Genomic DNA, 110,663 nt, shown 5'->3' with positions numbered 1-110,663 from the left:
GCGCGGCGCCAGCGGCGAAACCTACTGGCAATGGCGCGGCCGCGGCATTCCGAGCTGGGTCGACCTGGACGAGGCGCCGGCCCGGCCGTTGCCGGTTGCGCTCAGCTACCGCAGCGCCCAGGCGCCGAGCGGGCAACTGCCGGTGCAGATCAGCCGTCGTCTGCTGCGCCTGGTGCCCGGTGAGGGGGCGTTCGAGTTCAAGGTCGAGGAGGTTGGCGACAAGCCGCTTTCCAGCGACGAACTGTATCTCGACGAAGTGACCCTGAACGTTCCGGAAGACACCGCTCTACGCTACGGCATGCTGGAACTGCCGCTGCCGCCCGGCGCGGATGTCGAGCGCACCACCTGGGGCATCAAGATCAGCGGCCTGGCCGGCGACGAAGCGACCACCCTGGAGCGCGCGCGCAACGAACCGGGCGAGTTGTTCTACGGGGTGCCGGTGGACAGCCTGAGTGGCGAGCAGCGTTTCCGTCACCTGGTGCGTTTCTCCCAGAAAGGCAGCTTCAACCTGCCACCGGCCCGCTACCTGCGTCTCTACGCGCCGGAACAGCAGGCCCTGGAAGCCAAGCCGGCGCTGGCCAAGGTCAAGGTCGAGTGATTGCGTTGCGCGCCTGGCTGGTCCTGCTGTGCGCCGTGCCGTTGCTGCTTCGCGCAGCGGAGGCGCCGGTCCAGCTGGCCTGGCGCACGACCCAGGGCTACGAACTGGTGAGCCTGGATCGCCAGCGGGTACTCGAGCGCCGGCCGTTGCCGGCCGATTTGCAGGCTCCGCTGGGCAGCCTGTGGAAACTGTTCGTCTTCGCCTGGCTGAGCGACACCGGCCAGGCCGAGCCGCCCTATACCTGCCAGGGGCGCAGCCGCGAGGAGGTCTACTGCTGCGAGAATGGCCAGACGATCGGTCGTGACCGCGCCCTGGTGCGCTCCTGCGGGCTGTATTTCGAGCCGCAGCGCCTCGCCTTGCGGCCGGAGGCCTGGCGCGGCTACTGGCAGGCGCGCCAGGCACCGGCCTGGTTGCTCGATCTGGAACGGCTGCAACCGCAGACGCGGGTGCCGGTTAAGGAGCTTCTGGAGCAGTTGCAGCAACTGCCGGCCCAGGGCGAGGCGCGGCGGGTACTGCTCGACGTGGCGTTGCAGGCCGGCGACGGCCATGCCGTGGCCAGCCTTGGCGGCCGCCTGCGGGTGAAGACCTGGAGCTGGCTCGACGACCATGACCCGCAGGCGCGCCAGGGCGGTTTCGCTGGCTGGCTGGTCGATGGAACGCCGCTCTGGCTCGGCGGCCCGGGAACCAGCAAGATGATTCTGGACCGCTACGCCGAGGTGCTCGGGCGCTTCCTGCCGAGTCCGTGGCCGGCCGATCCGGGCCGTTGCGTGGAAGTGAACCTGTTCAGCCGCTATCCGCTGCGCTCGGTCAGCGATCCCTCCGGCCACCCGGCCGCCGAAGGCCTGCTGCATGGTCCGCAGCAAGTGCTCTTCGCCAACGGCAATCGACTGGACATCGCCAGCGCCGGCGACCTCTTCCTGCAACGGGTGGATGGCGTGCCGCGCCTGGTCGCGCGGGTTTCGCGCGAAGAGTACGTGGCGCGGGTGCTGGAGCGCGAAGCCTCGGCGCAGCCGAAGGAAGCCGCTCGCGCGCTGGCGGTGACCATTCGCACCTATCTATTGCAAAACGCCGCGCCGCGCGGCGAATGCCTGGCCATCGATGACAGCAGCCAGCGCCAGCGCGTGGCGCCGCGCCCGGCCAGCGCGCCGACGCGGCGGATCGCTGCCTGGAGCGCCGACCTGGTGCTGGCCGGGGCGACCGTCAACTATCACTCCGACCAGCCTGGTCCGGCGCGCCTGTCCTGGAAGCACGCGGTGGAGCAAGCCGGGCAGGGACTGGGCTACGACAGCATCCTCGCCCAGGCTTTCCCGCGCAGCAGCCTGAGCCGCTGGGACAACCCGGTGGCCGCCTGCCAGCCGTTGCCGGCTGCCGAAGACTGGCTGCGCAAGCAGCGCCGGCAGTGGCGCGAGCGTCTCGACCGAGAGCCCGGCTACGAGGAGATTCCGAGTTTTTCCGTGTGCCGCCTGGCTTCCGGGCGGCCCTATGTCGATCGCGAGCGCGAACGCATCTTCGTCCGCGGCCTGTATTCCCTACAGGAACGCCTGGACCTCACCCACGAATACCTGCACCTGGCCTTCCGCGCCCATCCCAGCGGCCAGGACGAAAACTATATCGAAAGCCTGGCCCGGCGCCTGCTACTGGAATGACTCCATGAACCGAATGTCCCTTGCCGCCCTGCTCAGTTGCCTTCCCCTCGTCGCCTGGGCGGACAACCCCGTGAAACTGGATACGCCGGTCTCCGGCTGGCGTGCCGGCGACGGTTCCGCCGCCAATTACCGGCAGGTGGTGAACTACCCGGCGTCCTCGGTCAACGTCGCCGCCGACCAGGCGACCACCGCGCGCATTCGCGGCGCGATCGAGAGCCAGCCCAAGGACCGCCCGGCGACGCTGGTGGTGAACGGTGTGAGCATGCCACTGAAGGTGGACGCCGATGGCAGCTTCGACCGCCCGTTCGCCTTCCCGTCCGGCAGCAACAGCGTCGAGGTGCGCAACGCCGCCGGGCAGTCGCGACGGGTCCAGTTCTATCACGGTGGCGGCGGCGGGGAAGTGCCGGCCAAGCTGCGCGTGCTGCTGTCCTGGGACAGTGACAACACCGACCTCGACCTGCACCTGGTGACCCCGGACGGCGACCATGTCTGGTATGGCAATCGTTCGCTGGCCAACGGCGCGACCCTGGATGTCGACGTCACCACCGGCTACGGCCCGGAAATCATCGCCACGCCGACGCCGCAGAAGGGGCCCTACCTGGTCTACGTCAACTACTTCGGCGGTGGCTACGGCAGCAGCGAGGATGGCGCCGAACAGGCCGCCCAGGACCTGACCACGGCGCGCATCACCCTGGTCACCGAAGAGGGCACGCCGAACGAGAAACAGGAAACCTTCCTGGTGCCGATGCGCAAGCCTGGCGAGCTGACGCTGGTGAAGCGCTTCAGTTATCCGTAGGCGGCTGCGCTCGGTCCCATAGTGCGGATAACGCCCCTGGCGTTATTCGCCGTCGCTCAGGCATCGGTGTTATCAACCCGTGGCCTGACGGCGGCGCTCATGCCGCTGCGAATGGCTCCTGGGCTCAGGCGGGCTGTTCGCCCTGCCAGGTATCGATCGCTTCCTGCGCCGCACGGAACGCATCGATCGCCGCCGGCACCCCGGCATAGACCGCGCAGTGCAGCAGTGCCTCGCGGATTTCCTCCACCGTGCAGCCGTTGTTCAGCGCACCGCGCACGTGCCCCTTGAGTTCCTGCGGGCACTTCAGGGCGGTCAGGGCGGCCAGGGTGATCAGGCTGCGGGTCTTGCGCGGCAGCGCCTCGCGGGCCCAGACCGAGCCCCAGGCATGCTCGTTGACGAAGTCCTGCAATGGCTGGGTGAAGGCGGTGGCGTTGCCCATGGCGCGCTCGACGAAGGCGTCGCCCATGACTTCACGTCGGATCTCCAGGCCGGTCTTGCCTTGTTCGCTCATCGGAAGGTTCCTGTCGTGGGTAGAAGGTGGCTCAATCCAGCGACTCTATCCGAACCGGCGCCACGCCGCTGCGGATCATACCCAGGCCTTCGGCGGCCTTGCGCGATACATCGATGATCCGCCCGCGGCGGAACGGCCCGCGATCGTTGATCCGCACCACCACGCTGCGGCGGTTGTCGAGGTTGGTTACCCGCACGCGGGTACCGAACGGCAACGTGCGGTGGGCAGCGGTCATTGCGTTGGGGTTGTAGCGCTCGCCGCTAGCGGTACGCAGGCCTGCGTGGCGGCTGCCATAGTAGGAGGCTTCGCCGGTATCCGCGGAACCGCTGCCGGCGAGGCTGGAGCAGCCGGCGAGGAACAGGGGCAGGGCGGCGAGGGCGAGGCGCGCGGCGGCGGATGGGGTGGGCATGGACAACAGGCTCCTGGCGGACAAGAAGACGCCGGGCGAACCCGGCGTCTGGCTTTGACTCACGCTTCGAGCTTTTTCTTCAGCAACTCGTTCACCTGCTGCGGGTTGGCCTTGCCTTTCGAGGCCTTCATCGCCTGGCCGACGAAGAAGCCGAACATCTTGCCGCGCTTGGCCTCGTCGGCGGCGCGGTACTGCTCGACCTGCTCGGCGTTGGCCGCCAGCACCTCGTCGAGCATCTTCTCGATGGCGCCACTGTCGGTGACCTGCTTCAGGCCCTTGGCCTCGATGATCTGGTCGGCGGAACCCTCGCCGTTGGCCATGGCTTCGAAGACCATCTTGGCGAGCTTGCCGGAGATGGTGTTGTCCTTGATGCGCAGGATCATGCCGCCCAGTTGCTCGGCGGACACCGGGGACTGCTCGATCTCCAGGCCGTCCTTGTTGAGCAGGCTGCCCAGCTCGACCATCACCCAGTTGGCCGCCAGCTTGGCGTCGCCGCAGATGCCCTGGACCTTCTCGAAGTAGTCGGCCATCTCGCGGCTGGCGGACAGCACGCTGGCATCGTAGGCGGACAGGCCGTACTGGCTCTCGAAGCGTTCGCGCTTCTGCACCGGCAGTTCCGGCAGTTGCTCGCGCAGCTTCGCCAGGTACTCGGGCTCGATGACCACCGGCAGCAGGTCGGGACAGGGGAAGTAACGGTAGTCGTTGGCTTCTTCCTTGCCGCGCATGGAGCGGGTCTCGTCCTTGTTCGGGTCGTACAGGCGGGTTTCCTGGACTACCTTGCCGCCGTCCTCGATCAGCTCGATCTGGCGCTGGATCTCGTGGTTGATCGCCTTCTCGATGAAGCGGAAGGAGTTGACGTTCTTGATCTCGGCGCGGGTGCCGAATTCGGCCTGGCCCTTCGGTCGTACCGAGACGTTGCAGTCGCAGCGCAGCGAGCCCTCGGCCATGTTGCCGTCGCAGATGCCCAGGTAGCGCACCAGGGCGTGGATCGCCTTGACGTAGGCCACGGCTTCCTTGGCGCTGCGGATGTCCGGCTCGGAAACGATCTCCAGCAACGGCGTGCCGGCGCGGTTCAGGTCGATGCCGCTCATGCCCTGGAAGTCTTCGTGCAGGCTCTTGCCGGCGTCCTCCTCCAGGTGCGCGCGGGTGATGCCGATGCGCTTGGTGGTGCCGTCTTCCAGGGTGATGTCGAGATGGCCCTTGCCGACGATGGGATGGTCCATCTGGCTGGTCTGGTAGCCCTTCGGCAGGTCGGGGTAGAAGTAGTTCTTGCGGGCGAACACGTTCTGCCGGTCGATCCGTGCGTCGATCGCCAGGCCGAACAGGCAGGCCATGCGTACGGCCTCCTCGTTGAGCACCGGCAGGGTGCCCGGCATGGCCAGGTCGACCAGGCTGGCTTGGGTATTCGGCGCGGCGCCGAAGGCGGTCGAGCTGCCGGAGAAGATCTTCGATTGGGTGGCGAGCTGTGCGTGGATTTCCAGCCCGATCACGGTTTCCCATTGCATGTGGTGTTCCTCAATCCTTCTGTGCCTGCGCAGTCCCGCTGCCGACCCTGCGGGTCGCCCTCTCCGCGCCGGGAGAGGGGAGGGGACTGCGTGGCGTTGCCATGGCTTAGAAGCCGGCCGGGGTGCGGGTGTGCCAGTCGCTGACCTGCTGGTACTGGTGCGCGACGTTGAGCAGGCGGCCTTCCTGGAAGTAGGGCGCGAGCAACTGGACACCCACCGGCAGGCCGTCGACGAAGCCGGCGGGCATGGACAGCCCCGGCAGGCCGGCGAGGTTGGCGGTGATGGTGTAGATGTCTTCCAGGTACTGGGAAACCGGGTCGTCGTTCTTCTCGCCGATCTTCCAGGCCGGGTTCGGCGTGGTCGGGCCGAGGATCACGTCCACTTCGGCAAAGGCGCTGACGAAGTCGTTCTTGATCAGCCGGCGAATCTTCTGAGCCTGCAGGTAATAGGCATCGTAGTAGCCGGCCGACAGTGCGTAGGTGCCGACCATGATGCGGTTCTTCACTTCGCTGCCGAAGCCTTCCGCGCGCGAGCGCTTGTACAGGTCTTCCAGGTTCTGCGGGGCGTCGCAACGATAGCCATAGCGCACGCCGTCGAAGCGCGACAGGTTGGAGGACGCCTCGGCCGGCGCGATCACGTAGTAGGCCGGGATGGCGTGCTGCATGTTCGGCAGGGAAATGTCCTTCACCGTGGCGCCGAGCGTCTTCAGCTCCTCGACCACGGCCAGCACCGCGTCGGCGATGCGGCTGTCGAGGCCGGCGCCGAAGTATTCCCGCGGCAGGCCGATGCGCAGGCCGCTAAGCGGCTTCTGCAGGGCGGCCAGGTAGTCGTCCACCGGCTGTTCGACGCTGGTCGAGTCCTTCGGGTCGAATCCGGCCATCACCCCCAGCATCAGCGCGCAGTCCTCGGCGGTGCGCGCCAGCGGGCCGCCCTGGTCGAGGCTGGAGGCGTAGGCGATCATGCCCCAGCGGGAAACCCGGCCGTAGGTTGGCTTGATCCCGGTGAGGTTGGTCAGCGCCGCCGGTTGGCGGATCGAGCCGCCAGTATCGGTGCCGGTGGCGGCCGGCAGCAGGCGCGCGGCGACTGCCGCGGCGGAACCGCCGGAGGAGCCGCCCGGCACGCGGTCGAGGCTCCAGGGGTTCTTCACCGCGCCGTAGTGGCTGGACTGGTTCGACGAGCCCATGGCGAATTCATCCATGTTCAGCTTGCCGAGGGTAACGGCGCCGGCGGCGGTGAGCTTCTCGACCACGGTGGCGTCGTAGGGCGAGACGAAGTTGTCGAGCATCTTCGAACCGCAGCTGGTGCGTACGCCCTGGGTGCAGAACAGGTCCTTGTGGGCGATCGGCGCGCCGAGCAGGGCGCCGTTCTCGCCGTTGGCGCGCCGTTCGTCGGCTGCCTTGGCCTGGGCGATGGCCAGGTCGTCGGTGATGCTGATGAAACTGTTGAGCTGGGGATCCAGCTGCCGGATGCGACCGAGCAGGGTGCGGGTCAGCTCTTCGGCGGAAAATTGCTTGTCGGCGAGGGCGCGGGCGATCTCGGCGAGGGTCAATTGATGCAGCATGTGTCCGCGTCCTTATGACTCGATGACTTTCGGAACCAGGTACAGACCTTCTTCCACGGCGGGGGCGATGGTCTGGTAGGCGTCGCGGTGATCGGTCTCGGTGACCGCGTCCGGGCGCAGGCGCTGGGTGGCTTCCAGCGGATGGGCGAGCGGTTCGACGCCGCTGGTGTCGACCGCCTGCATCTGGTCGATCAGGCCGAGGATGTTGTTCAGGGTCTCGGTGGTGCGCGGAAGATCGGCCTCGCTCAGGCCCAGGCGGGCGAGATGGGCGATTTTTTCCACGTCGGAGCGTTCAAGCGCCATCGGGAGTCTCCAGCAAAAGCGGCCTTGGAAGGGCGGCGGGGCGCCATGCGTTATATAAGGCAGGGAACGGATGCCGCGGTCGGCGGTCTAATTCCGCCTGGACGGGCCTTGTGGGGCCGGGAAAAGCCTGCAATTTAGCATATTGCCCGCCTTGCCCAAAATCCCCGTCGTTGTTAGAGTTTGCCGCACTTTTTTACCCGCGTATTTTTCACCCACGCTTCGCCTAGGGTTTCTTTCCCATGTTCAAAAAATTGCGTGGCATGTTTTCCAGCGATCTGTCGATCGACCTGGGTACTGCCAATACCCTTATTTATGTGCGCGAGCGCGGCATCGTCCTGAACGAACCGTCCGTGGTCGCCATTCGCAGCCATGGCAGCCAGAAGAGCGTCGTCGCCGTGGGCACCGAGGCCAAGCGCATGCTCGGCCGTACCCCGGGCAACATCGCCGCCATCCGTCCGATGAAAGACGGCGTGATCGCGGATTTCAGCGTCTGCGAGAAGATGCTGCAGTACTTCATCAACAAGGTCCACGAGAACAGCTTCCTGCAGCCCAGCCCACGCGTGCTGATCTGCGTGCCGTGCAAGTCCACCCAGGTTGAGCGCCGGGCCATCCGCGAATCCGCCCTGGGCGCCGGCGCCCGCGAGGTGTTCCTGATCGAAGAGCCGATGGCTGCCGCCATCGGCGCCGGCCTGCCGGTCGAGGAGGCCCGCGGCTCGATGGTCGTAGACATCGGCGGCGGCACTACCGAGATCGCCCTGATTTCCCTCAACGGTGTTGTCTACGCCGAATCCGTCCGCGTCGGCGGCGACCGCTTCGACGAAGCCATCGTCACCTACGTGCGCCGCAACTACGGCAGCCTGATCGGCGAATCCACCGCCGAGCGCATCAAGCAGGAGATCGGCACCGCCTTCCCGGGCGGCGACGTTCGCGAAGTCGACGTCCGCGGCCGCAACCTGGCCGAAGGCGTACCGCGCAGCTTCACCCTGAACTCCAACGAGGTCCTCGAGGCCCTGCAGGAGTCCCTGGCGACCATCGTCCAGGCGGTCAAGAGCGCCCTCGAGCAATCGCCGCCGGAGCTGGCCTCGGATATCGCCGAGCGCGGCCTGGTGTTGACCGGCGGTGGCGCGCTGCTGCGCGACCTGGACAAGCTGCTGGCACAGGAAACCGGCCTGCCGGTGATCGTCGCCGAGGAGCCGCTGACCTGCGTGGCTCGCGGCGGTGGCCGTGCGCTGGAGATGATGGACCGCCACTCCATGGACCTGCTCTCCACCGAGTAAGGTGGCGAGCATCGTCGCCTAGGAGCGGATCATCAAACCGCTATTCTCCAAAGGCCCGTCGCTGGGCGTTCGCCTGTTGGTGCTGGCCGTGCTGTCGGTCAGCCTGATGGTGGTGGACGCCCGGTTCGACTATCTGGAGCCCGTCCGTAGCAAGCTGGGGATGGTGCTCACGCCTTTCTACGGCCTGGCGGAAATGCCGGTGCGCGCCTGGGAAGGCGTGCGCGACCAGTTCAGCAGCCGTAGCGAGCTGATCGCCGAGAACGAACGCCTCAAGGCCGAGTCCCTGCTGATGCAGCGCCGGGTGCAGAAACTCGCCGCGCTCACCGAGCAGAACGTGCGCCTGCGCGAGCTGCTCAATTCCGCCGCGCTGGTCGACGACAAGGTACTGGTCAGCGAGCTGATCGGCGTCGATCCGAACCCCTTCACCCAACGCATCATGATCGACAAGGGCGAGAACGACGGCGTCTTCGTCGGCCAGCCGGTGCTCGATGCCAGCGGCCTGATGGGCCAGGTGGTCGAGGTGATGCCCTATACCGCGCGGGTCCTGCTGCTCACCGACACCACCCACAGTATCCCGGTGCAGGTCAATCGCAACGGCCTGCGCGCCATCGCCGTCGGCACCGGCAATCCCGAGCGCCTGGAATTGCGCTACGTCGCCGACACCGCCGACATCAAGGAAGGCGACCTACTGGTCAGCTCCGGCCTGGGGCAACGCTTCCCCGCCGGCTATCCGGTGGCCACGGTCAAGGAAGTGATCCACGATTCCGGCCAGCCGTTCGCCGTGGTGCGCGCGGTGCCGACCGCGAAGATGAACCGTAGCCGCTACGTGCTGCTGGTGTTCAGCGACAGCCGCACCCCGGAACAGCGCGCCAACGACGCCGCCGAGGCCCAGGAAGAGGCGGACAAGAAAGCCGCCGCCGGCGCCCAGGCGCCCCAGCCTGCCGCGCAACCGGCCGCCGCGCCGTCGCCGGCCACCCCGGCAGCCCAGGGCGCTGCGCAGCAGCCCGCCGCCGCGCCCGCGGCAGCTCCCACGCAGCCTGCCGCTCCGGCGGCCAACGGGGGGCGCCGCTGATGGCTCGCGCGACCCAGGGTTCGAACAATGTCTGGGTGATCTGGCTGAGCCTGCTGGTCGGGCTGGTGCTGGCCGTAGCGCCGATGCCTACCTTCACCGAGATCGGCCGCCCGCTGTGGCTGGCGATGCTGCTGACCTACTGGGTGTTGCTGCTGCCCGAGCGCGTCGGGATGGTCACCGCCTGGCTGCTCGGCCTGGCCCAGGATGTGCTCTACGGCAACCTGCTCGGGCAGAACGCGCTGATCCTCGGCCTGATCACCTTCCTCGTGCTGTCCCTGCACCAGCGCCTGCGCATGTTCCCGGCCTGGCAGCAGTGCCTGGTGCTGGTGGTGGTCTACGGCCTGGCGCAGCTGCTCCAGCTCTGGCTCAACGCCCTGACCGGCAATCGCCCGCCGACCCTGACCTTCCTGCTTCCGGCCCTGGTCAGCGCGCTGCTCTGGCCCTGGGTGTACGCCCTGCTGCAGTTCGTCCGTCTGCGTCTCAACGTGAGGTAGGTCCGCTTCGCAGCTATGCTGCGGCGGATACGTCATTCTTCGAAACGGGTGATCGGCGCATCGCCCGACGCGTTTCCCGGGAGCCTCCATGCCGTCGCTGTATCTCGCCTCCGCCTCGCCCCGTCGCCGTGAACTGCTGACCCAGATCGGCGTTCCGCTGTCCGTGCTCGCCACCGCTATCGACGAGTCCCCCTTGCCGAACGAAGCGCCCGCCGCCTACGTCGAGCGCCTGGCGCGCGGCAAGGCGGCCGCCGGGCTGGCTATGCTGGAAGGGCGCGGCGAGGACGGTTATGTCCTGGGCGCGGATACCTCGGTGGTGATCGACGGGCGAATTCTCGGCAAGCCCGTGGACCAGGCCGAGGGGCTGGCCATGCTGGCTGCGCTGTCCGGGCGCGAACACCAGGTTCTCACCGCCGTGGCCCTGGCCGCCGCTGGCGGCGTCGAGGCGCGGGTAGTGGAGTGCCGGGTGCGCTTCCGCCAGGTCGCCCCGGAAGAAGCGCTGCGCTACTGGCAGAGCGGCGAGCCGGCGGACAAGGCGGGCGGATATGCGATCCAGGGCCTCGGAGCGATATTCGTCAGCCGCATCGAAGGCAGTTACAGTGCGGTGGTCGGGCTGCCTTTGTGTGAAACTGCGGAACTGTTGAGGGAATTCGGCATCCCTTGCTGGCAGCCCGTGGGTGGCAACCCGCCGTAACGCCTAACGCGCCGAAATAAGGACAGTGGACGCATGAGCGAAGAGATCCTGATCAATATCACGCCGATGGAGTCGCGCGTGGCGGTGGTGGAAAACGGCGTCCTGCAGGAAGTGCATGTCGAACGCACCCAGCGGCGCGGCATCGTCGGCAATATCTACAAGGGGCGGGTGGTACGGGTACTGCCGGGGATGCAGGCGGCGTTCGTCGACATCGGCCTGGAACGTGCGGCGTTCATCCATGCCGCCGAGATATCCAATCGCGAAGGCAGTGCCGTGGAAAGCATCAGTGCCCTGGTCCATGAGGGGCAGGCGCTGGTGGTGCAGGTGACCAAGGATCCGATCGGCACCAAGGGCGCACGGCTGACCACCCACCTGTCGATTCCTTCGCGCTATCTGGTGTACATGCCGCGCACCAGCCATGTCGGGATATCCCTGCGGATCGAGGACGAAGTCGAGCGCGAGCGCCTGAAGAAGGTGGTGGCCGACTGCGTGGCGGCGGAAGGCATCGAGGGGCAGGGCGGCTTCATTCTGCGCACCGCTGCGGAAGGTGCGGGCGAGGACGAGATTCTCGCCGACATCCGCTACCTTCGCCGGCTATGGGACCAGATCGCCGCGCAGATCCAGACCGTCGGCGCGCCTTCGGTGATTTACGAAGACCTGTCCCTGGCGATCCGTACCCTGCGCGACCTGGTGAACCCGCGTATCGAGAAGATCCGCATCGACTCGCGAGAGAACTTCCAGAAGATCACTTCCTTCGTCGAAGAATTGATGCCGGAGATTTCCGATCGCCTCGAACACTACCCGGGCGAGCGACCGATCTTCGATCTCTACGGCGTCGAGGACGAAATCCAGAAAGCCCTGGAGCGCAAGGTACTGCTGAAGTCCGGCGGCTACCTGATCGTCGATCCGACCGAGGCGATGACCACCATCGACGTGAACACCGGCGCCTTCGTCGGCCATCGCAACCTCGAGGAAACCATCTTCAAGACCAACCTCGAGGCGGCCACCGCGATCGCCCGCCAGCTGCGCCTGCGCAACCTGGGCGGGATCATCATCATCGACTTCATCGACATGGAGGACGAGGAGCATCGCCGGCAGGTCCTGCGCACCCTGGAGAAGCAACTGGAGCGCGACCACGCGAAGACCAACATCATCGGCATCACCGAGTTGGGCCTGGTGCAGATGACCCGCAAGCGCACCCGCGAAAGCCTGGTGCAGATCCTCTGCGAGCCGTGCCCCTGCTGCCAGGGACGCGGCATGCTGAAGACTGCGGAAACCACCTGCTACGAGATTTTCCGCGAGATTCTCCGCGAGGCGCGTGCCTACCAGGCCGACTCCTACCTGGTGCTGGCCAACCAGAAGGTGGTGGACCGGCTGCTCGACGAGGAGTCGGGTAACGTCGCCGATCTCGAGGCGTTCATCGGCCGCACCATCAAGTTCCAGGTCGAGGCGATGTACTCGCAGGAGCAATATGACGTGGTCCTGCTCTGAGGCGTATGGCTGAAATGGCGGATGTGGGAAGCCTCGGAACGCGACTGCTACGGATCGTCCTGGGTCTGTGCGCCCTGGTACTGGTGCTGCTGGCGCTGTACGTCAGCCTTGGCCGGCAACTGGTGCCGCTGGTGGCCGAATACCGCCAGCAGCTGGAGGACGAAGCTGGCAAGCAACTCGGCATACCGGTGCGGATTGCCGAGCTGACGGGCTCCTGGCGCGGCTTCGAGCCTCTGGTGGTGGCGCGCGACATCCAGGTCGGCGACGGCGAACAGAGTCTGCGCCTGGCGCGGGTGCGGCTGGCGCCAGACCTGCTCGGCAGCCTGCTGGCGCGCCAGGTGCGGATCGGCAGCCTGGAGCTGGAGGGACTCAAGCTGACCCTGCGCGAAGGCGAGGATGGCCAGTGGAGCCTGGATGGCCTGCCGCACAGTGACAAGCCCAGCGATCCCCGGAAACTCCTGCAATTCCTGCTGCAGACCCAACGCATCTCGCTGCTGGACAGTCAACTGGAGGTGGCGCCGCGGGGAAGCGCAGCGTTGTCGCTCAGCGCGGTCGGCGCGACCCTGCGCAGTTCATCGGTTGGTGGGCAGAGTCTCGATGCCCGCCTACAACTGCCGGATGGCCAACCCCTGGCGCTGCACGCCGAAGGGCGGATCGACAGTGAGGACTGGCCGCGCAGCAGCGCCAGGTTCTATCTCAGCCTGCCGCAGAGCGACTGGGCGCAATGGTTGCCGGCCGGTCTGACCCAGGAATGGACGATCGTCCGGGCCAAGGCCGGCGGCGACTTCTGGTTCGACTGGCGCGACGGCAAGGCGCAACGGCTGGTGGCACGGCTGCTGGCGCCGCAGTTGAAGGCGTCGTATGCCGCGCGCAAGCCGGTGGAAATCAACGACCTGGGCATGAACCTGTTCTTCGATCGCGAAGCGCAGGGCTGGAAGGTTCGGGTCGGCGACCTGGCGGCGAATTTCGGCGAGCAGCGCTGGGGCGAGGTGGAGTTGCTGTTGCGTCGCGACCAGCAGAACAACGAGCCACACTGGAAGCTGCAGGCCGACCGCGTCGACCTGACGCCCCTGGTGCCGGCGATAGAAGCGCTGGCGCCGCTGCCGGACGCGGCGGCGGAGTGGGTGGCGGGCCTGAAGCCGAAGGGCATCCTGCACAACCTGAACGCCGATTTCTGGCCGCAGCGAGAGGTGCCCGAGCGGGTCAGCTACGCAACCAACCTGGAAAAGGTCGGTATCTCGGCGTTCCATGAGGTTCCGGCAGTGGAAAATGTCAGCGGCACCTTGACCGGCACCCTGGCTGGAGGCCAGCTCGACGCATCGGCGCAGGATTTCATGCTGCACCTGGCCAAGGTGTTTCCCGAGCCGTGGCGCTACCGCGAGGCCCGCACGCGGATGTTCTGGAGCCTGGACGACCGCGCCTTCACCCTCGGCAGCCACCTGATGCGGGTCGAGGGCGAGGAGGGCCGCCTGGCCGGCGACATGCTGATCCGCCTGATGCGCGATCCCGGCGCTGAAGACTACATGGACCTGCAGGTCGGCCTCAGCGACGGCGACGCGCGCTTCACCGCCAAGTACCTGCCGACCCAGTTGCCGGGAATGAACAAAAGCCTGGCGAACTGGTTGAAGACGGCGATCCGCAGTGGCCATGTCGAGCAGGGCTACTTCCAGTGGCAGGGCTCGCTGAACCGCGGCGCGGCGGCCGAAGCCCACGTCATGAACCTCTACTTCAAGGTCCGCGACGGCGAGCTGGCCTACCAGCCCGGCTGGCCCGCCTTGAGCAAAACGGTCGGCGAGGTGTTCGTCGAGGATTCCGGAGTCCGCGTGCTGGCCTCCAGCGGGAATCTGCTGAATTCCCGGGTCAGCGACGTCAAGGTCGACATTCCCCTCGGCCGTCCGGGACAGACGCCGCACCTGTATGTGGATGGGGCCGTCGACAGTAACCTGAAGGACGGCATCAAGCTGCTCCAGGAAGCGCCGATCCCGACCCGCAAGATCTTCGCCGGCTGGGAGGGCGATGGGCCCTTGCAGGGCCACCTGACGCTGGATATTCCGCTGGACCACGACGAGGCCGGCAAGACCGGGGTGGTCGTGGATTTCTCCACCGTGGGCGCGACCCTGAAGATGCCCAGTCCGAAGCTGGATATGAGCGAAGTGAAGGGCGACTTCCGTTTCGACCTGGCCAAGGGCCTGAGCGCCCCGGCGGTGCAGGCCCGGGTGCTGGGCAGCGAGGTACGCGGGCGGATCGTCGCCGAGGGGCGCGGCGATGCGCGCACGCGCTTGCTGCTCAACGGCCAGGTGGCGGTCAAGTCGCTGAGCGACTGGCTCGGCGCTGGCCAGCGTCCGTTGCCGGTCTCGGGACGCCTGCCGTTCCAGCTCAACCTGCTGCTGGATGGCAAGGACAGCCAGTTGCAGATCAATTCGGATCTCAAGGGCGCCGTCGTCGACCTGCCGGCGCCGTTCGGCAAGACGGCCGCCCAGGCGCGGCCGACCCAATGGCGGATGACCCTGGATGGCGCCGAACGGCGTTACTGGGCGCGTTACGACGGCCTCGCCAGCTTGGCCTATGCGGCCCCGGCGGACAAGCCGCTGAACGGACGCGGCGCCCTGCGCCTGGGCGGTGACCCGGCGTTGCTGCCCTCGGCACAGGGGCTGCGGGTGCGCGGGCGTCTGGCGGAACTGGACTGGGACGCCTGGCAGGCCACCCTGAAGCGCTACGGCAACGGCGACCAGGCCGCCAGTAGCGCTGCGGGCCTGCTGCGCGGCGCCGACCTGCGCATCGACAGCTTCAAGGGCTTCGGCCAGGAGCTGAAGAACCTGACCGTCGACCTGGCCCGCCAGGAGCGGGCCTGGCAACTGGTGCTGGTCAGCGACCTCGCATCGGGGCGCCTGGTCCTGCCGGATGCCAGGGGCGCGCCGATCGTGGTCGATCTGGACCGCCTGAACCTACCGAAGTCGACCCTTCCCGACGAGAACAAGGTGGAGGACTCGGACCCGCTGGCCGCCGTCGATCCGCGCAGCCTGCCGGCGGTAGACGTGAAGATCGGCCAGGTCGCCCTCGGCGGCCAGCCGCTGGGCGCCTGGAGCCTGAAGGTACGGCCGGGCAGCAACGGCGTGGCGTTCAACGACCTGGACCTCGACCTGCGTGGCCTGCACGTCAACGGCAGCCTGCGTTGGGACGGCAGTCCGGGCAATACCCGCAGCACCTATCAGGGCCGGATCGAGGGCAAGAACCTGGCGGATGTGCTCAAGGCCTGGAATTTCGCGCCGAGTGCCACCAGCGAACGTTTCCGCATGGATATCAACGGCCAGTGGCCGGGATCGCCGGCCTACATGGCCCTGAAGCGCTTCAGCGGCAGCATGGATGCATCGCTGCGCAAGGGGCAGTTCGTCGAGGTCGAAGGCAGCGCCCAGGCGCTGCGAGTGTTTGGCCTGCTCAATTTCAACGCGATCAACCGCCGGCTGCGCCTGGATTTCTCGGACATCCTCGGCAAGGGACTGAGCTATGACCGGGTGAAGGGGGTTCTCTCCGCCACCGACGGCGTCTACGTCACCCGCGAGCCGCTGAAGCTGGAAGGACCGTCGAGCAACCTGGAGTTGAACGGTACCCTGGACCTGGCTCACGATCGGATCGACGCCAAGCTGCTGGTGACCTTGCCATTGACCAACAACCTGACCCTGGCGGCACTGATAGTCGGCGGTCCGGCGGTCGGCGGCGCGGTCTTCGTCGTCGACAAGTTGCTCGGCGACCGGGTCTCGCGCTTCGCCAGCGTGCAATACAGCGTCAAGGGCCCCTGGCAGGATCCGAAGATCAGCTTCGACAAGCCATTCGAGAAGCCCCGCTGAGCGGCGCCCGGTGCCGCGACGCGGCGCTTTCGTCCGCAAGGAGGAAACCATGTCCATTGCCGTGATCCAGATGGTCAGCCAGGACGACGTGACGGCCAACCTGGCCGCCGCCCGTCGCCTGCTGGAACAGGCCGCCGAGGGCGGGGCGCGGCTCGCCGTGCTACCGGAAAACTTCGCCGCCATGGGCCGGCGCGACCTGGCCGAACTGGGGCGCGCCGAGGCGCGGGGGAACGGGCCTATCCTGCCGTGGTTGAATTCCGCCGCTCGCGACCTCAGGTTGTGGATAGTCGCCGGAACGTTGCCGCTGCCGCCGGATGGGCAACCCGAGGCGAAGGCGAATGCCTGTTCGCTGCTGATCGACGAGCACGGAGAGCGGGTCGCCCGCTACGACAAGCTGCACCTGTTCGATGTGGATGTAGCCGATGCGCGGGGCCGCTATCGTGAATCCGACGACTATGCTTTCGGTCAGAAGATCGTGGTGGCGGATACGCCGGTCGGCCGCCTCGGCCTGACGGTCTGCTACGACCTGCGTTTTCCGGAGCTCTATACCGCCCTGCGCGAGGCCGGCGCGGAACTGATCACGGCGCCGTCGGCGTTCACCGCGGTGACCGGCGCGGCGCACTGGCAGGTACTGGTCCGCGCCCGTGCCATCGAGACCCAGTGCTACCTGCTGGCGGCCGGACAGGGTGGCGTTCACCCACGGGGCCGGGAGACGTTCGGCCATTCGGCCATCGTCGATCCCTGGGGCCGGGTCCTGGCCGAGCGGCCGCAGGGCGAAGCGGTGCTGCTGGCGGTGCGCGACGCCGCAGAACAGGCGGATATCCGCCGGCGCATGCCGGTGGTGGCGCACAGACGATTTTTCCCGCCGGCCGAACCGCGGCCGGCGCGTACGGAGTGAATATGAGCGAGTTGTTGTCATCCGTCAGCCAGCAATTGCTGGCCCCCGGTGGTCTGGAACTGGACAGCCTGCCCGGCATTCTTCATGAACTGAACGGCCCGGGCATCGATGCCGCCGACCTGTATTTCCAGAGCCAGGTCTCCGAGTCGTGGATGCTCGAGGACGGCATCGTCAAGGAAGGCAGCTTCAATCTCGACCAGGGTGTCGGGGTACGCGCGCAGTCGGGCGAGAAGACCGGCTTCGCCTATAGCAATGCGATCACCGCCGAGGCGTTGAAACAGGCTGCGGTGGCGGCCCGTTCGATTTCCCGTGCGGGACAGAACGGCAGCGTGCAGGCGTTCAAGGCCGTGGCGCCGGCTCGCCTGTACGCCGGCGAGAACCCGCTGGACGTGCTCAGCCGCGCCGAGAAGGTCGAGTTGCTGAAGCAGATCGACGCCGCTACCCGTGCGCTCGATCCCCGCATCCAGCAGGTCACGGTGAGCATGGCCGGCGTCTGGGAGCAGATCCTGGTAGCGGCCAGCGACGGTTCGCTGGCCGCCGACATTCGTCCGCTGGTGCGTTTCAACGTCAGCGTGATCGTCGAACAGAACGGCCGACGCGAACGCGGCGGCCACGGCGGCGGCGGTCGCACCGACTATCGCTATTTCCTCCAGGAGGATCGTGCCATGGGCTACGCCCGCGAGGCCCTGCGCCAGGCGCTGGTGAACCTCGAGGCGATTCCCGCGCCGGCCGGCACCCTGCCGGTGGTGATGGGCGCGGGTTGGTCCGGGGTCCTGCTCCACGAAGCGGTCGGCCACGGCCTGGAGGGCGACTTCAACCGCAAGGGCAGCTCCGCCTACAGCGGCCGGGTCGGCGAAAAGGTCGCCTCGAGCCTGTGCACCATCGTCGACGACGGCACCCTGGCCGGGCGTCGCGGCTCGCTGAGCGTGGATGACGAAGGCACGCCGAGCAACTGCAACGTGCTGATCGAGAACGGCGTGCTCAAGGGCTACATGCAGGACAAGCTCAACGCCCGCCTGATGGGCGTGGCGCGCACCGGTAACGGCCGCCGCGAGTCCTACGCGCACCTGCCGATGCCACGCATGACCAACACCTACATGCTGGCCGGCGAGAGCGATCCGCAGGAAATCATCGCCTCGGTGGAGAAGGGTATCTACTGCGCCAACCTCGGCGGTGGCCAGGTCGATATCACCAGCGGCAAGTTCGTGTTCTCCACCAGCGAGGCCTACCTGATCGAGAACGGCAGGATCACCACCCCGGTGAAAGGCGCCACCCTGATCGGCAACGGTCCGGAAGCGATGAGCCGGGTGTCCATGGTCGGCAACGACCTGGCCCTGGACAGTGGCGTGGGAACCTGCGGGAAGGACGGTCAGTCGGTGCCGGTCGGCGTCGGCCAGCCGACCCTGAAGATCGATGCGATCACCGTCGGCGGCACCGGCGCCTGAGGCATGGCCCGGGCGCCGGCGCGGCGAAACCTAGCGCAGGCCGCGCTTGGTTTCGTCCAGTTCGCGGATGTACTTGAACACTTTGCGTGCGGCGGCCGGCGGTTTGTTGTGCGCGGCCTCGTGCTGGGCGTGGCGGACCAGGCCGCGCAGGTGCTGGCGATCGCACTCGGGGAACTCCCCGACGAAGGCGTCGAGCGCTGCGTCGCCGCCGGCGATCAACTGGTCGCGCCAACGTTCGAGGGCATGGAAACGTTCGTTGTACTGGCGGGTGGAGGAGTCCACCTGGTCGATGAGGGCGACGATGGCGTCCACGTCCTGGTCGCGCATCAGTTTGCCGATGTACTGGATATGCCGTTTGCGGGCGATGTGCGCCTTGTGCTTCGGCGCCTCGAGCAGCGCCTTGCGTAGCGGGTCGGTGAGCGGCAGGCGCTCCAGCAACTGCGGTTGCAGGGTGGTCAGGCGCTCGCCGAGGTCCTGCAGGGCATGCAGCTCGCGTTTGATCTGCGACTTGCTCTTCTCTTCGAATTGCGAGTCGTCGTCGTGAAATTCAGCCATGGTGGTGGTCCAGTGGAAAACGCCGCCATGATAACGAGTCAGGGGCCGCTTGTCCGGCCCGGCCGCGTGGGCGGCCACGTCAACAGGAGAGTCAACAGATGAGTCTACATGCCGCGGCAGTCGGTCCCTCCGTGCTTCCGGACCTTCGCGAGCAGGTCGAGCAGATCATCGCCGAGGCCCGCCGCCAGGGCGCCAGTGCCTGCGAAGTGGCGGTGTCGCTGGAGCAGGGCCTGTCCACCAGCGTGCGCCAGGGCGAGGTGGAAACCGTCGAGTTCAACCGTGACCAAGGTTTCGGCATCACCCTCTATGCAGGCCAGCGCAAGGGCTCGGCGAGCACCTCGGCGACCGGCGAGGCGGCCATCCGCGAGACGGTGGCGGCGGCGCTGGCGATCGCCCGCCATACCTCCGAGGACGAATGCGCCGGTCTCGCCGATGCCGCGTTGATGGCCCGCGAGTTGCCCGAGCTGGACCTCTATCATCCATGGAGCCTGAATCCCGAGCAGGCCGTGGAACGTGCCCTGGCTTGCGAGGCAGCGGCGTTCGCCGCCGACAAGCGGGTGACCAAGGCCGACGGCACCACCCTGAATACCCACCAGGGCTGCCGGGTATACGGTAACAGCCACGGTTTCATCGGTGGTTACGCCAGCACCCGGCACAGCCTCAGTTGCGTGATGATCGCCGAGGGCGAAGGACAGATGCAGCGTGACTATTGGTATGACGTCAACCGCCGTGGCGAGGCCTTGGCCAGCGCCGAGTCGATCGGCCGGCGCGCCGCCGAGCGCGCCGCCAGCCGACTGGGCGCGCGGCCGGTGCAGACCGCCGAAGTGCCGGTGCTGTTCGCTCCGGAAATCGCTGTTGGCCTGTTCGGCCATTTCCTCGGGGCGATCTCAGGCGGCAGCCTGTATCGCAAGTCATCCTTCCTCGAAGGCGCGCTGGGCCAGCGCCTGTTTCCCGAGTGGCTGAGCATCGACGAGCGGCCGCACCTGGTCGGCGCGCTCGGCAGCGCCAGCTTCGATAGCGACGGCCTGGCGACCTATGCCAAGCCATTCGTCGAGAACGGCGAGCTGGTGTCCTATGTCCTGGGCACCTATTCCGGGCGCAAGCTCGGCCTGCCGAGCACGGCCAACGCCGGCGGCGTGCATAACCTGTTCGTCAGCCATGGCGACGAGGACCAGGCCGCTCTCATACGCAGGATGGGGCGTGGCCTGCTGGTCACCGAGTTGATGGGGCAGGGCGTCAACCTGGTGACCGGCGATTATTCCCGCGGCGCCGCCGGCTACTGGGTCGAGAACGGCGAGATCCAGTTCCCGGTCCAGGAAGTCACCATCGCCGCCAACCTGCGCGACCTGTTCCGCCGTATCGTCGCGGTCGGCAAGGACATCGAACGGCGCGGCAACCTGCATACCGGTTCTGTACTGGTCGAGTCGATGATGGTGGCCGGGCGCTGAGGCCGGGTTTCCCTCTATAAAACGCCAGCGCTCGTCGCTGGCGTTTTCGTTTCCGCCTGTTCAATTGTCCGCCTCTATGGGGACCATGCTTGTCTTTTGCCAAGAAGAAAACAATAATCAATCTCATTATCGTCTGGTGAGGTTGCCATGTCCTTCGAGGCGCACGACCCGCAAGCATTGGATCACTGGTACTGGCTGGGCACGCAGATCCGCTGCGCGCTCGATCCCGACGAACCGCGCCTGCTCGACCAGTACCTCGGCGAGGCGCGCTATCTCGCCGGTTGGGAAGGTGTGGCCGCCTGGCCGCTGTTCGAGAAAGCCTACAACCTCCTGCTCGATACCGGTCGCGATCCGATATTGCCCTGGCACTGGCGCAGCCTCTGCCTCGACTACGCCTACCGGCCCCTCTGCGAACTTCAGCGACTGACCACCAACGGCAGCCAGCGACGCCGGCTGCGCCAGCTCTCCGTACGAATGGCCAGGCAGGACCTGGCGCCGTCGATGAGCTTCGATCACCCGCAACAAGGAAACCAAGATGACTGACACCCGCATCGAACGCGACAGCATGGGCGAACTGGCGGTCCCGGCGACCGCCCTCTATGGCGCCCAGACCCAGCGCGCGGTGAACAACTTCCCGGTCAGCGGCCAACGCATGCCCCAGGCCTTCGTCCGCGCCCTGCTGCTGGCCAAGGCCGCGGCGGCGCGGGCGAACGTCTCCCTGCAGCAACTGGATGCACCGATGGGCGAGGCGATCGCCGAGACCTGCCTGCAACTGCTGCAGGAGGACTTCATGCAGCATTTCCCGGTGGATGTGTTCCAGACCGGCTCCGGCACCAGTTCCAACATGAACGCCAACGAAGTGGTGGCGACCCTGGCCAGTCGTCGCCTGGGCGGCAAGGTCAATCCGAACGACCATGTGAACTGCGGGCAGAGCAGCAACGACATCATTCCCTCGACCATCCACATCAGTGCCGCCCTCGAGATCAGCGAACGCCTGCTGCCGGCGCTGCGCCACCTGGAGCAGACTATCCAGAGCAAGGCCGGCGAAGTGCATGCCTATGTGAAGACCGGCCGCACCCACCTGATGGATGCGATGCCGGTACGCATGAGCCAGGTGCTCGGTGGCTGGGCGCAGCAGGTGCGACAGGCCGGCGTGCACATCGAGAGCGTACTTCCTGCCTTGCAGCAGTTGGCACAGGGCGGCACCGCGGTGGGCACCGGGATCAACGCCCATCCTCGGTTCGCCGAACGTTTCAGCCAGGAGCTGAACGACCTGACCGGGCTGGCGTTCCGCCCCGGCGACGACTTCTTCGCCCTGATCGGTTCGCAGGACACCGCGGTCGCTGCGTCCGGCCAGTTGAAGACCCTGGCCGTGACCCTGATGAAGCTGGCCAACGACCTGCGCTGGATGAACTCCGGGCCGCTTGCCGGGCTCGGCGAGATCGAGCTGGAAGCGCTGCAACCAGGCTCCTCGATCATGCCCGGCAAGGTCAACCCGGTGATCCCGGAGGCCACCGCGATGGTCGCCGCCCAGGTGATCGGCAATGACGCCGCCATTGCCGTCGCTGGCCAATCGGGCAACTTCGAACTGAACGTGATGCTGCCGCTGGTGGCGGACAACCTGTTGCACAGCATCCAGTTGCTGGCCAACGTCAGCCGGCTGCTGGCGGACAAGGCCATCGCCAGCTTCAAGGTCAACCAGGGCAAGCTCAGCGAGGCGTTGGCGCGCAACCCGATCCTGGTCACTGCGCTGAACCCGATCATCGGCTACCAGAAGGCTGCGGAAATCGCCAAGCAGGCCTATCGCGAGGGACGGCCGATCATCGATGTGGCGCTGGAAAACACCGATCTGGACCGTGCGCGCCTGGAGGTGTTGCTGGATCCGGAAAAACTCACGGCTGGCGGCCTCTGAGGCCGCCCCACCACTGGAGGTACCGCCATGCGTCATTGGCAACGAACGATCGAACAGGGCAACCGCTGTTTCGTCACCGGCGCATTGATCGATGCGCGTGAGCACTACCTCCATGCCCTGGCCCTGGCCCAGGTGCTGCTGGAACGCTGGGGCGACGCCGACGAGGCGGTGATGGCGTTCGTGATTTCCCATCACAACCTGGCCGACTTGCACCTGCAACTGGAGCAACCGGAGGAGACCGCAGAATACCTGTGCGCCTGCCACGAGCGCCTGTTGCGGGTCAGCGCCGACCAGAAGCTGCCGCTGGCCCTGCGCCAGGCGGCCCAGCATCACAGCCGGCGCACCTATGTCGAACTGCTGTCGTTCATCGGCGAACACGGTGCCTATCCGCGCACCGAGCGCCTGCTCAAGGGACCGCCGAACGCGGAGGTCCGACCCGAGTTCCTCGCTCCGCCCCCCTCACTTCGCTATCACTGACGGAGAGTTTCCATGCCCCACGCCTTGCCGCCCTTGCCTTACGCCTACGATGCCCTGGAACCGCACATCGATGCGCTGACCATGGAGATCCACCACAGCAAGCACCACCAGACCTATGTGAACAACCTGAACGCCGCGCTGGAAGGCACGCCCTATGCCGAGCAGCCGGTGGAAAGTCTGCTGCGGCAACTGGCTGGTTTGCCGGAGAAGCTGCGCACCCCGGTTGTCAACAATGGCGGTGGGCATGCCAACCACTCGCTGTTCTGGACCGTGATGTCGCCCCAGGGCGGTGGCCGTCCCGATGGCGACCTGGGGCGGGCCATCGATGAGCAGCTCGGGGGCTTCGAGGCGTTCAAGGATGCGTTCACCAAGGCTGCGCTGACCCGCTTCGGCAGCGGCTGGGCCTGGCTCAGCGTGACTCCCCAGGGCAGCTTGCTGGTGGAGAGCAGCGGCAACCAGGACAGCCCGCTGATGAACGGCAATACGCCGATCCTCGGCCTGGACGTATGGGAGCACGCCTATTACCTGAAGTACCAGAACCGCCGCCCGGAATACATCGGCGCTTTCTACAACGTGATCGACTGGCGGGAGGTCGCGCGTCGCTATGCGCAAGCCCTGGCCTAGTGTTACCCGTGATGCGAGATGGCTGGCCGGCAGCCTGGCGGTGCGGCGATGAAGGCGTTGCTCCATGGCATCGCCGAAGGTAACGGGCGGACGCTGCGCAACCTGCTGGGCCTGCTGATCTTCATCGGCGGCGGCTACCTGCTCGGCCGCCACGCGCTGTTGCTGGCCGAACTCAACCTGCCGGCGCCCATCGTGCTGGCATTGAAAGGCGGCCTGCTCTGTGCCTTCGGTACCGCTCTCGGGGCGATGCCGGTGCTGGTGGTGAAGACCATGCCGGCGCGCCTGTCGGATGCGCTGCTGGGCTTCGGTGCCGGCGTGATGCTCTCGGCGACGGCCTTCTCGCTGATCATGCCGGCGCTATCCGCGGCCGGCGACCTCGGCTACTCGAAGTTCGGCGCGGGGTTCCTGGTCAGCTTCGGCCTGGCGGTCGGCGTGATGGGGCTGTTCATCCTCGGCCGGCTGATGCCGGACGTCCATCCCGGTTGCGAGGGCGCGCCACTGTCCGGTGGCATTCCCCCGCGCATCCTGCTGTTCGTCACGGCCATCGTCCTGCACAACATCCCCGAAGGCATGGCGGTTGGCGTGTCGGCCGGTGCCGGCCTGGACGAGGCGAACGGCCTCGCCCTGGGCATCGCTCTGCAGGATGTGCCGGAAGGTCTGGTGGTGGCGCTGGTGCTGGCCGGAGTCGGTATGTCGCGTTTCAAGGCGATGCTGGTCGGTGCCGCGTCGGGCCTGGTCGAGCCGCTGTTCGCGGTGCTCTGCGCCTGGCTGGTCGGCCTCTCCGCGCTGCTCCTGCCCTGGGGGCTGGCCGCCGCGGGGGGAGCGATGCTCTTCGTGGTCACCCACGAGATCATTCCCGAGTCCCACCGCCAGGGACATGCCGCCGAGGCTACGCTGGGCCTGGTGTTCGGTTTCTGCCTGATGATGGTGCTGGATACCGCGCTGGGCTAGGGGATTCATCCGACCCGAGCTGAATTGACGCCGGCCGCAATCGCCGGAAAGGAAAAGCCGCCAGTTGGCGGCTTTTTCGTTGTCGCTGGGAAGAGCCTACTCGCCCTCGTCGAACCTGTTGTTGATCAGTTCGACCAGCGCGTTCAACGCCTCGTCTTCCTGTTCGCCTTCGGTATGCAGGTGCAGGTTGGTGCCCTTGCCGGCAGCCAGCATCATCACGGCCATGATGCTCTTGCCGTCGACGCAGCTTTCAGGATTGCGGCCGACCCGGACCTGGCAAGGGTAGCGCCCCGCGACGCCGACGAACTTGGCCGCCGCGCGGGCGTGCAGACCGAGCTTGTTGATGATGGTGATCTCGAGGGCGGGCATCTTGGGGAGTCTGTCCTTCTTGTTATGGGCTAGCTGCTGAGATCGCGGTGGCGAATCTGCACGTTCTTCAGGGAATCCCTGAGTGCAGCGCCAATCCGCTCGGCGAGGTAGACCGAACGATGGTGCCCGCCGGTACAGCCTATCGCAACTGTTACATATGAGCGGTTACTGGCGGCGAAGCGCGGCAGCCATTTGTTCAGGTAGCCGACGATGTCCTGGTACATTTCCTCGACGTCCGGCTGGGCGGCCAGATACTCGCGGACTTCCGGCTCCAGCCCCGAATGATCGCGCAACTCGGGCTTCCAGTAGGGGTTCGGCAGGCAGCGCACATCGAACACCAGGTCGGCGTCGACTGGCATGCCGCGCTTGAAGCCAAAGGATTCGACGAGGAACGCGGTGCCGGGCTCCGGCTTGTTCAACAGGCGCAGTTTGATGGTGTCGCGCAGCTGATAGAGGTTGAGGCTGGTGGTGTCCAGCTTCAGGTCGGCGAGGTCGGCGATCGGTCCGAGCAATTGGCTCTCGTCGCCAATCGCCTCCGCCAGCGAACGGGTGTCGGTGGTCAGCGGGTGGCGCCGGCGGGTTTCCGAGAATCGTTTGAGCAGCGTCTCGTCGTCGGCGTCGAGATACAGCACATCGCAGTTGATGTGGTTGTCCCGCACTTCCTGCAACAGTTCGGGGAAGCGCTGCAACTGGCTGGGCAGGTTGCGGGCGTCGATCGACACCGCCACCTGTGGCTGCAGTAGCTCCGTGTGCAACAGGGCGCGCTGCGCCAGGTCGGGAAGCAGGCTGGCGGGAAGGTTGTCGATGCAATAGAAGCCGTTGTCTTCGAGGACGTTCAGGGCGGTGCTCTTGCCCGAGCCCGAGCGGCCACTGACGATGATCAGGCGCATGTCATTGCCCGTTCTGTACGTCTACCACGATCTGATAAAGCGCTTCGGCGGTGGGAGCGCTGCGCAGGCGGTCGCGTACGTCGGCACGGTCGAGCATGGCGGCGATCTGCCGGAGCAGTTCGAGATGTTCTTCGGTCGCGGCCTCCGGTACTAGCAGGACGAAGAGCAGGTCGACCGGCGCGCCGTCCAGCGCGTCGAAGTCCACGGGAGCATCCAGGTGCAGCACGGCGCTGATGGGGCTCTGGCAGCCAGACAGGCGGCAGTGCGGAATGGCGATGCCATTGCCGAAGCCGGTGGAACCGAGTTTTTCCCGGGCCACCAGGTTTTCGAAGATGGTCTGGGCGTCGAACTCCGGCAGCTCCCTGGCTACCAGGTTGGCGATTTGTTCGAGTACGCGTTTCTTGCTGCCGCCCGGCACGTTCACGAGGGAACGGCCGGGGGTCAGGATTTGCTCAAGTCGGATCATAGGGGAGGGGAGATCAGCGGGCGCCTACGCCTTGCTGCCGTTCGAGATACTTCTCTTTGTGTTTGATCAGTTGACGGTCGAGTTTGTCGATCAGCAGGTCGATGGCCGCGTACATGTCCTCATGTTCCGCATTGGCTACGATCTCGCCACCGGCGATGCGCAGGGTGGCTTCGATCTTCTGCTTCAGTTTCTCGACCTCCATGATCACCTGAACATTGGTGATCTTGTCGAAATGGCGCTCCAGACGGCTCAGTTTCTCGCCGACATAGTCGCGCAGGGCGTCGGTCACATCCAGTTGATGGCCACTGATGTTGACTTGCATACCGCGTTCTCCTTGTTGCCCGTGTGTAAGTGGCAGGTTAGCAACCTGCCTCCGGAACACCTTGGCGTGGATCAACGTCACACCAGTCGCTTGCGCTCGCTCGAAGGGGCTATGCCCAGGGATTCGCGGTATTTGGCGACGGTGCGGCGAGCCACTTGAATGCCCTGTGCCTCCAGTAAACCAGCGATCTTGCTGTCGCTCAATGGCTTTTTCGCATTTTCCGCGGCCACCAGTTTCTTGATGATCGCGCGGATCGCGGTGGACGAGCATTCCCCGCCTTCGGCGGTACTGACGTGACTTGAAAAGAAATATTTCAGCTCGAAAATGCCGCGCGGCGTATGCATGTATTTCTGCGTGGTGACCCGCGAAATGGTCGATTCGTGCATGCCCACCGCTTCGGCGATGTCATGCAGGACCAGCGGCTTCATGGCTTCTTCGCCGTAGTCGAGGAAACCGCGCTGGTGCTCGACGATCTGGGTGGCGACCTTCATCAGCGTTTCGTTGCGGCTCTGCAGGCTCTTGATGAACCAGCGGGCTTCCTGCAACTGGTTGCGCATGAAGGTATTGTCGGCGCTGCTGTCGGCGCGGCGGACCATGCCGGCGTAGGTGGCGTTGACGCGCAGGCGCGGCATCGCCTCCTGGTTCAGCTCGACCAGCCAGCGCTCGTTGTCCTTGCGCACGATGACGTCGGGGACGATGTATTCGGCTTCGCTCGATTCGATCTGCGAACCGGGCCGGGGATGCAGGCACTGGATCAGCTCGATGACCTGGCGCAGTTCGTCTTCCTTGAGCTTCATGCGCCGCATCAATTGGCTGTAGTCGCGGCCGCCGAGCAGGTCGAGGTAGTCGGATACCAGGCGCAGCGCTTCGTTCAGCCAGGGCGTGGTGGACGGCAACTGGCGCAGTTGCAGCAGCAGGCACTCGCGCAGGTTGCGGGCGCCGATGCCGGCGGGTTCCAGTTGCTGGATGCGGCGCAGCACGACTTCCACTTCGTCGAGCTCGACGTCCAGTTCCGGATCGATGGCGGCGAGGATTTCCTCGAGGGACTCTTCGAGGTAGCCATCGTTGTTGATGCTATCGATGATGGTCACCGCGATCATCCGATCGGTGTCCGACATCGGTGCCAGGTTGACCTGCCAGAGCAGGTGGCTGTGCAGGCTCTCGCCGCTGCTGGTGCGCGCGGTGAAGTCCCATTCGTCATCGTCGTTGCTGGGCAGGCTGCTGGCGCTGGTCTGGTAGATGTCTTCCCAGGCGGTATCCACCGGCAACTCGCTGGGTATGCGTTCGCTCCACTGGTCGTCGTCGAGGCTTTCGACGCTGGGCGTGGCGCTTTCCTGGAGAGGGCTCTCCTGGGGCGCGCTGGCCGCCTGTTCGGCGCCATCGGCGAGAGGGTCGCTGTTGTCGAAATCGTCGCCGTCTTCCTGGCGTTCGAGCATGGGATTGGATTCCAGCGCTTCCTGGATTTCCTGCTGGAGGTCCAGGGTGGATAGCTGGAGGAGGCGTATGGCCTGTTGCAGCTGCGGCGTCATCGTCAGCTGCTGGCCCATCTTGAGGACTAGCGATGGTTTCATGGCTGAGGGCTTAGTACCTTATTCGCTGGTACCGGATGGCACCATCCACTACTACGGGTGCCGAGGTGGCGGCACCGCCAGGAAGCAAATTATATGCCTGAATTTTCGTACTTTGCCTAGGGTTGCTCTGAATAAATCATCCGCTCCAGGCGGCACTCGTGGTTGCGAAACCGCGGGCGAGCGGAACCGCTCCGGCGAGGCCGGAGGGCGCGCTAGGAGATTTCTTCAGAGGCGGAACTCGTGCCCCAGGTAGACTTCCTTGACCAGGTCGTTGGCGAGGATGCTCTCGGCATCCCCTTCCGCGATCAACTGCCCATCATTGACGATATACGCCGTTTCACAGATGTCCAGGGTCTCGCGGACGTTGTGGTCGGTGATGAGGATGCCGATACCCTTCGCCTTGAGGTGATGGATGATCTGCTTGATGTCGCCGACCGAGATCGGGTCCACGCCGGCGAAGGGCTCGTCGAGGAGGATGAATTTCGGCGCGCTGGCCAGGGCGCGGGCGATTTCCACCCGGCGTCGTTCGCCGCCGGACAGGCTCATGCCGAGGTTGTCGCGGATGTGGTGGATGTGGAATTCCTGCAGCAGGCCTTCCAGGGCTTCCTTGCGACCGTTGCGATCGAGGTCGCTGCGGGTCTCGAGGATCGCCATGATGTTGTCGGATACCGACAGCTTGCGGAAGATCGAGGCTTCCTGCGGCAGGTAGCCGATGCCGGCCCGGGCGCGCCCGTGCATCGGCAGGTGGGTGACGTTCTGCTCGTCGATGCGGACCACGCCCTGGTCGGCCTGGACCAGGCCGACGATCATGTAGAAGCAGGTGGTCTTGCCGGCACCGTTCGGACCGAGCAGGCCGACGATCTGCCCGCTATCGATGGACATGCTGACGTCGCGGACGACTTGCCGGCCTTTATAGCTTTTGGCCAGGTGCTGGGCTTTGAGCGTTGCCATTACTGGGCCTTTTTCTTCGGCTGGATGACCATGTCGATGCGCGGGCGCGGGCTGGTCACCTGGGAGCCGGTGGCACGACCCGCGTTGACGATCTGGCGCTGGGTGTCGTAGACGATCTTCTCGCCTTCGAAGGTGTTGCCTTCCTGGATCACCTTGGCCTGGTCGATCAGCACGACCCGGTTCTGCGTGACGAAGTACTGGATGGTCAGGCCATAGGCCTTGGTCACGTCCTTGTCCGGAGCGGGTTTCTGCTCGTAGTAGGCAGGTTTGCCGACCGAGGTCACGACCTCGATGTCGCCGTTCTTGTCCTGCTTCAGGGTCACGGTGTTGCCGGTCAGCTTGGTGCTGCCCTGGGTCACCACGACGTCGCCGCGGTAGACCGCGACGCCCTGCTTGTCGTCCAGTTCGGCGCTGTCGGCCTGGACGCGGATCGGTTGTTCGCGGTCCGAAGGCAGGGCCAAGGCCATGGAGCTGCCGAGGGCGGCAGTCAGACCGAAAATAAGGGGGAGGGTATTAACGAACCTCATGCTGACCTCTTACGTTGGACAGCAGGTGCATCCGGCTGTCTTTCAGATACGCTTTCATTCCAACAGCCGTCGTCACTCCATTGGCCGCGTCGATTTTAACGGCTTGCTCGGTCTGTGCATAATTCTTGTCGGGGAATACGGTCAGCCGAGTGGTGGTCAGGATGCTTGGTTGGCCCTTGGCATCGGTACGTGCGACGCGCACGTCGTCGATGAGTTCGACCTCCTTGCCTTTCGGTCCGACTTCGGCGCGGGCGCTCTGGATGTGCCAGGGTTGCACGTTGCCACGGAAGAGCAGCAGGTCGGGGGTGGTGACGAAAGTGATGTCCGTGGCTTTCTGGTGCTCCAGCTTCACCGCGGTCATCTCGTAGTCGAGGCTGCCGTCCTCCTGGTACTGGAGGCTATGGGCATTCTCGGCATAGTAGTCGATGGTATTGTCCTGGCCGGGACGGGTCGGCTGTTCGTTGAACAGCTCGAGCCCGACGTTCCAGTAGTAGCCCGCGACGATCAGCAACAGGGCGATCAGGGCGAGCAGCAGTTTCTGGCGTAGTGTCTTCGGCATGGTCGGCTCTACAGATAGGCGCTCTGGGCGGCTTCGAGCGTACCCTGGGCGCGCATGATCAGTTCGCAGAACTCGCGGGCGGCGCCTTCGCCGCCGCGGGCCGCGGTGACGCCATGGGCATGCTGGCGCACGAACGGGTCGGCACTGGCTACCGCCATGCCCAGGCCGACGCGGCGGATCACCGGCAGATCGGGCAGGTCGTCGCCAAGGTAGGCGACTTGCTCATAGCCTAGTCCGAGTTCGCCGAGAAGTTCGTCGAGGACGGCGAGCTTGTCTTCCCGGCCCTGATAGAGATGCTGGATGCCCAGGTTGCGCGCGCGCCGTTCGACCACCGGAGTGTCGCGGCCGGTGATGATGGCGGTGCGCACGCCGGAGGCGATGAGCATCTTGATGCCATGTCCGTCCAGGGTGTTGAAGGTCTTGAACTCGCTGCCGTCGACGAGGAAATACAGCTTGCCGTCGGTCAGCACGCCGTCGACGTCGAAAATCGCCAGGCGTATCCGGCTGGCCCGGACCGGGAGTTCCGCGGCCGAATGGGTATCGCTCATTACATCACTCCTGCGCGCAACAGGTCGTGCATGTTCAGGGCGCCGACCGGACGGTCGTCCGCGTCGACCACCACCAGTGCGCCGATCTTGTTGTCTTCCATGATCTTCAGGGCTTCCGCGGCGAGGATCTCGGCGCGGACGCTCTTGCCGTGGACGGTCATCACCTGGTCGATGGTGACCTGGCGGACGTCGATGCCCCGATCCAGGGCGCGACGCAGGTCGCCATCGGTGAAAATGCCGGCAAGCTTGCCATGTTCGTCGAGCACTACGGTCATGCCCAGGCCCTTGCGGGTCATTTCCATCAGCGCGCCGGTCAGCGAGGTGCCGAGCAGCACCTGCGGCAGCCCTTCGCCGACGTGCATGACGTCTTCCACCTTCAGCAGCAGTCGGCGGCCCAGCGCACCGCCCGGGTGCGAGAAGGCGAAGTCTTCCGCGGTAAAGCCGCGGGCTTCGAGCAGGGCGATCGCCAGGGCGTCGCCGAGGACCAGGGTTACGGTGGTGGAGGAGGTCGGGGCCAGGTTCAGTGGGCAGGCTTCCTGGCCGACACTGGCGTCCAGGTTCACTTCCGCAGCCTTGGCCAGGGGCGACTCGGGGTTACCGGTCATGCTGATCAGGGTGATGCCCAGGCGCTTGATCAGAGGCAACAGGGTGACGATTTCGGCAGTCGAGCCGGAGTTGGACAGGGCGAGGACCACGTCGTCCTTGGTGATCATGCCCATGTCGCCATGGCTGGCCTCGGCCGGATGCACGAAGAAGGAGGGGGTGCCGGTGCTGGCCAGGGTAGCGGCGATCTTCTTGCCGATGTGACCGGACTTGCCCATGCCGACGACGACGACCCGGCCCTTGCCGGCCAGCAGCAGTTCGCAGGCCTTGACGAAATCGTCGCCAATCCGCGCCAGCAGGCTGTCTACCGCGTCGCGCTCGAGGCCGATGGTGCGCTGGGCGGAATGGATGAAATCGAGGTTCTGGCTCATGTTCAACGAATGTGGCGCCTGGATTAAAGGCGGGATTATAACGGGAAAGCGTGCCCCGCTTACACCAGCCATGCTGTGAAGTCGGTCCGCATCCCCCGCGGCGCAATGTTGTATGGACTGCAATGCTCTGTTACGCCGCCGTTATCTGCACTCCGCGCTATGACTGCATAAATGTCGATATATTCGACGTCGACGCGATTTTTTTCTGTCCGTAGTGAACCTGAAGTGTGCGATATGTCCTAAAGGGCTGAGAGAACGCTCCGAACAAGCTGAATCCAAGCTGAACGGCACGGTGCCAGGCCTTGGGCCAGAACCCGCCGCAGTGCTATAGTCCGCGCCCATTCGACCCCTCCGGGATGCGTGCCTTTGCAACGGGGCAAGGCGTCCAGCATGGACGGGTCGCATCGCAAGGAGTCCTGATGAGCACCGATAGTGCCTACGCGGTCGAGTTGAAGGGCCTGACCTTCAAGCGCGGATCGCGGGCGATTTTCGACAACATCGATGTGCGTATCCCGCGCGGAAAGGTGACCGGCATCATGGGCCCGTCCGGTTGCGGCAAGACCACGTTGCTGCGGCTGATCGCCTCCCAGTTGCGTCCTTCGAAGGGGGAGGTCTGGGTCAACGGGCAGAACCTGCCGCAGCTTTCGCGCGGCGACCTGTTCGACATGCGCAAGCAGTTCGGCGTGCTGTTCCAGAGCGGGGCGCTGTTCACCGATCTCGACGTCTTCGAGAACGTCGCGTTTCCGCTGCGTGTGCATACCCAGCTGCCGGAAGAGATGATCCGCGACATCGTCCTGATGAAGCTTCAGGCCGTCGGCCTGCGCGGCGCCGTGGAACTGATGCCGGACGAGCTTTCCGGCGGCATGAAGCGCCGCGTCGCCCTGGCCCGGGCGATCGCCCTGGACCCGCAGATCCTGCTCTACGACGAGCCGTTCGTGGGGCAGGATCCGATCGCCATGGGCGTCCTGGTGCGCCTGATCCGCCTGCTCAACGATGCCCTCGGCATCACCAGCATCGTGGTTTCCCATGACCTGGCCGAGACCGCCAGCATCGCCGACTACATCTATATCGTCGGCGACGGCCGGGTACTTGGCCACGGGACGCCGGACGTCCTCAAGGAAACCGACGATCCTCGTATCCGCCAGTTCGTCAAGGGAATCCCGGATGGTCCCGTTCCGTTCCATTATCCGGCCCGCGACTACCGGGCCGACCTGCTGGGAGAGCGCTGATGCGTAGAGTCTCTCCCCTCGAACGTATCCGGCTGTTCGGCCGCGCCGGCCTGGACGTGGTCGCCGCGCTCGGCCGCTCGACCCTGTTCCTCGGCCACGCCCTGCTCGGCCGGCGCACGCCAGGCACCGGTTTGCACCTGCTGGTGAAGCAACTCTACTCGGTAGGCGTGCTGTCGCTGGCGATCATCGTCGTCTCGGGCCTGTTCATTGGCATGGTGCTGGCCCTGCAGGGCTACAACATCCTGATTTCCTATGGTTCCGAGCAGGCGGTCGGGCAGATGGTGGCCCTGACCCTGCTGCGCGAACTGGGGCCGGTGGTGACCGGCCTGCTGTTCGCCGGCCGTGCCGGCTCTGCGCTTACCGCGGAAATCGGCAACATGAAGGCCACCGAACAGCTTTCCAGCCTGGAAATGATCGGTGTCGACCCGCTCAAGTACATCGTCGCGCCGCGCCTGTGGGCCGGTTTCATCTCCATGCCGCTGCTCGCCGCGATCTTCAGCGTGGTCGGCATCTGGGGTGGGGCGATGGTCGCGGTCGACTGGCTGGGCGTATACGAGGGGTCGTTCTGGGCGAACATGCAGAACAGCGTGCAGTTCACCGAGGATGTGCTCAACGGCGTGATCAAAAGTATCGTATTCGCCTTCGTGGTGACCTGGATCGCGGTCTACCAAGGCTACGACTGCGAGCCGACCTCGGAAGGAATCAGCCGGGCGACGACCCGGACCGTGGTCTATGCCTCCCTGGCGGTGCTGGGGCTCGACTTCATTCTGACTGCTTTGATGTTTGGAGATTTCTGAATGCAAACCCGCACCCTGGAAATCGGTGTCGGCCTGTTCCTCCTGGCCGGCCTGCTGGCCCTGTTGCTGCTGGCCCTGCGGGTCAGCGGCCTGAGCGTGGGCAACGCCGGTGATACCTACAAGGTCTACGCCTACTTCGACAACATCGCCGGTGTTACCGTGCGCGGCAAGGTCACCCTGGCCGGCGTGACGATCGGCAAGGTGACGGCGGTCGACCTGGATCGCGACAGCTACACTGGTCGCGTGACCATGGAGATCAACCAGAACGTGAACAACCTGCCGGTCGATTCCACGGCGTCGATCCTGACCGCCGGCCTGCTGGGCGAGAAATACATCGGCATCAGCGTCGGCGGCGACGAGGACGTTCTGAAGGACGGCAGCACCATCCACGACACCCAGTCGGCGCTGGTGCTGGAAGACCTGATCGGCAAGTTCCTGCTGAACTCGGTTAACAAAGACGAAGCCAAAAAGTGAGGTTTTCTTCCATGCTGACTCTTCTGCGTCGCGGCCTGCTGGTGTTCCTGGCGGCTTTCCCGCTGCTTTCCATGGCGGCGCCGACCCCGCAACAGGTGGTGCAGGGCACGGTCGACGAACTGCTTTCCGACATCAAGGCCAACAAGGCCGCCTACAAGGCCGATCCGCAAAAGCTCTACGCCACTCTCGATCGTATCCTTGGGCCGGTGGTCGATGCCGAAGGCATCGCCAAGAGCGTGATGACCGTCAAGTACTCGCGCCAGGCCTCACCCGAGCAAATCAAGCGCTTCGAGGAAGTGTTCAAGAACAGCCTGATGCAGTTCTACGGCAACGCGCTGCTCGAATACGACAACCAGGACATCCGCGTGCTGCCTAGTTCGGCCAAGCCGAGCGACGATCGCGCCAGCGTCAACATGGAGATCCGTGACAGCAAGGGCACGGTCTATCCGGTCTCCTACACCATGACCAACCTGGCCGGTGGCTGGAAGGTCCGCAACGTGATCATCAACGGCATCAACATCGGCAAGCTGTTCCGCGACCAGTTCGCCGACACCATGCAGAAGAACCGCAACGACCTCGAGAAGACCATCGCCGGCTGGGGCGAGGTGGTCGCCAAGGCCAAGGAAACCGCGAAAGCGGAAGAGGCCGGGGCGAAATGAGCCAGGCCAGCCTGCGCGAAGGCGCGGCCGGCGAACTGCAGCTCGCCGGCGTGCTCGACTACAGCAGCGGGCCGGCGTTGCGCGAGCAGGGCGGTCGGCTGATTCGCGCCAGCCAGGCGGCGGAACTGGTCGTCGACTGCTCGGCGGTGGAGCGCTCCAGCAGCGTGGGCATTTCCCTGTTGCTGGCCTTCATGCGCGACGCACGCAAGGCCGGCAAGGTCCTGAGCGTCAGGGCGTTGCCGGACGACATGCGGGAGATTGCCAAGGTCAGCAGCCTTCTGGAGATCCTGCCTTTGCAGGAATGACCGGCCGGCGGAACGAGCGGCCCTCCGTCTGCGCGTCCCTTCCTGGGGTTCGCAGGCGGAGGGCTTTTTTGTATGATGGCCGACCGTGCGCGTAGGGCGCCCGATTGAGGTTGAGCATGCAGGCCGAAGACGTTAAGAGCCTTCTCCAGGAAAAACTCCCCGGCACCCAGGTGGAAGTCGAGGGCGAAGGGTGCAATTTCCAACTGAATCTGATCAGCGACGAACTGGCCGGCCAGAGCCCGGTCAAGCGTCAGCAGCAGGTCTACGCCCATTTGAACGCCTGGATCGCCGATGGCAGCATCCATGCCGTCACCATGAAATTCTTCAGCCGCGCCGCCTGGGCCGAGCGTTCCTGAGCCCACGGGGGATCATTGCAATGGATAAACTGATTATTACCGGCGGTAACCGCCTCGATGGCGAAATCCGCATTTCCGGCGCGAAGAACTCGGCGCTGCCGATCCTGGCCGCGACCCTGCTGGCCGATACTCCGGTCACCGTCTGCAACCTGCCGCACCTGCACGACATTACCACCATGATCGAACTGTTCGGCCGCATGGGCGTGCAGCCGATCATCGACGAGAAGCTCAACGTCGAAGTCGATGCCAGCAGCATCAAGACCCTGGTCGCGCCGTATGAACTGGTGAAGACCATGCGTGCCTCGATCCTGGTGCTGGGCCCGATGCTGGCGCGCTTCGGCGAGGCCGAAGTGGCCCTGCCGGGCGGTTGCGCGATCGGTTCGCGTCCGGTCGACCTGCATATCCGCGGTCTCGAGGCCATGGGCGCGCAGATCGAGGTCGAAGGCGGCTACATCAAGGCCAAGGCGCCGGCCGGCGGCCTGCGTGGCGGTCACTTCTTCTTCGATACCGTCAGCGTGACCGGCACCGAGAACCTGATGATGGCCGCCGCGCTGGCCAACGGCCGTACCGTGCTGCAGAACGCCGCTCGCGAGCCGGAGGTGGTCGACCTGGCCAACTGCCTGAACGCCATGGGCGCCAACGTCCAGGGCGCTGGCTCCGATACCATCGTCATCGAAGGCGTGAAGCGCCTCGGCGGTGCTCGCTACGACGTACTGCCCGACCGTATCGAGACCGGCACCTACCTGGTGGCCGCGGCCGCGACCGGTGGCCGGGTGAAGCTGAAGGATACCGACCCGACCATCCTCGAGGCGGTCCTGCAGAAGCTGGAAGAGGCCGGTGCCCACATCAGCACCGGCAGCAACTGGATCGAGCTGGACATGAAGGGCAACCGGCCGAAGGCGGTCAACGTGCGTACCGCGCCGTACCCGGCGTTCCCCACCGACATGCAGGCCCAGTTCATCTCCATGAACGCGGTAGCCGAAGGCACCGGCGCGGTCATCGAGACGGTCTTCGAGAACCGCTTCATGCATGTTTACGAAATGAACCGCATGGGCGCGCAAATCCTCGTCGAAGGCAACACCGCCATCGTCACCGGCGTACCCAAGCTCAAGGGCGCTCCGGTCATGGCGACCGACCTGCGCGCATCCGCGAGCCTGGTGATCGCCGGCCTGGTGGCCGAAGGCGACACCCTGATCGATCGCATCTACCACATCGACCGTGGCTACGAGTGCATCGAAGAGAAACTCCAGCTGCTCGGCGCCAAGATCCGCCGCGTACCGGGCTAGCGGAGGCTGTCGCGCAAATGCTGACCATCGCCTTGTCCAAGGGCCGGATTCTCGACGATACCCTGCCGCTGCTCGCAGCGGCGGGCATCGTACCGTCGGAGAACCCGGACAAGAGCCGCAAGCTGATCATCCCGACGTCCCTGTCCGATGTGCGCCTGCTCATCGTGCGCGCCACCGACGTGCCGACCTATGTCGAGCATGGCGCCGCCGATCTCGGCGTGGCCGGCAAGGACGTGCTGATGGAGTACGGCGGCCAGGGACTCTACGAACCGCTGGACCTGCGTATCGCCAACTGCAAGCTGATGACCGCCGGCGCCATTGGCGCGCCTGAACCCAAGGGACGCCTGCGGGTGGCCACCAAGTTCGTCAATGTCGCCAAGCGCTACTACGCCGAGCAGGGCCGCCAGGTCGACGTGATCAAGCTGTACGGCTCGATGGAGCTGGCGCCGCTGGTCGGTCTCGCCGACAAGATCATTGACGTCGTGGATACCGGCAATACCCTGCGCGCCAACGGCCTGGAGCCCCAGGAACTGATCGCCACGATCAGCTCGCGCCTGGTGGTCAACAAGGCCTCGATGAAGATGCAGCACGGTCGCATCCAGTCGCTGATCGATACCCTGCGCGACGCCGTCGAGGCGCGACACCGTCACTGATACCCGTGCGGCTCCGCGCCGCACCTGCCTATCCGTGTCATAGCCAAATTTTCTCGGGTGCCCGCACGGTGGGCTTGGTAGTCTAGCGGCGCCCGAGACAACGCCATCCATAAAAGAGGCTCGCTATGACCGCTCCCTTCGCTATCCGTCGACTCAATGCCGCTGATCCGGACTTCGGGCGTCATCTGGATCATCTGCTGAGCTGGGAAAGTGTCTCCGACGATTCGGTCAACCAGCGCGTCCTCGACATCATCGCCGCCGTACGCAGCCGTGGCGACGCCGCCGTGGTCGAGTTCACCCAGCGCTTCGACGGTCTCCAGGCCGCCTCGATGGCCGACCTGATCCTGCCGCGCGAGCGCCTGGAGCTGGCTCTCACCCGTATCACCGTAGCCCAGCGCGAAGCCCTGGAAGTCGCCGCCGAGCGCGTGCGCAGCTACCACGAGAAGCAGAAGCAGGGTTCCTGGCGCTACACCGAGGCCGACGGCACGGTGCTCGGCCAGCAGGTCACCCCGCTGGACCGCGCCGGGCTCTATGTGCCGGGCGGCAAGGCGTCCTACCCGTCCTCGGTGCTGATGAATGCGATCCCGGCCAAGGTCGCCGGGGTGTCCGAAGTGGTCATGGTCGTACCGACCCCGCGCGGCGAGATCAACGAGATCGTCCTCGCCGCCGCCTGCATCGCCGGCGTCGACCGTGTCTTCACCATCGGCGGGGCACAGGCCGTGGCCGCGTTGGCCTACGGCACCGAAAGCGTGCCGCGGGTGGACAAGATCGTCGGCCCCGGCAACATCTACGTGGCCACCGCCAAGCGTCACGTGTTCGGCCAGGTCGGCATCGACATGATCGCCGGTCCCTCGGAAATCCTCGTGGTCTGCGACGGCCAGACCGATCCCGACTGGATCGCCATGGACCTGTTCTCCCAGGCCGAACACGACGAAGACGCCCAGTCGATCCTGGTCAGTCCGGACGCGGCGTTCCTGGACCGCGTCGCGGACAGCATCGCTCGCCTGCTGCCGACCATGGAGCGCGCCGATATCATCCGCACCTCCCTGGAGGGGCGCGGCGCGCTGATCCAGGTCGCCGACCAGGCCCAGGCCTGTGCGGTCGCCAACCGCATCGCCCCGGAACACCTGGAGCTGTCGGTGGCCGATCCGGAAAGCTGGCTGCCGGAGATCCGCCATGCCGGCGCGATCTTCATGGGCCGCTACACTGCCGAGGCCCTGGGCGACTATTGCGCCGGCCCGAACCACGTGCTGCCGACCTCCGGTACCGCGCGTTTCTCTTCGCCGCTGGGGGTATATGACTTCCAGAAGCGTTCGTCGATCATCAACTGCTCGGCCGAGGGCGCTTCGGTCCTCGGTCGTACCGCCTCGGTGCTGGCTCGCGGCGAGTCGTTGACCGCCCACGCGCGTAGTGCCGAATACCGCATCCTCGACGAGAAGGAGGCCTGAGCATGAGCAAATTCTGGAGTCCCTTCGTCAAGGACCTGGTGCCTTATGTGCCGGGCGAGCAGCCGAAGCTGTCGCGGCTGGTCAAGCTGAACACCAACGAGAATCCCTACGGTCCGTCGCCACAGGCGCTCGCCGCGATGCAGGCGGAACTCAACGACGACCTGCGCCTGTATCCCGATCCCAACGGCGAGCGGTTGAAGCAGGCGGTCGCCGCGCACTACGGCGTACAGGCCAACCAGGTGTTCGTCGGCAACGGCTCCGACGAGGTGCTCGCGCACATTTTCCATGGCCTCTTCCAACACGACCTGCCGCTGCTGTTTCCGGACGTGACCTACAGCTTCTATCCGGTCTATTGCGGCCTGTACGGGATCGCGCACGAGAAGATCGCGCTGGATGAAAGGTTCCGCATCCGCGTCGAAGACTACGCGCGGCCCAACGGCGGAATCATCTTCCCCAATCCGAACGCGCCGACCGGCTGCCTGCTGCCGCTGGACGCCATCGAAGCGATGCTGAAGGCGTCGCCGGATTCGGTGGTGGTAGTCGACGAGGCCTATGTCGACTTCGGCGGCGAGAGCGCCATCGCCCTGGTCGATCGCTACCCGAACCTGCTGGTCACCCAGACGCTGTCCAAGTCGCGCTCCCTGGCCGGCCTGCGGGTCGGCCTGGCGGTCGGCCATGCCGATCTGGTCGAGGCGCTGGAGCGGATCAAGAACAGCTTCAATTCCTACCCGCTGGATCGCCTGGCGATCGCCGGCGCGGCGGCGGCTTTCGAGGACGACGCCTATTTCCGTCGGACCTGCCAGGCAGTGATCGATAGCCGCGAGGCGTTGAGCGCCTCTTTGCAGGCGCTGGGCTTCGAGGTACTACCGTCGGCCGCCAACTTCGTCTTCGCCCGTCATCCGCGGCACGATGCCGGGCAGATTGCCTCGACCCTGCGCGAGCAGGGAGTGATCGTCCGCCATTTCAAGCAGGCGCGGATCGACCAGTTCCTGCGTATCACCATCGGCAGTCCGGAGCAGAACCAGGCGCTACTGGACGCCCTGCACTTCCTCAAGTGATACGAAAACGGCGCCCGAGGGCGCCGTTTTCAATGGCGGGGATCACTCGCCGCCGTCCTGTTTCTGCTGTGGAGCCGGTGCCGGCGGCGGACGCAGGCCGACCTCGGCGGTCAGGTTGACCTTCTGTCCGTTGCGCAGCACCACGATGCTGATCTTCTGTCCCGGACGGGTGCGCGCCACCTGGTTCATCGAGCGGCGGCCGTCGCTGGCTTCCTGCTTGTCGATGGTCAGGATCACGTCGCCCGGCAGCAGGCCGCCGCGCGCCGCCGGGCCGTCGCGATAGACGCCGGCGACGACGATCCCGGCGGTTTCGCCGAGGCCCAGCGACTCCGCCAGTTCCGGGGTCAGCGCCTTGACCTCGACGCCGAGCCAGCCGCGGATCACCTGGCCGTGCTCGATGATCGACTGCATGACCTCCAGGGCCAGCTTGGTCGGGATGGCGAAGCCGATACCCTGGGAGCCGCCGGACTTGGAGAAGATCGCCGTGTTGATGCCGATCAGGTTGCCGGCAGCGTCCACCAGCGCGCCGCCGGAGTTGCCGGGGTTGATCGCCGCGTCGGTCTGGATGAAGTCTTCGTAGGTGTTCAGGCCGAGCTGGTTGCGTCCGGTGGCGCTGATGATGCCCATGGTCACGGTCTGGCCGACGCCGAACGGGTTGCCGATGGCGAGGCAGACGTCGCCGGTGCGAATGCCGTCGGAGCGGCCGAGGGTCATCGCCGGCAGGTTCTTAAGGTCGATCTTCAGCACGGCCAGGTCGGTTTCCGGGTCGCTGCCGACCAACTGGGCGATGGTTTCGCGGCCGTCGCGCAAGGCCACGATGATCTGGTCGGCGCCAGCGGTCACGTGGTTGTTGGTCAGCAGGTAGCCTTCCGCGCTCATGATCACCGCCGAGCCGAGGCTCGATTCCATGCGCTTCTGTTGCGGCAGGTTGTCGCCGAAGAAGCGGCGGAACATCGGGTCGTCGAACAGGGGGTGGGAGGGCTTGCTGACCATCTTGGTGGTGTACAGGTTGGCCACTGCCGGAGCCGCTCGACTCACCGCGTTGGCATAGGACACCGGGCCTTCCTGCAGGCGGCTGAGCAGAGGCGCCTGCTCGACGTGCACCTCCTGGCGTGGCAGGCCGACCAGCTCGGGGTTGTGCTGGATGATCAGCAGGGCCAGCAGCACGCCGACCAGCACGGGCCAGCCGAGGAAACGCAGGGCCTTGGGCATCGGGAAAATCCTTGGGGTTGCGAGGCCGAAAAGCGGCCGATAAGGTGGCGCCCATTATAGGGGGAAGCCGTCCATTAGAGGAGCGGCGCGCCCTGCCTGAATGAAGAGGAATTTGCATGGCTATCGCCCTGAGCACCCTGGTCGAAGAGGCCGACCGTTATCTGGATGCCGCGCGCATCCAGGACTACTGCCCGAACGGCCTGCAGGTCGAAGGCCGGCCGCAGGTGCGGCGGATCGTCAGCGGGGTCACTGCCAGCCAGGCGCTGCTGGATGCCGCCGTGGAGGCCGACGCCGACGTGGTGCTGGTGCATCACGGTTACTTCTGGAAGGGTGAGAACCCCTGCGTGGTCGGCATGAAGCAACGGCGCCTGAAGACCCTGCTGAACAACGATATCAGTCTGCTCGCTTACCACCTGCCGCTGGATCTGCATCCGGAGGTGGGCAACAACGTGCAGCTCGCCCGGCAGCTCGGCTTCGAAGTGGAAGGGCCGTTGGAGCCGGGCAACCCGCGTTCCATCGTCCTCCTCGGTTCGCTTGCCGAGCCGATGCAGCCTGCCGATTTCGCTCGGCATGTGCGCGATGCGCTGGGGCGTGAGCCGCTGCTGGTCGATGCCGGTCAGCCGATCCGGCGCATCGCCTGGTGCACCGGCGGCGCCCAGGGCTATATCGACCAGGCGATCGCCGCTGGCGTCGATGCCTACCTGACCGGCGAGGTTTCCGAGCAGACCGTGCACAGCGCGCGGGAGAACGGCATCAGCTTCATCGCCGCCGGACACCATGCCACCGAGCGCTACGGGGTACAGGCGCTGGGCGACTACCTGGGCAAGCGCTTCGCCATCGAGCACTTGTTCATCGACTGTCCTAATCCTGCCTGACGACGGAGCGGTGACGCACCCGGTCGACTTCCTTGCCCAGTTCCCAGACGGCCATCGCGTAGTGGGTGCTGTGGTTATAGCGGGTGATCACGTAGAAGTTCGGCAGGCCGTACCAGTACTGGTAGTTCCTGCCCATGTCCAGGCGCAGCAGGCTGGCTTGCCGGTGGCCGCCGAGCGGACCCTGCGGGCGTAATCCGGCGGAAGCGAGCACGTCCAGCGGGTACAGCGTCTTGAAGCCATCTTCCAGCGAGGGAGCCCGGCCACTGGCGGGAACCGCCACGCGATCGCCGCTGACCCAGCCGTGCTGCTTGAAATAGTTGGCGACGCTGCCGATGGCGTCACGCGGATTCCACAGGTCGATATGCCCATCGCCATCGAAGTCCACCGCGTACTTGGTGAATGAAGACGGCATGAACTGGCCGTAGCCCATGGCGCCGGCATAGGAACCGCGCAGGGCCAGCGGGTCGGTGCCTTCCTTGCGCGCCTGGAGGAGGAATTGCTCCAGTTCGCCGCTGAAGAATTCCGCGCGGCGAGGGTAGGAGAAGGACAGGGTGGACAGCGCATCGATGATCCGCGTCTTGCCCATCACACGCCCCCAGCGGGTTTCCACGCCGATGATGCCGACGATGATCTCCGGCGGCACGCCGTAGACGCGCGATGCCCGTTGCAGGTCGGTTTCGTATTGGTCCCAGAACAGCACGCCGTTCTGTACGTTGCCTGGCGTGACGAACTTCTTCCGGTAGCGCAGCCAGGCGCCGTTCGGTCCGCTGGGTGGGGTATAGGTCGGGGCTTGCCGGTCCATCAGGCGGATCACCCAGTCCAGGCGCTGGGTCTGGGCGAACAGATCGTGCAGTTGCTGGCGGTTGAAGCCGTGCTGGCTGACCATCCTGTCGATGAAGCGCTGTGCCGCCGGATTGTTCGCGTAATCGCCGCGCAGCGGCAGTATCGGTTGCACCGACTGGCGTACGGGGCGGGGGGAAATGACGGTGCGGGCCTGGGGTTTGGCGGCGGGTTTCGGTGGTGGCGTCGGTTCGCTGCTGCATGCTGAAACCAGAAGGAACAGGGGCAGGGTGAGGGCGGTACGGCGCATCTGGGGTCTTCTTGGCGGAATGACGATGCCCGCTATGCTAGCGCAGTGCCGCTGGCGTACAAGTCGAGCCGCCGAAAGGGGGGCGGACCGTCCGCTCGCGGTTGCGGTGGTGGCTTCGCTCGGTCCAGGGGCGATGCCGTCGCAGGCCTGTCCGTCCGCTCCGCGAAACGCCCAGGAAAGCCTCTCCATGCCAGTGTTTTCGCCGGCTGCAACCCTGAGCGCTGATGGCTATATGAGTATATTTTTTCGGTATAAATGGCGAATCTTTTAGAGCCTTGCGCTGTGATAGAGTGCGCGTTCGTCTACGGCCCGACGGCCGTCCATAAGCAATTCCGTGAGTAGCCATGGTCGACAAACTGACGCACCTGAAACAGCTGGAGGCGGAAAGCATCCACATCATCCGCGAGGTGGCCGCCGAGTTCGATAACCCGGTGATGCTGTACTCGATCGGCAAGGATTCCGCGGTCATGCTGCACCTGGCCCGCAAGGCCTTCTTCCCCGGCAAGCTGCCCTTCCCGGTGATGCACGTGGACACCCGCTGGAAATTCCAGGAGATGTACAGGTTCCGCGATCGGATGGTCGAGGAAATGGGCCTGGACCTGATCACCCACGTCAACCCGGACGGCGTCGCCCAGGGCATCAACCCGTTCACCCACGGCAGCGCCAAGCACACCGACGTGATGAAGACCGAGGGACTCAAGCAGGCCCTGGACAAGTACGGTTTCGACGCTGCCTTCGGCGGCGCGCGCCGCGACGAGGAGAAGTCGCGGGCCAAGGAACGGGTCTATTCGTTCCGCGACAGCAAGCACCGCTGGGACCCGAAGAACCAGCGTCCCGAGTTGTGGAACATCTACAACGGCAAGGTGAAGAAGGGCGAGTCGATCCGCGTCTTCCCGCTGTCCAACTGGACCGAGCTGGACATCTGGCAATACATCTACCTGGAAGGCATCCCGATCGTCCCGCTGTACTTCGCTGCCGAGCGCGAGGTCATCGAGAAGAATGGCACATTGATCATGATCGACGACGAGCGCATCCTCGAGCATCTCTCTGACGAAGAGAAAGCCCGCATCGAGAAGCGCATGGTGCGCTTCCGTACCCTCGGCTGCTACCCGCTCACCGGCGCGGTCGAGTCCAGCGCCACCACGCTGCCGGAAATCATCCAGGAAATGCTCCTGACGCGTACTTCCGAACGCCAGGGTCGGGTCATCGACCATGACCAGGCCGGTTCGATGGAAGAAAAGAAACGTCAGGGCTATTTCTGAGGATACGCAGCATGTCTCATCAATCCGATCTGATCAGCGAGGACATCCTCGCCTACCTGGGGCAGCACGAACGCAAGGAACTGCTGCGCTTCCTTACCTGCGGCAACGTCGATGACGGCAAGAGCACCCTGATCGGGCGCCTGCTGCACGACTCCAAGATGATCTACGAGGATCACCTCGAGGCCATCACCCGCGACTCGAAGAAAGTCGGCACCACGGGCGACGACGTCGACCTGGCGCTGCTGGTCGATGGCCTGCAGGCCGAGCGCGAGCAGGGCATCACTATCGATGTGGCGTACCGCTACTTCAGCACCGCCAAGCGCAAGTTCATCATCGCCGACACGCCCGGCCATGAGCAGTACACCCGCAACATGGCTACCGGTGCCTCGACCTGCGACCTGGCGATCATCCTGATCGATGCCCGCTACGGTGTGCAGACCCAGACCCGCCGGCACAGTTTCATCGCGTCCCTGCTGGGTATCCGGCATATCGTGGTCGCCATCAACAAGATGGACCTGAAGGACTTCGACCAGGGTGTCTTCGAACAGATCAAGGCCGACTACCTGGCCTTTGCCGAGAAGATCGGTCTGAAGACCAGTTCGCTGCACTTCGTGCCGATGTCGGCGCTCAAGGGCGACAACGTGGTCAACAAGTCCGAGCGTTCGCCCTGGTACGCCGGCCAGTCGCTGATGGAAATCCTCGAAACCGTCGAGATCGCCGCCGACCGCAACCTCGATGACATGCGCTTCCCGGTGCAGTACGTGAACCGGCCGAACCTGAACTTCCGCGGTTTCGCCGGCACCCTGGCCAGCGGCGTGGTGCGCAAGGGCGACGAGGTGGTGGCATTGCCGTCGGGCAAGGGGAGCAAGGTGAAATCCATCGTCACCTTCGAGGGCGAACTGGAGCAGGCCGGTCCCGGCCAGGCCGTCACCCTGACCCTGGAAGACGAGATCGACGTTTCCCGCGGCGACATGCTGGTGCATGCCGACAATCGCCCGCTGGTCACCGACGGCTTCGATGCCATGCTGGTGTGGATGGCCGAGGAGCCGATGCTTCCGGGCAAGAAGTACGATATCAAGCGCGCTACCAGCTATGTGCCGGGTTCGATTCCGAGCATCGTCCACAAGGTGGACGTGAACACCCTGGAGCGGACCCCGGGCAGCGAGCTGAAGCTGAACGAGATCGCCAGGGTCAAGGTCAGCCTGGACGCGCCCATCGCGCTCGATGGCTATGAGCAGAACCGCACCACCGGCGCCTTCATCGTCATCGATCGCCTGACCAACGGCACCGTTGGCGCCGGCATGATCATCTCCGCTCCGCCGGCGGCCCATGGCAGCAGCGCTCATCACGGCTCGAATGCCCATGTGACGCGCGAGGAGCGTGCCGGCCGCTTCGGCCAGCAGCCGGCGACCGTACTGTTCAGCGGCCTCTCCGGCGCCGGCAAGAGTACCCTGGCCTATGCCGTGGAGCGCAAGCTGTTCGATATGGGCCGCGCGGTCTACGTGCTGGACGGGCAGAACCTGCGCCACGACCTGAACAAGGGGTTGCCGCAGGACCGCGCCGGGCGCACCGAGAACTGGCTGCGTACCGCCCATGTCGCCAAGCAGTTCAACGAGGCCGGGTTGATCAGCCTCTGCGCCTTCGTCGCGCCGAGCGCGGAAGGGCGCGAGCAGGCCAGGGCGCTGATCGGCGCCGAGCGCCTGATCACCGTCTATGTGCAGGCGTCGCCGCAGGTCTGCCGCGAACGCGATCCCCAGGGGCTGTATGCGGCGGGCGAGGACAATATCCCCGGCGAGTCCTTCCCCTACGACGTGCCGCTGGATGCCGACCTGGTGATCGATACCCAGGCGCTGAGCGTCGAGGACGGCGTGAAGCAGGTGCTCGACCTGTTGCGCGAGCGCCAGGCGATCTGATCGTCTCGCAGCCATGAAAAAGCCCCGCGGATGCGGGGCTTTTTCATGGGCGTCGGCAGGTTCGCGCAGCGCGTCAGTACTTGCCTTTCAGGCCGTAGGTGGCGTCGAGGGTGCCGGGGCTGTCCGGGCTTTTCGGCGCATAGTCCTTCGGCACTTCGCCGGAGGCCGGCGGAGTCAGGCGCTCGCGGCGCTCGGCCGGATAGGCCTCGTCGGCATGCAGCGCAGCCAGCAGGCGCTGGCGGGTCTGTTCGTCCAGGGCCAGGCGCTGGGCGCCGTCGGAGAGGTGCTCCTGCACGTCCTGGTAGCTCTGGGTCAGCTTCTTCACGAGGCTGGCGGTGGTGTTGAAATGGGTCACGACTTCGCGCTGATAGCTGTCGAAGCGGTCCTGCAGGTCGTCCATCTGGCGTTGCACCTTGTTCGGCGCGGCGTTGGGCAGCAGGCGGGCGATCAGAAAACCGATGGCGACCCCGGCGACCAGGGCGAGGGCCGGCAGCAGCCAGGCGGTGAGCGACTGTTCCACGCGAATCCTTCCTCTATAGACGGCTTTGCTTTACGTTAACGGCTTGAGTCCGAGCTGTATACCACGGCACGCGAGTAAGTGCCTGTGTCGCTTGGAGTAATCTGCTAGACGAGTCGACCCGAGCCGGGGTCACGGAGTTCCTGTTTGTCTACCCGCGAAATCCCTGTATCCATCGATGGCCCCTGCGGGCCGCTGGAAGCCCTGCACCTCGATCTGCCCGATGCCCGCGGCATCGCCCTGGTCTGCCATCCGCACCCGCTGTTCGCCGGCACCATGCAGAACAAGGTGGTCGCCACTCTGCAACGCAGCGCCAGCGATGCCGGCCTGGCGACCCTGCGTTTCAACTTCCGTGGCGTTGGCCAGAGCGCCGGCAGCTATGGCGAGGGGATCGGCGAGATCGACGACGCCGAGGCCGCCGCGCGCTGGTTGCTGGCACGCCATCCGGGGCTGCCGCTGACACTGATGGGCTTTTCCTTCGGCTCCTGCGTCGCCGGCAATCTGGCGGGTCGCCTGGAAGCGGAGGGCGTCGGGCTGGCGCGGCTGTTCATGATCGCGCCGCCGGTGGAGCGCTTCGCGGTCAGCCTGCCTGCGCGCTGCCCGCTGACCGTGGTGCAGCCGGAGGATGACGACGTGGTCACGCCGGCCGCGGTATATGCCTGGAGCGAGTCCCTGGCACGACCGCACGAGCTGTTGCGGGTGGCGGAAAGCGGACATTTCTTCCATGGCAAGCTGATCGATCTGAAGGACCTGTTGCTGCCACGCCTGCAGGACTGACGTTGTCGCGCCGGCCCTGCTACCATCCGGCGCGCCATTCTTTTCTTTGCCTGACATCTGGTATCGCATGACTACTCGTATCCTGACCGGCATCACTCCTACCGGCACTCCGCACCTGGGCAACTACGCCGGCGCCATCCGCCCGGCGATCCTCGCCAGCCGTCGGAGCGACGTGGATTCGTTCTACTTCCTGGCGGACTACCACGCCTTGATCAAGTGCGACGATCCCGCTCGTATCCAGCGCTCGCGCCTGGAAATCGCCGCGACCTGGCTGGCCGGCGGCCTGGACGTCGAGCGTGCGACCTTCTACCGGCAGTCGGACATCCCCGAGATTCCCGAGCTGACCTGGTTGCTCACCTGCGTCAGTGCCAAGGGTCTGCTCAACCGCGCGCATGCCTACAAGGCCGCGGTGGACCGCAATGTCGAGGCTGGCGAAGACCCGGACGCCGGCGTGACCATGGGCCTCTACAGCTATCCGGTGCTGATGGCCGCGGACATCCTGATGTTCAACGCGCACAAGATCCCGGTCGGCCGCGACCAGGTGCAGCACGTGGAGATGGCCCGCGACATCGGCCAGCGTTTCAACCACCTGTTCGGCAACGGCCGCGAGTTCTTCGTCCTGCCCGAAGCGGTGATCGAGGAAAACGTCGCCACCCTGCCGGGCCTGGACGGGCGCAAGATGTCCAAGAGCTACGACAACACCATCCCGCTGTTCAGCCCGTCCAGGCAGCTCAAGGACGCCATCGCACGCATCGTCACCGACTCGCGCGCGCCGGGCGAGCCGAAGGACCCGGACAGTTCGCACCTGTTCCTTCTTTACTCGGCCTTCGCCAGTGCCGAACAGGTCGCCGCGTTCCGCCAGGAACTGCTCGACGGCCTGGCCTGGGGCGAAGCCAAGCAGCGCCTGTTCCAGTTGCTCGACAACGAACTGGGCGAGGCTCGCGAGCGTTACCAGGCGCTGATCGCCAAGCCCGACGATATCGAGGACATTCTCCTCGCCGGCGCCGCCAAGGCGCGCCGCATCGCCACCCCATTCATCGCCGAGTTGCGCGAGGCAGTCGGCCTGCGCTCCCTGCGCGAGCCGCTGAAAAGTACCGAGAGCGGCAAGAAGAAGGCCGCCAAGGCTGCGCGCCTGGTCAGCTTCCGCGACGACGACGGCAGCTTCCGCTTCCGCCTGCTGGACGCCGCCGGCGAACAGCTGCTGCTGTCCCGCGCCTTCGCCGACGGCAAGGCCGCCGGTGCGGTGAGCAAGCGCCTGCTGGCTGGCGAGACTGCTGACCTGCGGGCCGAGGGCAATGCCTTTGGCCTGTGGCTGGATGGCGAGGCGGTGGCGCAGAGCCCGGCCTTCGCCGACGCCGCCGCCCGTGACGCCGCCATCGAGCGCACCCGCGAAGCGCTGGCACCGCAGGAGTAGGCAGCCCCGGTACATCCTCGACGGATGGCCGATTGCCAAGAGACGGGGTCGTCGCTAAAGTGACGGCCCCGTTTTCGTTGCATTGCTACCGATCATGACGCCCCTCGAGCGCTACCAGGCCGATCTCCAACGCCCCGATTTCTTCCACGATGCCGCACAGGCGAATGCCGTGAAGCATCTGCAACGCCTCTACGATGACCTGGTCGCCGCCGACCACGCCAAGCCCGGCCTGTTCGGCAAGCTGCTCGGCAGGAAGTCCGGCGGGCCGGTGAAGGGCCTGTATTTCTGGGGCGGCGTCGGCCGTGGCAAGACCTACCTGGTGGACACTTTCTTCGAGTCGCTGCCGTTCGAGCAGAAGGTGCGCACGCACTTCCACCGCTTCATGAAGCGGGTGCACGAAGAACTGAAGACCCTCAAGGGCGAGAAGAACCCGCTGACCATCATCGGCAAGCGCTTCGCCGACGAGGCGCGGGTGATCTGTTTCGACGAGTTCTTCGTCTCCGACATCACCGACGCGATGATCCTCGCCACCCTGCTGGAAGAGCTGTTCAAGAACGGCGTGAGCCTGGTGGCGACCTCCAACATCGTGCCGGACGGCCTGTACAAGGATGGCCTGCAACGCGCCCGTTTCCTGCCGGCGATCGCCCTGCTCAAGGAGCATACCGAGATCGTCAACGTCGATAGCGGCGTCGACTATCGCCTGCGCGCGCTGGAGCAGGCCGAGCTGTTCCACTGGCCGCTCAGCGAACAGGTCGAGGAGGAGATGGCGCGCAGCTTCAAGGCCCTGACCCCGGACTGTGCCAAGGCCCAGCGCGACGAGGCGCTGATGATCGAGAACCGCGAGATCCGCGCGCGCCTGACCTGCGACGACGTGGCCTGGTTCGAATTCCGTGAGCTGTGCGACGGCCCACGCAGCCAGAACGACTACATCGAACTGGCGAAGATTTTCCACGCCGTGCTGATCTCCAACGTCGAGCAGATGGGCGTCACCAAGGACGACATGGCGCGGCGTTTCATCAACCTGGTGGATGAGTTCTACGACCGCAGCGTCAAGCTGATCATCTCCGCCGAGGTCGAGCTAAAGGATCTCTACAGCGGCGGCCGGCTGGAGTTCGAATTCCAGCGCACCCTCAGTCGTCTGCTGGAAATGCAGTCCCACGAATACCTGACGCGTCCGCACCGGCCCTGATCCGGGGCGGAAACGAGAAAGGGGTTGCCGATGGCCACCCCTTTTTTCATGGGCGCGCGGCGTTTCAGCGCTGCGCGGTGTTCTGCTCGAAGCCGGCGAGGAGCTTCTTCGCATGGGCCACTTCGAGGGCTTCCATGGCGTTGATCGGCTTGATCGCCACGGCCTGCTTCAGTTGGGCGATGGCCTTCTCCCGCTCGTTGTCGCCGTATACGTAGGTCAGCGCGTTGGCGTACTCGTAGTGGCCGATCGGCAGGTCGTTGGCCTGGCGGAAGGAGCGGGCGAAGTACTGCTCCATCTTGTCGGCGCTGACCCCGTAGGTCATCTTGCCGACCAGCTTGCCGACCTTGCGGATCACTCCCGCCTCATAGCCGCCGTAGAGCGCCAGGGCGAACGGCTGGTTGGGTTGCCTGGCCAGGAGAGCGTCCAGTTCCTTGGGGATTTCGCTGGTATAGCCGCGCTTGAGCACTACCGGTACCGATAGCTCCTCGGCCAGGCGCGCCTTGGCGTAGACGCTGCCGAACTGGGCGACGATATCGGCCTTGACCAGCGGGCCGGCCTGTTCGGTGTAGTCGATGACCTCTTCGAGCAGGCGCTGTTTCTCCGCCTGGTCGGGAGCCAGGAACATGGCGTAGAGCACCTGGGCGAACATCGCCGGTACCTGGCCGCCGACTCCCAGGGCCAGTCCCTGCTCCTTGGCCTTGGCGTAGTCGCCGCGGAACAGCAGGCGCCAGACATCCTGCAGTCGTGCCGCATATTGCGCGGCCTCTTCCGGCTTGCCGGTGAAGCCGGTGCCGGCCTTCACGGTCTTTTCCAGGGCATCCGGATGGGCGGTCGCCATGTTCACCACCCAGTCGGCGTCCGGATAGGGATAGTCGCCGAAGCCGCGGGTCAGGCGCGGCCAGGCTTCCTTCAACTTGTCGCCTGGATAGTCATAGGCGCTCTGGTCGTAGGGGAAGGCTTTCCAGTTGTCGGCGGCCATAGCATTCATACCGAAGAGGGCCAGGAAGGCGAGCAGATAAAGGCGCATGGCAAAGGTCCGTTCTTGTCGTTGTTCGGAACGCCCGCGTCTGCGGCGGGCCTGCGGATTCATGAGAACCCGAGAAGGCCGACCTGGCTACCTATCCTAGGTTCTGTAGGGAAAGCGCCGGCGCCGATGCCGTTCGGGCAGACCCGGCGATGTCCGGCTCAGCTTTCCTTCTGCATGAACTGGCGACGGTAATGGTGGGGAGAGAGTTCGGTGTGCTGGCGGAACAGGCGGGCGAAGAAGCTGGCGTCGTCGTAGCCGACCTCGTAGCTGATCGTCTTGATGCTCTTGCGCGTGCTCGAGAGCATGCCCTTGGCGGTCTCGATCCGCAGTCGCTGCAGATAGTGCAGCGGCTTGTCGCCGGTAGCGGCCTGGAAGCGCCGCATGAAGTTGCGGATGCTCATGCCGTGGTCGCGGGCGACGTCCTCGAAACGGAACTTGTCGGCGAAGTGGTCTTCCAGCCATTGCTGGATCTGCAGGATCGTCGGGTCATGGTGCAGCTTCTGTCCGCCGAAGCCGATGCGCCCTGGGGTGTAGCTGCGCTGTACTTCGTAGAGGGTATCCCGGGCCACCGCCTGGGCCACCGATCCGCCGCAGAAACGCTCGATCAGATAGATGTAGAGGTCGCAGGCGGAGGTGACGCCGCTGGCGCAGAACAGGTCGTCGGCATCGGTCAGGTGCTTCTCCTGATTGAGCAGCACGTTCGGGAAGCGTTCGGCGAATTCTCGATAGAAGCGCCAGTAGGTGGTCGCTTCCTTGCCATCCAGCAGACCTGCCTGGGCCAGCCAGAAGACCCCGGTCGCCTCGCCGCAGAGGGCGGTTCCCTCGGCATGGCTGCGGCGCAACCAGGGAACGATTTGCGGATAGCGCCGTTCGAGCGCGTCGAAATCGCCCCAGAAGGCGGGCAGGACCACGATATCGCAGGCGGCGAGGGGACCGTCGACGGCGATGCTGTCGCCGCTGAAGCTGCGTACCGGCTGGCCGTCGGGGCTGAGGATGCGGGTGCGGAAGGCCGGCTGGAGACCGAGGCCCTGCTGCTTGCCGTGGCGCAGGCTGGCCATGTGGAAGAAGTCCTTGGCCTGCATCAGGGTCGAGGCGAAGACGCCGTCGATGGCGACGATGCCGACATGTTTCAGCACCGGAGCGGATTGAGCGCGCATGGATTTTTATCGTTGTTGTGAGTAAGGGAAAGCGGTCAAAAGGCGGCTGGATCGTCTTATTTTTTGGCGCAACTGTCCAGTGCGTCGGTCGGGGCATTTCCCTACAGTCGAAGACCTGCCGCGTGCAGCCAACCCGATCCCAGACCGTTTCCAGGTGACCACGATGATACCGAGAACCCTGTTCAGCTCCGACCACGAACTGTTTCGCGACAGCGTGCGCAAGTTCCTCGAACAGGAAGCCGTGCCTTTCCATCACCAATGGGAAAAGGATGGGCATGTCGACCGCGCGCTCTGGAACAAGGCCGGCGAGGCCGGAATGCTCTGTTCGCACCTGCCGGAAGAGTATGGCGGGATGGGCGCGGACTTCCTCTACAGCGCCGTGGTCATCGAAGAGATCGGTCGGGCCGGCCTGACCGGGATCGGTTTCTCCCTGCATTCGGACATCGCTGCGCCCTACATCCTCCACTACGGCAGCGAGGCGCTGAAGCGCAAGTACCTGCCGAAGCTGGTATCCGGCGAGATGGTCGCGGCCATCGCCATGACCGAGCCGGGGGCCGGTTCCGACCTGCAAGGGGTGAAGACCACGGCGGTACTGGATGGCGACGAGTACGTCATCAATGGCTCGAAGACCTTCATCACCAACGGCTTCCTCGCCGACCTGGTGATCGTGGTGGCGAAGACCGATCCGAAGGCTGGCGCCAAGGGCATAAGCCTGTTCGTGGTCGAGGCGGGTACGCCGGGCTTCAGCAAGGGCAAGCGCCTGGAGAAGGTCGGGATGAAGGCCCAGGACACCTCCGAGCTGTTCTTCCAGGATGTGCGGATTCCCCGGGAGAACCTGCTCGGCAAGGACGGCCAGGGATTCATCTACCTGATGCAGGAGCTGCCGCAGGAGCGCCTGACCGTCGGTATCGGCGCGCTGGCGTCGGCCGAGGCGGCCCTGCAATGGACGCTCGACTACACTCGCGAGCGCAAGGCGTTCGGCAAGTCGGTGGCGGACTTCCAGAATACCCGCTTCAAGCTTGCCGAGATGGCTACCGAGATCCAGGTCGGCCGGGTCTTCGTCGATCGCTGCATGGAGCAGCATCTCCAGGGCAAGCTGGACGTACCCACCGCCGCCATGTGCAAGTACTGGACGACGGACCTGCAATGCAAGGTGCTCGACGAATGCGTGCAGTTGCACGGCGGCTACGGCTTCATGTGGGAATATCCGGTGGCGCGGGCCTGGGCCGATGCCCGGGTGCAGCGGATCTACGCCGGTACCAACGAGATCATGAAGGAGATCATCGCGCGGGCCCTGTGAAGCGCGCCTGGTCACCGGGAGGGGCGGACGACCGCATCGCGCGGTTGTCCGCCGAACCCGCGGCAGCGCCAGGCCCCTGGAGCCTCAGGGAGCCGGGTTCGGTTGCTCCCGGTGGATCGCATCGATACCGGCGAGCACCTCCTCGTCCAGCCTCAGGTCGATGCTGCCGAGATTGGTTTCCAGCTGTTCCAGCGAGGTCGCGCCGATGATGTTGCTGGTCACGAACGGCCGCGAGGTGACGTAGGCCAGTGCCATCTGCGCCGGTTCCATTCCATGTTCGCGGGCCAGCGCCACGTAGCGCGCGCAGGCCGCTTCCGCCTGCGGGTTGGTGTAGCGGGTGAAGCGGCTGTACAGACTGATGCGCGCGTTGGCCGGGCGGGCGCCGTCCGCGTACTTGCCGGAAAGCATGCCGAAGGCCATCGGCGAGTAGGCCAGCAGGCCGCACTGCTCGCGGATGGCGATTTCCGCCAGGCCCACCTCGAAGCTGCGGTTGAGCAGGTTGTAGGGGTTCTGGATCGATACCGCGCGCGGCCAGCCGCGCTCCTCGGCGAGCCTGAGGAAGGTCATGGTGCCCCAGGGCGTCTCGTTGGACAGGCCGATGTGGCGGATCTTGCCGGCGCGCACCTGCTCGTCGAGCACTTCCAGGGTTTCCTCCAGCGGTGTGAAGCTCTCTTCCTGGTGCTGGTAGCCGAGCTGGCCGAAGAAGTTGGTCCGCCGCTCCGGCCAGTGCAACTGGTAGAGGTCCAGCCAGTCTGTCTGCAGGCGCTCCAGGCTGGCATCGAGGGCGGCGACGATGTGCTGGCGGTTGAACTTGAGGTTGCCGTCGCGCACATGGCTGATGCCGTTGCCGGGGCCGGCGATCTTGCTGGCGAGGATCCAGTCGGCGCGGTCGCTGCTGCGGCGGAACCAGTTGCCGATGATGCGCTCGGTGCTGGCGTAGGTCTCGGCGCGGGGCGGCACCGGATACATTTCGGCGGTATCCATGAAATTGATCCCGGCGGCCTTGGCCCTGGCGATCTGGGCGAAGGCGTCCTGCTCGCTGTTCTGCTCGCCCCAGGTCATGGTGCCGAGGCAGAGGGCGCTGACTTTCAGATCGGTGCGGCCGAGCGGGCGATACTCCATGCGGGTGTCCTCGTGAAATTAAGTGGTTAATGCGGTTGTAAATTCTGGCGAAATCTGCATAATTCCGCAGCCTTTCATCGGTGGGGGATGCCAAGCCTGCCGATCGATGTATCTAGTCGTTACGGACGCACACCGACCCGAGCCCCAATTCGTGTCTGTTTTCGGCTGTCCTTGACTTGTCAAGGCAACCACTGTCCAGTAAGATTCGCCGTCTTATTTTCAGGCGGCCCCTGAGGCTATAACGAATGAAAACCTATACCGCGAAACCGGAAACTGTACAGCGCGACTGGTTCGTCGTCGACGCTGCCGGCCAGACCCTGGGTCGTCTGGCGACCGAAATTGCCCGCCGCCTGCGTGGCAAGCACAAGCCTGAGTACACTCCGCACGTTGACACCGGCGACTACATCGTCGTCATCAACGCCGAGCAGGTGCGTGTGACCGGTGCCAAGACCACCGACAAGATGTACTACCACCACTCCGGCTTCCCGGGCGGCATCAAGTCGATCAACTTCGAGAAGCTGATCGCCAAGGCCCCTGAGCGCGTCATCGAGACCGCTGTAAAAGGCATGCTGCCGAAGAACCCTCTGGGTCGCGATATGTATCGCAAGCTGAAGGTGTACAAGGGTGCCAGCCACCCGCACACCGCTCAGCAGCCCCAAGAACTGAAGATTTAACGGGATAGCTCATTATGTCGGCGACTCAAAATTACGGCACTGGCCGTCGTAAGACCGCTACCGCTCGCGTCTTCCTGCGTCCGGGTACTGGCAAGATTTCCATCAACAACCGTGGTCTCGATCAGTTCTTCGGTCGTGAAACCGCTCGCATGGTCGTGCGTCAGCCGCTCGAGCTGACCGAGACCGTCGAGAAGTTCGACATCTTCGTTACCGTCGTTGGCGGTGGCGTAAGCGGTCAGGCCGGTGCGATCCGTCACGGCATCACCCGTGCCCTGATCGAGTACGACGAAACCCTGCGTAGCTCGCTGCGCAAGGCCGGCTACGTGACTCGCGATGCCCGTGAAGTCGAGCGTAAGAAAGTCGGTCTGCGTAAAGCGCGTAAGCGTCCGCAGTACTCCAAGCGTTAATTCGACGCTTGCTGAAAAACGCCCACCTCTTCGGAGCTGGGCGTTTTTTTATGTCTACGCTTTAACTCTGCGGCAAGGTGTCGCATGGCCGAAGGGCGCGCCCTACAAGGGTTTCGGGCGTTTTGTGTCAGGCTATTACCTTGTCATCAAAGGGGGTTTTCTTTACCATTTGGCGAATTTTTTGCGCGGCTCGAATTTTTACTTAAAGGCCTGATTAGAACAGGTCTGAAGCTGATGGGAGACGACTGAATGAGTAATGACGGCGTGAATGCAGGCCGGCGTCGCTTCCTCGTCGCGGCCACCTCTGTGGTTGGCGCGGCGGGAGCGGTGGGTGCTGCGGTCCCGTTCGTAGGGTCATGGTTCCCCAGTGCCAAAGCCAAGGCTGCTGGCGCGCCGGTGCAGGTGAACGTGGGCAAGATCGATCCAGGTCAGCAGATCATCGCTGAATGGCGCGGCAAGCCTGTATTCATCGTGCACCGCACGAAGGAGATGCTGGACGCCCTGCCGAGCCTCGAAGGACAACTGGCCGACCCGGACTCCAAGGCCTCGGAGCAGCCGGAGTACGTCGATCCCAAGCTTCGCTCGATCAAGCCGGAACTGGCGGTGATCGTCGGCATCTGCACCCACCTGGGCTGCTCGCCGACCTTCCGTCCCGAAGTCGCCCCCGCCGACCTCGGTCCGGACTGGAAGGGCGGCTACTTCTGCCCTTGCCACGGCTCCCACTACGACCTCGCCGGTCGTGTCTACAAAGGCCAGCCAGCGCCGCTGAACCTGCCGATTCCGCCTTATACGTTCGATGCTGACGACGTCATCACCATCGGCGTGGACCAGGAGAAAGCCTGATGAACAAGTTCATGGCTTGGGTCGATGCGCGTTTTCCCGCGACCAAGATGTGGGAAGACCATCTGAGCAAGTACTACGCACCGAAGAACTTCAACTTCTGGTATTTCTTCGGCTCCCTGGCGCTGCTGGTGCTGGTCAACCAGATCCTCACCGGCATCTGGCTGACCATGAGCTTCACGCCGTCGGCCGAAGAGGCGTTCGCTTCCGTCGAATACATCATGCGCGATGTCGACTACGGCTGGATCATTCGCTACATGCACTCCACCGGTGCATCGGCGTTCTTCATCGTGGTCTACCTGCACATGTTCCGCGGCCTGCTCTACGGCTCCTATCAGAAGCCGCGCGAGCTGGTGTGGATCTTCGGCATGCTGATCTACCTGGCGCTGATGGCCGAGGCCTTCATGGGCTACCTGCTGCCTTGGGGTCAGATGTCCTACTGGGGCGCCCAGGTGATCATTTCCCTGTTCGGCGCGATTCCGGTGGTCGGCGAAGACCTGGCCCAGTGGATCCGCGGTGACTTCCTGATCTCCGGCATCACCCTGAACCGCTTCTTCGCCCTGCATGTGATCGCCCTGCCGATCGTCCTGCTCGGCCTGGTCGTGCTGCACATCCTGGCGCTGCACGAAGTCGGTTCGAACAACCCGGACGGCGTTGACATCAAGAAGAAGAAAGACGAGAACGGCGTACCGCTGGACGGCATCGCGTTCCATCCGTACTACACCGTGAAGGACATCGTCGGCGTGGTGGTGTTCCTGTTCATCTTCTGCACCGTGATCTTCTTCTTCCCGGAAATGGGCGGCTACTTCCTCGAGAAGCCCAACTTCGAGATGGCCAACCAGTTCAAGACCCCCGAGCACATCGCTCCGGTCTGGTACTTCACCCCGTTCTACGCGATCCTCCGCGCGGTTCCGGACAAGCTGATGGGCGTGGTGGCGATGGGTGCGGCGATCGCTGTGCTGTTCGTCCTGCCGTGGCTGGATCGCAGCCCGGTTCGCTCGATCCGCTACAAGGGCTGGCTGAGCAAGCTGTGGCTGGTGATCTTCGCGGTGTCCTTCGTGATCCTCGGCTACTACGGCGCCCAGGCTCCGAGCCCGCTGGGTACTACCCTGTCGCGCGTTTGCACCGTCCTGTATTTCGCCTTCTTCATCCTGATGCCGTTCTACACCCGGATGGAGAAGACCAAACCGGTTCCGGAAAGGGTGACTGGCTGATGAAAAAGCAATTCGCTGCACTGATTCTGGCGGTACTGCCAGTCCTGGGTTTCGCCGCTGGCGGCCATGGGCCGCAACTGGATCATGTCGACATCGACCTGACCGACAAGGCGGCCATGCAGGATGGCGCGCGTACCTTCGCCAACTACTGCATGGGCTGCCATAGCGCCAAGTTCCAGCGTTACGAGCGTGTCGCCACCGACCTGGGCATTCCTACCGATCTGATGATGGAGAAGCTGGTGTTCACCGGCGCCAAGATCGGCGACCACATGGACATCGGCATGAAGCCGGCCGACGCCAAGACCTGGTTCGGCGCCGCTCCACCGGACCTGACCCTGGTTGCCCGCGTACGCGGCACCGACTGGCTGTACAGCTACCTGCGCTCGTTCTACGAGGATCCCAAGCGTCCGTGGGGCGTGAACAACGTGATCTTCCCCAACGTCGGCATGCCGAACGTCCTGGCGCCCCTGCAGGGACGCCAGGTGATCGGCTGCAAGCAGGTACAGGTGGTCGAGGATGGCAAGAAGCAGTTCGATCCGTTGACCGGTACCCCGCTGACTCACGAAGCTTGTGACCAGTTGACCGTGGTGCCGAAGACCGGCGAACTGAACGAAGCTCAGTTCGACGAGAAGGTCAAGAACCTGGTGACCTTCCTGGCCTATTCGGCCAACCCGAACAAGCTGGCCTCCGAGCGTATCGGTACCTACGTCCTGCTCTACCTGGCCTTCTTCTTCGTATTCGCCTATCTCCTCAAGCGCGAGTACTGGAAGGACGTGCACTAACCCGCACGTTGGTCTTCGAAGCGCGCGCCCTACGGGGCGCGCGCGTCTTTTCACCTCCCACAAGTCGACCTGCGAGGAGGGCTCCATGGCTTCAATCAACAAGCTGACCTGCTATTCCGACCCTGCCGATCATTACTGCCATCGCATCCGCCTGGTCCTGGCCGAGAAGAACGTGGCGGTAGAGGTGATCGATATCGAGGCGGGCCGCTGTCCGCCGATGCTGGCGGAGGTCAACCCCTACGGCAGCGTACCGACCCTGGTCGATCGCGACCTGGCGCTGTACGAGCCGACGGTGGTCATGGAATACCTCGACGAACGCTATCCGCATCCGCCGCTGCTGCCCGATTATCCGGTGAAGCGTGCCAACAGCCGCCTGTTGATCCATCGTATCCAGCGGGACTGGTGTTCCCTGGTGGACCGGATCCTAGATGCGCGCAGCAAGGAGGCCGAGCGGGTCCAGGCGCGCAAGGAGTTGCGCGAGAGCCTGACCGGGGTTTCCCCGCTGTTCGCCGACAAGGCATATTTCCTCAGCGAGGATTTCAGCCTGGTGGATTGCTGCCTGTTGCCGATCCTCTGGCGTCTGCCGTTGCTGGGCATCGAGTTGCCGCGGCAGGCCAAGCCGTTGCTCGACTACATGGAGCGCGGATTCGCCCGGGAAAGCTTCCGGGCCAGCCTGTCTTCCGTTGAACGAGATATGCGTTAAGGAACATGAAGATGAATTCCAGCCGTCCCTATCTGGTCCGCGCGCTCTATGAATGGATCGTCGACAACGATTGCACGCCGCATATCCTGGTGAACGCAGAGTTCGCCGGGGTAAAGGTGCCTCCGGGCTATGCCAGCGATGGGCAGATCGTGCTCAATGTCTCGCCCTCTGCCGTGCGGCATCTGCACATGGACAACGAGGCGGTCAGCTTCGAGGGGCGTTTCGGCGGCGTGGCGCAGAGCCTGTACATTCCAGCGCTGGCGGTAATGGCCATCTACGCCCGGGAAAACGGCCAGGGCATGGTCTTCGATCTGGAGCAGCCGGGTCCGGTGGACGACGAGCCGGGCGATGACGATGGTGGGCCGTCCGATGAGCCGCCGCGTCCCAGTGGCAGGCCATCCCTGAAGGTGGTCAAGTAAACGGCGAGCAATGAAAAAGGCGATCGAAGGATCGCCTTTTTTTCGTTCGCTGTTCTTCAGTTTATGTATTCGAACAGCTTGACGATCTTCTGCACCCCGTCGACGCCCTGGGCGACGCGGACAGCCTGGGCGGCTTCCTGCTGGTTGACCAGGCCCATCATGTAGACGATGCCGTTCTCGGTGACCACCTTGATCCGCGACGAGGGCACGTTGGGATCGCTGAGCATCTGGGTCTTCAGCTTGGTGGTGATCCAGGCGTCGTTGTTGCGGGCGAGCAGGGAGGAGGGCGAGGTCACCTGCAGTTCGTTATGCACGTTCTTGACCTTCTGCACCGTGCGCGCGGCCTGTTCGGCCTTGCTCTTGAGGTCAGCGCGCGGGGTCTGGCCGGCGATCAGCACGATGCCGTTGTAGCTGACCACGACGATGTGAGAGTCCTTGTCCAGGGCCGGATCGGCCTTGGCGATGTTCACCGCGGCCTTGGTCTCGATCAGCGAGTCGTCGATCTTGCTGCCGATGGTTCGGGTCCCGCGATCGTCGTCGATCGGTTTGTCCCGGGTGGCGCTGAGGAAACTGCTGCAGCCTCCCAGGGCCAGGCTCAGGGCCAGGGTGGCGGCGACGAAGGCGGTACGGCTCATTCTTCACTCCCGAACAGTTGGCGGTCGATCAGGTCGCAGAGGCAGTGGATGGCCAGCAGGTGGACTTCCTGGATGCGTGCGGTGATCTTGGAAGGAACGCGGATCTCCACGTCTTCCGGCAGCAGCAGCGAAGCCATGCCGCCACCGTCGCGGCCGGTCAGGGCGACCACCAGCATCTCGCGGTCGTGGGCCGCCTGGATGGCCTGGATCACGTTGGCCGAATTGCCGCTGGTGGAAATCGCCAGCAGGACGTCGCCCGGCTGGCCCAGGGCGCGGATCTGCTTGGAGAAGACTTCGTTGTAGCTGTAGTCGTTGGCGATCGAGGTGATGGTCGAGCTGTCGGTGGTCAGGGCCACGGCCGGCAGGCTCGGACGTTCGCGCTCGAAGCGGTTGAGCAGTTCGGAGGAGAAGTGCTGGGCATCGCCGGCCGAGCCGCCATTGCCGCAGGAGAGGATCTTGCCCTCGTTGAGCAGCGCATTGACCATCACCAGGCTGGCTTGCTCGATATAGGGAGGCAGTACTTCCAGCGCCTGCTGCTTGGTCTCGATGCTGGCCTGGAAGAGCTGGCGGATACGGTGTTGCATGTCCATCGGTAATGACCTTCGGTGGGGCGGCTGATCAGGCGTCGAATGCGTTCTGAATCCAGTCCAGTCGCGGTGGTGATTGTCCGTCGCTGGTATCGACGGTGACCACATCGAAGCGACAGGGGCGTTTGGCCCAGCGCGCCTCCTGTTGCAGAAAAAGTTCGGCGGAGAGAATCAGGCGCTGCCGCTTGCGCGCGTCGATGCTCTCCAGGGCTCCGCCCCAGGCGCGATGCCGGCGGGAGCGGACTTCGACGAATACTACTGTATCGCCGTCGAGCATGACCAGATCGAGCTCTCCGCGGCGACAGGTCCAATTCTTGCCAAGTGTGGCAAGGCCCTGTCGCCGTAGATGGGCGCAGGCCAGTTCCTCGGCCTGGCGCCCCTTGTCCCGGGAGCTTTCCCTATCGGTCAAAAGCTGCTGGTCCCCAGCGGCTGGACCTGGCCATTGCGGAACTCGGCCCATTGCAACTGGCGTTCGATACGTTGGGTCGGATTCAGGCTCAGGGTACCGGTCAGGCCGTCGATCTGCAGGCTCGGCACGGCCTTCAGTTCAGGCAGACGCGGAGCGAGGCGGTAGGCGTCGACGCCCATGGCGTAGAGGCGGCCCATGCTGCCGTTGGCCTGGGGCCATTGGGCGGCGACCTGCTGGCGGGTCGGGTCGCTGGGGTTGAGCAGCCACGGGGTCTCGCAGAAGCGGATGCCGTTGAGATCCTGGTCCTGGGTCGGGTTGTTGGTCCCGGTGTAGAGGTGCGAAGTGGCGTAGACCGGAAGGTCGCCGGCGTACTGGAAGGCCAGGGTCGGCTTGATCTGGCGGGCCTGCTGCGGGGTGGCGGCGAGGAACACGAAGTCGATGTCCTGGCGGCGCGACGGCTGGGTGGCGATCTGGCTGCCGAGGGCGCCCTGCAGGCGCTGGGCGCGGCCTTCGCTCTGGCGCAGTTGCAGCAGGTCGGCGATCTGTTGCGCCAGTTGTACCGGCTGGTCGACATGCTCGGCGGCGATCAGGCTGCCGCCCGCGGACTGCCAGCTCTGGCTGAAGGCGGCCAACACGCGGTCGCCCCATTCGCCGCGCGGCACCAGCGCCACGGCCCGGCGCATGCCGTCGCCCCAGGCCCGGCTGGCCACCGCGCGCGCTTCGTCCTCGGCGGCGAGGCCGAACTGGAACAGCTGCGCCGGGCCTTCCGGGCTGTTGTCGCTGTAGTTGAGTGCGAGGGTGGTGATCGGCAGTTGTTCGCGGCTGGCGAGTTGCTTGACCAGCGGCTTCTCCAGTGGACCGACGACCAGTTCGACGCCATCGGCCTGGGCCTGGCGGTAGAAGTCATCTAGCGAGCGCACCTGGGTACTGTCGTAGAGCTTGATCGAAGGAGGATTCTGGCCGGCCTGCTGGGCCTGGAAGTGGGCGGCGAGGAAGCCGTCCTGCAGGGCCCGGGCGACGTTGGCCAACTGCCCCTGCTGGGGTAGCAGGAGGGCGATGCGGGTCAGCGGCTGCTGGGACAGCGTCTTGAGTTTCTCCAGCGCCGCCGGCAAGTGCTTGGCCGCCGGGTGCTCGGGGTTCTGCTGTTGCCAGCTCTCGATGCTGGCCTGCTGTTGCTGCAGGGTCGGCGAGGTCTTGGTGATGCGTGCCAGGGTCAGCCAGCCGCTGAGGTCGCCTTCGTTGGCGCTCGGTTGCAACTGGTCGACCGGCAGGCTGCTGACCAGGGTCCAGATCTTTTCCTGGTTCTCGATCACCGCCGGGCCCTCGAGCAGCGGTGCGAAGTAGATGCGCTCCTTGGCTGCGGCAAGGACCTGGCCGTCGGCGGCGAGGGCCTGGGCCTTGGCGCGCTGGGTACGAACCTGCTGGGTCACCGGCAGTTCGCTGAGATGCTGCATGCTCGGATGCTGCAATGCCTGCAGGGCGGCCTTGGGCTTGCTGCGGGCGAGGGCCAGTTCGGCGTTCAGGGTGCTGGCGAAGACCTGCTGGGCCGGCTTCAGGCTTTCCAGCGGAATCTGTCCCAGGATGGCGGTGGACCTGGCGAGGTCCTTCTGCTGGTAGGCAAGGTCCGCTGCCGAGAGGCGCAGCAGCGCCGCTTCCTCGGGCTTGCTCTGGCTGGCCTGTTGCAACAACTGCTCGATGCTGGCATTCGGCGTACGGGGAAGTTCGCCCAGTCCGGAATTGGACGAGGTCGCGCAGGCGGTCAGCAGACCGGCCAGGATCAGAGCAGAAAGCGGACGCAGGCAAGCGATCATATAGGGCTTCTCATGGCGCATTCACGAAGAGTCGCCGATTGTACCGGAGGCCCGCCTCGGGTGCGATGGCGGCACCCTGAATCGCGATACAATGCCGCCTTTTCAGATAGCTCCCGAGGTATTTTCGTGTCAGCAGGCACTCTGTTCGTAGTGGCGACCCCGATCGGCAATCTCGACGACATCAGCCCGCGCGCCCTGCGGGTGCTGCGGGAGGTGGCCCTGGTGGCTGCGGAGGATACCCGCCATTCGATCCGGCTGTTCCAGCACTTCGGCATCGAGACGCCATTGGCGGCCTGCCACGAGCACAACGAGCGCGAGGAGGGCGGGCGCTTCATCTCCCGGCTGCAGGGGGGGGAGGACGTCGCGCTGATCTCGGACGCCGGTACCCCGCTGATTTCCGATCCCGGCTTCCACCTGGTGCGCCAGGCACAGGCGCTGGGTATCCGGGTGGTCCCGGTGCCGGGCTCCTGCGCGCTGATCGCGGCGCTGTCGGCGGCGGGATTGCCGTCGGACCGGTTCATCTTCGAAGGTTTCCTGCCCGCCAAGGCTGCGGGACGACGCAGCCGCCTCCAGGCGGTACAGGAAGAGCCGCGCACGCTGATTTTCTACGAGGCGCCCCATCGTCTGCTGGAAAGCCTGGCGGACATGCGCGACGTGTTCGGCGGGGAGCGCCGTGCGGTGCTGGCGCGGGAGCTGAGCAAGACCTTCGAGACCATTCGCAGCCTGCCGTTGGCCGAACTGCACGATTGGGTCGCGTCGGACAGCAACCAGCAGCGCGGCGAGTGCGTTGTGCTGGTGGCGGGGTGGCAGGCGCCGGAAGGCGAGGAGTCGATCGGTGCGGAGGCGCTCAGGGTGCTCGACCTGCTGCTTGCCGAGCTGCCGTTGAAGAAAGCCGCGGCGCTGGCGGCGGAAATTACCGGGGTGCGAAAAAACCTTTTGTATCAACAGGCTTTGCAACGCCAAGGGAAGAGTTGAGCTTGTTCTTCGCGCCTGCTCCCGCTAACCTTGTCGGCGGAGAGTCGATTGGACAGTCGCTGTCGCGCAATAGCGCGGTGGAGGAAAGTCCGGGCTCCATAGGGCAGAGTGCCAGGTAACGCCTGGGAGGCGCGAGCCTACGGAAAGTGCCACAGAAAATAACCGCCTAAGCGCAACAGCGCCGGTAAGGGTGAAAAGGTGCGGTAAGAGCGCACCGCACGGCTGGCAACAGTGCGTGGCTAGGTAAACCCCACTCGGAGCAAGACCAAATAGGAATCCATTGGCGCGGCCCGCGTTGGATTCGGGTAGGTCGCTTGAGGCGTACAGTGATGTGCGTCCCAGAGGAATGGCTGTCCTCGACAGAACCCGGCTTATAGATCGACTCTCCCACTTCTTCCCACTCTCTTCGCTTTTTCCCGGTTTTATCCGTCCGTCGCAAAAGCGAAAAGCCGCAACTCTTGATAAATCACTTTAAGTTCGAAGGCTAAGACTTTGGACTTATTGTGTTTTGTCATCTCTTTTACTTCTAAAAGCGCTCCGCAACCTTCCAAAAGCACGCTAAATCTCCGTCCTGTAAGGATTTTTCACTTCTGACGCGCCTTGACGGTGGGGAGTGTGGATTTCTATAGTGTGCAGAAGTGGTATGAAGTGGGTAAAAGTGGGATCAATTGGCATGGAAAGCCAACCACAGGGGAAGCGCTGACGTGTTTCGCGGAGCTAATGCCATAAGTCTCGACGCCAAAGGGCGCCTCGCGATGCCGAGTCGGTATCGTGACGAGCTCGTTTCGCGTTGTGCCGGCCAGCTCATCGTCACTATCGACGCAGTCGACCCCTGCCTCACCGTTTACCCCTTGCCCGAATGGGAACTGATCGAAGCCAAGCTGCGCGAGCTGCCTTCTTTGCGAGAAGAAACGCGGCGCCTGCAGCGGCTGCTGATCGGTAATGCCGTCGATCTGGAACTGGACGGAAACGGGCGTTTCCTGATTCCGCCGCGCCTGCGCGAGTACGCCAAGCTGGACAAGCGGGCGATGCTGGTGGGGCAACTGAACAAGTTTCAGTTGTGGGATGAGGATGCCTGGAACGCCATGGCTGAAGCCGACCTGGCGGCAATCAAACAACCCGGTGGGCTGCCGGACGAACTACGCGACCTGATCCTTTGACTATGAATGCCACCTACCGCCATATCACCGTTCTGCTCGAGGAGGCCGTTTCCGCACTGGCCCCGCGGGAGGACGGCTGCTATCTGGACGGTACCTTCGGAAGAGGGGGCCATAGTCGAGCCTTGCTCGAGAAACTGGGCGCCGGGGGACGCCTGCTCGGATTCGACAAAGATCCCCAGGCCATCCAGACAGGAAAAGCATTGGCGGCCGAAGACGGCCGCTTCGTCATTGTGCAGCGCTCGTTCGCCGAACTGGGCGATGAGGTGCGCGCACGCGGTCTCGAAGGGCGGGTCGATGGCGTCCTGCTCGACCTTGGCGTGTCGTCGCCGCAACTCGACGATCCCGAGCGCGGCTTCAGCTTCCTCAACGATGGTCCGCTGGACATGCGCATGAATCCCGGCCAGGGCATCAGCGCAGCGGAGTTCATCGCCAACGCCACCGAAGAGGAAATCGCCCGGGTCTTCAAGGAATATGGCGAAGAGCGCTTCGCCAAGCGGATGGCCCGCGCCATCGTGCAGCGCCGTCAGGAGCGGCCGTTCGAACGGACTGCCGATCTCGCCGAAGTGATCACGGTTGCCAACCCCGCCTGGGAGAAGGGCAAGAATCCGGCGACCCGCGCATTCCAGGGCCTGCGCATCCATGTGAACAATGAGCTGGGCGATCTCGAGCGTGGCCTTGACGCCGCGCTCGAATCGCTGGCCGTCGGCGGCCGGCTGGTGGTGATCAGTTTCCATTCCCTGGAAGACCGCATCGTCAAGCTGTTCATGCGCAAGCACGCCAAGGGCGAGGCGGACAACCTGCCGCGCGACCTGCCGATCCGTTCCAAGGTCTTCGAGCCGCGCCTGAAGCTGCTGGGCAAGCCGCAGTACGCTTCGGAAGAAGAACTCAAGGCCAACCCGCGCTCGCGCAGCGCGGTCATGCGCGTGGCGGAGAAGCTGAGATGAGCCGTCTCTTCGTCAAGCGCCTGCCTACCGGCAGCTTCCTCATGTTGCTGCTTTATATAGGTCTGCTGCTCTCGGCGATTGCCGTGGCCTACAGCACCTACTGGAACCGGCAACTGCTCAACTCGCTGTATTCCGAGCTGAGCGTGCGCGACAAGGCGCAGGCCGAGTGGGGCCGGTTGATTCTCGAGCAGAGCACCTGGACCGCCCATAGCCGCATCGAAAGCCTGGCGGTGGAACAGTTGCGCATGCGCGTTCCCGACCCGGCCGAGGTCAGGATGGTGGCGCCATGAAACTGAACTATTTCCAGGGCGCCCTCTACCCATGGCGGTTCTGCGTGATCGTCGGCCTGCTGCTGGCGATGGTCGGCGCCATCGTCTGGCGAATCGTCGACCTGCACGTGATCGACCATGACTTCCTCAAGGGCCAGGGCGACGCGCGTAGCGTGCGGCATATCGCCATCCCTGCGCACCGGGGCCTGATCACTGACCGCAACGGCGAACCGCTGGCGGTGAGCACCCCGGTCACCACCCTGTGGGCCAACCCCAAGGAGCTGATGACCGCCAAGGAACGCTGGCCGCAACTGGCGGCGGCGCTCGGGCAGGATACCAAGCTGTTCGCCGACCGTATCGAGCAGAACGCCGAGCGCGAGTTCATCTACCTGGTCCGTGGGCTGACCCCGGAACAGGGCGAAGGCGTGATCGCCCTGAAGGTGCCGGGCGTGTACTCCATCGAGGAGTTTCGGCGTTTCTACCCGGCTGGCGAAGTGGTGGCCCATGCGGTCGGCTTCACCGATGTCGACGACCGCGGTCGCGAAGGTATCGAGCTGGCTTTCGACGAATGGCTGGCCGGCGTGCCGGGCAAGCGCCAGGTGCTCAAGGATCGCCGTGGCCGCGTGATCAAGGACGTGCAGGTCACCAAGAATGCCAAACCGGGCAAGACCCTTGCGCTGTCCATCGACCTGCGCCTGCAGTACCTGGCTCATCGCGAACTGCGCAACGCTCTGCTGGAGAACGGTGCCAAGGCCGGCAGCCTGGTGATCATGGACGTGAAGACCGGGGAGATCCTGGCCATGACCAACCAGCCGACCTACAACCCGAACAATCGTCGTAACCTGCAGCCGGCGGCCATGCGCAACCGGGCGATGATCGACGTGTTCGAGCCGGGCTCGACGGTCAAGCCGTTCTCGATGAGCGCGGCGCTGGCCAGCGGGCGCTGGAAACCCAGCGATATCGTCGACGTCTACCCGGGCACCCTGCAGATCGGCCGCTACACCATTCGCGACGTATCGCGCAATTCGCGGCAACTCGATCTCACCGGCATCCTGATCAAGTCGAGCAACGTCGGCATCAGCAAGATCGCCTTCGACATCGGCGCCGAATCCATCTACTCGGTCATGCAACAGGTCGGCCTTGGGCAGGACACGGGGTTGGGCTTCCCCGGCGAGCGCGTCGGCAACCTGCCCAACCACCGCAAGTGGCCGAAGGCGGAAACCGCGACCCTGGCCTACGGCTACGGTCTCTCGGTAACCGCGATCCAGTTGGCGCATGCCTATGCGGCCCTGGCCAACGACGGCAAGAGCGTGCCGTTGAGCATGACCCGAGTCGACCGCGTGCCGGATGGCGTGCAGGTGATCTCGCCTGAAGTGGCTTCCACCGTGCAGGGCATGCTGCAACAAGTGGTCGAGGCCCAGGGCGGGGTGTTCCGCGCCCAGGTGCCGGGTTACCACGCCGCCGGCAAGAGCGGGACCGCGCGCAAGGTCTCGGTCGGCACCAAGGGCTACCGGGAAAACGCCTATCGCTCGCTGTTCGCCGGTTTCGCCCCGGCCACCGATCCGCGCATCGCGATGGTCGTGGTGATCGACGAGCCGAGCAAGGCGGGCTACTTCGGCGGCCTGGTGTCGGCGCCGGTGTTCAGCAAGGTCATGGCTGGCGCGCTGCGCCTGATGAACGTGCCGCCGGATAACCTGCCGACGGCCACCGAACAGCAGCAGGTCAATGCTGCGCCCGCAAAAGGAGGGCGTGGCTGATGCCTATGAGCCTGAACCAACTGTTTCCCCAGGCCGAGCGCGATCTGCTGATCCGCGAGCTGACCCTGGATAGCCGCGGCGTTCGTCCGGGCGACCTGTTCCTGGCGGTGCCGGGCGGGCGCCAGGATGGTCGTGCGCACATCGCCGATGCCCTGGCCAAGGGCGCGGCTGCCGTGGCTTACGAGGCGGAAGGCGCCGGAGAGCTGCCGCCCAGCGATGCGCCGCTGATCGCGGTGAAGGGGCTGGCCGCGCAACTGTCGGCGGTCGCCGGGCGTTTCTACGGCGAGCCGAGCCGCGGGCTGGACCTGATCGGTGTCACCGGCACCAACGGCAAGACCAGCGTCAGCCAACTGGTGGCCCAGGCCCTGGATCTGCTCGGCGAGCGCTGCGGCATCGTCGGCACCCTCGGCACCGGTTTCTACGGCGCCCTGGAGAGCGGCCGGCACACCACGCCGGACCCGCTCGCGGTGCAGGCCACGCTGGCCACGCTGAAGCAGGCCGGCGCCCGCGCGGTAGCGATGGAAGTGTCTTCCCACGGCCTCGACCAGAGCCGCGTGGCGGCGCTCGGTTTCGATATCGCGGTGTTCACCAATCTGTCCCGCGACCACCTCGACTATCACGGTTCGATGGAAGCCTATGCCGCCGCCAAGGCCAAGCTGTTCGCCTGGCCGGGCCTGCGCTGCCGGGTGATCAACCTGGACGACGATTTCGGCCGTCGACTGGCCGGCGAGGAGCAGGACTCGGAGCTGATCACCTACAGCCTCACCGACAGCTCGGCGTTCCTCTATTGCCGCGAAGCGCGCTTCGGCGACGCCGGCATCGAGGCGGCGCTGGTCACTCCGCACGGCGAGGGCCTGCTGCGCAGCCCGTTGCTCGGCCGCTTCAACCTGAGCAACCTGCTGGCGGCGGTCGGTGCGTTGCTTGGCCTGGGTTATCCCCTGGGCGATATCCTCCGCACCTTGCCGCAACTGCAGGGGCCGGTCGGCCGCATGCAGCGCCTGGGAGGCGGCGACAAGCCGCTGGTGGTGGTGGACTACGCGCATACTCCCGACGCCCTGGAAAAAGTCCTGGAGGCCCTGCGTCCGCACGCGGCCGCGCGCCTGCTGTGCCTGTTCGGCTGCGGTGGCGATCGCGATGCCGGCAAGCGTCCGCTGATGGCTGCGATCGCCGAACGCCTGGCGGATGGGGTGCTGGTCACCGACGACAACCCGCGCACCGAGGCCAGTGCGGCGATCATCGCCGATATCCGCAAAGGCTTCGCTGCCGCTGACAAGGTTACCTTCCTGCCGTCGCGCGGTGAGGCGATCGCCCATCTGATCGCTTCCGCTGCGGTGGATGACGTGGTGCTCCTGGCCGGCAAGGGTCACGAGGATTATCAGGAGATCGACGGCGTACGCCATCCGTTCTCCGACATCGAGCAGGCCGAGCGCGCCCTGGCCGCCTGGGAGGTGCCGCATGCTTGAGCCTCTTCGCCTCAGCCAGTTGACGGTCGCGCTGGACGCCCGCCTGATCGGCGAGGACGCCGTCTTTTCGGCGGTTTCCACCGACAGTCGCGCCATCGGGCCCGGCCAACTGTTCATTGCCCTGAGTGGGCCGCGTTTCGACGGCCACGACTATCTCGCCGAGGTTGCCGCCAAGGGCGCGGTGGCTGCGCTGGTGGAGCGCGAAGTCGCCGACGCGCCCCTGCCGCAATTGCTGGTGCGCGATACCCGTGCGGCCCTGGGGCGACTGGGCGCGCTGAACCGGCGCAAGTTCACCGGCCCGCTGGCGGCCATGACGGGCTCCAGCGGCAAGACCACGGTCAAGGAGATGCTCGCCAGCATCCTGCGTACCCAGGCCGGCGATGCCGAGTCGGTGCTGGCTACCCGTGGCAATCTGAACAACGACCTCGGCGTACCGCTGACCCTGCTGCAACTGGCGCCGCAGCACCGTAGCGCAGTGATCGAACTGGGCGCCTCGCGCATCGGCGAGATCGCCTACACGGTCGAGCTGACCCGCCCGCACGTGGCGATCATCACCAATGCCGGAACCGCCCATGTCGGCGAGTTCGGCGGACCGGAGAAGATCGTCGAGGCGAAGGGCGAGATACTCGAAGGGCTGGCCGCCGACGGCACCGCCGTACTGAACCTGGACGACAAGGCCTTCGACACCTGGAAGGCCCGTGCCAGCGGCCGTCCGTTGCTGACTTTCTCCCTCGACCGGCCCCAGGCCGATTTCCGCGCCGCCGATCTGCAGCGCGATGCGCGCGGCTGCATGGGCTTCAGGCTGCAGGGCGTAGCGGGTGAAGCGCAGGTCCAGCTCAACCTGCTGGGGCGGCACAATGTCGCCAATGCCCTGGCTGCCGCCGCTGCCGCCCATGCACTGGGCGTGCCGCTGGATGGGATCGTCGCCGGGCTGCAGGCGCTGCAGCCGGTCAAGGGCCGCGCGGTAGCGCAACTGACCGCCAGCGGGCTGCGTGTGATAGACGACAGCTACAACGCCAACCCCGCGTCAATGCTGGCGGCGATTGATATACTGAGCGGCTTTTCCGGGCGCACCGTCCTGGTCCTCGGAGACATGGGCGAACTCGGTTCCTGGGCCGAGCAGGCCCACCGCGAGGTGGGCGCCTACGCCGCTGGCAAGGTGTCCGCGCTCTATGCGGTCGGACCGCTGATGGCCCACGCCGTACAGGCGTTCGGCGCCACGGGCCGGCACTTCGCCGACCAGGCCAGCCTGATCGGGGCGCTGGCCACCGAACAACCGACAACCACCATTTTGATCAAGGGTTCCCGCAGTGCGGCGATGGACAAAGTCGTCGCGGCGCTGTGCGGTTCCTCCGAGGAGAGTCACTAATGCTCCTGCTGCTGGCCGAATACCTGCAACAGTTCTACAAGGGCTTCGGCGTCTTCCAGTACCTGACCCTGCGCGGCATTCTCAGCGTGCTCACCGCGCTGTCGCTGTCGCTGTGGCTGGGGCCCTGGATGATCCGTACCTTGCAGATCCGCCAGATCGGCCAGGCCGTGCGCAACGACGGTCCGCAGTCGCACCTGTCGAAGAAGGGCACCCCGACCATGGGCGGCGCCCTGATCCTTACCGCCATAGCCATCAGCACGCTGCTGTGGGCGGATCTTTCCAACCGCTACGTGTGGGTAGTGCTGGTCGTTACCCTGCTGTTCGGTGCCATCGGCTGGGTGGACGACTACCGCAAGGTGATCGAGAAGAACTCCCGTGGCCTGCCGAGCCGCTGGAAGTACTTCTGGCAGTCGGTGTTCGGCATCGGCGCCGCCGTGTTCCTCTACATGACTGCCGAAACCCCGATCGAGACCACCCTGATCGTGCCGATGCTGAAGAGCGTCGAGATCCAGTTGGGCATCTTCTTCGTGGTCCTGACCTACTTCGTCATCGTCGGTTCGAGCAATGCAGTGAACCTCACCGACGGTCTCGACGGCCTGGCGATCATGCCGACGGTAATGGTTGCCGGCGCGCTGGGCATCTTCTGCTACCTGTCGGGCAACGTGAAGTTCGCCGAGTACCTGTTGATTCCCAACGTACCGGGCGCCGGCGAGCTGATCGTGTTCTGCGCCGCGCTGGTCGGCGCCGGCCTCGGCTTCCTCTGGTTCAACACCTATCCGGCGCAGGTCTTCATGGGCGACGTCGGCGCGTTGGCGCTGGGCGCCGCGCTGGGCACCATCGCGGTGATCGTGCGCCAGGAAATCGTGCTGTTCATCATGGGTGGGGTGTTCGTCATGGAAACCCTCTCGGTGATGATCCAGGTCGCTTCCTTCAAGCTGACCGGACGCCGCGTCTTCCGCATGGCGCCGATCCATCACCATTTCGAACTGAAAGGCTGGCCGGAGCCGCGCGTGATCGTGCGCTTCTGGATCATCACCGTGATCCTGGTGCTGATCGGCCTCGCCACCTTGAAGCTGCGTTGAGGACGAAGAGAGCATGAGCCTGATCGCCTCCGACCACTTCCGCATCGTTGTCGGCCTCGGCAAGAGCGGCATGTCCCTGGTGCGCTACCTGGCGCGCCGCGGCTTGCCTTTCGCCGTGGTCGATACCCGAGAGAACCCGCCGGAGCTGGCCACCCTGCGTGCCCAGTATCCGCAGGTGGAAGTGCGTTGCGGCGAACTCGACGCCGAGTTCCTCTGCTCCGCCCGCGAACTCTACGTCAGCCCCGGCTTGTCGCTGCGCACCCCCGCGCTGGTACAGGCCGCCGCGAAAGGCGTGCGCATCTCCGGTGACATCGATCTCTTCGCCCGCGAGGCGAAGGCCCCGATCGTCGCCATCACCGGTTCCAACGCGAAGAGCACCGTGACCACCCTGGTGGGCGAAATGGCGGTGGCCGCGGACAAGCGTGTCGCCGTCGGCGGCAACCTCGGCACCCCGGCGCTCGACCTGCTGGCCGACGACATCGAGCTGTACGTGCTGGAGCTGTCGAGCTTCCAGCTGGAAACCTGCGATCGCCTCAACGCCGAGGTGGCGACCGTGCTGAACGTCAGCGAAGACCATATGGATCGCTACGACGGCATGGCTGACTACCACCTGGCCAAGCACCGGATCTTCCGCGGTGCCCGCCAGGTCGTGGTGAATCGCGCCGATGCCCTGACCCGACCGCTGATCGCCGATACCGTGCCGTGCTGGTCGTTCGGCCTGAACAAGCCGGACTTCAAGGCTTTCGGCCTGATCGAGGAAGACGGCCAGAAGTGGCTGGCGTTCCAGTTCGACAAGCTGCTGCCGGTTGGCGAACTGAAGATCCGTGGCGCCCACAACTATTCCAACGCGCTCGCCGCGCTGGCGCTGGGCCATGCGGTCGGCCTGCCGTTCGACGCCATGCTCGGCGCGCTGAAGGCGTTTTCCGGCCTGGCTCATCGCTGCCAGTGGGTACGCGAGCGGCAGGGCGTGAGCTACTACGACGATTCCAAGGCCACCAACGTCGGCGCCGCCCTGGCGGCGATCGAGGGGCTGGGTGCCGACATCGACGGCAAGCTGGTGCTGCTCGCCGGCGGAGACGGCAAGGGCGCCGATTTCCATGACCTGCGCGAGCCGGTCGCGCGCTTCTGCCGGGCGGTGGTACTGCTTGGCCGTGACGCCGGGCTGATTGCCCAGGCACTGGGCAACGCGGTACCGCTGGTGCGCGTCGCAACGCTGGACGAAGCAGTCCGGCAGGCCGCCGAGCTGGCCCGCGAAGGCGATGCGGTGCTGTTGTCGCCGGCCTGCGCGAGCCTGGACATGTTCAAGAACTTCGAAGAACGCGGACGCCTGTTCGCCAAAGCCGTAGAGGAGCTAGCGTGATGCTGTCGGTGTTGCGCCCCTTCCCGTCGCCGCTGTTGAGCCGGCACGGCATCGACCTGGACTTCCCGCTGCTGGCGGGTTGCCTGGCGCTGCTCGGCCTCGGCCTGGTGATGGTGACTTCCGCCTCTTCCGAGGTGGCGGCGGCGCAGTCGGGCAACCCGCTGTACTTCTCCGTCCGTCACCTGATCTACCTGGTGATCGGCCTGATTTCCTGCGGCCTGACCATGATGGTCCCGATGGCCACCTGGCAGCGTTGGGGCTGGAAGCTGTTGCTGGTCGCCTTCGGCCTGCTGGTGCTGGTGATCACCCCCGGTATCGGCCGCGAGGTGAACGGCTCGATGCGCTGGATCGGCTTCGGCCTGTTCAACATCCAGCCTTCGGAGATCGCCAAGGTCTGCGTGGTGATCTTCATGGCCGGCTACCTGATCCGCCGCCAGCAGGAGGTCCGGGAAAGCTGGATGGGCTTCTTCAAGCCCTTCGTGGTGTTGCTGCCGATGGCCGGCCTGCTGCTGCGCGAGCCGGACTTCGGCGCCACCGTGGTAATGATGGGCGCTGCCGCGGCCATGCTGTTCCTCGGCGGGGTGGGGCTGTTCCGCTTCGGCCTGATGGTGCTGCTGGCGGTCGGCGCGGTGGTCCTGCTGATCCAGACCCAGCCCTACCGGATGGCACGCCTGACCAACTTCACCGACCCCTGGGCCGACCAGTTCGGCGCCGGCTATCAGTTGAGCCAGGCGCTGATCGCCTTCGGCCGCGGCGGCTGGTTGGGCATGGGACTGGGCAACAGCATCCAGAAGCAGTTCTACCTGCCGGAGGCGCACACCGATTTCGTCTTCGCCGTGCTTGCAGAGGAGCTGGGCATCGTCGGCGCCCTGGCGACCGTCGCCCTGTTCGTGTTCGTCAGCCTGCGCGCGCTGTACATCGGCATCTGGGCCGAGCAGGCCAAGCAGTTCTTCTCCGCCTACGTGGCCTACGGCCTGGCCTTCCTCTGGATCGGCCAGTTCCTGATCAACATCGGGGTGAACGTCGGCCTGCTGCCGACCAAGGGCCTGACCCTGCCGTTCCTCAGCTACGGCGGCAGTTCGCTGGTGATCTGCTGTGCCTGTCTGGGGATGTTGCTGCGCATCGAATGGGAACGGCGAACCCACCTGGGTAGCGAGGAATATGAGTTCAACGAAGAGGACTTTGCCGATGAAAGGTAATGTCCTGATCATGGCGGGTGGCACCGGCGGACACGTGTTCCCGGCGCTCGCCTGTGCGCGGGAGTTCCAGGCGCGCGGCTATGCCGTGCACTGGCTGGGGACGCCGCGCGGCATCGAGAATGACCTGGTACCCAAGGCCGGCCTGCCGTTGCACCTGATCCAGGTCAGCGGGCTGCGCGGCAAGGGCCTGAAGTCGCTGGTCAAGGCGCCGCTGGAACTGCTCAAGTCGCTGTTCCAGGCGCTGCGGGTGATCCGCCAGCTGAGGCCGGTCTGCGTGCTCGGCCTGGGTGGCTATGTCACCGGCCCGGGCGGCCTGGCTGCGCGCCTCAACGGCGTGCCGCTGGTGATCCACGAGCAGAACGCCGTGGCCGGCACCGCCAACCGCAGCCTGGCGCCGATCGCCAGGCGCGTCTGCGAGGCATTCCCGGATACCTTCCCGGCCAGTGACAAGCGTCTGACCACCGGCAATCCGGTGCGCGGCGAGCTATTCCTCGACGCGCACGCCCGCGCGCCGCTGACCGGCCGTCGGGTCAATCTGCTGGTGCTCGGCGGCAGCCTTGGCGCGGAACCGCTGAACAAGCTGTTGCCAGAGGCCCTGGCGCAGGTGCCGCTGGAAATCCGTCCGGCAATCCGCCATCAGGCCGGTCGTCAGCATGCCGAGATTACCGCCGAGCGTTATCGCACAGTGGCGGTCGAAGCGGACGTCGCGCCCTTCATCAGCGACATGGCCGCGGCCTATGCCTGGGCCGACCTGGTGATCTGTCGCGCCGGCGCGCTGACCGTCAGCGAGCTGACGGCGGCGGGATTGCCCGCCTTCCTGGTGCCGTTGCCTCACGCGATCGACGATCACCAGACCCGCAATGCCGAATTCCTGGTACGCAGCGGCGCCGGCCGCCTGCTGCCGCAAAAGTCTACCGGCGCGGCCGAACTGGCCGCGCAGCTGTCCGAGGTCCTGATGCATCCCGAAACCCTGCGCTCCATGGCAGACCAGGCACGCAGCCTGGCGAAACCCGAGGCTACCCGGACGGTGGTCGATGCCTGCCTGGAGGTGGCCCGTGGTTAAAGAACCGAATGGCGTCACCCGGACCATGCGCCGTATCCGCCGCATCCATTTCGTCGGCATCGGCGGCGCCGGTATGTGCGGGATCGCCGAAGTGCTGCTGAACCTCGGCTACGAGGTATCCGGCTCGGACCTCAAGGCCTCGGCGGTGACCGAGCGCCTGGAGAAGTTCGGCGCGCAGATCTTCATCGGCCACCAGGCGGAAAACGCCGACGGCGCCGACGTGCTGGTGGTGTCCAGTGCCATCAACCGGGCCAACCCGGAAGTGGCATCGGCCCTGGAACGGCGGATTCCGGTGGTGCCGCGTGCGGAGATGCTCGCCGAGCTGATGCGCTACCGGCACGGCATCGCGGTAGCCGGCACCCACGGCAAGACCACCACTACCAGCCTGATCGCCTCGGTGTTCGCCGCCGGCGGCCTGGACCCGACCTTCGTCATCGGCGGCCGGCTGAACGCCGCCGGGACCAACGCCCAGCTCGGCGCCAGCCGCTACCTGGTGGCCGAGGCCGACGAGAGCGACGCCAGCTTCCTGCACCTGCAACCGATGGTCGCGGTGGTCACCAATATCGACGCCGACCACATGGCGACCTACGGCGGCGACTTCAACAAGCTGAAGAAGACCTTCGTCGAGTTCCTCCACAACCTGCCGTTCTACGGACTGGCGGTGATGTGCGTGGATGATCCGGTTGTGCGTGAGATCCTCCCGCAGATCGCCCGCCCGACCGTGACCTACGGCCTCAGCGAAGACGCCGACGTGCGCGCGATCAACATCCGCCAGGAAGGCATGCGCACCTGGTTCACCGTGTTGCGCCCGGAGCGCGAGCCGCTGGACGTCTCGGTGAACATGCCCGGCCTGCACAACGTGCTGAATTCCCTGGCGACCATCGTCATCGCTACCGACGAGGGCATCTCCGACGAAGCCATCGTCCAGGGGCTGTCCGGCTTCCAGGGCGTAGGCCGGCGCTTCCAGGTCTACGGCGAGCTGCAGGTCGAGGGTGGCAGCGTGATGCTGGTGGACGATTACGGCCACCATCCGCGCGAAGTCGCCGCGGTGATCAAGGCGATCCGTGGCGGTTGGCCGGAGCGTCGCCTGGTGATGGTCTACCAGCCGCATCGCTATACCCGTACCCGCGACCTGTACGAAGACTTCGTGCAGGTGCTGGGCGAAGCCAACGTGCTGCTGTTGATGGAGGTCTATCCGGCCGGCGAAGAGCCGATCCCGGGAGCCGACAGCCGCCAGCTGTGCCACAGCATCCGCCAGCGCGGCCAGCTTGACCCGATCTACTTCGAGCGCGACGCCGACCTGGCGCCGCTGGTCAAGCCGCTGCTGCGCGCTGGCGACATCCTGCTTTGCCAGGGCGCTGGCGATGTCGGCGGCCTGGCCCCGCAACTGATCAAGAACCCGCTGTTCGCCGGCAAGGGAGGGAAGGGCGCATGAACCTTTGCCTCGATAGCCTGCTGAACGGCACCCAGGATCCCAAGGCGTTCGGCCGTGTCGCCGTGCTGTTCGGCGGCAAGAGCGCCGAGCGCGAGGTGTCGCTGAAGTCCGGCGCGATGGTCCTGCAATCCCTGCTGGCCGCCGGGGTCGATGCCTTCGGCATCGATGTCGGCGAAGACCTGCTGCAACGCCTGGTCGAGGAGAAGATCGACCGTGCCTTCATCATTCTCCACGGTCGTGGCGGCGAGGATGGCAGCATGCAGGGCCTGCTCGAGTGTGCGGGCATTCCCTACACCGGCAGCGGCGTGCTGGCCTCGGCGCTGGCGATGGACAAGCTGCGGACCAAGCGGGTCTGGCTCAGCCTCGGCCTGCCGACCCCGGACTACGCGGTGCTGGCCAGCGAGGATGACTGCCGCGAAGCGGCGCAGCGACTGGGTTTCCCGCTGATCGTCAAGCCGGCTCACGAAGGCTCGAGCATCGGCATGGCCAAGGTCGGCGGGCTCGACGAATTGATCGCGGCGTGGCGCGAAGCGGCCCGCTACGACTCGCAGGTGCTGGTCGAGCAGTGGATCAGCGGCCCGGAATTCACCGTGGCGACCTTGCGCGGGCAGGTGCTGCCGGCGATCCGCCTGGGTACGCCGCACACCTTCTACGACTACGACGCCAAGTACCTGGCCAGCGATACCCGCTACCAGGTGCCCTGCGGTCTCGACGAGGCCAAGGAACGCGAGCTGAAGGAACTCACCGCGCGCGCCTGCGACGCCCTGGGCATCCAGGGCTGGGGGCGGGCGGACGTGATGCAGGACGCCGAAGGGCGTTTCTGGCTGCTTGAAGTCAACACCGCACCGGGCATGACCGACCACAGCCTGGTGCCTATGGCCGCGCGGGCCGCCGGCCTGGATTTCCAGCAACTGGTGCTGGCGATCCTGGCCGATAGCCGCGAGGCGAGGGGATAAGCCATGAATGGCGTACTGCTCCGTCATCAGCAACCCGGTGGACTCGGCCGCGCTCCGCGCAAGCCGATGCCGCGCGGCGCCAGCCGTCTGGTGGCCAAGGAACCGCTGAGCGTGCGCCTGCCGAAAGCCGACTTCAGTTTCCTCAAGTACCTGGCCTGGCCGCTGTTGCTGGCCGTTCTCGGCTATGGCGCCTATCGCGGCGCCGAGTACATCCTGCCGTACGCCGACCGGCCGATCGCCAAGGTCAGTGTCGAGGGCGACCTCAGCTACATCAGCCAGCGCGCGGTGCAGCAGCGGATCTCCCCGTACCTGGCGGCGAGCTTCTTCACCATCGACCTGGCGGGCATGCGCGGGCAACTGGAACAGATGCCCTGGATCGCCCACGCCGAGGTGCGCCGGGTGTGGCCGGACCAGGTGGTGATCCGCCTGGACGAGCAACTGCCGATCGCGCGGTGGGGCGACGAAGCGCTGCTGAACAACCAGGGACAGGCTTTTACGCCAAAGGAACTGGCGAATTATGAACATCTGCCCCGCTTGCATGGTCCACAGCGGGCGCAACAGCAGGTGATGCAGCAATACCAGTTGCTCAGCCAGTTGCTGCGTCCCCTCGGGTTCTCCATCGCCCGCCTGGAAATGAGCGATCGCGGCGGTTGGGCGCTGACCACGGCCCAGGGCGTCGAGATCCAGATCGGGCGCGACCACGTGGTAGACAAGATTCGCCGCTTCGTAAGCATCTACGACAAGGCACTCAAAGATCAGATTTCGAACATTGCGCGGATCGACCTGCGTTACCCCAACGGCCTCGCCGTTGCGTGGCGCGAGCCGGTCACGCCCGCGACGGTGGCCACGGCCAGCGCCGTGCAGTGAGTTGAGGAGACAGTAATAACCATGGCAAGCGTGCAGAGCGGCAAGATGATCGTCGGCCTCGACATCGGTACCTCCAAGGTGGTGGCGCTGGTGGGCGAGGTGACGGCCGATGGCCAGCTGGAGGTCGTTGGCATCGGTACTCATCCGTCCCGCGGCCTGAAGAAGGGCGTGGTGGTGAACATCGAGTCCACCGTGCAGTCGATCCAGCGCGCCATCGACGAGGCCCAGCAGATGGCCGGTTGCCGTATCCACTCGGCGTTCGTCGGCATCGCCGGCAACCACATCCGCAGCCTCAATTCCCACGGCATCGTGGCGATCCGCGATCGCGAGGTGAACCCGGCGGATATCGAACGGGTACTGGATGCCGCCCAGGCGGTGGCGATCCCGGCGGACCAGCGGGTGCTGCATACCCTGGCCCAGGATTACGTGATCGATAACCAGGAAGGCGTGCGCGAGCCGCTGGGCATGTCCGGGGTGCGCCTGGAAGCCAAGGTGCACGTGGTGACCTGCGCGGTGAATGCTTCGCAGAACATCGAGAAGTGCGTGCGCCGCTGCGGCCTCGAGGTCGACGACATCATCCTCGAGCAGTTGGCCTCGGCCTATTCGGTGCTGACCGAGGACGAGAAGGAACTGGGCGTGTGCCTGGTGGATATCGGCGGCGGCACCACCGATATCGCGATCTTCACCGAAGGCGCGATCCGCCATACCGCGGTGATCCCGATCGCCGGCGACCAGGTCACCAATGACATCGCCATGGCCCTGCGTACGCCGACCCAGTACGCGGAAGAGATCAAGATCCGCTACGCCTGCGCCCTGGCCAAGCTGGCCGGTGCCGGCGAGACCATCAAGGTGCCCAGCGTCGGCGACCGGCCGCCGCGCGAACTGTCGCGCCAGGCCCTGGCCGAAGTGGTCGAGCCTCGTTACGACGAGCTGTTCACCCTGGTCCAGGCCGAGCTGCGCCGCAGCGGCTACGAGGACCTGATCCCGGCAGGGATCGTCCTCACCGGCGGCACCTCGAAGATGGAAGGCGCGGTCGAGCTGGCCGAGGAAATCTTCCACATGCCGGTACGCCTCGGCGTGCCGTATAGCGTGAAGGGCCTCACCGACGTGGTGCGCAACCCGATCTATTCGACGGGCGTCGGCCTGCTGATGTACGGACTGCAGAAGCAGTCCGATGGCATGTCGATGTCTGTGTCAGGCAGCAGCTACAGCAGCGACGAACCCAAGGCACCTGTCCTGGAGCGGCTCAAACGCTGGGTCCAGGGCAATTTCTGATTCAACGCGGTAACAGTAGGCGACAAAACTAGAAAGGAAGGAGAGGGGAAATGTTTGAACTGGTCGATAACATCGCACAAACCGCCGTCATAAAAGTGATCGGTGTAGGTGGTGGTGGCGGCAACGCCGTCAATCACATGGCCAAGAACAACGTCGAGGGCGTCGAGTTCATCTGCGCCAACACCGACGCACAAGCGCTGAAGAACATCGCGGCGCGCACCGTTCTGCAACTCGGCCCGGGCGTCACCAAGGGGCTGGGTGCCGGCGCCAATCCGGAAGTCGGTCGTCAGGCGGCTCTGGAAGATCGCGAGCGCATTTCCGAAGTGCTGGAAGGCGCCGACATGGTCTTCATCACCACCGGCATGGGTGGCGGCACCGGTACCGGCGCCGCGCCGATCATCGCCGAAGTGGCGAAGGAAATGGGCATCCTCACCGTCGCGGTGGTGACCCGCCCGTTCCCGTTCGAAGGTCGCAAGCGCATGCAGATCGCCGACGAGGGCATCCGTGCGCTGGCCGAGAGCGTCGATTCGCTGATCACCATACCGAACGAGAAGCTGCTGACCATCCTCGGCAAGGACGCCAGCCTGCTGGCCGCCTTCGCCAAGGCCGATGACGTGCTGGCCGGTGCCGTGCGCGGTATCTCCGACATCATCAAGCGTCCGGGCATGATCAACGTCGACTTCGCCGACGTGAAGACCGTCATGAGCGAAATGGGCATGGCGATGATGGGTACCGGCTGCGCCAGCGGTCCGAACCGTGCCCGCGAGGCCACCGAGGCGGCAATCCGCAACCCGCTGCTGGAAGACGTCAACCTGCAGGGCGCGCGCGGCATCCTGGTGAACATCACCGCGGGTCCGGACCTGTCCTTGGGCGAGTACTCCGATGTCGGCAACATCATCGAACAGTTCGCTTCCGAGCACGCCACTGTGAAGGTGGGCACCGTGATCGACGCGGACATGCGCGATGAACTGCACGTCACCGTAGTCGCCACCGGCCTGGGCGCGCGCCTGGAGAAACCGGTGAAGGTCGTCGACAACACCGTGCAGGGCAGTGCAGCCCAGGCAGCCGCTCCGGCCCAGCGCGAGCAGCAGTCGGTGAACTACCGCGACCTCGACCGTCCTACCGTGATGCGCAACCAGTCTCACGGCAGCGCGGCGACCGCGGCCAAGCTGAACCCGCAGGATGACCTGGATTACCTGGATATCCCGGCGTTCCTGCGTCGTCAGGCCGATTGAAGTAATTAATCAGGAGTAGAGATGTGATTGGTGTTCAGCAAAGGCCGGTTCTGCTATCATCGCCGGCCATTGTTGAAAACAGTTCGCAGTCAGCGCTTAAGCGGCCAAAGCCATGATCAAACAACGCACCTTGAAGAACATCATCCGGGCTACTGGCGTCGGTCTGCACTCGGGGGAAAAGGTTTACCTGACCCTGAAACCGGCGCCGGTGGACACCGGTATCGTGTTCTGCCGCACCGACCTGGATCCGGTCGTGGAAATCCCGGCCCGGGCCGAGAACGTCGGCGAAACCACCATGTCGACCACCCTGGTCAAGGGTGACGTCAAAGTGGATACGGTGGAGCACCTGCTCTCGGCCATGGCCGGCCTGGGTATCGACAACGCCTACGTCGAGCTGTCCGCTTCGGAAGTGCCGATCATGGATGGCAGCGCTGGTCCGTTCGTATTCCTGATCCAGTCCGCCGGATTGCAAGAGCAGGAAGCTGCCAAGAAGTTCATCCGCATCAAGCGCGAAGTCAGCGTGGAAGAGGGCGACAAGCGCGCCGTCTTCGTTCCGTTCGACGGCTTCAAGGTCAGCTTCGAGATCGATTTCGATCATCCGGTCTTCCGTGGTCGCACCCAGCAGGCCTCGGTCGATTTCTCCAGTACTTCCTTCGTCAAGGAGGTCAGCCGCGCCCGTACCTTCGGGTTCATGCGCGACATCGAGTACCTGCGTTCGCAGAACCTGGCACTCGGCGGTAGCGTGGAGAACGCGATCGTGGTCGACGAGAACCGCGTGCTCAACGAAGACGGCCTGCGTTACGAGGACGAGTTCGTCAAGCACAAGATCCTGGATGCCATCGGCGACCTGTATCTGCTCGGCAACAGTCTTATCGGCGAGTTCCGTGGCTTCAAGTCCGGCCATGCCCTGAACAACCAACTGCTGCGTACGTTGATCGCAGACAAGGATGCTTGGGAAGTGGTGACCTTCGAAGACGCGCGTACCGCGCCTATTTCCTATATGCGCCCGGCGGCGGCAGTGTAGGAAAACTCTCCTTTCCATATTTGGAGGCCACCTCAGGGTGGCCTCTTTTTATTTCGGGATTTATTCTTGCCGGCTTTTCTCGGCGCGGCTTGCCAACCGCTCGAGCGCTTCCCGCAGGCGTGGATTGCCGACGATCTCGGCGGATTCGCGAAGGTTTTCCGCCGCGACGGCAGACAGGGTCAAGCTGCGACGTGCCGCACGTTGTGTGGACGTGGTGGGTTGCACCTTGAAAAGGATTTTCGCTAAGTTCGCGAATTCTTCGAAAGCCTGCAGCTGCCGCTGCAGGCGCCGCTGCTGATAGCGCAGGCGTGTGGCCCAGTGGCCATCGGTGACGATCAGCAGCAGGCAACCGCCGCGCCACGAAGCCACATGGCAGTACGGGCGCGCCGCCGGTTGCAACTGGCTTTCCAGCAGTTGCTGCAGGCGGCAGATGCGCTGGGCTTCGGCGAACAGCATCTGCAGCGGCCTGGCCTGGCGCAGCAACTGGGTCGATGCCTGGGCGGGCAAGGGACGAAAAGACATGGCGGGAAGCCTGGGGGTTACTGAGTCGGAATGGTAGCAGAAAGCGTTTCGCTACTGCCGGCCCGTATGAAGGATAAGTCATGCACATCATTTTTCTGAGCCGGCACCATGGGGCCGCTCGCTCCGTCCATCTGCAGCCGCGGTTGCTGATGCTGGCCGGGGCCTGCGTGGTCGGTGCCAGCCTGTTGGCCGGGGGCTTCATGGGCGCCTGGCTGTTCCGCGCGCCGGCTCCGGTGGCCGGCATCGAAGTCGATGCCGCGCTGCAGGCGCAGAGCGCCGAGATCAGCAGCGCCCGCGAGGACGCGCAGCGGCAGATGGACGCACTGAGCGTGCATCTCGGCGAACTGCAGGCGCGCCTGGTTCGGCTGGATGCCCTCGGCGAACGTCTCACCGAGCTGGCCGACGTCGACCCCGACGAGTTCGACTTCTCCCTGAGCGTCGGCCAGGGTGGCGTCGACGAACCGCTGGAGGGCAGCGCCTATGCCCCGCCGTCGTTCATGGCGACGCTGGACGAACTGGCGGCACGCCTGGATACCCGCGAGCAGCAGCTCGAGGTGCTGGAGCAACTGCTCGCCGACAAGCACATCAGCCAGTCGACCTACCTGGCCGGCCAGCCGGTGCGCCAGGGCTACATCTCCTCGCCGTTCGGGCGCCGGGTCAATCCGGTGAGCGGCCGCCTGAGCATGCACAAGGGCATCGACTTCGCCGCGCCGGCCGGCAGCGACGTGGTGGCCGTGGCGGCGGGGGTGGTGACCTGGTCCGGGCGCAAGAACGGCTATGGCAACGTGGTCGAGGTCGGGCACGCCGATGGCTACACCACGTTGTATGCCCATAACCAGAAGAACCTGGTCGAGGTCGGTGACCTGGTCAAGCGCGGCCAGGTGCTGGCCAAGGTCGGCAGCACCGGACGCTCCACCGGCTACCACGTACATTTCGAAGTGATGAAGGATGGCCGGGTAATGAATCCGCAAAGCTTCATCGCACGCGCGTCTGTTTCCGAGTGAGCGACGCGCATTGATCTGCTGTACTTTTCTCATACCCGTTTCCGGGTAGAATGTTCCCTTTCATGCCGTTGATCGGCACGGGCCGCCGGATGGGTGAGCCTTCCATTCCCCACGTGTGGATGACCAAGTCGATATGTTTGCGCCTTTGTTGAAGAAACTCTTTGGAAGCAAGAACGAGCGTGATGTAAAGCGCATGGCCAAGGCTGTACAGGCCATCAATGCGCTCGAGCCCCAGATGGTGGCGCTCTCCGACGAGCAGTTGAAGGCGAAAACGGCTGAATTCCAGCAGCGCTACGCCAAGGGCGAAACGCTCGACCAATTGCTGCCCGAAGCCTTCGCCGTGGTTCGCGAGGCTGGCAAGCGGGTGATGGGCATGCGCCACTTCGACGTCCAGCTGATCGGTGGCATGACCCTGCACGACGGCAAGATCGCCGAAATGCGTACCGGCGAGGGCAAGACCCTGGTGGGCACCCTGCCGGTCTACCTCAACGCGCTGTCCGGCAAGGGCGTGCACGTGGTCACGGTGAACGACTACCTGGCGCGCCGCGACGCCAACTGGATGCGCCCGCTGTACGAGTTCCTCGGCCTCAGCGTCGGCGTGGTCACTCCCTTCCAGCCGCCGGAAGACAAGCGCGCCGCCTACGCCGCCGACATCACCTACGGCACCAACAACGAATTCGGCTTCGATTACCTGCGCGACAACATGGCCTTCAGCCTGGACGACAAGTTCCAGCGCGAGCTGAACTTCGCCGTGGTCGACGAAGTGGACTCGATCCTCATCGACGAGGCGCGTACCCCGCTGATCATCTCCGGCCAGGCCGAAGACAGCTCCGAGCTGTACATCAAGATCAACAAGCTGATCCCGCGTCTCAAGCGCCAGGTCGAAGAGGTCGAGGGCAAGCCGACCGAGGAAGGCCACTACAGCATCGACGAGAAGACCCGCCAGGTCGAACTCAACGAGCAGGGCCACCAGTTCATCGAGGACCTGCTGAGCCAGAACGGCCTGCTCGGCGAAGGCGAGAGCCTCTACTCGGCGCACAACCTGAGCCTGCTGACCCACGTCTACGCAGCGCTGCGCGCGCACACCCTGTTCCACCGCAACGTCGAGTACATCGTCCAGGGCGACCAGATCCTCCTGATCGACGAGCACACCGGCCGCACCATGCCTGGCCGTCGCCTGTCCGAGGGCCTGCACCAGGCCATCGAGGCGAAGGAAGGCTTGCCGATCCAGGCCGAGAGCCAGACCCTGGCCTCCACCACCTTCCAGAACTACTTCCGCCTGTACAACAAGCTGGCCGGCATGACCGGCACCGCCGATACCGAGGCCTTCGAGTTCCGCCAGATCTACGGTCTCGACGTGGTGGTGATCCCGACCCACCGGCCGATCGCGCGCAAGGACTTCAACGACCTGGTCTACCTGACCCAGGAAGAGAAGTACGCGGCGATCATCACCGACATCAAGCAGTGCCAGGCCCTCGGCCGGCCGATCCTGGTCGGCACCGCGTCGATCGAGAGTTCCGAGTACGTTTCCAAGCTGTTGCAAGAGGCAGGCATCGAGCACAAGGTGCTCAACGCCAAGTACCACGAGAAGGAAGCCGAGATCATCGCCCAGGCTGGCGCGCCCGGTTCGGTGACCATCGCCACCAACATGGCCGGCCGCGGTACCGACATCCTCCTCGGCGGCAACTGGGAAGTCGAAGTCGCGGCCCTGGAGAACCCCACCGAGGAGCAGATCGCCCAGATCAAGGCTGAATGGCAGAAGCGCCACCAGCAGGTGATCGAGGCGGGCGGCCTGCACGTGATCGCCTCCGAGCGCCACGAATCCCGCCGGATCGACAACCAGTTGCGCGGCCGTGCCGGTCGTCAGGGCGACCCGGGTTCCAGCCGCTTCTACCTGTCGCTGGAAGACAACCTGATGCGGATCTTCGCCTCCGACCGGGTGAAGAACTTCATGAAGGCGCTGGGCATGCAGTCCGGCGAGGCGATCGAGCACCGCATGGTGACCAACGCCATCGAGAAGGCCCAGCGCAAGGTCGAAGGGCGCAACTTCGACATCCGCAAGCAACTGCTGGAATTCGATGACGTAGCCAACGAGCAGCGCAAGGTGATCTACCACATGCGCAATACCCTGCTGTCGGCAGAGGACGTGGGCGAGACCATCAAGGAATTCCGCGAGGAAACCCTCAGCGCCACCATCAACCAGCACATTCCGCCGCAGTCGCTGCCCGAGCAGTGGGACATCGAAGGCCTGGAGGCTGCGCTGTACAGCGACTTCGCCGTGCGCCTGCCGATCCAGCAGTGGCTGGACGAAGACGACAAGCTGTACGAGGAAACCCTGCGTAGCAAGATCCTCGAGCAGATCGTCGCCGCCTACTACGAGAAGGAAGAGCTGGCCGGCGCCGAAGCCCTGCGCGCCTTCGAGAAGCAGATGCTGCTGCGGGTACTGGACGACCTGTGGAAGGACCACCTGTCGACCATGGACCACCTGCGGCACGGCATCCACCTGCGTGGCTACGCGCAGAAGAATCCGAAGCAGGAATACAAGCGCGAGTCCTTCACCCTGTTCCAGGAGCTGCTGGACTCGATCAAGCGCGACACCATCCGCGTGCTGTCCCACGTCCAGGTCCGTCGCGAAGACCCGGCCGAAGAGGAGGCCCGCCTGCGTCGCGAGGCGGAGGAACTGGCCAAGCGCATGCAGTTCCAGCACGCCGAGGCTCCCTCGATGGAGCAGGCCGTGGCCGGCGAGGAAGAAGAGCTTCCCGAGGGCCCGGCTCCGGTCGTGCCGCTCGAGCCTGTGCGCAACGAGCAGAAGATCGGCCGCAACGAGCCTTGCCCGTGCGGTTCCGGCAAGAAATACAAGCACTGCCACGGGCAGCTGGACTAAGCTTCCCGCCTGGTTCACCAACGCCGCGACCGGTCCTGCCGCTCGCGGCGTTTGTTCGAATTGGCGCCAGCCCGGCGCCGATGCGTTTTCCGTCACGCCGTCGCGGACGGCATCGAGTCCACTGTTTGGTAAAGGAGCGCGTTCCCATGGCTGTCGGTCTTGGCCCCCTGTCCACCCTGCACCCGGTCCCCGGTTTCGAACTCGGCATCGCTTCCGCCGGCATCAAGCGACCGGGGCGCAAAGACGTGGTGGTCATGCGCTGCGCCGAAGGCTCCAGCGTGGCCGGGGTGTTCACCCTGAACGCGTTCTGTGCCGCGCCGGTGACCCTGGCCAAACAGCGTTTCCTCGGTGAGGTGCGCTACCTGCTGACCAATACCGGCAACGCCAACGCCGGTACCGGCGAGGCCGGCCTCGCCGCCGCCGCGCAAACCTGCGCCAAGCTCGCCGAACTGGCCGGGGTCGCCGAGACTTCGGTGCTGCCATATTCCACCGGGGTGATCGGCGAGCCCCTGCCGGTGGCCAAGATCGAGGCGGCGTTGCCTGCGGCCCTGGCCGACCTGGCCGAGGACCACTGGGCCGAAGCTGCCGCGGGGATCATGACCACCGATACCCTGCCCAAGGGCGCCAGCCGCCAGTTCGTGCACGATGGCGTGACCGTGACCGTCACCGGGATCAGCAAGGGCGCCGGGATGATCAAGCCGAACATGGCGACCATGCTCGGTTATATCGCCACCGACGCCAAGGTCGCCCAGGGCGTGCTGCAGGATCTGTTGCGCGACGCCGCCAACAAGTCCTTCAACCGCATCACCATCGACGGCGATACCTCCACCAACGACTGCTGCATGCTGATCGCCACCGGTCGCGCGGCGCTGCCGGAAGTCACCCAGGCCAGCGGCGCGCTGTTCGCCGCGTTGAAGCAAGCGGTACTGGAGGTTTCCATGGAGCTGGCCCAGGCCATCGTTCGCGACGGCGAGGGCGCGACCAAGTTCGTCACTGTTCAGGTCAACGGCGGCGCCACCCACCAGGAGTGCCTGGATGTCGGCTATGCCGTGGCCCACTCGCCGCTGATCAAGACCGCGCTGTTCGCCTCCGACCCGAACTGGGGACGCATTCTCGCCGCGGTCGGACGTGCCGGCGTGGCCAATCTGGACGTGAGCAAGATCGACGTGTTCCTTGGCGACGTCTGTATCGCCAGCCGTGGCGGCCGGGCGGCCAGTTACACCGAGGAACAGGGCGCGGCGGTGATGGCCCAGGCCGAGATCGGCATCCGCATCGAACTGGGACGCGGCACCTGCAGCGAGACCATCTGGACCACCGACCTGTCCCACGAATACGTGAAGATCAACGCAGAGTACCGCACCTGAAGCCAGGCATTCCGATCCTTCATCGATGGATGAAAATCGGGAATTTGCCATCGGTCCGTGCGCCTCTTAAGTTCTCTGGTGCATGGCCGTCCGCGTCGGGCGGCCGAAGAGGAGAGGCGCATGGCCCTGACCATCGTGATTGGCAATCGCAATGACTCGTCCTGGTCGCTGCGGGGCTGGCTGGCCCTGCGCATGAGCGGGGCGGCGTTCGACGAGATCCTCGTCCCGCTGGGGCGGCCCGATACCCGGGAGCGGATCCTGCAATATTCGCCGACCGGCAAGGTGCCCTTGCTGAAAAGCGAGGATGGCGACATCTGGGATTCCCTGGCCATCGCCGAGTACCTCGCCGAGCGCTTCCCCGAGGCCCACCTGTGGCCGCGCGGCGAGGCGGCGCGGGTGCTGGCCCGTTCGGTTTGCGCGGAAATGCACAGCGGTTTCGCCGCGTTGCGCGGCGAGCTGCCGATGGACCTGCGGCGCCAGCAGCCATTGGTGGAATTGTCCGAGGCGACACGACAGGATATTCAACGTATCTGCGAAGCCTGGGCGGATTGCCGGCGGCGCTTCGGCCAGGACGGTCCGTTCCTGTTCGGCCACGCCAGCCTGGCGGATGCGTTCTACGCACCGGTGGCGGCGCGTTTCCGCAGTTATGCGGTGGAGTTGCCGGATATCGCCCGGACCTATGTCGAGACGATTTATCAGTGGCCTGCGTTCCGCGCCTGGTACGACGCGGCATTGCGCGAGCAGGCCGGTAGTTGATGGCCGTCCGCCGCTTGCGGTGCGTGACGGCAGTAGCGAGGAGATGATCCGTGAAACGAGTACATGTCGCCGCGGCCGTGATTCGTGGCTCCGATGGCCGGGTGCTGATCGCCCGGCGGCCGGAAGACAAGCACCAGGGCGGCCTGTGGGAGTTTCCCGGGGGCAAGGTGGAGGACGGCGAGCCGGTGCGCGCGGCGTTGGCCCGTGAGCTGGAAGAGGAACTGGGCATCCGTGTCGAGCGGGCCCGGCCGCTGATCCAGGTCCGGCACGACTATGCCGACAAGCACGTCCTGCTCGATGTCTGGGAGGTCGACGGGTTTTCCGGCGAAGCCCACGGCGCCGAGGGCCAACCGCTGGCCTGGGTGGAGCCGCGCGAGCTGGCCGACTACGAGTTCCCCGCCGCCAACGCGCCGATCGTCCAGGCCGCGCGCCTGCCGGCGCACTACCTGATCACCCCGGACGGATTGGAGCCGGGCGAGCTGATCAGCGGCGTACGCAAGGCGGTGGAGGCGGGCATCCGCCTGATCCAGTTGCGCGCGCCGAACATGTTCAGTCCCGAATACCGCGATCTCGCCATCGATATCCAGGGACTCTGCGCCGGCAAGGCGCAACTGATGCTGAAAGGCCCGCTGGAGTGGCTGGGCGACTTCCCGGCTGCCGGTTGGCACCTGACCTCCGCTCAACTGCGCAAATACGCCAGCGCCGGTCGGCCGTTCCCCGAAGGGCGCCTGCTGGCCGCCTCCTGCCACGACGCGGAGGAACTGACCCTGGCTGCCTCGATGGGAGTGGAGTTCGTCACCCTTTCGCCGGTACAGCCGACCGAGAGCCATCCCGGCGAGCCGGCGCTGGGTTGGGACAAGGCCGCCGAACTGATCGCCGGCTTCAACCAGCCGGTCTACCTGCTGGGTGGCCTCGGTCCGCAGCAAGCCGAGCAGGCTTGGGAGCATGGAGCCCAGGGCGTGGCGGGTATCCGTGCGTTCTGGCCGGGCGGCCTTTGACGGTGGAATGAAGAAAAAAGGAGGCTTCGGCCTCCTTTTTTTCGTCTCGATGCCGAGCCCTCGCTCGCCGTCAGTCCGGTTTTGCCGCCGCCTCCCAGAGAATCTCCGCCACGCCCTGGCGCCGGGCGATGGCGCGGGCGGCGACGAACAGCAGGTCGGAGAGCCGGTTCAGGTAGCACAGGCCGACGCCCTCCAGCGTTTCCTCCTGGTCCAGCGCCTGGCAGCGCCGTTCGGCACTGCGCGCCAGGCTGCGGCAGACATGGGCCTGGGCGACCGGGCGGGAACCGCCGGGGAGGATGAAATTCTTCAGCGGGCCCAGCTCGTCGTTCCAGCGGTCGATGCAGCTTTCCAGGCGTGCCACTTCCGTCTCGTCCAGGGCCCGATACTCCGGCATCGCCAGCTCCCCGCCGAGGTCGAACAGGCGGTGTTGCACCGGCGCCAGCGCCTGGACGATCTCCTCCAGGCCGGGATGTGCGCCACGCGCTTCCAGCAGCTCGGCAAGGAGCAGGCCCAACTGGCTGTTCAATTCGTCCACCGCGCCGATCGCCTCGATGCGTGGATGGCTCTTGGGCACCCGGCGTCCGCCGGCCAGGCTGGTCTCGCCGCGGTCGCCGGTACGGGTGTAGATCTTCGACAATCGATTGCCCATGGATTCAACCTTCCTCTTCGTCGCCCCGCCGCAGGCTGCTACCGGGTTGCGGCAGAGCGGGCGGCAGGGCCTTGGCTTGTGCCGGGGCGACCGCTTCGGAGCTTTCCAGCGGCAGGCGGATGCTGAAGCAGGTGCCGCGGCCCAGTTCCGAGCGTACTTCCATCTGGCCCTTGTGATTGTTGGTGATGATGAAATACGAGACGGACAGGCCGAGACCGGTGCCCTGGCCGACTTCCTTGGTGGTGAAGAACGGCTCGAAGATACGCTTGCGCACCAGTTCGGGCATGCCGCTGCCGTTGTCTTCCACCTGGACTTCCGCCCAGGGCGGCGTCAGGCGCGTGCGCAGGACGATCCGGCCCTGTTCGCCTTCCTCTTCGTCGTCGCGCTGGTGGATGGCCTGGGCGGCGTTCTTCAGCAGGTTGAGCAGGACCTGCTCGACCTCGTTGGCGATCACCGGCACCGGGCCGAGGTTGGGGTCGAACTCGTGGACGATCTGCAACGACTTGAAGTCGAAGCCTTCGGCCAGGTCGAAGTCGTTACCGGCGATTTCCACCGCCTGTTCGAGCAGTGCGGGCAGTTCGCAAGCGGTCATCTGCCGGTGGCTGCGGCGGCTGAAGGCGAGCATGTGGGTGACGATCTTCGCTGCCCGCGAGCCGGCGTGCTGGATGCCTTCCAGCAGGCGCGGGATGTCGCGGCCGTCGAGGTAGTGATTGATGTCTTCCAGCGGCACTCCGACCTCGGCCGCCAGCTCGACGTTCTTCGCCAGCTCCGGGGACAGGCGCCGCTTGATGTTCTGCACGTTGTGCAGGATCGCGCCGAGCGGGTTGTTGATCTCGTGGGCCATGCCGGCGGCGAGGCTGCCGACCGAGAGCATCTTCTCCGATTGCACCATCACTTCTTCCAGGCTCAGCCGCTGGGTGATGTCGTCGATGCGGATCACCGCGCCGCGGCCGGTGCCGCCCATCAGCGGGTAGAAGGTCAGGGCGTAGTGGCGTGGCGTGTCGATCAGCGCCCAGGTGACCCGTTCGACACGCTCCACGCTGTGCTTCTCGGCAGCCCGGGTGAGCTGCGGAAGGAACGGCTTGAGCGAGGGAAAGGCGAGGAACACCGGCTGGTTGACCGCATCGTCCAGGCTGGTGCCGGAAAGCTGGCTGGCCTCCTGGTTCCACTGCGTGACGTAGAGTTGCTCGTCCACCGCGATCAGCGCCGAAGGCATGGAGTCGATGATGCTGTTGAGGTAGTGCTGGAAACCGGTGAGCTTCTTCTCGATCTTGCTGCGCACCTGCACTTCCAGTTCCAGCTTGCGGTTCGAGCGGCGGGTTTCCTCGGCCAGGCTCTGGGCCTGCTCGACCGCTTCCTGGGCATCGTCGCGGGCGCGCTTGAGCTGCTGCTCGCGGGCCTCGATGCGGGTCAGCATGGTGTTGAACGCGTCGGCCAGGCGGCCGATCTCGTCGCCGTTGCCGCGCTGGGCGCGGAGGGCGTAGTTCTCCTCGCGGGTGACCTGCCGCGACAGTTCCTCGAGATCGCGGATCGGCCGGGTGATCAGGCGGCGTATCTGCTGCGCCACCAGCAGCCAGAGCAGCACGCTGACGCCGAGGATCGCCAGGCTGGCGGTGAGGGTTCCGGTGTAGAACGCGCTCGGCAGTTCACCGCTGGCCACCAGCAGCAGGTAGCCGGGGCGGGCGTTTTCCTGGGGCAGTTCGATCAGCGCGTTAAGGCGGTACTCGCCGCGCCTCCAGTGCTCCAGGCGGTCCAGGCGGGCCGGCAGCTTGAGGGTGTCGCCGCGTTGCAGGTCGGCCAGCATCAGCCCATTGCTGTCGTACAGGGCCGCGGCGCGCAACGGCTGGTAATCGTTGAGCTGGCGCAGCAGGACCTCGGCGGTCTGCGGCGAACTGAGTGCCGGCTGGCTGAGCGCCGGGTTGGCGATCAGCCGGCCGATGGTCTGCATCGCCTGGGGGGCGACGCTCTCCTGGGAAATCCAGTAGGCGGCGCTGATGAACGCCAGGTTGGCCACCAGCAGCACGGTAGCCAGCAGGATCAGCAGGGCGGCGAGCAGTTTCTGCCCTACGGGCAGGTTGTCGAGGCGCTGGCGCAGGTTCATGGGCTCTGGCGGTCCGCGGCGAAAAGGAATGGCGGGCAGGGTAACGCGCTTTAGCGGTCGGGCAAACCGCGCTGGCGCAGATGGGCCTGGAGGCGGGCGAGCAAGGTTCCCAGGCGCGGCAGCGGTAGTCCCAGGCGCTGCCCGTGCTGGCAGGCGTAGCCGAGCAGGTAGCCGATTTCCGTGCGCCGGCCGCGGGTGACGTCCTGATGCATCGAGGAATAGTTGGCCGCGGTGGCGTCGATCACCGCCCGGACATCCTCCAGCAGGCTCCTGGCGGCGGCGTCGTAGCCGCTGGCGTGGAGCAACTGGCCGAGTTCGTCGCAAAGCGCGGCGATCTCTTCCGGGTGCTGCCGCAGGCCGCCGTTGCGGCAATCGTGGAGGACGGTCAGCGGGTTGATCGCGCAGTTCAGGGCCAGCTTGCGCCACAGCCGTTCGAGGATGTCGTCGCTCCAGCTGTGCGGGATCCCGGCCTGGGACAGCTGCGCCAGCCAGGCGGGGGCGCTTGTGTCGCGCGGATCGCCGAGCCAGGTGTGCCCCCGGCCGGCGAAGACCACGCGGAAATCGCCATCGCGGAACGCGCCTTCGGTGCTGGAGGCGAACAGGCAGCGGCTGCGCGGCAGGCGGGCGGCGACCGCCTGCTGGCTGCCCAGGCCGTTCTGCAGCAACAGCAGTTCGGCGTTGCCGGCCAGGCGATGGGCCACGCTGGAGGCGGCTTCCTCCGCGTCGTAGGCCTTGCAGGCCAGCAGCAGGCGCTGGATGGGTTGCCCGCCGTCCGGGGTTTCCGCGGCGATCGGGTAGAGGCTGGCCTGGCCGTCTTCCACCAGGCTCAGTCCGCCGGCCTGTTGGTAGCGGCGCAGGCGCTGGCGGTCGCGCAGGATCAGGCGGACGGGCAGGCCGGCGCGCCCGAGGCGCGCGGCCCAGAGGCTGCCGAGGCTACCGGCGCCGAGGATATGCCAGGTCATGGTGGCTACTGCGAATGGCTGACGATAGGGCGAAGTCTAGCGCAGTGCCGGTAGCCGGCAGGTTGCGATCCTGCCGCTGGCATAGGCATCGGGCAACAGGGCCTCGGTGCGCTGCAGCAGTTCGTCGATGCCCAGCGGCAATGCCCCGCTGTCGAGGCCGAGCATGGCGATGCCGGCTTTCAGGCTGATGAAGCCTTCGCTGGTCTTGAAGGCCTTCAGGTTGAGCCCGTCGTGCAGCCGCTTGAAGCTGCTCGACGAGCATTCGTGCAGGTCCTCCACCAGGGTGATCAGGGCGAAATGCTGCTCGTCCAGGCGCACCAGCACATCCAGCGGCCGGACCAGCTGTTGTAGGCGCCTGGCCACGCCGAGCAGCAGCTCGCGATGGAAGGCCTCGCCGTGCCGCTGGCGCAGGACCGGTGCCTCGGGCATGCCGACCAGCAGGTAGCACAACGCTCCACCGCGGGTTTCCACCTGGCGCAGGCTGTCGGCCAGCTTCTGTCGCAGGTAGCGGGGATTGCCGAGGCCGGTGAGGGTATCCACCAGGTTGCGTTCTTCCATCCGCGCGATGTTTTCGGTGAGCAGGCGGTTTTCCACCAGCAACCGTTGCAGGGTGTTGCACAGGCGGTCGGCTGCGTAGATGCGCGGCACCAGTTGCTCGTTCATCGCGGCCTTGCTGACGAAGTCGTCGACGCCGCGGTCGAAGGCCTCGCCGAGGACGTTCTCGCCTTCCTTGCCGGTGAGCAGGACGATGTAGGTGTAGTGGTTGATGCTTTCGTCCAGTTGGCGGACCCGGGCGGTCAGTTCCAGGCCGTCCATCTCCGGCATCAGCCAGTCGGCCAGGAGCACGCTGACCGGGCGTTGTTCGAGCTGCTGCAGGGCCTCGCTGGCGCTGCTGGCGAAGCGGATGTCCTGGTAGCCGGCCTGGCTGAGGGCGCGGCCGATCATGGCGCTGGAAAACTTGGCGTCGTCGACGACCAGGATGCTGAGATCGGGGTTGGGCATGAACGGACTCGAGAAGAGGATGGGCGCCGGTACGCTGCCGGCAAGGGCCCGGTTCGTCGCGGGAGGCCGGGTCCCGGCCGCGGTCGCGCGCGCCATCGGGAAGAAATCGTCGGTCTCCGCCACACCGGCGGGCATTCGCTCGCGAGGGCTCGGTTATAATGGGCGGGCATTTTTTACCGTCAAGCCAGGCGCGGTTCCGTCTGTGAACCCTGTCGCGCCGTCCATCTGGAGAGATGACATGCCTTCGTTCGACGTGGTGTCCGAACTGGACAAACACGAGTTGACCAACGCCGTGGACAACGCCATCAAGGAACTGGATCGCCGTTTCGACCTGAAAGGCAAATGCAGTTTCGAAGCCAAGGATAAGTCGGTGACCCTCACCGCCGAAGCCGATTTCATGCTCGAGCAGATGCTCGACATCCTGCGTTCCAACCTGGTCAAGCGCAAGGTCGACAGCCAGTGCATGGAGATCAAGGATGCCTACCCGTCGGGCAAGGTGGTCAAGCAGGACGTCAACTTCCGCGAGGGCATCGACAAGGACCTGGCGAAGAAGATCGTTGGTCTGATCAAGGAGCGCAAGCTCAAGGTCCAGGCCGCCATCCAGGGCGAGCAGGTGCGCGTCACCGGCAAGAAGCGTGACGATCTGCAGGAGGCCATCGCCCTGCTGCGCGGCGAATCGCTCGGCATGCCGTTGCAGTTCACCAACTTCCGCGATTGACGAGGTTTTTCGGAACCTCTCGCCATCCCGGGCATCGCAATAGGGAGTAGCGCCGCCGCGACCTCTCCCGCGTTGTCCGCCCCTGTCGGCGCAGCGTCGGTTCGTCCGTGCTGCGCCGATTCGTATCCAGGCCCGGAAACGTCGCCCCACGGCGTCCGGGCAGGAATCTGCAAGCCCGTCCCGTTTCCGTTGCGGAAGGGAGGGGTGTTTTTTCGAGAAATGGAGGTAATGCATGGAATTGAACTACGACCGACTGGTGCAGCAGACCGAGTCCTGGCTGCCGATCGTGCTGGAGTACAGCGGCAAGGTCGCCCTGGCGCTGCTGACCCTGGCGATCGGCTGGTGGCTGATCAACACCCTGACCGGCCGGGTCGGCGGCCTGCTCGCCAGGCGCAGCGTCGACCGCACCCTGCAAGGCTTCGTCGGCAGCCTGGTGAGCATCGTCCTGAAGATCCTGCTGGTGGTCAGCGTGGCTTCCATGATCGGCATCCAGACCACCAGTTTCGTCGCCGCCATCGGCGCCGCCGGCCTGGCCATCGGCCTGGCCCTGCAGGGCAGCCTGGCTAACTTCGCCGGCGGCGTGCTGATCCTGCTGTTCCGCCCGTTCAAGGTCGGCGACTGGATCGAGGCACAGGGCGTGGCCGGCACCGTGGATTCGATCCTGATCTTCCACACCGTGCTGCGTAGCGGCGACAACAAGCGGATCATCGTGCCCAACGGGGCGCTGTCCAACGGAACGGTGACCAACTACTCCGCCGAGCCGCTGCGCAAGGTGATCTTCGACGTCGGCATCGACTACGACGCCGATCTGAAGAATGCGCAGAACATTCTTCTGGCCATGGCCGACGATCCGCGGGTTCTGAAGGACCCGGCACCGGTGGCGGTGGTTTCCAATCTCGGCGAAAGCGCGATTACCCTGTCCCTGCGGGTCTGGGTGAAGAACGCCGACTACTGGGACGTGATGTTCATGTTCAACGAAAAGGCCCGCGACGCGCTGGGCAAGGAAGGTATCGGCATTCCCTTCCCGCAGCGGGTGGTCAAGGTTGTGCAGGGCGCGATGGCCGACTGAGGTCCGTGCGATCCACGAAAAAGGCCGGCGAATGCCGGCCTTTTTCATTCTCGCCTCAGTGCTGCTCGGCGTTCTGGTGTCCCGGCGCCGGCGTCTCGCTGGACGGCGCGCGGCGCAGCCACAACCAGCCGATCAGCAGCAGGGTGGGAATGCCCATCACCGCGGTGACGTAGAAGAAGTGCTCGTAGCCGAGGCTCTCGACCATGGTTCCGGAGTAGCCGCCGATGAAGCGCGGCAGCAGGAGCATGGTCGAGCTGAGCATGGCGTACTGGGTGGCGGAGAACTTCAGGTTGGTCAGGCTCGACAGGTAGGCGACGAAGGCCGAGGCGGCGAGGCCGCCGCTGAAGTTGTCGAGGGTGATGGTCATCACCAGCATCAGCACGTGCGGCTCGAGCGCCATCACCAGGCTGATCACGTCATGGCTGGGCAGGGCCTCGGCGTGCAGCGGGCCGAGCTGGGCGAGCATGGCGAACAGCAGGTTGGTGGCAGCCGAAGCGGCACCGCCGATGAACAGGATGGAGAGGATGCTGAAGCGGGCGATCAGCACCCCGCCGGCGGCGGCGCCGATCAGGGTCATGAGTACGCCGAAGACCTTGCTGACACTGGCGATGACTTCCTTGGAGAAGCCCATGTCGATGTAGAAGACCCCGGCCATCACCCCCATCACCGTGTCCGACAGGCGATAGGTGGAGATCAGGCCGAGCAGCAGCAGGGCCTGCCAGCGATAGCGCTGGACGAACTCGGTGATCGGCGTCAGCACCGGGGCCATCAGCAGGCGTCCGGGTGCCGACAGGCAGGACGCGGCGATCAGCAGGAACAGCGTGCCGCGCGGCCAGGCGCCGGAGTAGTAGGCGCGGCACATGGCGGTGACGGTGACGAGGAGGATGATCAGCACCATCACCGAGACCGCCTGGTGGACGAAATCGAACAGCGGCACTTCCTTGCCGCGCGCCGCCACCAGCAGCGGCCTGCGCACGGTGGCGAGCAGTTCGCGGACCGGGCGGATCTGCTGGCGTCCCCACGGCGACAGGCAGATCCCCATGAGCAGCGCGTAGAGGCCGGCGCGCGGCCAGGCGCGGTCGAGGAGGGCGGTGATCATCGCCGGCAGCGAGATCAGCAGGATCAGCAGCAGGAGCACCGAGAGCAGTTGGTGGTTGAAGTCGAAACGCGACGGGTTGACGTGGATCGGCACGTCCACCGCCGGCTCGCGGATCAGCAGGCTGGTGACCAGCCCAGGCAGGATCAGCAGGGCGAACAACGCATAGGTCAGGCCCCAGGCCGACTGGCTGTAGTTGAGGCTGGTGGAGCCGAACCATTCGGCGAGAATCAGCGCGCCGGCGCTGGCCAGCAGGATCGCCGCGCGGTAGCCGGTCATGTAGCAGGCAGCGAGGGCGGCCTGGCGGCTATCCTCGGCGATTTCCAGGCGGTAGGCGTCGATCGCGATGTCCTGGGTGGCGGAGGCGAACGCCACCAGCAGGGCCAGGCCGATCAGCCAGGGCAGGTGACTCTGCGGATTGCACAGGGCCATGCCGAGCAGTCCCAGGGCGATCAGCACCTGCGAGAACACCAGCCAGGAACGGCGCCGGCCGAGACGGCCGACGAAGGGCAGGCGCCACTGGTCGAGCATCGGCGACCAGACCCACTTGAAGGCGTACACCAGCCCCAGCCAACTGGCGAAACCGATGGTATCCCGCGCCACGCCGGCTTCGCGCAGCCACACCGACAGGGTGTTGAACACCAGCATGGTCGGCAGGCCGGCGGCGAAGCCGAGCAGCAGGAGGGCCAGGCTGGCGGGAGACTTGTAGGCGACCAGGGCCTCTCGCCAGGATTGCTGAGTCATGGGGTAACCGTTCCGCAAAAAATAACGCGCACTCTAACCGCTCTACTTCGCTGTAAGCCAGCCATGCCGACGTATGTCCACCCTGTCGTTGTGCAGGAGAACGCCTTCCTCGCGCAAGCGTGCGCGTTGTTCGCGACCGCCGGGACTGTCCGCCGGCAGGCTGATGCGACCGCCGGCGCCGAGAACCCGATGCCAGGGCAGGCGGGTATCCACCGGCAATTGGCTGAGCGTCCTGCCGACCCAGCGGGCGGCGCGGCCTAGGCCGGCCAGTTCGGCCAGTTGCCCGTAGCTGACCACCTGCCCCGGCGGCACCTGCGCCAGCACCAGGTACAGGGCCTCGCGGCGCGCCTGGGCACTTGCCGGGTCGCTGCCGGCCCATGCATGCTCATCGGTTTTCCCTTTCCTGTCCGCCTTGTGAACGCCCATGTCGCTCAGAGCCCTCTGTTCAATCGTCGTGATGCTCCTGGCCGGCCCCGCGCTGGCCGACACCGTATGGCTGGACAACGGCGACCGCCTGTCCGGCGAGATCGTGCTGATGGACGGCGGCAAGCTGGCGCTGAAGACCCGTTATGCCGGCCAGGTGCTGATCGATTGGAAGGATATCGACACCATCAGTTCCGACAAACCCCTGCTGATCAAGCAGCAGGGCGTATCCGGGCAGCGTAGCCGAACCCTGGAGGCGGCGGGCAAGGGCATGGTGCGGATCGTCGATGGCGGCAGCCATACCGTCCCGCTGGCCAGTATTCGCCAGATGGTGCCGCCGCGACCGCTGGTGGAGGACCTGGTCTGGGAGGGCAATCTCGACGTCAAGCTGGATAGCAAGCGCAACGACAGCGACAAGGACGAATGGAAGCTCAAGGGCGATACCCGGCTTCGCCACGGTGCCTGGCGCCACGTGCTGGCGGGGGAAGTGGAGCGGGAAAAGAAGGACGGGCGCAAGGTCGAGGACAACTGGGAGCTGGACTACGACCTCGATCGCTTCTTCGACGAACACTGGTTCTGGCGCGGCAGCTATTCGCAGAAGCACGATGCGATCGACAACCTGGAGCGCCAGAGCGCGCTGGGAACCGGCCCCGGCTACCAGTTCTGGGACGACGAACTCGGGCGTTTCGACCTGGTCGCCGAGATCAGTCGCTGGCAACTGGAGTGGCGCGATCAGCCGCGCGAGGATTTCACCTCCTATTCGCTGGAGTGGGACTACAAGCGGCTGCTCGCCGGCACCCGGCTGGAGCTGTACAGCAAGGGAACCGTGCTGGTTCCCGGCATCGAGCGGATCGACTACCTGCTCGACAGCGAATACGGCCTGCGCTATCGCCTGAACAGTTGGGCGCGTCTTTCGTTCCTCTATGAACTGGACCAGTTGCGCACCGAGGGGGGCACCCAGTCCGACCGCCATTACCTGATCGGGGTCGGCGTCGGCTGGTGACGCGGCTCACCTTTCGGTCGATCCGGCTGAACTTTACCGCCCGTGCCCCGGTCCTTGCTCTGCCGCCCGGCATTTGGATAATGCCGGCCTCTTCGAACCCAACTCAGTTGATTTGTGCTCATGTTGTCGAGAATCCTGCTGTGCCTCGCTGCCCTTGCAAGTTCCACCTCTGCCCTTGCCGATACGGTCTGGATGAAGAACGGTGACCGCCTTACCGGCAAGATCACCCTGTTCGACGGCGGCAAGCTGCTGCTGAAGACCGACTATGGCGGCGACATCACGCTCAAGTGGGACAAGATCTCCACCTTCGAGAGCGAGCAGAACCTGCTGGTCAAGCAGGATGCCGAGACTGGCGAGCACTCCAAGGGCATCAAGGCCGCCGGGCCGGGCCAGGTGACCCTGGTCAACGGCGAGCCGAAGACCGTGGAGCTGGCCAGCATCCAGCAGATGATGCCGCCCAAGCCGATCCTCCAGGACTGGGTATGGAACGGCAACGTCGATTTCTCGCTGGACCGCAAGCAGGCCGAGAACGATGTGTCCGACTACGACATCGATTTCAAGACCAACGCCCGCCACGGACTCTGGCGCCACAACGTGCAGGGCGAGTACAACCGCGAGAAGAAGAACGGCCAGGTCAGCACCGACAATTATTCCGGCCAGTACGCGCTGGACCGCTTCATCGACGACCACTGGTTCTGGCAGGGCCAGGTCGCCTACAAGCGCGACATGATCGAGGACCTGGCGAAGAAGCGTACCGTCGGTACCGGCCCCGGCTACCAGTTCTGGGACAACGAGCTGGGCGCGTTCTCCATCGCCACCCTGGTCAACCGCAACGACTACGAGTTCGCCGATGGCGAGAAGGAGCACTTCTATTCGTCGAGCTTCAAGTGGGACTACAACCGCTACCTGCTGGCCAAGCAGTTCGAGCTGTTCACCAACGGCGAGGTCAGCAAGCCGCTGCAATCCGGCCTGGACTACGAGCTGCAGACCGAGGCGGGGATCCGCTACAAGCTGACCAGCTGGGCTTCGCTGAGCATGAAGGCGGAATGGGACAAGTTCAGCGGCAACGACGGCAACGTCAACCAGCGCCGCTATACCTTCGGCCTCGGGGTCGGCTGGTAAGCCGGCCTGCACGAAAAAGCCCCGCGATAGCGGGGCTTTTTCCTTGCGGGGCCGGGGCCTACAGGCGCAGGCCGCCGTCCAGTTCGAGAACGCGGCCGGTGTAGTAGTCGTTCTCGAAGATGTAGGCCACCGAGTGGGCGATCTCCACCGGCTTGCCCATACGCTTGAGGGGGATGCCGGCGGTCATCTTCTCCAGCGCCTCGGGTTTCATCCCGGCGGTCATCTCGGTCTCGATGAAGCCCGGCGCCACGCCGGCCACGCGGATGCCGTAGCGCGCCAGTTCCTTCGCCCAGACCACGGTATCCGCGGCCACCCCGGCCTTGGCTGCCGAGTAGTTGGCCTGGCCCATGTTGCCGGCGCGGGAGATCGAGGAAATGTTGACGATCGCGCCTTCGTTCTTCAGCTCGATCATCTTCGCCGCCACTTCGCGGGTGCAGAGGAACACACCGGTGAGGTTGACGTCGATCACCGATTGCCATTGGGCCAGGCTCATCTTGCTCAACTGGCCGTCCTTGACCTTGATGGTCAGGCCGTCGCGGAGGATGCCGGCGTTGTTGACCAGGCCGTTGATCGCGCCGAAGTCGCTGGCGACCTGGGCCACCATGTGGGTAACCTGTTCCTCGTCCGCCACGTTGCACACGTAGGCGCGAGCGTCGCCGCCGGCGGCCTTGCAGGCAGCGACGGCTTCGTCGAGACGTTCGCGGTTGAGATCGACCAGGGCCAGCCTGGCGCCCTTGCCGGCGAGATATTCGCCCATTGCCCGGCCGAGCCCCTGGCAGCCGCCGGTGATGATGATGACCTTGTCTTTCAATTGCATTGCTTGGAACCCCACGAGCAGTTTCTGGAAGCGGACCTTGCCGGCACCTGCGAACGCACTTTGATATGCCCGTCCGTTTACGACGGATTCTATGCAAGGAGTCATAAATTGAGCGTTGAAGCTGCAAAGAATGCCCGAGAATTGCTGCTCAAGGAATACCGTGCGGTCCTTTCCACCCACTCGAAGAAATGGCCGGGCTTTCCTTTCGGCTCGGTGGTTCCCTATTGCCTGGATGCCGAAGGCCGGCCGCTGATCCTGATCAGCCGGATCGCCCAGCACACCCACAACCTGCAGGCGGACCCGCGCTGCTCGATGCTGGTAGGCGAGCGCGGCGCCGAGGATATCCAGGCTGTCGGCCGCCTCACCCTACTGGCCGAGGCGCGGCAATTGGCGGAGGAGGAGGTCGCCGCGGCGGCCGAGCGTTACTACCGCTATTTCCCCGAGTCCGCCGACTACCATCGGGTCCACGATTTCGACTTCTGGGTGCTGCAGCCGGTCCAGTGGCGTTTCATCGGCGGTTTCGGCGCGATCCACTGGCTGGCCGCCGAGCGCGTGCCGCTGGCCAATCCGTTCGCCGGAGAAGCCGAGCGCGGCATGGTCGAGCACATGAACAGCGACCACGCCGCCGCCATCGCCCACTATGTGGAACTGGCCGGACTGCCGGCGCATGCCGCGGCGCAGCTGGCGGGAATTGATACAGAAGGTTTCCACCTGCGCATCGGCCAGGGCCTGCACTGGCTGCCGTTCCCCGCCGCCTGCGGCAACCCCGGGGCCGTGCGCCAGGCGCTGGTGCAATTGGCCAGGGCCGAGCGCTGGCCTACCGTCGAGCCGGAGCAGGGTTGAATTCTTCCCCGGCTGGCGCCAACTACTGGTGGTACCGGGGGCAAACGGGCCCCGCCAAGGACTCTGAAATGCGCGCTTTCCTCTTTCTGCTGTTGCTCTTCCCGCTGGTCGAGCTGGCCGTCCTGATCAAGGTCGGCAGTGTCATCGGGGTCGGCTGGACCCTGTTCCTGATCGTCGCCAGCGCCTTCATCGGTGCCGCATTGTTGCGCGTGGCCGGCGTGGCCACCGCCTGGCGCGCCCGCGAACGACTGGCCCGTGGCGAACTGCCGGAGCAGGAAATGCTCGAAGGCCTGTTGATCGCCGTCGGCGGCGGCCTGCTGATGCTGCCGGGTTTCATCAGCGACATCTTCGGCATCCTCTGCCTGATTCCTTTCACCCGTCGCCTGATGCTCGGCGGCCTGCGCCGCCGCGTCGAACAGCAGGCGCTGCGCCGGCGCGCCTTCGCCGACGACCTGAACGCCCGCTACGGACAGGGTCCGTCGCGGCCGAACGTCATCGAGGGCGAGTACGAGCGCCGCGACGATTCGCGCAACTGAAAAAAAATTTCACTGCATGCCCTTGAAATGGCTTGTGGCGACCTTATGTAACGGTCACCGCAAGGTCCCTGCCACAAGGGCAGGCTGTCTTACGCGGCTCGCGCGTCGAGTCGCAACCCGGCAACGCCGGCTTCAACAAAACCCGCCGGACTTCGATCCGGCCGTTGGAAACCACTGTTTGGGAGAGTTACGACTATGAAGCTTCGTCCTCTGCATGATCGCGTCGTTATCCGTCGCAGCGAGGAAGAGACCAAGACCGCAGGCGGCATCGTGCTGCCGGGTTCCGCCGCCGAGAAGCCGAACCGCGGTGAAGTGGTAGCCGTAGGTACCGGTCGTGTACTGGACAACGGCGAAGTGCGCGCTCTGGCAGTGAAGGTGGGCGACAAGGTGGTCTTCGGGCCTTACTCCGGCAGCAACGCCATCAAGGTCGATGGCGAGGAACTGCTGGTGATGGGCGAGTCCGAAATCCTCGCCGTCCTGGAAGACTGATCGGTCTCACCACTCCGTTTTCACCGAATTCGATTTAGAGGAAAGAGAACATGGCTGCCAAAGAAGTTAAGTTCGGCGATTCCGCTCGCAAGAAAATGCTGGTCGGCGTGAACGTGCTGGCCGATGCCGTCAAGGCCACCCTCGGCCCGAAAGGCCGCAACGTGGTTCTGGACAAGTCCTTCGGCGCTCCGACCATCACCAAGGACGGCGTTTCCGTCGCCAAGGAAATCGAGCTGAAAGACAAGTTCGAGAACATGGGCGCGCAACTGGTGAAAGACGTTGCCTCCAAGGCCAACGACGCTGCCGGTGACGGCACCACCACCGCGACCGTCCTGGCCCAGGCCATCGTCAACGAAGGCCTGAAGGCCGTTGCCGCCGGCATGAACCCGATGGACCTGAAGCGTGGCATCGACAAGGCCACCGTGGCTATCGTCGCCCAGCTGAAAGAGCTGGCCAAGCCCTGCGCCGACACCAAGGCCATCGCCCAGGTAGGCACCATCTCCGCCAACTCCGACGAGTCCATCGGCCAGATCATTGCCGAAGCCATGGAAAAAGTCGGTAAAGAAGGCGTGATCACCGTCGAGGAAGGCTCGGGCCTGGAAAACGAACTGTCCGTCGTCGAAGGCATGCAGTTCGATCGCGGCTACCTGTCCCCCTACTTCGTGAACAAGCCGGACACCATGGCTGCCGAGCTGGATAGCCCGCTGCTGCTGCTGGTCGACAAGAAGATCTCCAACATCCGCGAAATGCTGCCGGTGCTGGAAGCCGTCGCCAAGGCCGGCCGTCCGCTGCTGATCGTCGCCGAGGACGTCGAGGGCGAAGCCCTGGCCACCCTGGTGGTGAACAACATGCGTGGCATCGTCAAGGTCGCGGCTGTCAAGGCTCCGGGCTTCGGCGATCGCCGCAAGGCCATGCTGCAGGACATCGCCATCCTCACCGGCGGTACCGTGATCAGCGAAGAAGTCGGCCTGAGCCTGGAAGGCGCTACCCTGGAGCACCTGGGCAACGCCAAGCGCGTCGTGATCAACAAGGAAAACACCACCATCATCGATGGCGCCGGTGTGCAGGCTGATATCGAAGCCCGCGTCCTGCAGATCCGCAAGCAGATCGAGGAAACCACTTCCGACTACGACCGCGAGAAGCTGCAAGAGCGCCTGGCCAAGCTGGCCGGCGGTGTTGCCGTGATCAAGGTAGGCGCTGCCACCGAAGTCGAGATGAAAGAGAAGAAAGCCCGCGTCGAAGACGCCCTGCACGCTACCCGTGCAGCGGTGGAAGAGGGCGTGGTTCCCGGCGGCGGCGTAGCCCTGGTTCGTGCCCTGCAAGCCATCGAAGGCCTGAAGGGTGACAACGAGGAGCAGAACGTCGGTATCGCCCTGCTGCGTCGCGCCGTCGAATCGCCGCTGCGCCAGATCGTGGCCAACGCCGGCGACGAGCCGAGCGTAGTGGTCGACAAGGTCAAGCAGGGTTCCGGCAACTACGGCTTCAACGCTGCTACCGGCGTGTACGGCGACATGATCGAGATGGGCATCCTGGACCCGGCCAAGGTCACTCGTTCCGCTCTGCAGGCTGCGGCCTCCATCGGCGGTCTGATGATCACCACCGAAGCCATGGTTGCCGAGATCGTGGAAGACAAGCCGGCCATGGGCGGCATGCCTGACATGGGCGGCATGGGCGGCATGGGCGGCATGATGTAAGCCGACCGGCCCCTGTGGTTGGAAAAGCCCCGCTTCGGCGGGGCTTTTTTATTCCTCAGTGCGGGCAGTCCTGGCGGTAGCCCGGCAGTTCCCTTGCCGCCGGTTCGCAGGCCAGGCGCAGTGCCTGCTTCAGGTCGTCGGGCAGAGTGGCGCGGCTGATCGGCCGCCAGTGCATGCGTTCGCCGAAATAGCGCGCCCAGTGGAATTCGATGAAATAGCTCTGCCGATCCTTGTCGAAGGCGTTCTCGTCCTCGGCGTAGCCGGCCAGGGCGCGGTAGGGATCGTCGCCAAGCCCGGCGAGAGCGTTCGGCAGGGCCTCGGGCGGGATCTCCGCGCCACGCGCATCGTGCAGCCAGACCCAGTGGTTTTCCTGCATCTTCTCCCAGAAGTCGCTGGCCTGGGGTAGCCGGCCGATCACCTTCACCGGCACGCCCTGTTTCGGGTCCAGGCGCCAGAGCGCGCTACTCAGGTGATGGCGATCGGTGAGGTAGAAGCGGCCGCCGGGGCCGATCACCACCGGAATCTCCTTCTTGCGCAAGTAGCGCTCGAGAGCCTTGGGCTTCTTCCCGGCGAGCTTGGCCTGGTCATCCTCGACCTGCAGCAGGCCGACATTCTGCTGGGTCGGGTGGAGAGCCGCGAGCGGCAGCTCGCACCAGCTACCGACGGAGGTTTGCGGCGAGCAATCCTCGGCCTGGGCGGTGGCGGACAGGAACAGGCAACAAAGCAGCAGGACTGGGCGCATGGGGGCTCCGGCGAAGGAAGGGGAAAGGTTCCCTAGACTGGCACGCTTCGGGCGATCCGGCGTACTCCGGCCTTTGATAGGTGCCTCGCTTTGTGCCAATCTTGCCGACAGGAGATGGCATTCCTCCTTCAACCGCCCCTGGGGCTGATGATGCCTACGCATGAACCTGGAAAGGCGCGTAGGCGCTCGCCTGCCGCCTGTCCGAATCGCTCCTACAAGGACAGGACTATGTGGAAATCCATTCTCGCCATCGCCCTCGGCGCCGCCCTGGGGGCGTTGCTGCGCTGGTTCCTCGGGCTCAAGCTGAACAGCCTGCTGCCCAGCATTCCCCCCGGCACGCTGCTGGCCAACCTGGTCGGCGGCTATGTCATCGGCGCGGCGATTGCCTATTTCGCCCAGGCGCCGGGCATCGCTCCGGAATGGCGGCTACTGATCATCACCGGGTTCTGCGGCGGCCTGACCACTTTCTCCACCTTTTCCGCCGAGGTCGTCAGCCTGCTTCAGGAGGGCCGCCTGGGCTGGGCCGCCGGGGCCATCGCGACGCACGTCAGCGGCTCGTTGCTGATGACCCTGCTGGGGTTGTTCTCGATGAACTGGATGCTGGGCAAATAGCGCAGCGGGAGGACCGACCATGCAAGGCTATCAACTGACCTTCATCACCCAGCAGGGGCGCCGCCACCAGGGCCAGCCGATCTGCGACTGGCTGCTGGAAGAGGCGCGCCGCCTGGGCGTGCGCGGTGCCACCGCGCTGGCTGCCAGCGAAGGCTTCGGCCAGAGCGGCCGGCTGCATTCGATGCACTTCTTCGAGCTGGCCGACCAGCCGCAGGAAATCCTCATGGCGGTCGATCCCGAGCAGTCAGAACGGCTGTTCGAGTCGATCCGCCAGGCCGGCGTGCGGCTGTTCTACATGAAGGTGCCCATCGAGTTCGGCGTGCTGGGAGCGGACGAATCGTCTTCCTGAACGCGGTTTTCGTCGGCGCCGCCGTTGCGCTGTCCCCGCGTCTCCGGTCGGTAGAGCATCAGGCGGTACAGGCCGAGGCAGATCAGCCAGTCGAACAGCATCGTCCACAGGTTGTGCGAGAGGAAGTGCGCACCTTGCAGCATGCGCGACAGCGATAGCAGACAGCCCATGGCGAAGGCGAAGGCCAGGGCGTAGCGCGCCAGCCTGGGCTTGCGGTCGCGCAGGGCGAAGAACAGCGCGAACAGGACGAATCCGGACGATGCGTGCCCGCCCGGCCAGCAGCGTCCGGGGTGCTCGGTCGGCGGCCGTGGGCTGAGCAGCGAACTATAGGTTTCCTCGCCGCCGAACTGCGCCAGGCTCCAGGGGCACTGCACGGCGGTGAGCGCCTTGAGCGGAGTGACTATGCTGGCTGCAAGGCTCATGGCGAGGAACACATAGGCCAGCGGCCTGCTCAGTGCGCGCCATGGCCGGTGGAACAGTCCGGCGATGGAGACCAGCAGGCCGAGGACGCTGATGGCGATCACCAGTTGCTTGACCCGGTCGTGCAGGATGTTCTCCAGGAACCAACTGTGCCGGCCGATGAAGCCGGCGCCCGGGTCGTACATCAGGTTGGCCAGGGCGAGGTCGAGGGTCACCGGCTCGAAGGCCAGCAGCAGTGCCGCCAGGCCCAGCGGCAGGGCGAGGAACAGCCAGGGGTTGAATGGACGGGAAGGGGAATGGACGGCGGCCTGGGTCATGCGATCTCCAACGCTGGCGTTGACGTTCTCTTGACTTCGACGCTGGTTAAATCCACCGCCGGGGTTCGTGCGCATCCGCAAAGCCGCTATGATCGGCGGCCATGGAAGACGCCATGCAGTCTCTGGTGGCGAGCGTAGAGCCGGTGTGAACCGCCGGTGAAGAATCCGTAAATGCGCGAGAGGCGCTCAATCGGTCTTCCTGCGAAGGAGTGGGACATGCGAATACTGGTGGTCGAAGACAACCGCGACATCCTGGCCAACCTGGCCGATTACCTGTCGCTCAAGGGCTATACCGTGGATTGCGCGCAGGACGGGCTGTCCGGCCTGCACCTGGCGGCCACCGAGCACTACGACCTGATCGTGCTCGACGTGATGCTGCCGGGAATCGACGGCTATGCCCTGTGCCGGCGCCTGCGCGAAGACGCACGGCGCGACACCCCGGTGATCATGCTCACCGCCCGCGACCAGTTGGACGATCGCCTGCAGGGGTTTCGTTCCGGAGCCGACGATTACCTGGTCAAGCCCTTCGCCCTTTCCGAACTTTCCGCACGCATCGAGGCGGTGCTGCGTCGCGCCCAGGGTGGCGGCCGCCGCGAGCTGAGCGTGGCCGATCTCAGCTATGACCTGGACACCCTGGAGGTCAAGCGCGCGGGCAAGTCGCTCAAGCTCAATCCGATCGGCCTAAAGCTGCTCGCAGTGCTGATGCAGAAGAGCCCCCATGTGGTGCGCCGGGATGCCCTGGAAGAAGCGGTCTGGGGCGACGACTGCCCGGACAGTGACAGCCTGCGCAGCCACGTCCATCAACTCCGTCAGGTGATCGACAAGCCATTCTCCGTGGCCTTGCTGCATACGGTGCATGGCGTCGGCTACCGCCTGGCGGAGGAGCCGAATGGAGTATAAGCAGAGCCTCGCCCGCCGGATCGTCATCGCCTTCATGCTGATGACGGTCGCCGTGGGGGGACTGTTCTCCGCCGGCATCGTCGGCGTGGTCCACATCATCGAGGAGCGCCTGATTTCCCGCGACCTGGGCGGCGAACTGGAGCGCATCCTGCGCGACGACCTGGCCCAGGGACGCAACCCGGTGCTCGATCCCGGCATGCGCTTCTTCATCAGCGACGGCCAGGGCTCCTACGCCATGCCGCCGGCGCTGGACCAACTGGATGTCGGTTTCCACGAAGTGTTCGAGGGCGACTTGTCGTTCCATGCGCTGGTGCGCGACATCGATGGTCGCCGCTTCGTCCTGCTGCAGGACCAGAGCGATTTCGAAGCGCGCGAGCAGGTGCTCTACGCCTCGGTGCTGACCGGCTACGTGCTGAGCATCGCCCTGGCCGGCCTGCTTGGCTGGATGCTCGCGCGCAAGGTGATGGAGCCGGTGGTGCGCCTGGCGCGCCAGGTGCGGCATCGCGAACAGTTGCTCGGTCTGGCGCCGCCGTTGGCGCCGGACTACGCCAACGACGAGGTCGGCGAGCTGGCCGCTTCCTTCGACGAGACCCTTGGCCGCCTGCGCGACGCGCTCAAGCGCGAGCAATTGTTCACCAGCGACGTCAGTCATGAGTTGCGTACGCCGTTGATGGTCATCGCCACCTCATGCGAACTGCTGGCCGAAGAACCCAGCCTCGGCCCGCGCGCCCGTGGCCAACTGGAGCGGATGACCAAGGCCACCGAGGAGATGCGCGACCTGGTGCAAACCTTCCTGTTGCTGGCGCGTGCGCAGAAGGGCGAGGAAAGCCTGGCGCCCCACGGTAGCCTGGAGAGCATCGCCGACGACCTGGTCCAGGTCTGGCGCGAACAGGTCGAAGCGCGAGGACTGACCCTGCACTACCGCAACGAAGGTGCCTGCGCCGGCCAGTTCAACGCGCCACTGCTGCGCGCGGTGATGGGCAACCTGTTGCGCAACGCGACCCACTACACCGATGCCGGGAGCATCACGCTGACCCTCGACGAGCATGGTTTCAGCGTCGAGGACACCGGGGCGGGCGTCCCGGAAGAACAACGCGAACGCATTTTCATGCCCTTCGTTCGCGGCAGTTCCAGCTCCGGGCGCGGCGAAGGCCTTGGCCTCGGGCTCTCGCTGGTGAAGCGGATCTGCGCGGCCGAGGGCTGGAGCGTAACCCTCAGCGCGGTGGAGCCGCACGGCTGCCGGTTCGAAGTTTTACTCGATGTTGCTTGACGAAAAATTCACCACCCCTTGACCCGAGCTTGACGGCTGGATTCATACCGTTCGTCTCATGAATCCTGGAGTTCCCGTCATGAACAATCCGCCTGTCGACCTCGACTTTTCTCACAAGTATGATCGCGAGCATGCTGAGGCCTACCTGAAGAAGCATCAGGACGGCCTCGCCCGGAAACTTTCCCACCGGCGCGACGTCCAACTCGCCCGGCACGCGCTGAAGCTCGCGGGGCAGCCCAACCTGGTGCTCGACCTGCCCTGCGGCGCCGGACGCTTCTGGCCGCTGCTGGCGGAAAAGGACAACCGGGTGATCATCGGCGCCGACAATTCCGCGGACATGCTGGCGGTCGCCTGCGCCGGCCAGCCGGACGGTGTGGTGAAACGGGTACGGCCCTTGCAGACTTCCGCTTTCGCCATCGACCTGCCGGACAGCTCGGTGGACAATATCTTCTGCATGCGGCTGCTCCACCACATCGGCGAGGCGGATGATCGACGCGTCCTGCTCCGCGAGTTTCACCGGGTCACGCGGGACAG

Annotated in this window: 112 protein-coding genes, 1 other RNA gene and 1 riboswitch (2 of these 114 cut by a window edge); of the genes, 77 read left to right on the top strand and 36 right to left on the bottom strand. The window is 65.3% G+C overall.

What is annotated here, in order from left to right:
• The 3 genes in view from magD to AC1RB9_RS23345 are tightly spaced (at most 4 nt apart) and all read left to right on the top strand, a layout consistent with a single transcriptional unit that may run on beyond the window.
• Positions 1–598, top strand: the end of a protein-coding gene (gene magD / locus AC1RB9_RS23355) for an alpha-2-macroglobulin MagD (protein ID WP_003120930.1). It extends 3,953 nt beyond the left edge of the window; 598 of the gene's 4,551 nt are visible here — the last part of the coding sequence; its start codon lies beyond the left edge, outside the window; it ends in the stop codon at positions 596–598.
• Complete coding sequence (locus AC1RB9_RS23350) at positions 595–2,244, top strand: YfaQ family protein (protein WP_003455629.1); 1,650 nt, start codon at positions 595–597, stop codon at positions 2,242–2,244. The genes magD and AC1RB9_RS23350 overlap by 4 nt, the downstream gene beginning before the upstream one ends.
• A gap of 4 nt (positions 2,245–2,248) precedes the next feature.
• Positions 2,249–3,040 (top strand): YfaP family protein, encoded by a 792-nt coding sequence (locus AC1RB9_RS23345; RefSeq protein ID WP_003112868.1) that lies wholly within the window; start codon positions 2,249–2,251, stop codon positions 3,038–3,040.
• Positions 3,041–3,164: 124 nt separating this feature from the next.
• Here AC1RB9_RS23345 and AC1RB9_RS23340 read toward each other — a convergent pair whose 3' ends face one another.
• The 5 genes from AC1RB9_RS23340 to gatC form a co-directional block, all read right to left on the bottom strand.
• Positions 3,165–3,551, bottom strand: a complete 387-nt coding sequence (locus AC1RB9_RS23340; protein WP_003094405.1) for a carboxymuconolactone decarboxylase family protein — start codon at positions 3,549–3,551, stop codon at positions 3,165–3,167.
• Between the two features lie 31 nt (positions 3,552–3,582).
• Positions 3,583–3,960: a septal ring lytic transglycosylase RlpA family protein gene (locus AC1RB9_RS23335; RefSeq protein WP_003455627.1), complete on the bottom strand. Its 378-nt coding sequence runs from the start codon at positions 3,958–3,960 to the stop codon at positions 3,583–3,585.
• 59 nt (positions 3,961–4,019) lie between these two features.
• A complete protein-coding gene (gene gatB / locus AC1RB9_RS23330; RefSeq protein ID WP_223699689.1) occupies positions 4,020–5,480 on the bottom strand; it encodes an Asp-tRNA(Asn)/Glu-tRNA(Gln) amidotransferase subunit GatB in 1,461 nt (486 codons plus the stop codon).
• A gap of 91 nt (positions 5,481–5,571) precedes the next feature.
• Positions 5,572–7,026, bottom strand: a complete 1,455-nt coding sequence (gene gatA, locus AC1RB9_RS23325) for an Asp-tRNA(Asn)/Glu-tRNA(Gln) amidotransferase subunit GatA (RefSeq protein WP_003112871.1) — start codon at positions 7,024–7,026, stop codon at positions 5,572–5,574.
• 12 nt (positions 7,027–7,038) lie between these two features.
• Entirely contained in the window at positions 7,039–7,329 is a 291-nt protein-coding gene (gene gatC / locus AC1RB9_RS23320; RefSeq protein ID WP_003106543.1) for an Asp-tRNA(Asn)/Glu-tRNA(Gln) amidotransferase subunit GatC, read from the bottom strand.
• 239 nt (positions 7,330–7,568) lie between these two features.
• On the opposite strand from gatC, the gene mreB reads away from it, so the two are divergent.
• From mreB to tldD, 8 genes are all read left to right on the top strand, one after another.
• The gene (gene mreB, locus AC1RB9_RS23315; protein WP_003094393.1) at positions 7,569–8,606 is read left to right on the top strand and encodes a rod shape-determining protein MreB; all 1,038 of its coding nucleotides are present in this window, start codon (positions 7,569–7,571) and stop codon (positions 8,604–8,606) included.
• Between the two features lie 31 nt (positions 8,607–8,637).
• A complete protein-coding gene (gene mreC, locus AC1RB9_RS23310; protein WP_071534955.1) occupies positions 8,638–9,678 on the top strand; it encodes a rod shape-determining protein MreC in 1,041 nt (346 codons plus the stop codon).
• Positions 9,678–10,172 carry a rod shape-determining protein MreD gene (mreD, locus tag AC1RB9_RS23305; RefSeq protein ID WP_003094389.1) on the top strand — a complete coding sequence of 165 codons (495 nt, stop codon included), beginning with the start codon at positions 9,678–9,680 and terminating at the stop codon, positions 10,170–10,172. The genes mreC and mreD overlap by 1 nt, the downstream gene beginning before the upstream one ends.
• 88 nt (positions 10,173–10,260) lie before the next feature.
• Positions 10,261–10,866, top strand: a complete 606-nt coding sequence (locus tag AC1RB9_RS23300) for a Maf family protein (protein WP_003116221.1) — start codon at positions 10,261–10,263, stop codon at positions 10,864–10,866.
• A 33-nt stretch (positions 10,867–10,899) separates the two neighbouring features.
• Positions 10,900–12,357 carry a ribonuclease G gene (rng, locus tag AC1RB9_RS23295; protein WP_003094386.1) on the top strand — a complete coding sequence of 486 codons (1,458 nt, stop codon included), beginning with the start codon at positions 10,900–10,902 and terminating at the stop codon, positions 12,355–12,357.
• A 14-nt stretch (positions 12,358–12,371) separates the two neighbouring features.
• Complete coding sequence (locus AC1RB9_RS23290) at positions 12,372–16,202, top strand: YhdP family protein (protein ID WP_003455545.1); 3,831 nt, start codon at positions 12,372–12,374, stop codon at positions 16,200–16,202.
• 49 nt (positions 16,203–16,251) lie between these two features.
• Positions 16,252–17,100 carry a carbon-nitrogen hydrolase family protein gene (locus AC1RB9_RS23285; RefSeq protein ID WP_003112739.1) on the top strand — a complete coding sequence of 283 codons (849 nt, stop codon included), beginning with the start codon at positions 16,252–16,254 and terminating at the stop codon, positions 17,098–17,100.
• A gap of 2 nt (positions 17,101–17,102) precedes the next feature.
• Positions 17,103–18,545 (top strand): metalloprotease TldD, encoded by a 1,443-nt coding sequence (tldD, locus tag AC1RB9_RS23280; protein WP_003094380.1) that lies wholly within the window; start codon positions 17,103–17,105, stop codon positions 18,543–18,545.
• A 30-nt stretch (positions 18,546–18,575) separates the two neighbouring features.
• On the opposite strand, the gene yjgA is transcribed toward tldD, so the two are convergent.
• Complete coding sequence (gene yjgA / locus AC1RB9_RS23275; protein WP_003094378.1) at positions 18,576–19,100, bottom strand: ribosome biogenesis factor YjgA; 525 nt, start codon at positions 19,098–19,100, stop codon at positions 18,576–18,578.
• A gap of 98 nt (positions 19,101–19,198) precedes the next feature.
• Between yjgA and pmbA the strand changes: the two genes are divergently transcribed.
• From pmbA to AC1RB9_RS23245, 6 genes are all read left to right on the top strand, one after another.
• Positions 19,199–20,548, top strand: a complete 1,350-nt coding sequence (gene pmbA, locus AC1RB9_RS23270) for a metalloprotease PmbA (protein ID WP_003455542.1) — start codon at positions 19,199–19,201, stop codon at positions 20,546–20,548.
• Between the two features lie 147 nt (positions 20,549–20,695).
• On the top strand, positions 20,696–21,091 hold the full coding sequence (locus AC1RB9_RS23265; protein WP_003094374.1) for a hypothetical protein: 396 nt from the start codon (positions 20,696–20,698) through the stop codon (positions 21,089–21,091).
• Positions 21,084–22,460, top strand: coding sequence for a class II fumarate hydratase FumC (gene fumC, locus AC1RB9_RS23260; RefSeq protein ID WP_003098863.1), 1,377 nt, complete (start codon positions 21,084–21,086; stop codon positions 22,458–22,460). The genes AC1RB9_RS23265 and fumC overlap by 8 nt, the downstream gene beginning before the upstream one ends.
• Positions 22,461–22,487: 27 nt before the next feature.
• Positions 22,488–22,937, top strand: a complete 450-nt coding sequence (locus tag AC1RB9_RS23255) for a hypothetical protein (protein ID WP_003094369.1) — start codon at positions 22,488–22,490, stop codon at positions 22,935–22,937.
• A gap of 12 nt (positions 22,938–22,949) precedes the next feature.
• Complete coding sequence (locus AC1RB9_RS23250; RefSeq protein WP_003098862.1) at positions 22,950–23,561, top strand: superoxide dismutase; 612 nt, start codon at positions 22,950–22,952, stop codon at positions 23,559–23,561.
• Between the two features lie 18 nt (positions 23,562–23,579).
• Positions 23,580–24,512, top strand: a complete 933-nt coding sequence (locus tag AC1RB9_RS23245; protein WP_003123303.1) for a ZIP family metal transporter — start codon at positions 23,580–23,582, stop codon at positions 24,510–24,512.
• 96 nt (positions 24,513–24,608) lie between these two features.
• On the opposite strand, the gene AC1RB9_RS23240 is transcribed toward AC1RB9_RS23245, so the two are convergent.
• The 10 genes from AC1RB9_RS23240 to kdsD form a co-directional block, all read right to left on the bottom strand.
• The gene (locus tag AC1RB9_RS23240; RefSeq protein WP_003094362.1) at positions 24,609–24,881 is read right to left on the bottom strand and encodes an HPr family phosphocarrier protein; all 273 of its coding nucleotides are present in this window, start codon (positions 24,879–24,881) and stop codon (positions 24,609–24,611) included.
• Positions 24,882–24,910: 29 nt separating this feature from the next.
• A complete protein-coding gene (gene rapZ / locus AC1RB9_RS23235; protein WP_003094361.1) occupies positions 24,911–25,771 on the bottom strand; it encodes an RNase adapter RapZ in 861 nt (286 codons plus the stop codon).
• Between the two features lies 1 nt (position 25,772).
• On the bottom strand, positions 25,773–26,237 hold the full coding sequence (gene ptsN, locus AC1RB9_RS23230; protein ID WP_003098853.1) for a PTS IIA-like nitrogen regulatory protein PtsN: 465 nt from the start codon (positions 26,235–26,237) through the stop codon (positions 25,773–25,775).
• 13 nt (positions 26,238–26,250) lie between these two features.
• Positions 26,251–26,559: a ribosome hibernation-promoting factor, HPF/YfiA family gene (gene hpf / locus AC1RB9_RS23225; RefSeq protein WP_003094359.1), complete on the bottom strand. Its 309-nt coding sequence runs from the start codon at positions 26,557–26,559 to the stop codon at positions 26,251–26,253.
• Positions 26,560–26,636: 77 nt separating this feature from the next.
• Positions 26,637–28,130 (bottom strand): RNA polymerase factor sigma-54, encoded by a 1,494-nt coding sequence (locus tag AC1RB9_RS23220; protein ID WP_003094357.1) that lies wholly within the window; start codon positions 28,128–28,130, stop codon positions 26,637–26,639.
• Positions 28,131–28,355: 225 nt separating this feature from the next.
• Positions 28,356–29,081: an LPS export ABC transporter ATP-binding protein gene (gene lptB / locus AC1RB9_RS23215; RefSeq protein WP_003094355.1), complete on the bottom strand. Its 726-nt coding sequence runs from the start codon at positions 29,079–29,081 to the stop codon at positions 28,356–28,358.
• Positions 29,081–29,608, bottom strand: a complete 528-nt coding sequence (gene lptA, locus AC1RB9_RS23210; RefSeq protein WP_003120916.1) for a lipopolysaccharide transport periplasmic protein LptA — start codon at positions 29,606–29,608, stop codon at positions 29,081–29,083. Before lptA ends, lptB begins: the two co-directional genes overlap by 1 nt.
• Positions 29,595–30,167 (bottom strand): LPS export ABC transporter periplasmic protein LptC, encoded by a 573-nt coding sequence (gene lptC, locus AC1RB9_RS23205; RefSeq protein WP_003094353.1) that lies wholly within the window; start codon positions 30,165–30,167, stop codon positions 29,595–29,597. The genes lptA and lptC overlap by 14 nt, the downstream gene beginning before the upstream one ends.
• Positions 30,168–30,175: 8 nt before the next feature.
• Positions 30,176–30,715, bottom strand: a complete 540-nt coding sequence (locus AC1RB9_RS23200; protein ID WP_003112742.1) for a KdsC family phosphatase — start codon at positions 30,713–30,715, stop codon at positions 30,176–30,178.
• Positions 30,715–31,695 carry an arabinose-5-phosphate isomerase KdsD gene (gene kdsD, locus AC1RB9_RS23195; protein ID WP_170954267.1) on the bottom strand — a complete coding sequence of 327 codons (981 nt, stop codon included), beginning with the start codon at positions 31,693–31,695 and terminating at the stop codon, positions 30,715–30,717. The genes AC1RB9_RS23200 and kdsD overlap by 1 nt, the downstream gene beginning before the upstream one ends.
• Before the next feature lie 413 nt (positions 31,696–32,108).
• On the opposite strand from kdsD, the gene AC1RB9_RS23190 reads away from it, so the two are divergent.
• From AC1RB9_RS23190 to hisC, 10 genes are all read left to right on the top strand, one after another.
• Positions 32,109–32,918, top strand: a complete 810-nt coding sequence (locus tag AC1RB9_RS23190) for an ATP-binding cassette domain-containing protein (RefSeq protein ID WP_003094343.1) — start codon at positions 32,109–32,111, stop codon at positions 32,916–32,918.
• On the top strand, positions 32,918–33,715 hold the full coding sequence (mlaE, locus tag AC1RB9_RS23185) for a lipid asymmetry maintenance ABC transporter permease subunit MlaE (protein ID WP_003094341.1): 798 nt from the start codon (positions 32,918–32,920) through the stop codon (positions 33,713–33,715). The genes AC1RB9_RS23190 and mlaE overlap by 1 nt, the downstream gene beginning before the upstream one ends.
• Positions 33,716–34,189: an outer membrane lipid asymmetry maintenance protein MlaD gene (gene mlaD, locus AC1RB9_RS23180; protein WP_003094339.1), complete on the top strand. Its 474-nt coding sequence runs from the start codon at positions 33,716–33,718 to the stop codon at positions 34,187–34,189.
• Between the two features lie 11 nt (positions 34,190–34,200).
• Entirely contained in the window at positions 34,201–34,848 is a 648-nt protein-coding gene (locus AC1RB9_RS23175; protein ID WP_003094337.1) for an MlaC/ttg2D family ABC transporter substrate-binding protein, read from the top strand.
• Positions 34,845–35,153: an STAS domain-containing protein gene (locus tag AC1RB9_RS23170; RefSeq protein WP_003094335.1), complete on the top strand. Its 309-nt coding sequence runs from the start codon at positions 34,845–34,847 to the stop codon at positions 35,151–35,153. Before AC1RB9_RS23175 ends, AC1RB9_RS23170 begins: the two co-directional genes overlap by 4 nt.
• Before the next feature lie 116 nt (positions 35,154–35,269).
• Positions 35,270–35,509, top strand: coding sequence for a BolA family protein (locus AC1RB9_RS23165; RefSeq protein WP_003094334.1), 240 nt, complete (start codon positions 35,270–35,272; stop codon positions 35,507–35,509).
• A gap of 20 nt (positions 35,510–35,529) precedes the next feature.
• Entirely contained in the window at positions 35,530–36,795 is a 1,266-nt protein-coding gene (murA, locus tag AC1RB9_RS23160) for a UDP-N-acetylglucosamine 1-carboxyvinyltransferase (RefSeq protein ID WP_003094332.1), read from the top strand.
• A gap of 17 nt (positions 36,796–36,812) precedes the next feature.
• Positions 36,813–37,448 (top strand): ATP phosphoribosyltransferase, encoded by a 636-nt coding sequence (gene hisG / locus AC1RB9_RS23155; RefSeq protein ID WP_003098837.1) that lies wholly within the window; start codon positions 36,813–36,815, stop codon positions 37,446–37,448.
• Positions 37,449–37,573: 125 nt separating this feature from the next.
• On the top strand, positions 37,574–38,896 hold the full coding sequence (hisD, locus tag AC1RB9_RS23150; protein WP_003455511.1) for a histidinol dehydrogenase: 1,323 nt from the start codon (positions 37,574–37,576) through the stop codon (positions 38,894–38,896).
• Positions 38,897–38,898: 2 nt separating this feature from the next.
• Positions 38,899–39,954, top strand: a complete 1,056-nt coding sequence (gene hisC / locus AC1RB9_RS23145; RefSeq protein WP_003098833.1) for a histidinol-phosphate transaminase — start codon at positions 38,899–38,901, stop codon at positions 39,952–39,954.
• 42 nt (positions 39,955–39,996) lie between these two features.
• Here the strand turns inward: hisC and algW are convergent, their stop codons facing one another.
• Positions 39,997–41,166: a Do family serine endopeptidase AlgW gene (gene algW, locus AC1RB9_RS23140; protein WP_003098831.1), complete on the bottom strand. Its 1,170-nt coding sequence runs from the start codon at positions 41,164–41,166 to the stop codon at positions 39,997–39,999.
• 116 nt (positions 41,167–41,282) lie between these two features.
• Between algW and AC1RB9_RS23135 the strand changes: the two genes are divergently transcribed.
• Positions 41,283–42,041 (top strand): Nif3-like dinuclear metal center hexameric protein, encoded by a 759-nt coding sequence (locus AC1RB9_RS23135; RefSeq protein ID WP_003094318.1) that lies wholly within the window; start codon positions 41,283–41,285, stop codon positions 42,039–42,041.
• On the opposite strand, the gene mltB is transcribed toward AC1RB9_RS23135, so the two are convergent.
• Positions 42,028–43,131, bottom strand: a complete 1,104-nt coding sequence (mltB, locus tag AC1RB9_RS23130) for a lytic murein transglycosylase B (RefSeq protein ID WP_003455506.1) — start codon at positions 43,129–43,131, stop codon at positions 42,028–42,030. The genes AC1RB9_RS23135 and mltB overlap by 14 nt on opposite strands.
• A gap of 344 nt (positions 43,132–43,475) precedes the next feature.
• Here mltB and cysD point away from each other — a divergent pair, with 344 nt between their 5' ends.
• Together cysD and cysN are read left to right on the top strand one after the other, a co-directional pair.
• A complete protein-coding gene (gene cysD, locus AC1RB9_RS23125) occupies positions 43,476–44,393 on the top strand; it encodes a sulfate adenylyltransferase subunit CysD (protein WP_003094311.1) in 918 nt (305 codons plus the stop codon).
• A gap of 11 nt (positions 44,394–44,404) precedes the next feature.
• Positions 44,405–46,306 carry a sulfate adenylyltransferase subunit CysN gene (gene cysN, locus AC1RB9_RS23120; RefSeq protein WP_003455505.1) on the top strand — a complete coding sequence of 634 codons (1,902 nt, stop codon included), beginning with the start codon at positions 44,405–44,407 and terminating at the stop codon, positions 46,304–46,306.
• A 73-nt stretch (positions 46,307–46,379) separates the two neighbouring features.
• Here cysN and AC1RB9_RS23115 read toward each other — a convergent pair whose 3' ends face one another.
• Entirely contained in the window at positions 46,380–46,826 is a 447-nt protein-coding gene (locus AC1RB9_RS23115; RefSeq protein ID WP_003094304.1) for a Z-ring associated ZapG family protein, read from the bottom strand.
• Positions 46,827–46,970: 144 nt separating this feature from the next.
• On the opposite strand from AC1RB9_RS23115, the gene AC1RB9_RS23110 reads away from it, so the two are divergent.
• From AC1RB9_RS23110 to zapE, 3 genes are all read left to right on the top strand, one after another.
• Positions 46,971–47,600, top strand: coding sequence for an alpha/beta hydrolase (locus AC1RB9_RS23110; protein WP_003455502.1), 630 nt, complete (start codon positions 46,971–46,973; stop codon positions 47,598–47,600).
• A gap of 67 nt (positions 47,601–47,667) precedes the next feature.
• Positions 47,668–49,014 (top strand): tryptophan--tRNA ligase, encoded by a 1,347-nt coding sequence (locus AC1RB9_RS23105; protein ID WP_003094300.1) that lies wholly within the window; start codon positions 47,668–47,670, stop codon positions 49,012–49,014.
• Between the two features lie 94 nt (positions 49,015–49,108).
• Positions 49,109–50,203: a cell division protein ZapE gene (gene zapE, locus AC1RB9_RS23100; protein WP_003094297.1), complete on the top strand. Its 1,095-nt coding sequence runs from the start codon at positions 49,109–49,111 to the stop codon at positions 50,201–50,203.
• 64 nt (positions 50,204–50,267) lie between these two features.
• On the opposite strand, the gene AC1RB9_RS23095 is transcribed toward zapE, so the two are convergent.
• A complete protein-coding gene (locus AC1RB9_RS23095; protein ID WP_003116213.1) occupies positions 50,268–51,230 on the bottom strand; it encodes a hypothetical protein in 963 nt (320 codons plus the stop codon).
• A gap of 158 nt (positions 51,231–51,388) precedes the next feature.
• Positions 51,389–52,288 carry a GlxA family transcriptional regulator gene (locus tag AC1RB9_RS23090; protein ID WP_003120906.1) on the bottom strand — a complete coding sequence of 300 codons (900 nt, stop codon included), beginning with the start codon at positions 52,286–52,288 and terminating at the stop codon, positions 51,389–51,391.
• Positions 52,289–52,541: 253 nt separating this feature from the next.
• On the opposite strand from AC1RB9_RS23090, the gene AC1RB9_RS23085 reads away from it, so the two are divergent.
• Positions 52,542–53,687, top strand: a complete 1,146-nt coding sequence (locus tag AC1RB9_RS23085) for an acyl-CoA dehydrogenase family protein (protein WP_003120905.1) — start codon at positions 52,542–52,544, stop codon at positions 53,685–53,687.
• Between the two features lie 84 nt (positions 53,688–53,771).
• Here the strand turns inward: AC1RB9_RS23085 and AC1RB9_RS23080 are convergent, their stop codons facing one another.
• Positions 53,772–54,809, bottom strand: a complete 1,038-nt coding sequence (locus tag AC1RB9_RS23080) for an NADP(H)-dependent aldo-keto reductase (protein ID WP_003455499.1) — start codon at positions 54,807–54,809, stop codon at positions 53,772–53,774.
• Between the two features lie 245 nt (positions 54,810–55,054).
• On the opposite strand from AC1RB9_RS23080, the gene rplM reads away from it, so the two are divergent.
• The 7 genes from rplM (at position 55,055) to AC1RB9_RS23045 (ending at position 59,848) form a co-directional block, all read left to right on the top strand.
• Positions 55,055–55,483: a 50S ribosomal protein L13 gene (gene rplM, locus AC1RB9_RS23075; protein WP_003094164.1), complete on the top strand. Its 429-nt coding sequence runs from the start codon at positions 55,055–55,057 to the stop codon at positions 55,481–55,483.
• 14 nt (positions 55,484–55,497) lie between these two features.
• Positions 55,498–55,890 (top strand): 30S ribosomal protein S9, encoded by a 393-nt coding sequence (gene rpsI / locus AC1RB9_RS23070; protein WP_003098810.1) that lies wholly within the window; start codon positions 55,498–55,500, stop codon positions 55,888–55,890.
• 249 nt (positions 55,891–56,139) lie between these two features.
• Positions 56,140–56,733: a ubiquinol-cytochrome c reductase iron-sulfur subunit gene (gene petA / locus AC1RB9_RS23065; protein ID WP_003100631.1), complete on the top strand. Its 594-nt coding sequence runs from the start codon at positions 56,140–56,142 to the stop codon at positions 56,731–56,733.
• On the top strand, positions 56,733–57,944 hold the full coding sequence (locus AC1RB9_RS23060; RefSeq protein WP_003094159.1) for a cytochrome b: 1,212 nt from the start codon (positions 56,733–56,735) through the stop codon (positions 57,942–57,944). Before petA ends, AC1RB9_RS23060 begins: the two co-directional genes overlap by 1 nt.
• Positions 57,944–58,726, top strand: a complete 783-nt coding sequence (locus AC1RB9_RS23055; protein WP_003455493.1) for a cytochrome c1 — start codon at positions 57,944–57,946, stop codon at positions 58,724–58,726. The genes AC1RB9_RS23060 and AC1RB9_RS23055 overlap by 1 nt, the downstream gene beginning before the upstream one ends.
• An 85-nt stretch (positions 58,727–58,811) precedes the next feature.
• Entirely contained in the window at positions 58,812–59,429 is a 618-nt protein-coding gene (locus AC1RB9_RS23050; protein WP_003094155.1) for a glutathione S-transferase N-terminal domain-containing protein, read from the top strand.
• Positions 59,430–59,440: 11 nt separating this feature from the next.
• Entirely contained in the window at positions 59,441–59,848 is a 408-nt protein-coding gene (locus tag AC1RB9_RS23045) for a ClpXP protease specificity-enhancing factor (protein ID WP_003094153.1), read from the top strand.
• Positions 59,849–59,904: 56 nt separating this feature from the next.
• Here AC1RB9_RS23045 and AC1RB9_RS23040 read toward each other — a convergent pair whose 3' ends face one another.
• Genes AC1RB9_RS23040 through AC1RB9_RS23025 form a run of 4 tightly spaced genes read right to left on the bottom strand, consistent with a single transcriptional unit; the run spans position 59,905 to position 63,290 of the window.
• The gene (locus tag AC1RB9_RS23040; protein WP_003094151.1) at positions 59,905–60,483 is read right to left on the bottom strand and encodes a BON domain-containing protein; all 579 of its coding nucleotides are present in this window, start codon (positions 60,481–60,483) and stop codon (positions 59,905–59,907) included.
• Positions 60,480–61,073, bottom strand: coding sequence for a phosphoheptose isomerase (locus AC1RB9_RS23035; RefSeq protein WP_003094149.1), 594 nt, complete (start codon positions 61,071–61,073; stop codon positions 60,480–60,482). Before AC1RB9_RS23035 ends, AC1RB9_RS23040 begins: the two co-directional genes overlap by 4 nt.
• 28 nt (positions 61,074–61,101) lie before the next feature.
• The gene (locus AC1RB9_RS23030) at positions 61,102–61,479 is read right to left on the bottom strand and encodes a YraN family protein (RefSeq protein WP_003110149.1); all 378 of its coding nucleotides are present in this window, start codon (positions 61,477–61,479) and stop codon (positions 61,102–61,104) included.
• Positions 61,476–63,290, bottom strand: coding sequence for a penicillin-binding protein activator (locus AC1RB9_RS23025; protein WP_003455489.1), 1,815 nt, complete (start codon positions 63,288–63,290; stop codon positions 61,476–61,478). Before AC1RB9_RS23025 ends, AC1RB9_RS23030 begins: the two co-directional genes overlap by 4 nt.
• A 126-nt stretch (positions 63,291–63,416) precedes the next feature.
• Between AC1RB9_RS23025 and rsmI the strand changes: the two genes are divergently transcribed.
• The 18 genes from rsmI to lpxC all read left to right on the top strand — a co-directional run bounded on the left by rsmI (position 63,417) and on the right by lpxC (position 82,723).
• A complete protein-coding gene (gene rsmI, locus AC1RB9_RS23020) occupies positions 63,417–64,265 on the top strand; it encodes a 16S rRNA (cytidine(1402)-2'-O)-methyltransferase (RefSeq protein ID WP_003120901.1) in 849 nt (282 codons plus the stop codon).
• A gap of 40 nt (positions 64,266–64,305) precedes the next feature.
• Positions 64,306–64,655: RNase P RNA component class A (gene rnpB / locus AC1RB9_RS23015), an RNA gene on the top strand.
• A 314-nt stretch (positions 64,656–64,969) separates the two neighbouring features.
• The gene (mraZ, locus tag AC1RB9_RS23010; RefSeq protein ID WP_003103101.1) at positions 64,970–65,425 is read left to right on the top strand and encodes a division/cell wall cluster transcriptional repressor MraZ; all 456 of its coding nucleotides are present in this window, start codon (positions 64,970–64,972) and stop codon (positions 65,423–65,425) included.
• A 2-nt stretch (positions 65,426–65,427) separates the two neighbouring features.
• A complete protein-coding gene (gene rsmH / locus AC1RB9_RS23005; protein WP_003110151.1) occupies positions 65,428–66,369 on the top strand; it encodes a 16S rRNA (cytosine(1402)-N(4))-methyltransferase RsmH in 942 nt (313 codons plus the stop codon).
• A complete protein-coding gene (gene ftsL, locus AC1RB9_RS23000; RefSeq protein ID WP_003094142.1) occupies positions 66,366–66,659 on the top strand; it encodes a cell division protein FtsL in 294 nt (97 codons plus the stop codon). Before rsmH ends, ftsL begins: the two co-directional genes overlap by 4 nt.
• Positions 66,656–68,395, top strand: a complete 1,740-nt coding sequence (gene ftsI, locus AC1RB9_RS22995; protein ID WP_003094139.1) for a peptidoglycan D,D-transpeptidase FtsI — start codon at positions 66,656–66,658, stop codon at positions 68,393–68,395. The genes ftsL and ftsI overlap by 4 nt, the downstream gene beginning before the upstream one ends.
• A complete protein-coding gene (locus AC1RB9_RS22990; RefSeq protein WP_003455487.1) occupies positions 68,395–69,858 on the top strand; it encodes a UDP-N-acetylmuramoyl-L-alanyl-D-glutamate--2,6-diaminopimelate ligase in 1,464 nt (487 codons plus the stop codon). Before ftsI ends, AC1RB9_RS22990 begins: the two co-directional genes overlap by 1 nt.
• On the top strand, positions 69,851–71,227 hold the full coding sequence (locus AC1RB9_RS22985; protein ID WP_003103103.1) for a UDP-N-acetylmuramoyl-tripeptide--D-alanyl-D-alanine ligase: 1,377 nt from the start codon (positions 69,851–69,853) through the stop codon (positions 71,225–71,227). Before AC1RB9_RS22990 ends, AC1RB9_RS22985 begins: the two co-directional genes overlap by 8 nt.
• Complete coding sequence (gene mraY, locus AC1RB9_RS22980; protein WP_003094129.1) at positions 71,227–72,309, top strand: phospho-N-acetylmuramoyl-pentapeptide-transferase; 1,083 nt, start codon at positions 71,227–71,229, stop codon at positions 72,307–72,309. Before AC1RB9_RS22985 ends, mraY begins: the two co-directional genes overlap by 1 nt.
• 13 nt (positions 72,310–72,322) lie before the next feature.
• On the top strand, positions 72,323–73,669 hold the full coding sequence (gene murD / locus AC1RB9_RS22975) for a UDP-N-acetylmuramoyl-L-alanine--D-glutamate ligase (protein ID WP_003103104.1): 1,347 nt from the start codon (positions 72,323–72,325) through the stop codon (positions 73,667–73,669).
• Positions 73,669–74,868, top strand: a complete 1,200-nt coding sequence (gene ftsW / locus AC1RB9_RS22970; RefSeq protein ID WP_003094125.1) for a putative lipid II flippase FtsW — start codon at positions 73,669–73,671, stop codon at positions 74,866–74,868. Before murD ends, ftsW begins: the two co-directional genes overlap by 1 nt.
• Complete coding sequence (gene murG, locus AC1RB9_RS22965; RefSeq protein ID WP_003103107.1) at positions 74,858–75,931, top strand: undecaprenyldiphospho-muramoylpentapeptide beta-N-acetylglucosaminyltransferase; 1,074 nt, start codon at positions 74,858–74,860, stop codon at positions 75,929–75,931. The genes ftsW and murG overlap by 11 nt, the downstream gene beginning before the upstream one ends.
• On the top strand, positions 75,924–77,366 hold the full coding sequence (gene murC, locus AC1RB9_RS22960) for a UDP-N-acetylmuramate--L-alanine ligase (protein ID WP_003094121.1): 1,443 nt from the start codon (positions 75,924–75,926) through the stop codon (positions 77,364–77,366). Before murG ends, murC begins: the two co-directional genes overlap by 8 nt.
• Positions 77,363–78,322, top strand: a complete 960-nt coding sequence (locus AC1RB9_RS22955) for a D-alanine--D-alanine ligase (RefSeq protein WP_003103113.1) — start codon at positions 77,363–77,365, stop codon at positions 78,320–78,322. The genes murC and AC1RB9_RS22955 overlap by 4 nt, the downstream gene beginning before the upstream one ends.
• A 3-nt stretch (positions 78,323–78,325) precedes the next feature.
• Complete coding sequence (locus AC1RB9_RS22950; protein ID WP_003094118.1) at positions 78,326–79,189, top strand: cell division protein FtsQ/DivIB; 864 nt, start codon at positions 78,326–78,328, stop codon at positions 79,187–79,189.
• A gap of 21 nt (positions 79,190–79,210) precedes the next feature.
• Entirely contained in the window at positions 79,211–80,464 is a 1,254-nt protein-coding gene (gene ftsA, locus AC1RB9_RS22945; protein WP_003094115.1) for a cell division protein FtsA, read from the top strand.
• 50 nt (positions 80,465–80,514) lie between these two features.
• Positions 80,515–81,699, top strand: a complete 1,185-nt coding sequence (gene ftsZ / locus AC1RB9_RS22940; protein ID WP_003094113.1) for a cell division protein FtsZ — start codon at positions 80,515–80,517, stop codon at positions 81,697–81,699.
• 112 nt (positions 81,700–81,811) lie between these two features.
• Complete coding sequence (lpxC, locus tag AC1RB9_RS22935) at positions 81,812–82,723, top strand: UDP-3-O-acyl-N-acetylglucosamine deacetylase (protein WP_003094111.1); 912 nt, start codon at positions 81,812–81,814, stop codon at positions 82,721–82,723.
• A gap of 60 nt (positions 82,724–82,783) precedes the next feature.
• Here the strand turns inward: lpxC and AC1RB9_RS22930 are convergent, their stop codons facing one another.
• Entirely contained in the window at positions 82,784–83,245 is a 462-nt protein-coding gene (locus AC1RB9_RS22930) for a DciA family protein (RefSeq protein WP_003148130.1), read from the bottom strand.
• An 80-nt stretch (positions 83,246–83,325) separates the two neighbouring features.
• Here AC1RB9_RS22930 and AC1RB9_RS22925 point away from each other — a divergent pair, with 80 nt between their 5' ends.
• The 5 genes from AC1RB9_RS22925 to AC1RB9_RS22905 all read left to right on the top strand — a co-directional run bounded on the left by AC1RB9_RS22925 (position 83,326) and on the right by AC1RB9_RS22905 (position 90,251).
• Positions 83,326–84,249 carry a M23 family metallopeptidase gene (locus AC1RB9_RS22925; protein WP_003094103.1) on the top strand — a complete coding sequence of 308 codons (924 nt, stop codon included), beginning with the start codon at positions 83,326–83,328 and terminating at the stop codon, positions 84,247–84,249.
• Positions 84,250–84,382: 133 nt separating this feature from the next.
• The gene (secA, locus tag AC1RB9_RS22920; RefSeq protein WP_003112752.1) at positions 84,383–87,133 is read left to right on the top strand and encodes a preprotein translocase subunit SecA; all 2,751 of its coding nucleotides are present in this window, start codon (positions 84,383–84,385) and stop codon (positions 87,131–87,133) included.
• Between the two features lie 146 nt (positions 87,134–87,279).
• On the top strand, positions 87,280–88,497 hold the full coding sequence (argJ, locus tag AC1RB9_RS22915) for a bifunctional glutamate N-acetyltransferase/amino-acid acetyltransferase ArgJ (RefSeq protein ID WP_003116204.1): 1,218 nt from the start codon (positions 87,280–87,282) through the stop codon (positions 88,495–88,497).
• Positions 88,498–88,617: 120 nt separating this feature from the next.
• Positions 88,618–89,253, top strand: coding sequence for a glutathione S-transferase family protein (locus AC1RB9_RS22910; RefSeq protein WP_003094092.1), 636 nt, complete (start codon positions 88,618–88,620; stop codon positions 89,251–89,253).
• A 50-nt stretch (positions 89,254–89,303) separates the two neighbouring features.
• Positions 89,304–90,251 (top strand): Nudix family hydrolase, encoded by a 948-nt coding sequence (locus tag AC1RB9_RS22905; protein WP_003455480.1) that lies wholly within the window; start codon positions 89,304–89,306, stop codon positions 90,249–90,251.
• Positions 90,252–90,321: 70 nt separating this feature from the next.
• Here the strand turns inward: AC1RB9_RS22905 and AC1RB9_RS22900 are convergent, their stop codons facing one another.
• The 4 genes from AC1RB9_RS22900 to AC1RB9_RS22885 are packed head-to-tail and all read right to left on the bottom strand — an operon-like array spanning position 90,322 to position 95,100.
• Positions 90,322–90,900, bottom strand: coding sequence for a cob(I)yrinic acid a,c-diamide adenosyltransferase (locus AC1RB9_RS22900; protein ID WP_003455478.1), 579 nt, complete (start codon positions 90,898–90,900; stop codon positions 90,322–90,324).
• 4 nt (positions 90,901–90,904) lie between these two features.
• Complete coding sequence (locus AC1RB9_RS22895) at positions 90,905–93,001, bottom strand: sensor histidine kinase (RefSeq protein ID WP_003106517.1); 2,097 nt, start codon at positions 92,999–93,001, stop codon at positions 90,905–90,907.
• 50 nt (positions 93,002–93,051) lie between these two features.
• A complete protein-coding gene (locus AC1RB9_RS22890) occupies positions 93,052–93,963 on the bottom strand; it encodes a putative 2-dehydropantoate 2-reductase (RefSeq protein ID WP_003110160.1) in 912 nt (303 codons plus the stop codon).
• 36 nt (positions 93,964–93,999) lie between these two features.
• Complete coding sequence (locus AC1RB9_RS22885) at positions 94,000–95,100, bottom strand: GGDEF domain-containing response regulator (RefSeq protein WP_003106524.1); 1,101 nt, start codon at positions 95,098–95,100, stop codon at positions 94,000–94,002.
• A 103-nt stretch (positions 95,101–95,203) separates the two neighbouring features.
• Here AC1RB9_RS22885 and AC1RB9_RS22880 point away from each other — a divergent pair, with 103 nt between their 5' ends.
• Together AC1RB9_RS22880 and AC1RB9_RS22875 are read left to right on the top strand one after the other, a co-directional pair.
• Positions 95,204–95,683 (top strand): YajQ family cyclic di-GMP-binding protein, encoded by a 480-nt coding sequence (locus tag AC1RB9_RS22880; protein ID WP_003106526.1) that lies wholly within the window; start codon positions 95,204–95,206, stop codon positions 95,681–95,683.
• 232 nt (positions 95,684–95,915) lie between these two features.
• Complete coding sequence (locus AC1RB9_RS22875) at positions 95,916–96,752, top strand: mechanosensitive ion channel family protein (protein WP_003094078.1); 837 nt, start codon at positions 95,916–95,918, stop codon at positions 96,750–96,752.
• 55 nt (positions 96,753–96,807) lie between these two features.
• On the opposite strand, the gene ampG is transcribed toward AC1RB9_RS22875, so the two are convergent.
• Together ampG and AC1RB9_RS22865 are read right to left on the bottom strand one after the other, a co-directional pair.
• A complete protein-coding gene (gene ampG / locus AC1RB9_RS22870; protein ID WP_003094076.1) occupies positions 96,808–98,592 on the bottom strand; it encodes an MFS transporter AmpG in 1,785 nt (594 codons plus the stop codon).
• Between the two features lie 42 nt (positions 98,593–98,634).
• Complete coding sequence (locus tag AC1RB9_RS22865; RefSeq protein WP_003112757.1) at positions 98,635–99,018, bottom strand: MGMT family protein; 384 nt, start codon at positions 99,016–99,018, stop codon at positions 98,635–98,637.
• Between AC1RB9_RS22865 and AC1RB9_RS22860 the strand changes: the two genes are divergently transcribed.
• Both AC1RB9_RS22860 and AC1RB9_RS22855 read left to right on the top strand, forming a co-directional pair.
• A complete protein-coding gene (locus tag AC1RB9_RS22860) occupies positions 99,017–100,018 on the top strand; it encodes a DUF481 domain-containing protein (RefSeq protein WP_003120893.1) in 1,002 nt (333 codons plus the stop codon). The genes AC1RB9_RS22865 and AC1RB9_RS22860 overlap by 2 nt on opposite strands.
• Positions 100,019–100,132: 114 nt before the next feature.
• A complete protein-coding gene (locus AC1RB9_RS22855; RefSeq protein WP_003120892.1) occupies positions 100,133–101,140 on the top strand; it encodes a DUF481 domain-containing protein in 1,008 nt (335 codons plus the stop codon).
• Between the two features lie 58 nt (positions 101,141–101,198).
• On the opposite strand, the gene AC1RB9_RS22850 is transcribed toward AC1RB9_RS22855, so the two are convergent.
• Positions 101,199–101,957: an SDR family oxidoreductase gene (locus AC1RB9_RS22850; protein WP_003094072.1), complete on the bottom strand. Its 759-nt coding sequence runs from the start codon at positions 101,955–101,957 to the stop codon at positions 101,199–101,201.
• 108 nt (positions 101,958–102,065) lie between these two features.
• On the opposite strand from AC1RB9_RS22850, the gene AC1RB9_RS22845 reads away from it, so the two are divergent.
• The 4 genes from AC1RB9_RS22845 (at position 102,066) to groL (ending at position 105,519) form a co-directional block, all read left to right on the top strand.
• On the top strand, positions 102,066–102,800 hold the full coding sequence (locus AC1RB9_RS22845) for a HugZ family pyridoxamine 5'-phosphate oxidase (protein ID WP_003112758.1): 735 nt from the start codon (positions 102,066–102,068) through the stop codon (positions 102,798–102,800).
• Between the two features lie 68 nt (positions 102,801–102,868).
• On the top strand, positions 102,869–103,336 hold the full coding sequence (locus tag AC1RB9_RS22840) for an FxsA family protein (protein ID WP_003094066.1): 468 nt from the start codon (positions 102,869–102,871) through the stop codon (positions 103,334–103,336).
• A 195-nt stretch (positions 103,337–103,531) separates the two neighbouring features.
• Entirely contained in the window at positions 103,532–103,825 is a 294-nt protein-coding gene (locus tag AC1RB9_RS22835; protein ID WP_003094064.1) for a co-chaperone GroES, read from the top strand.
• 50 nt (positions 103,826–103,875) lie between these two features.
• The gene (gene groL, locus AC1RB9_RS22830) at positions 103,876–105,519 is read left to right on the top strand and encodes a chaperonin GroEL (RefSeq protein WP_003094059.1); all 1,644 of its coding nucleotides are present in this window, start codon (positions 103,876–103,878) and stop codon (positions 105,517–105,519) included.
• A gap of 55 nt (positions 105,520–105,574) precedes the next feature.
• Here the strand turns inward: groL and AC1RB9_RS22825 are convergent, their stop codons facing one another.
• Positions 105,575–106,261, bottom strand: coding sequence for a ParB-like protein (locus tag AC1RB9_RS22825; RefSeq protein WP_003455476.1), 687 nt, complete (start codon positions 106,259–106,261; stop codon positions 105,575–105,577).
• A 101-nt stretch (positions 106,262–106,362) separates the two neighbouring features.
• Positions 106,363–106,425: riboswitch (Fluoride riboswitch) on the top strand.
• Positions 106,426–106,489: 64 nt separating this feature from the next.
• Between AC1RB9_RS22825 and crcB the strand changes: the two genes are divergently transcribed.
• Positions 106,490–106,873 carry a fluoride efflux transporter CrcB gene (gene crcB / locus AC1RB9_RS22820; protein ID WP_003094051.1) on the top strand — a complete coding sequence of 128 codons (384 nt, stop codon included), beginning with the start codon at positions 106,490–106,492 and terminating at the stop codon, positions 106,871–106,873.
• A 19-nt stretch (positions 106,874–106,892) separates the two neighbouring features.
• Positions 106,893–107,222 (top strand): DUF190 domain-containing protein, encoded by a 330-nt coding sequence (locus AC1RB9_RS22815; RefSeq protein WP_003112759.1) that lies wholly within the window; start codon positions 106,893–106,895, stop codon positions 107,220–107,222.
• Here the strand turns inward: AC1RB9_RS22815 and AC1RB9_RS22810 are convergent.
• On the bottom strand, positions 107,165–107,959 hold the full coding sequence (locus tag AC1RB9_RS22810) for a phosphatase PAP2 family protein (protein WP_003112760.1): 795 nt from the start codon (positions 107,957–107,959) through the stop codon (positions 107,165–107,167). The genes AC1RB9_RS22815 and AC1RB9_RS22810 overlap by 58 nt on opposite strands.
• A 216-nt stretch (positions 107,960–108,175) precedes the next feature.
• Between AC1RB9_RS22810 and AC1RB9_RS22805 the strand changes: the two genes are divergently transcribed.
• From AC1RB9_RS22805 to AC1RB9_RS22795, 3 genes are all read left to right on the top strand, one after another.
• Positions 108,176–108,859, top strand: coding sequence for a response regulator transcription factor (locus AC1RB9_RS22805; protein ID WP_003094039.1), 684 nt, complete (start codon positions 108,176–108,178; stop codon positions 108,857–108,859).
• A complete protein-coding gene (locus AC1RB9_RS22800; protein WP_003094037.1) occupies positions 108,849–110,129 on the top strand; it encodes a sensor histidine kinase in 1,281 nt (426 codons plus the stop codon). The genes AC1RB9_RS22805 and AC1RB9_RS22800 overlap by 11 nt, the downstream gene beginning before the upstream one ends.
• Before the next feature lie 79 nt (positions 110,130–110,208).
• Positions 110,209–110,663, top strand: partial view of a class I SAM-dependent methyltransferase gene (locus AC1RB9_RS22795; protein WP_003094031.1) — the 5' portion only. 229 nt of this gene lie beyond the right edge of the window; the window shows 455 of its 684 coding nt (coding positions 1–455); its start codon is at positions 110,209–110,211; the stop codon falls past the right edge of the window.

The sequence above is a fragment of the Pseudomonas sp. 20-5 genome, assembly GCF_056782835.1.
The sequence above is the reverse complement of the archived record's forward strand: the minus strand, read 5'-3'. Positions and strand labels throughout refer to the sequence as shown.

What these genes read in the sequence shown, in the direction of transcription:
- AC1RB9_RS23345 (WP_003112868.1), top strand. Translation starts at nt 2,249, where the DNA reads ATGAACCGAATGTCCCTTGCCGCCCTGCTCAGTTGCCTTCCCCTCGTC.
- AC1RB9_RS23340 (WP_003094405.1), bottom strand. Translation starts at nt 3,551, where the DNA reads ATGAGCGAACAAGGCAAGACCGGCCTGGAGATCCGACGTGAAGTCATG.
- AC1RB9_RS23335 (WP_003455627.1), bottom strand. Translation starts at nt 3,960, where the DNA reads ATGCCCACCCCATCCGCCGCCGCGCGCCTCGCCCTCGCCGCCCTGCCC.
- gatA (WP_003112871.1), bottom strand. Translation starts at nt 7,026, where the DNA reads ATGCTGCATCAATTGACCCTCGCCGAGATCGCCCGCGCCCTCGCCGAC.
- gatC (WP_003106543.1), bottom strand. Translation starts at nt 7,329, where the DNA reads ATGGCGCTTGAACGCTCCGACGTGGAAAAAATCGCCCATCTCGCCCGC.
- mreB (WP_003094393.1), top strand. Translation starts at nt 7,569, where the DNA reads ATGTTCAAAAAATTGCGTGGCATGTTTTCCAGCGATCTGTCGATCGAC.
- mreD (WP_003094389.1), top strand. Translation starts at nt 9,678, where the DNA reads ATGGCTCGCGCGACCCAGGGTTCGAACAATGTCTGGGTGATCTGGCTG.
- AC1RB9_RS23300 (WP_003116221.1), top strand. Translation starts at nt 10,261, where the DNA reads ATGCCGTCGCTGTATCTCGCCTCCGCCTCGCCCCGTCGCCGTGAACTG.
- rng (WP_003094386.1), top strand. Translation starts at nt 10,900, where the DNA reads ATGAGCGAAGAGATCCTGATCAATATCACGCCGATGGAGTCGCGCGTG.
- AC1RB9_RS23290 (WP_003455545.1), top strand. Translation starts at nt 12,372, where the DNA reads ATGGCGGATGTGGGAAGCCTCGGAACGCGACTGCTACGGATCGTCCTG.
- AC1RB9_RS23285 (WP_003112739.1), top strand. Translation starts at nt 16,252, where the DNA reads ATGTCCATTGCCGTGATCCAGATGGTCAGCCAGGACGACGTGACGGCC.
- tldD (WP_003094380.1), top strand. Translation starts at nt 17,103, where the DNA reads ATGAGCGAGTTGTTGTCATCCGTCAGCCAGCAATTGCTGGCCCCCGGT.
- yjgA (WP_003094378.1), bottom strand. Translation starts at nt 19,100, where the DNA reads ATGGCTGAATTTCACGACGACGACTCGCAATTCGAAGAGAAGAGCAAG.
- pmbA (WP_003455542.1), top strand. Translation starts at nt 19,199, where the DNA reads ATGAGTCTACATGCCGCGGCAGTCGGTCCCTCCGTGCTTCCGGACCTT.
- AC1RB9_RS23265 (WP_003094374.1), top strand. Translation starts at nt 20,696, where the DNA reads ATGTCCTTCGAGGCGCACGACCCGCAAGCATTGGATCACTGGTACTGG.
- fumC (WP_003098863.1), top strand. Translation starts at nt 21,084, where the DNA reads ATGACTGACACCCGCATCGAACGCGACAGCATGGGCGAACTGGCGGTC.
- AC1RB9_RS23255 (WP_003094369.1), top strand. Translation starts at nt 22,488, where the DNA reads ATGCGTCATTGGCAACGAACGATCGAACAGGGCAACCGCTGTTTCGTC.
- AC1RB9_RS23250 (WP_003098862.1), top strand. Translation starts at nt 22,950, where the DNA reads ATGCCCCACGCCTTGCCGCCCTTGCCTTACGCCTACGATGCCCTGGAA.
- AC1RB9_RS23245 (WP_003123303.1), top strand. Translation starts at nt 23,580, where the DNA reads ATGGCTGGCCGGCAGCCTGGCGGTGCGGCGATGAAGGCGTTGCTCCAT.
- AC1RB9_RS23240 (WP_003094362.1), bottom strand. Translation starts at nt 24,881, where the DNA reads ATGCCCGCCCTCGAGATCACCATCATCAACAAGCTCGGTCTGCACGCC.
- rapZ (WP_003094361.1), bottom strand. Translation starts at nt 25,771, where the DNA reads ATGCGCCTGATCATCGTCAGTGGCCGCTCGGGCTCGGGCAAGAGCACC.
- ptsN (WP_003098853.1), bottom strand. Translation starts at nt 26,237, where the DNA reads ATGATCCGACTTGAGCAAATCCTGACCCCCGGCCGTTCCCTCGTGAAC.
- hpf (WP_003094359.1), bottom strand. Translation starts at nt 26,559, where the DNA reads ATGCAAGTCAACATCAGTGGCCATCAACTGGATGTGACCGACGCCCTG.
- AC1RB9_RS23220 (WP_003094357.1), bottom strand. Translation starts at nt 28,130, where the DNA reads ATGAAACCATCGCTAGTCCTCAAGATGGGCCAGCAGCTGACGATGACG.
- lptB (WP_003094355.1), bottom strand. Translation starts at nt 29,081, where the DNA reads ATGGCAACGCTCAAAGCCCAGCACCTGGCCAAAAGCTATAAAGGCCGG.
- lptA (WP_003120916.1), bottom strand. Translation starts at nt 29,608, where the DNA reads ATGAGGTTCGTTAATACCCTCCCCCTTATTTTCGGTCTGACTGCCGCC.
- lptC (WP_003094353.1), bottom strand. Translation starts at nt 30,167, where the DNA reads ATGCCGAAGACACTACGCCAGAAACTGCTGCTCGCCCTGATCGCCCTG.
- AC1RB9_RS23200 (WP_003112742.1), bottom strand. Translation starts at nt 30,715, where the DNA reads ATGAGCGATACCCATTCGGCCGCGGAACTCCCGGTCCGGGCCAGCCGG.
- AC1RB9_RS23190 (WP_003094343.1), top strand. Translation starts at nt 32,109, where the DNA reads ATGAGCACCGATAGTGCCTACGCGGTCGAGTTGAAGGGCCTGACCTTC.
- mlaE (WP_003094341.1), top strand. Translation starts at nt 32,918, where the DNA reads ATGCGTAGAGTCTCTCCCCTCGAACGTATCCGGCTGTTCGGCCGCGCC.
- mlaD (WP_003094339.1), top strand. Translation starts at nt 33,716, where the DNA reads ATGCAAACCCGCACCCTGGAAATCGGTGTCGGCCTGTTCCTCCTGGCC.
- AC1RB9_RS23175 (WP_003094337.1), top strand. Translation starts at nt 34,201, where the DNA reads ATGCTGACTCTTCTGCGTCGCGGCCTGCTGGTGTTCCTGGCGGCTTTC.
- AC1RB9_RS23170 (WP_003094335.1), top strand. Translation starts at nt 34,845, where the DNA reads ATGAGCCAGGCCAGCCTGCGCGAAGGCGCGGCCGGCGAACTGCAGCTC.
- AC1RB9_RS23165 (WP_003094334.1), top strand. Translation starts at nt 35,270, where the DNA reads ATGCAGGCCGAAGACGTTAAGAGCCTTCTCCAGGAAAAACTCCCCGGC.
- murA (WP_003094332.1), top strand. Translation starts at nt 35,530, where the DNA reads ATGGATAAACTGATTATTACCGGCGGTAACCGCCTCGATGGCGAAATC.
- hisG (WP_003098837.1), top strand. Translation starts at nt 36,813, where the DNA reads ATGCTGACCATCGCCTTGTCCAAGGGCCGGATTCTCGACGATACCCTG.
- hisD (WP_003455511.1), top strand. Translation starts at nt 37,574, where the DNA reads ATGACCGCTCCCTTCGCTATCCGTCGACTCAATGCCGCTGATCCGGAC.
- hisC (WP_003098833.1), top strand. Translation starts at nt 38,899, where the DNA reads ATGAGCAAATTCTGGAGTCCCTTCGTCAAGGACCTGGTGCCTTATGTG.
- algW (WP_003098831.1), bottom strand. Translation starts at nt 41,166, where the DNA reads ATGCCCAAGGCCCTGCGTTTCCTCGGCTGGCCCGTGCTGGTCGGCGTG.
- AC1RB9_RS23135 (WP_003094318.1), top strand. Translation starts at nt 41,283, where the DNA reads ATGGCTATCGCCCTGAGCACCCTGGTCGAAGAGGCCGACCGTTATCTG.
- mltB (WP_003455506.1), bottom strand. Translation starts at nt 43,131, where the DNA reads ATGCGCCGTACCGCCCTCACCCTGCCCCTGTTCCTTCTGGTTTCAGCA.
- cysD (WP_003094311.1), top strand. Translation starts at nt 43,476, where the DNA reads ATGGTCGACAAACTGACGCACCTGAAACAGCTGGAGGCGGAAAGCATC.
- cysN (WP_003455505.1), top strand. Translation starts at nt 44,405, where the DNA reads ATGTCTCATCAATCCGATCTGATCAGCGAGGACATCCTCGCCTACCTG.
- AC1RB9_RS23105 (WP_003094300.1), top strand. Translation starts at nt 47,668, where the DNA reads ATGACTACTCGTATCCTGACCGGCATCACTCCTACCGGCACTCCGCAC.
- zapE (WP_003094297.1), top strand. Translation starts at nt 49,109, where the DNA reads ATGACGCCCCTCGAGCGCTACCAGGCCGATCTCCAACGCCCCGATTTC.
- AC1RB9_RS23095 (WP_003116213.1), bottom strand. Translation starts at nt 51,230, where the DNA reads ATGCGCCTTTATCTGCTCGCCTTCCTGGCCCTCTTCGGTATGAATGCT.
- AC1RB9_RS23090 (WP_003120906.1), bottom strand. Translation starts at nt 52,288, where the DNA reads ATGGCCAGCCTGCGCCACGGCAAGCAGCAGGGCCTCGGTCTCCAGCCG.
- AC1RB9_RS23080 (WP_003455499.1), bottom strand. Translation starts at nt 54,809, where the DNA reads ATGGAGTATCGCCCGCTCGGCCGCACCGATCTGAAAGTCAGCGCCCTC.
- rplM (WP_003094164.1), top strand. Translation starts at nt 55,055, where the DNA reads ATGAAAACCTATACCGCGAAACCGGAAACTGTACAGCGCGACTGGTTC.
- rpsI (WP_003098810.1), top strand. Translation starts at nt 55,498, where the DNA reads ATGTCGGCGACTCAAAATTACGGCACTGGCCGTCGTAAGACCGCTACC.
- petA (WP_003100631.1), top strand. Translation starts at nt 56,140, where the DNA reads ATGAGTAATGACGGCGTGAATGCAGGCCGGCGTCGCTTCCTCGTCGCG.
- AC1RB9_RS23060 (WP_003094159.1), top strand. Translation starts at nt 56,733, where the DNA reads ATGAACAAGTTCATGGCTTGGGTCGATGCGCGTTTTCCCGCGACCAAG.
- AC1RB9_RS23055 (WP_003455493.1), top strand. Translation starts at nt 57,944, where the DNA reads ATGAAAAAGCAATTCGCTGCACTGATTCTGGCGGTACTGCCAGTCCTG.
- AC1RB9_RS23050 (WP_003094155.1), top strand. Translation starts at nt 58,812, where the DNA reads ATGGCTTCAATCAACAAGCTGACCTGCTATTCCGACCCTGCCGATCAT.
- AC1RB9_RS23045 (WP_003094153.1), top strand. Translation starts at nt 59,441, where the DNA reads ATGAATTCCAGCCGTCCCTATCTGGTCCGCGCGCTCTATGAATGGATC.
- AC1RB9_RS23040 (WP_003094151.1), bottom strand. Translation starts at nt 60,483, where the DNA reads ATGAGCCGTACCGCCTTCGTCGCCGCCACCCTGGCCCTGAGCCTGGCC.
- AC1RB9_RS23035 (WP_003094149.1), bottom strand. Translation starts at nt 61,073, where the DNA reads ATGGACATGCAACACCGTATCCGCCAGCTCTTCCAGGCCAGCATCGAG.
- AC1RB9_RS23025 (WP_003455489.1), bottom strand. Translation starts at nt 63,290, where the DNA reads ATGATCGCTTGCCTGCGTCCGCTTTCTGCTCTGATCCTGGCCGGTCTG.
- rsmH (WP_003110151.1), top strand. Translation starts at nt 65,428, where the DNA reads ATGAATGCCACCTACCGCCATATCACCGTTCTGCTCGAGGAGGCCGTT.
- ftsL (WP_003094142.1), top strand. Translation starts at nt 66,366, where the DNA reads ATGAGCCGTCTCTTCGTCAAGCGCCTGCCTACCGGCAGCTTCCTCATG.
- ftsI (WP_003094139.1), top strand. Translation starts at nt 66,656, where the DNA reads ATGAAACTGAACTATTTCCAGGGCGCCCTCTACCCATGGCGGTTCTGC.
- AC1RB9_RS22990 (WP_003455487.1), top strand. Translation starts at nt 68,395, where the DNA reads ATGCCTATGAGCCTGAACCAACTGTTTCCCCAGGCCGAGCGCGATCTG.
- AC1RB9_RS22985 (WP_003103103.1), top strand. Translation starts at nt 69,851, where the DNA reads ATGCTTGAGCCTCTTCGCCTCAGCCAGTTGACGGTCGCGCTGGACGCC.
- mraY (WP_003094129.1), top strand. Translation starts at nt 71,227, where the DNA reads ATGCTCCTGCTGCTGGCCGAATACCTGCAACAGTTCTACAAGGGCTTC.
- murD (WP_003103104.1), top strand. Translation starts at nt 72,323, where the DNA reads ATGAGCCTGATCGCCTCCGACCACTTCCGCATCGTTGTCGGCCTCGGC.
- ftsW (WP_003094125.1), top strand. Translation starts at nt 73,669, where the DNA reads ATGCTGTCGGTGTTGCGCCCCTTCCCGTCGCCGCTGTTGAGCCGGCAC.
- murG (WP_003103107.1), top strand. Translation starts at nt 74,858, where the DNA reads ATGAAAGGTAATGTCCTGATCATGGCGGGTGGCACCGGCGGACACGTG.
- AC1RB9_RS22955 (WP_003103113.1), top strand. Translation starts at nt 77,363, where the DNA reads ATGAACCTTTGCCTCGATAGCCTGCTGAACGGCACCCAGGATCCCAAG.
- AC1RB9_RS22950 (WP_003094118.1), top strand. Translation starts at nt 78,326, where the DNA reads ATGAATGGCGTACTGCTCCGTCATCAGCAACCCGGTGGACTCGGCCGC.
- ftsA (WP_003094115.1), top strand. Translation starts at nt 79,211, where the DNA reads ATGGCAAGCGTGCAGAGCGGCAAGATGATCGTCGGCCTCGACATCGGT.
- ftsZ (WP_003094113.1), top strand. Translation starts at nt 80,515, where the DNA reads ATGTTTGAACTGGTCGATAACATCGCACAAACCGCCGTCATAAAAGTG.
- lpxC (WP_003094111.1), top strand. Translation starts at nt 81,812, where the DNA reads ATGATCAAACAACGCACCTTGAAGAACATCATCCGGGCTACTGGCGTC.
- AC1RB9_RS22930 (WP_003148130.1), bottom strand. Translation starts at nt 83,245, where the DNA reads ATGTCTTTTCGTCCCTTGCCCGCCCAGGCATCGACCCAGTTGCTGCGC.
- AC1RB9_RS22925 (WP_003094103.1), top strand. Translation starts at nt 83,326, where the DNA reads ATGCACATCATTTTTCTGAGCCGGCACCATGGGGCCGCTCGCTCCGTC.
- secA (WP_003112752.1), top strand. Translation starts at nt 84,383, where the DNA reads ATGTTTGCGCCTTTGTTGAAGAAACTCTTTGGAAGCAAGAACGAGCGT.
- argJ (WP_003116204.1), top strand. Translation starts at nt 87,280, where the DNA reads ATGGCTGTCGGTCTTGGCCCCCTGTCCACCCTGCACCCGGTCCCCGGT.
- AC1RB9_RS22910 (WP_003094092.1), top strand. Translation starts at nt 88,618, where the DNA reads ATGGCCCTGACCATCGTGATTGGCAATCGCAATGACTCGTCCTGGTCG.
- AC1RB9_RS22900 (WP_003455478.1), bottom strand. Translation starts at nt 90,900, where the DNA reads ATGGGCAATCGATTGTCGAAGATCTACACCCGTACCGGCGACCGCGGC.
- AC1RB9_RS22895 (WP_003106517.1), bottom strand. Translation starts at nt 93,001, where the DNA reads ATGAACCTGCGCCAGCGCCTCGACAACCTGCCCGTAGGGCAGAAACTG.
- AC1RB9_RS22890 (WP_003110160.1), bottom strand. Translation starts at nt 93,963, where the DNA reads ATGACCTGGCATATCCTCGGCGCCGGTAGCCTCGGCAGCCTCTGGGCC.
- AC1RB9_RS22885 (WP_003106524.1), bottom strand. Translation starts at nt 95,100, where the DNA reads ATGCCCGCCGGTGTGGCGGAGACCGACGATTTCTTCCCGATGGCGCGC.
- AC1RB9_RS22880 (WP_003106526.1), top strand. Translation starts at nt 95,204, where the DNA reads ATGCCTTCGTTCGACGTGGTGTCCGAACTGGACAAACACGAGTTGACC.
- AC1RB9_RS22875 (WP_003094078.1), top strand. Translation starts at nt 95,916, where the DNA reads ATGGAATTGAACTACGACCGACTGGTGCAGCAGACCGAGTCCTGGCTG.
- ampG (WP_003094076.1), bottom strand. Translation starts at nt 98,592, where the DNA reads ATGACTCAGCAATCCTGGCGAGAGGCCCTGGTCGCCTACAAGTCTCCC.
- AC1RB9_RS22860 (WP_003120893.1), top strand. Translation starts at nt 99,017, where the DNA reads ATGTCGCTCAGAGCCCTCTGTTCAATCGTCGTGATGCTCCTGGCCGGC.
- AC1RB9_RS22865 (WP_003112757.1), bottom strand. Translation starts at nt 99,018, where the DNA reads ATGGGCGTTCACAAGGCGGACAGGAAAGGGAAAACCGATGAGCATGCA.
- AC1RB9_RS22850 (WP_003094072.1), bottom strand. Translation starts at nt 101,957, where the DNA reads ATGCAATTGAAAGACAAGGTCATCATCATCACCGGCGGCTGCCAGGGG.
- AC1RB9_RS22840 (WP_003094066.1), top strand. Translation starts at nt 102,869, where the DNA reads ATGCGCGCTTTCCTCTTTCTGCTGTTGCTCTTCCCGCTGGTCGAGCTG.
- AC1RB9_RS22835 (WP_003094064.1), top strand. Translation starts at nt 103,532, where the DNA reads ATGAAGCTTCGTCCTCTGCATGATCGCGTCGTTATCCGTCGCAGCGAG.
- groL (WP_003094059.1), top strand. Translation starts at nt 103,876, where the DNA reads ATGGCTGCCAAAGAAGTTAAGTTCGGCGATTCCGCTCGCAAGAAAATG.
- AC1RB9_RS22825 (WP_003455476.1), bottom strand. Translation starts at nt 106,261, where the DNA reads ATGCGCCCAGTCCTGCTGCTTTGTTGCCTGTTCCTGTCCGCCACCGCC.
- crcB (WP_003094051.1), top strand. Translation starts at nt 106,490, where the DNA reads ATGTGGAAATCCATTCTCGCCATCGCCCTCGGCGCCGCCCTGGGGGCG.
- AC1RB9_RS22815 (WP_003112759.1), top strand. Translation starts at nt 106,893, where the DNA reads ATGCAAGGCTATCAACTGACCTTCATCACCCAGCAGGGGCGCCGCCAC.
- AC1RB9_RS22810 (WP_003112760.1), bottom strand. Translation starts at nt 107,959, where the DNA reads ATGACCCAGGCCGCCGTCCATTCCCCTTCCCGTCCATTCAACCCCTGG.
- AC1RB9_RS22805 (WP_003094039.1), top strand. Translation starts at nt 108,176, where the DNA reads ATGCGAATACTGGTGGTCGAAGACAACCGCGACATCCTGGCCAACCTG.
- AC1RB9_RS22800 (WP_003094037.1), top strand. Translation starts at nt 108,849, where the DNA reads ATGGAGTATAAGCAGAGCCTCGCCCGCCGGATCGTCATCGCCTTCATG.